Annotated in this window: 90 protein-coding genes, 2 tRNA genes and 3 pseudogenes (2 of these 95 cut by a window edge); 47 read left to right on the top strand and 48 right to left on the bottom strand. The window is 40.5% G+C overall.

Going from position 1 to position 115,343, the window contains the following annotated elements; genetic code table 11:
* Positions 1–4,934, top strand: partial view of a hypothetical protein gene (locus H6G75_RS05920; RefSeq protein WP_190979023.1) — the 3' portion only. Its footprint begins 91 nt before the window's first position; only the last 4,934 of its 5,025 coding nucleotides appear in the window; its start codon lies beyond the left edge, outside the window; it ends in the stop codon at positions 4,932–4,934.
* Between the two features lie 26 nt (positions 4,935–4,960).
* Here the strand turns inward: H6G75_RS05920 and H6G75_RS05915 are convergent, their stop codons facing one another.
* Positions 4,961–5,275: a hypothetical protein gene (locus H6G75_RS05915; protein ID WP_190979022.1), complete on the bottom strand. Its 315-nt coding sequence runs from the start codon at positions 5,273–5,275 to the stop codon at positions 4,961–4,963.
* Positions 5,276–6,018: 743 nt separating this feature from the next.
* Here H6G75_RS05915 and H6G75_RS05910 point away from each other — a divergent pair.
* The 6 genes and pseudogenes from H6G75_RS05910 (at position 6,019) to H6G75_RS05885 (ending at position 13,908) form a co-directional block, all read left to right on the top strand.
* Positions 6,019–6,852, top strand: coding sequence for a photosystem II manganese-stabilizing polypeptide (locus H6G75_RS05910; protein ID WP_190979021.1), 834 nt, complete (start codon positions 6,019–6,021; stop codon positions 6,850–6,852).
* A 779-nt stretch (positions 6,853–7,631) separates the two neighbouring features.
* Entirely contained in the window at positions 7,632–8,408 is a 777-nt protein-coding gene (locus tag H6G75_RS05905) for an RNA polymerase sigma factor SigF (RefSeq protein ID WP_190979020.1), read from the top strand.
* 162 nt (positions 8,409–8,570) lie between these two features.
* On the top strand, positions 8,571–9,452 hold the full coding sequence (locus tag H6G75_RS05900; RefSeq protein ID WP_190979019.1) for a hypothetical protein: 882 nt from the start codon (positions 8,571–8,573) through the stop codon (positions 9,450–9,452).
* 2 nt (positions 9,453–9,454) lie between these two features.
* The gene (locus H6G75_RS05895) at positions 9,455–9,700 is read left to right on the top strand and encodes a hypothetical protein (protein ID WP_190587923.1); all 246 of its coding nucleotides are present in this window, start codon (positions 9,455–9,457) and stop codon (positions 9,698–9,700) included.
* 316 nt (positions 9,701–10,016) lie between these two features.
* Positions 10,017–10,391, top strand: a pseudogene (locus H6G75_RS05890) (hypothetical protein); the annotation flags it as partial.
* A gap of 3,373 nt (positions 10,392–13,764) precedes the next feature.
* Entirely contained in the window at positions 13,765–13,908 is a 144-nt protein-coding gene (locus H6G75_RS05885) for a photosystem I reaction center subunit VIII (protein ID WP_190587924.1), read from the top strand.
* A 313-nt stretch (positions 13,909–14,221) separates the two neighbouring features.
* Here H6G75_RS05885 and H6G75_RS05880 read toward each other — a convergent pair whose 3' ends face one another.
* From H6G75_RS05880 to H6G75_RS05855, 6 genes are all read right to left on the bottom strand, one after another.
* Complete coding sequence (locus H6G75_RS05880; protein WP_062295774.1) at positions 14,222–14,344, bottom strand: photosystem II reaction center protein J; 123 nt, start codon at positions 14,342–14,344, stop codon at positions 14,222–14,224.
* A gap of 73 nt (positions 14,345–14,417) precedes the next feature.
* Complete coding sequence (locus H6G75_RS05875) at positions 14,418–14,537, bottom strand: photosystem II reaction center protein L (protein WP_071989460.1); 120 nt, start codon at positions 14,535–14,537, stop codon at positions 14,418–14,420.
* Between the two features lie 9 nt (positions 14,538–14,546).
* A complete protein-coding gene (gene psbF / locus H6G75_RS05870) occupies positions 14,547–14,684 on the bottom strand; it encodes a cytochrome b559 subunit beta (RefSeq protein ID WP_015115279.1) in 138 nt (45 codons plus the stop codon).
* A gap of 9 nt (positions 14,685–14,693) precedes the next feature.
* On the bottom strand, positions 14,694–14,942 hold the full coding sequence (psbE, locus tag H6G75_RS05865) for a cytochrome b559 subunit alpha (RefSeq protein WP_190970694.1): 249 nt from the start codon (positions 14,940–14,942) through the stop codon (positions 14,694–14,696).
* 120 nt (positions 14,943–15,062) lie between these two features.
* Positions 15,063–16,085 carry a photosynthesis system II assembly factor Ycf48 gene (locus H6G75_RS05860; protein WP_190979018.1) on the bottom strand — a complete coding sequence of 341 codons (1,023 nt, stop codon included), beginning with the start codon at positions 16,083–16,085 and terminating at the stop codon, positions 15,063–15,065.
* 90 nt (positions 16,086–16,175) lie between these two features.
* Positions 16,176–16,511: a rubredoxin gene (locus H6G75_RS05855; RefSeq protein ID WP_190870619.1), complete on the bottom strand. Its 336-nt coding sequence runs from the start codon at positions 16,509–16,511 to the stop codon at positions 16,176–16,178.
* A gap of 195 nt (positions 16,512–16,706) precedes the next feature.
* Between H6G75_RS05855 and ndhC the strand changes: the two genes are divergently transcribed.
* The 5 genes from ndhC to H6G75_RS05830 all read left to right on the top strand — a co-directional run bounded on the left by ndhC (position 16,707) and on the right by H6G75_RS05830 (position 21,401).
* Positions 16,707–17,069 (top strand): photosynthetic/respiratory NAD(P)H-quinone oxidoreductase subunit C, encoded by a 363-nt coding sequence (ndhC, locus tag H6G75_RS05850; RefSeq protein WP_190587926.1) that lies wholly within the window; start codon positions 16,707–16,709, stop codon positions 17,067–17,069.
* The gene (ndhK, locus tag H6G75_RS05845; protein ID WP_062295764.1) at positions 17,060–17,794 is read left to right on the top strand and encodes a photosynthetic/respiratory NAD(P)H-quinone oxidoreductase subunit K; all 735 of its coding nucleotides are present in this window, start codon (positions 17,060–17,062) and stop codon (positions 17,792–17,794) included. The genes ndhC and ndhK overlap by 10 nt, the downstream gene beginning before the upstream one ends.
* Positions 17,787–18,314 carry an NAD(P)H-quinone oxidoreductase subunit J gene (locus tag H6G75_RS05840; RefSeq protein WP_190979017.1) on the top strand — a complete coding sequence of 176 codons (528 nt, stop codon included), beginning with the start codon at positions 17,787–17,789 and terminating at the stop codon, positions 18,312–18,314. The genes ndhK and H6G75_RS05840 overlap by 8 nt, the downstream gene beginning before the upstream one ends.
* A 170-nt stretch (positions 18,315–18,484) precedes the next feature.
* Positions 18,485–19,777 carry an ATP-binding protein gene (locus H6G75_RS05835; protein ID WP_190979016.1) on the top strand — a complete coding sequence of 431 codons (1,293 nt, stop codon included), beginning with the start codon at positions 18,485–18,487 and terminating at the stop codon, positions 19,775–19,777.
* A complete protein-coding gene (locus tag H6G75_RS05830) occupies positions 19,767–21,401 on the top strand; it encodes a tetratricopeptide repeat protein (RefSeq protein WP_190979015.1) in 1,635 nt (544 codons plus the stop codon). The genes H6G75_RS05835 and H6G75_RS05830 overlap by 11 nt, the downstream gene beginning before the upstream one ends.
* Before the next feature lie 159 nt (positions 21,402–21,560).
* Here H6G75_RS05830 and H6G75_RS05825 read toward each other — a convergent pair whose 3' ends face one another.
* Together H6G75_RS05825 and H6G75_RS05820 are read right to left on the bottom strand one after the other, a co-directional pair.
* The gene (locus H6G75_RS05825) at positions 21,561–21,953 is read right to left on the bottom strand and encodes a type II toxin-antitoxin system VapC family toxin (protein WP_190979014.1); all 393 of its coding nucleotides are present in this window, start codon (positions 21,951–21,953) and stop codon (positions 21,561–21,563) included.
* Between the two features lie 140 nt (positions 21,954–22,093).
* A pseudogene (locus H6G75_RS05820) lies at positions 22,094–22,360 on the bottom strand (type II toxin-antitoxin system Phd/YefM family antitoxin); the annotation flags it as partial.
* Positions 22,361–22,612: 252 nt separating this feature from the next.
* Here H6G75_RS05820 and H6G75_RS05815 point away from each other — a divergent pair.
* Positions 22,613–22,843, top strand: coding sequence for a hypothetical protein (locus H6G75_RS05815; RefSeq protein ID WP_313934800.1), 231 nt, complete (start codon positions 22,613–22,615; stop codon positions 22,841–22,843).
* Between the two features lie 7 nt (positions 22,844–22,850).
* On the opposite strand, the gene H6G75_RS05810 is transcribed toward H6G75_RS05815, so the two are convergent.
* Entirely contained in the window at positions 22,851–23,633 is a 783-nt protein-coding gene (locus H6G75_RS05810) for an RNA methyltransferase (RefSeq protein WP_190979039.1), read from the bottom strand.
* 84 nt (positions 23,634–23,717) lie between these two features.
* A tRNA-Leu gene (locus H6G75_RS05805) sits at positions 23,718–23,799 on the bottom strand.
* 353 nt (positions 23,800–24,152) lie between these two features.
* Between H6G75_RS05805 and murA the strand changes: the two genes are divergently transcribed.
* Both murA and H6G75_RS05795 read left to right on the top strand, forming a co-directional pair.
* Positions 24,153–25,526, top strand: coding sequence for a UDP-N-acetylglucosamine 1-carboxyvinyltransferase (gene murA / locus H6G75_RS05800; protein ID WP_190692306.1), 1,374 nt, complete (start codon positions 24,153–24,155; stop codon positions 25,524–25,526).
* Between the two features lie 193 nt (positions 25,527–25,719).
* Complete coding sequence (locus H6G75_RS05795; RefSeq protein ID WP_190979012.1) at positions 25,720–26,595, top strand: M48 family metallopeptidase; 876 nt, start codon at positions 25,720–25,722, stop codon at positions 26,593–26,595.
* Between the two features lie 175 nt (positions 26,596–26,770).
* Here the strand turns inward: H6G75_RS05795 and H6G75_RS05790 are convergent, their stop codons facing one another.
* Positions 26,771–28,189 (bottom strand): DUF3370 domain-containing protein, encoded by a 1,419-nt coding sequence (locus H6G75_RS05790; RefSeq protein ID WP_190979011.1) that lies wholly within the window; start codon positions 28,187–28,189, stop codon positions 26,771–26,773.
* Positions 28,190–28,343: 154 nt separating this feature from the next.
* Here H6G75_RS05790 and H6G75_RS05785 point away from each other — a divergent pair.
* From H6G75_RS05785 to H6G75_RS05760, 7 genes and pseudogenes are all read left to right on the top strand, one after another.
* Positions 28,344–30,092 (top strand): annotated as a pseudogene (locus H6G75_RS05785) (GAF domain-containing protein); the annotation flags it as partial.
* Between the two features lie 81 nt (positions 30,093–30,173).
* The gene (locus H6G75_RS33905; protein WP_397331502.1) at positions 30,174–30,590 is read left to right on the top strand and encodes an ATP-binding protein; all 417 of its coding nucleotides are present in this window, start codon (positions 30,174–30,176) and stop codon (positions 30,588–30,590) included.
* A gap of 5 nt (positions 30,591–30,595) precedes the next feature.
* Positions 30,596–31,045 carry a response regulator gene (locus tag H6G75_RS05780; RefSeq protein WP_190979009.1) on the top strand — a complete coding sequence of 150 codons (450 nt, stop codon included), beginning with the start codon at positions 30,596–30,598 and terminating at the stop codon, positions 31,043–31,045.
* 2 nt (positions 31,046–31,047) lie between these two features.
* On the top strand, positions 31,048–34,812 hold the full coding sequence (locus H6G75_RS32875) for a PAS domain-containing protein (RefSeq protein WP_190979008.1): 3,765 nt from the start codon (positions 31,048–31,050) through the stop codon (positions 34,810–34,812).
* Between the two features lie 139 nt (positions 34,813–34,951).
* Positions 34,952–35,338: a hypothetical protein gene (locus H6G75_RS05770; RefSeq protein ID WP_190979007.1), complete on the top strand. Its 387-nt coding sequence runs from the start codon at positions 34,952–34,954 to the stop codon at positions 35,336–35,338.
* Positions 35,338–35,670: a hypothetical protein gene (locus H6G75_RS05765; RefSeq protein WP_190979006.1), complete on the top strand. Its 333-nt coding sequence runs from the start codon at positions 35,338–35,340 to the stop codon at positions 35,668–35,670. Before H6G75_RS05770 ends, H6G75_RS05765 begins: the two co-directional genes overlap by 1 nt.
* 188 nt (positions 35,671–35,858) lie before the next feature.
* Complete coding sequence (locus tag H6G75_RS05760; RefSeq protein ID WP_190979005.1) at positions 35,859–36,497, top strand: histidine phosphatase family protein; 639 nt, start codon at positions 35,859–35,861, stop codon at positions 36,495–36,497.
* Positions 36,498–36,633: 136 nt separating this feature from the next.
* On the opposite strand, the gene H6G75_RS05755 is transcribed toward H6G75_RS05760, so the two are convergent.
* Positions 36,634–38,091 carry a glycoside hydrolase family 13 protein gene (locus H6G75_RS05755; protein ID WP_190979004.1) on the bottom strand — a complete coding sequence of 486 codons (1,458 nt, stop codon included), beginning with the start codon at positions 38,089–38,091 and terminating at the stop codon, positions 36,634–36,636.
* A gap of 297 nt (positions 38,092–38,388) precedes the next feature.
* Positions 38,389–38,640 (bottom strand): hypothetical protein, encoded by a 252-nt coding sequence (locus H6G75_RS05750; RefSeq protein WP_190979003.1) that lies wholly within the window; start codon positions 38,638–38,640, stop codon positions 38,389–38,391.
* A 23-nt stretch (positions 38,641–38,663) separates the two neighbouring features.
* Between H6G75_RS05750 and H6G75_RS05745 the strand changes: the two genes are divergently transcribed.
* A complete protein-coding gene (locus H6G75_RS05745; protein WP_190979002.1) occupies positions 38,664–40,217 on the top strand; it encodes a cation:proton antiporter in 1,554 nt (517 codons plus the stop codon).
* 79 nt (positions 40,218–40,296) lie between these two features.
* Here the strand turns inward: H6G75_RS05745 and H6G75_RS05740 are convergent, their stop codons facing one another.
* The 3 genes from H6G75_RS05740 to H6G75_RS05730 all read right to left on the bottom strand — a co-directional run bounded on the left by H6G75_RS05740 (position 40,297) and on the right by H6G75_RS05730 (position 42,310).
* Positions 40,297–40,836: a DUF3124 domain-containing protein gene (locus H6G75_RS05740; RefSeq protein ID WP_190979001.1), complete on the bottom strand. Its 540-nt coding sequence runs from the start codon at positions 40,834–40,836 to the stop codon at positions 40,297–40,299.
* Between the two features lie 5 nt (positions 40,837–40,841).
* A complete protein-coding gene (locus H6G75_RS05735; RefSeq protein ID WP_062295678.1) occupies positions 40,842–41,519 on the bottom strand; it encodes a TrkA family potassium uptake protein in 678 nt (225 codons plus the stop codon).
* 266 nt (positions 41,520–41,785) lie between these two features.
* The gene (locus H6G75_RS05730; protein WP_190979000.1) at positions 41,786–42,310 is read right to left on the bottom strand and encodes a hypothetical protein; all 525 of its coding nucleotides are present in this window, start codon (positions 42,308–42,310) and stop codon (positions 41,786–41,788) included.
* 584 nt (positions 42,311–42,894) lie between these two features.
* Between H6G75_RS05730 and H6G75_RS05725 the strand changes: the two genes are divergently transcribed.
* On the top strand, positions 42,895–44,622 hold the full coding sequence (locus tag H6G75_RS05725; protein WP_190978999.1) for a S8 family peptidase: 1,728 nt from the start codon (positions 42,895–42,897) through the stop codon (positions 44,620–44,622).
* A gap of 341 nt (positions 44,623–44,963) precedes the next feature.
* The gene (locus tag H6G75_RS05720) at positions 44,964–45,260 is read left to right on the top strand and encodes a hypothetical protein (protein ID WP_190978998.1); all 297 of its coding nucleotides are present in this window, start codon (positions 44,964–44,966) and stop codon (positions 45,258–45,260) included.
* A 284-nt stretch (positions 45,261–45,544) separates the two neighbouring features.
* On the opposite strand, the gene H6G75_RS05715 is transcribed toward H6G75_RS05720, so the two are convergent.
* Positions 45,545–46,855: a hypothetical protein gene (locus H6G75_RS05715; RefSeq protein ID WP_190978997.1), complete on the bottom strand. Its 1,311-nt coding sequence runs from the start codon at positions 46,853–46,855 to the stop codon at positions 45,545–45,547.
* Between the two features lie 872 nt (positions 46,856–47,727).
* On the opposite strand from H6G75_RS05715, the gene fmt reads away from it, so the two are divergent.
* The gene (gene fmt, locus H6G75_RS05710) at positions 47,728–48,732 is read left to right on the top strand and encodes a methionyl-tRNA formyltransferase (RefSeq protein WP_190978996.1); all 1,005 of its coding nucleotides are present in this window, start codon (positions 47,728–47,730) and stop codon (positions 48,730–48,732) included.
* 13 nt (positions 48,733–48,745) lie between these two features.
* On the opposite strand, the gene H6G75_RS05705 is transcribed toward fmt, so the two are convergent.
* From H6G75_RS05705 to H6G75_RS05645, 13 genes are all read right to left on the bottom strand, one after another.
* Positions 48,746–49,099: a DUF6464 family protein gene (locus H6G75_RS05705; protein WP_190978995.1), complete on the bottom strand. Its 354-nt coding sequence runs from the start codon at positions 49,097–49,099 to the stop codon at positions 48,746–48,748.
* Positions 49,100–49,350: 251 nt separating this feature from the next.
* The gene (locus H6G75_RS05700; protein WP_190978994.1) at positions 49,351–49,947 is read right to left on the bottom strand and encodes a hypothetical protein; all 597 of its coding nucleotides are present in this window, start codon (positions 49,945–49,947) and stop codon (positions 49,351–49,353) included.
* A 43-nt stretch (positions 49,948–49,990) separates the two neighbouring features.
* Entirely contained in the window at positions 49,991–51,016 is a 1,026-nt protein-coding gene (locus tag H6G75_RS05695; protein ID WP_190978993.1) for a glucokinase, read from the bottom strand.
* Between the two features lie 205 nt (positions 51,017–51,221).
* Complete coding sequence (locus tag H6G75_RS05690) at positions 51,222–51,869, bottom strand: histidine phosphatase family protein (RefSeq protein WP_190978992.1); 648 nt, start codon at positions 51,867–51,869, stop codon at positions 51,222–51,224.
* Positions 51,870–52,277: 408 nt separating this feature from the next.
* Positions 52,278–53,699, bottom strand: coding sequence for an AAA-like domain-containing protein (locus tag H6G75_RS05685; protein WP_190979038.1), 1,422 nt, complete (start codon positions 53,697–53,699; stop codon positions 52,278–52,280).
* Positions 53,700–53,903: 204 nt separating this feature from the next.
* Positions 53,904–54,308 carry a response regulator gene (locus H6G75_RS05680; protein WP_190978991.1) on the bottom strand — a complete coding sequence of 135 codons (405 nt, stop codon included), beginning with the start codon at positions 54,306–54,308 and terminating at the stop codon, positions 53,904–53,906.
* Positions 54,309–54,418: 110 nt separating this feature from the next.
* Positions 54,419–54,796, bottom strand: a complete 378-nt coding sequence (locus H6G75_RS05675; RefSeq protein WP_190978990.1) for a response regulator — start codon at positions 54,794–54,796, stop codon at positions 54,419–54,421.
* 102 nt (positions 54,797–54,898) lie between these two features.
* Positions 54,899–56,722, bottom strand: a complete 1,824-nt coding sequence (locus H6G75_RS05670) for a response regulator (protein ID WP_190978989.1) — start codon at positions 56,720–56,722, stop codon at positions 54,899–54,901.
* An 899-nt stretch (positions 56,723–57,621) separates the two neighbouring features.
* A complete protein-coding gene (locus H6G75_RS05665; RefSeq protein ID WP_190978988.1) occupies positions 57,622–58,716 on the bottom strand; it encodes a response regulator in 1,095 nt (364 codons plus the stop codon).
* A 106-nt stretch (positions 58,717–58,822) separates the two neighbouring features.
* Positions 58,823–59,557, bottom strand: coding sequence for a response regulator transcription factor (locus H6G75_RS05660; protein WP_190978987.1), 735 nt, complete (start codon positions 59,555–59,557; stop codon positions 58,823–58,825).
* Positions 59,558–59,727: 170 nt separating this feature from the next.
* A complete protein-coding gene (locus tag H6G75_RS05655) occupies positions 59,728–63,774 on the bottom strand; it encodes a PAS domain S-box protein (RefSeq protein ID WP_190978986.1) in 4,047 nt (1,348 codons plus the stop codon).
* Positions 63,775–63,894: 120 nt separating this feature from the next.
* A complete protein-coding gene (locus H6G75_RS05650; RefSeq protein WP_190978985.1) occupies positions 63,895–64,302 on the bottom strand; it encodes a hypothetical protein in 408 nt (135 codons plus the stop codon).
* Between the two features lie 27 nt (positions 64,303–64,329).
* Positions 64,330–64,626 carry a hypothetical protein gene (locus H6G75_RS05645; RefSeq protein ID WP_190978984.1) on the bottom strand — a complete coding sequence of 99 codons (297 nt, stop codon included), beginning with the start codon at positions 64,624–64,626 and terminating at the stop codon, positions 64,330–64,332.
* A 1,010-nt stretch (positions 64,627–65,636) separates the two neighbouring features.
* Between H6G75_RS05645 and H6G75_RS05640 the strand changes: the two genes are divergently transcribed.
* A complete protein-coding gene (locus tag H6G75_RS05640; protein WP_190978983.1) occupies positions 65,637–71,717 on the top strand; it encodes a PAS domain S-box protein in 6,081 nt (2,026 codons plus the stop codon).
* Between the two features lie 12 nt (positions 71,718–71,729).
* Entirely contained in the window at positions 71,730–72,800 is a 1,071-nt protein-coding gene (locus H6G75_RS05635) for a hybrid sensor histidine kinase/response regulator (RefSeq protein ID WP_190978982.1), read from the top strand.
* A gap of 64 nt (positions 72,801–72,864) precedes the next feature.
* On the opposite strand, the gene H6G75_RS05630 is transcribed toward H6G75_RS05635, so the two are convergent.
* Positions 72,865–73,623 (bottom strand): ABC transporter ATP-binding protein, encoded by a 759-nt coding sequence (locus H6G75_RS05630; RefSeq protein WP_242051463.1) that lies wholly within the window; start codon positions 73,621–73,623, stop codon positions 72,865–72,867.
* 38 nt (positions 73,624–73,661) lie between these two features.
* Positions 73,662–74,294: a Uma2 family endonuclease gene (locus H6G75_RS05625; protein ID WP_190978980.1), complete on the bottom strand. Its 633-nt coding sequence runs from the start codon at positions 74,292–74,294 to the stop codon at positions 73,662–73,664.
* Between the two features lie 179 nt (positions 74,295–74,473).
* On the opposite strand from H6G75_RS05625, the gene H6G75_RS05620 reads away from it, so the two are divergent.
* Complete coding sequence (locus H6G75_RS05620) at positions 74,474–75,025, top strand: Uma2 family endonuclease (protein WP_190978979.1); 552 nt, start codon at positions 74,474–74,476, stop codon at positions 75,023–75,025.
* A gap of 2 nt (positions 75,026–75,027) precedes the next feature.
* The gene (locus H6G75_RS05615; protein WP_190978978.1) at positions 75,028–75,213 is read left to right on the top strand and encodes a DDE transposase family protein; all 186 of its coding nucleotides are present in this window, start codon (positions 75,028–75,030) and stop codon (positions 75,211–75,213) included.
* A 4-nt stretch (positions 75,214–75,217) separates the two neighbouring features.
* Here the strand turns inward: H6G75_RS05615 and ctpC are convergent, their stop codons facing one another.
* The 3 genes from ctpC to H6G75_RS05600 all read right to left on the bottom strand — a co-directional run bounded on the left by ctpC (position 75,218) and on the right by H6G75_RS05600 (position 80,935).
* The gene (gene ctpC / locus H6G75_RS05610; RefSeq protein WP_190978977.1) at positions 75,218–76,504 is read right to left on the bottom strand and encodes a carboxyl-terminal processing protease CtpC; all 1,287 of its coding nucleotides are present in this window, start codon (positions 76,502–76,504) and stop codon (positions 75,218–75,220) included.
* 228 nt (positions 76,505–76,732) lie between these two features.
* Complete coding sequence (gene ispG / locus H6G75_RS05605) at positions 76,733–77,959, bottom strand: (E)-4-hydroxy-3-methylbut-2-enyl-diphosphate synthase (protein ID WP_190978976.1); 1,227 nt, start codon at positions 77,957–77,959, stop codon at positions 76,733–76,735.
* A gap of 282 nt (positions 77,960–78,241) precedes the next feature.
* On the bottom strand, positions 78,242–80,935 hold the full coding sequence (locus H6G75_RS05600) for a LamG-like jellyroll fold domain-containing protein (RefSeq protein WP_190978975.1): 2,694 nt from the start codon (positions 80,933–80,935) through the stop codon (positions 78,242–78,244).
* 367 nt (positions 80,936–81,302) lie between these two features.
* Between H6G75_RS05600 and H6G75_RS05595 the strand changes: the two genes are divergently transcribed.
* Together H6G75_RS05595 and H6G75_RS05590 are read left to right on the top strand one after the other, a co-directional pair.
* A complete protein-coding gene (locus tag H6G75_RS05595; protein ID WP_190978974.1) occupies positions 81,303–81,992 on the top strand; it encodes a hypothetical protein in 690 nt (229 codons plus the stop codon).
* Between the two features lie 21 nt (positions 81,993–82,013).
* On the top strand, positions 82,014–83,039 hold the full coding sequence (locus H6G75_RS05590; RefSeq protein ID WP_190978973.1) for an acyltransferase: 1,026 nt from the start codon (positions 82,014–82,016) through the stop codon (positions 83,037–83,039).
* 74 nt (positions 83,040–83,113) lie between these two features.
* Here H6G75_RS05590 and rsmG read toward each other — a convergent pair whose 3' ends face one another.
* Together rsmG and H6G75_RS05580 are read right to left on the bottom strand one after the other, a co-directional pair.
* Positions 83,114–83,863: a 16S rRNA (guanine(527)-N(7))-methyltransferase RsmG gene (gene rsmG, locus H6G75_RS05585; RefSeq protein ID WP_190978972.1), complete on the bottom strand. Its 750-nt coding sequence runs from the start codon at positions 83,861–83,863 to the stop codon at positions 83,114–83,116.
* A gap of 89 nt (positions 83,864–83,952) precedes the next feature.
* Positions 83,953–84,627 carry an ABC transporter ATP-binding protein gene (locus H6G75_RS05580; protein WP_190978971.1) on the bottom strand — a complete coding sequence of 225 codons (675 nt, stop codon included), beginning with the start codon at positions 84,625–84,627 and terminating at the stop codon, positions 83,953–83,955.
* 383 nt (positions 84,628–85,010) lie between these two features.
* On the opposite strand from H6G75_RS05580, the gene H6G75_RS05575 reads away from it, so the two are divergent.
* The 3 genes from H6G75_RS05575 (at position 85,011) to H6G75_RS05565 (ending at position 86,969) form a co-directional block, all read left to right on the top strand.
* Positions 85,011–85,946, top strand: a complete 936-nt coding sequence (locus H6G75_RS05575) for a Sll0314/Alr1548 family TPR repeat-containing protein (RefSeq protein ID WP_190978970.1) — start codon at positions 85,011–85,013, stop codon at positions 85,944–85,946.
* A gap of 130 nt (positions 85,947–86,076) precedes the next feature.
* The gene (locus H6G75_RS05570) at positions 86,077–86,529 is read left to right on the top strand and encodes a DUF3531 family protein (RefSeq protein WP_190978969.1); all 453 of its coding nucleotides are present in this window, start codon (positions 86,077–86,079) and stop codon (positions 86,527–86,529) included.
* A gap of 8 nt (positions 86,530–86,537) precedes the next feature.
* Complete coding sequence (locus H6G75_RS05565; protein WP_190978968.1) at positions 86,538–86,969, top strand: NUDIX hydrolase; 432 nt, start codon at positions 86,538–86,540, stop codon at positions 86,967–86,969.
* A 417-nt stretch (positions 86,970–87,386) separates the two neighbouring features.
* Here H6G75_RS05565 and H6G75_RS05560 read toward each other — a convergent pair whose 3' ends face one another.
* Positions 87,387–87,806 carry a fasciclin domain-containing protein gene (locus H6G75_RS05560; protein WP_190978967.1) on the bottom strand — a complete coding sequence of 140 codons (420 nt, stop codon included), beginning with the start codon at positions 87,804–87,806 and terminating at the stop codon, positions 87,387–87,389.
* Positions 87,807–87,956: 150 nt separating this feature from the next.
* Here H6G75_RS05560 and H6G75_RS05555 point away from each other — a divergent pair, with 150 nt between their 5' ends.
* Positions 87,957–88,193 (top strand): DNA-directed RNA polymerase subunit omega, encoded by a 237-nt coding sequence (locus H6G75_RS05555; protein WP_190978966.1) that lies wholly within the window; start codon positions 87,957–87,959, stop codon positions 88,191–88,193.
* A 146-nt stretch (positions 88,194–88,339) separates the two neighbouring features.
* Positions 88,340–88,906 (top strand): hypothetical protein, encoded by a 567-nt coding sequence (locus H6G75_RS05550; RefSeq protein ID WP_190979037.1) that lies wholly within the window; start codon positions 88,340–88,342, stop codon positions 88,904–88,906.
* A gap of 158 nt (positions 88,907–89,064) precedes the next feature.
* Here the strand turns inward: H6G75_RS05550 and H6G75_RS05545 are convergent, their stop codons facing one another.
* Positions 89,065–89,490: a hypothetical protein gene (locus H6G75_RS05545; RefSeq protein WP_190978965.1), complete on the bottom strand. Its 426-nt coding sequence runs from the start codon at positions 89,488–89,490 to the stop codon at positions 89,065–89,067.
* Between the two features lie 140 nt (positions 89,491–89,630).
* Here H6G75_RS05545 and H6G75_RS05540 point away from each other — a divergent pair, with 140 nt between their 5' ends.
* Together H6G75_RS05540 and H6G75_RS05535 are read left to right on the top strand one after the other, a co-directional pair.
* Positions 89,631–89,996 (top strand): DUF1818 family protein, encoded by a 366-nt coding sequence (locus H6G75_RS05540; protein WP_190978964.1) that lies wholly within the window; start codon positions 89,631–89,633, stop codon positions 89,994–89,996.
* A 50-nt stretch (positions 89,997–90,046) separates the two neighbouring features.
* Positions 90,047–90,120: transfer RNA gene (locus H6G75_RS05535), tRNA-Pro, on the top strand.
* Positions 90,121–90,342: 222 nt separating this feature from the next.
* On the opposite strand, the gene H6G75_RS05530 is transcribed toward H6G75_RS05535, so the two are convergent.
* From H6G75_RS05530 to H6G75_RS05500, 7 genes are all read right to left on the bottom strand, one after another.
* Positions 90,343–92,199, bottom strand: a complete 1,857-nt coding sequence (locus H6G75_RS05530; RefSeq protein WP_190979036.1) for an ABC transporter ATP-binding protein — start codon at positions 92,197–92,199, stop codon at positions 90,343–90,345.
* A 120-nt stretch (positions 92,200–92,319) separates the two neighbouring features.
* Positions 92,320–93,357 (bottom strand): ABC transporter substrate-binding protein, encoded by a 1,038-nt coding sequence (locus H6G75_RS05525; RefSeq protein WP_190978963.1) that lies wholly within the window; start codon positions 93,355–93,357, stop codon positions 92,320–92,322.
* 50 nt (positions 93,358–93,407) lie between these two features.
* Entirely contained in the window at positions 93,408–94,406 is a 999-nt protein-coding gene (locus H6G75_RS05520; protein WP_190978962.1) for an aldo/keto reductase, read from the bottom strand.
* A 32-nt stretch (positions 94,407–94,438) separates the two neighbouring features.
* Positions 94,439–95,080, bottom strand: a complete 642-nt coding sequence (locus tag H6G75_RS05515; RefSeq protein WP_190978961.1) for a DsbA family protein — start codon at positions 95,078–95,080, stop codon at positions 94,439–94,441.
* Positions 95,081–95,173: 93 nt separating this feature from the next.
* Entirely contained in the window at positions 95,174–95,827 is a 654-nt protein-coding gene (locus H6G75_RS05510) for a dienelactone hydrolase family protein (RefSeq protein ID WP_190978960.1), read from the bottom strand.
* A gap of 87 nt (positions 95,828–95,914) precedes the next feature.
* A complete protein-coding gene (locus tag H6G75_RS05505; RefSeq protein ID WP_190978959.1) occupies positions 95,915–97,453 on the bottom strand; it encodes an amidohydrolase family protein in 1,539 nt (512 codons plus the stop codon).
* A 370-nt stretch (positions 97,454–97,823) separates the two neighbouring features.
* Positions 97,824–99,188, bottom strand: coding sequence for an LLM class flavin-dependent oxidoreductase (locus H6G75_RS05500; RefSeq protein ID WP_190978958.1), 1,365 nt, complete (start codon positions 99,186–99,188; stop codon positions 97,824–97,826).
* 453 nt (positions 99,189–99,641) lie between these two features.
* Between H6G75_RS05500 and H6G75_RS05495 the strand changes: the two genes are divergently transcribed.
* The 5 genes from H6G75_RS05495 to H6G75_RS05475 all read left to right on the top strand — a co-directional run bounded on the left by H6G75_RS05495 (position 99,642) and on the right by H6G75_RS05475 (position 108,277).
* Entirely contained in the window at positions 99,642–100,931 is a 1,290-nt protein-coding gene (locus H6G75_RS05495) for a hypothetical protein (protein WP_190978957.1), read from the top strand.
* 298 nt (positions 100,932–101,229) lie between these two features.
* Entirely contained in the window at positions 101,230–102,693 is a 1,464-nt protein-coding gene (locus H6G75_RS05490) for a DUF3131 domain-containing protein (protein ID WP_190978956.1), read from the top strand.
* A 168-nt stretch (positions 102,694–102,861) separates the two neighbouring features.
* The gene (locus H6G75_RS05485) at positions 102,862–105,723 is read left to right on the top strand and encodes a DUF3131 domain-containing protein (protein ID WP_190978955.1); all 2,862 of its coding nucleotides are present in this window, start codon (positions 102,862–102,864) and stop codon (positions 105,721–105,723) included.
* 92 nt (positions 105,724–105,815) lie between these two features.
* Positions 105,816–107,825: a glycosyltransferase family 2 protein gene (locus H6G75_RS05480; RefSeq protein WP_190978954.1), complete on the top strand. Its 2,010-nt coding sequence runs from the start codon at positions 105,816–105,818 to the stop codon at positions 107,823–107,825.
* Positions 107,826–107,950: 125 nt separating this feature from the next.
* Complete coding sequence (locus H6G75_RS05475; RefSeq protein ID WP_190978953.1) at positions 107,951–108,277, top strand: STAS domain-containing protein; 327 nt, start codon at positions 107,951–107,953, stop codon at positions 108,275–108,277.
* An 85-nt stretch (positions 108,278–108,362) separates the two neighbouring features.
* On the opposite strand, the gene H6G75_RS05470 is transcribed toward H6G75_RS05475, so the two are convergent.
* The gene (locus tag H6G75_RS05470; protein WP_190978952.1) at positions 108,363–109,562 is read right to left on the bottom strand and encodes a SpoIIE family protein phosphatase; all 1,200 of its coding nucleotides are present in this window, start codon (positions 109,560–109,562) and stop codon (positions 108,363–108,365) included.
* A 150-nt stretch (positions 109,563–109,712) separates the two neighbouring features.
* Here H6G75_RS05470 and H6G75_RS05465 point away from each other — a divergent pair, with 150 nt between their 5' ends.
* The 3 genes from H6G75_RS05465 to H6G75_RS05455 form a co-directional block, all read left to right on the top strand.
* Complete coding sequence (locus H6G75_RS05465; RefSeq protein ID WP_190978951.1) at positions 109,713–110,129, top strand: ATP-binding protein; 417 nt, start codon at positions 109,713–109,715, stop codon at positions 110,127–110,129.
* 202 nt (positions 110,130–110,331) lie between these two features.
* The gene (locus H6G75_RS05460; protein WP_190978950.1) at positions 110,332–114,978 is read left to right on the top strand and encodes a GAF domain-containing protein; all 4,647 of its coding nucleotides are present in this window, start codon (positions 110,332–110,334) and stop codon (positions 114,976–114,978) included.
* A gap of 273 nt (positions 114,979–115,251) precedes the next feature.
* Positions 115,252–115,343, top strand: partial view of a CVNH domain-containing protein gene (locus H6G75_RS05455; protein ID WP_190978949.1) — the beginning only. It continues 298 nt past the right edge of the window; 92 of the gene's 390 nt are visible here — the first part of the coding sequence; its start codon is at positions 115,252–115,254; its stop codon lies beyond the right edge, outside the window.

Below are 115,343 nucleotides of genomic sequence, written 5' to 3'. Positions count from 1 at the left end.
AATTTGCTCTGATTTTGGTGCGATGTAATTACAGCTATTTAAGAGAGCAAATGCTAGAAAATATTCGCTCTCTGACAAAAGATATCAACTTAAAAGAAATTTATTTGCATCCAGCAACTAAAGCCTTACATACAACAATCATCACTAAATTATCTCTAGATAATCCTGCTGTAATTACTGATTCATTACCATCAGCAGTCATGGTTTTTGGTTTAGAGTCAATTCTGGCATTGGAAGATTTATTAACTAGTCTTAATCAAGCCAGAGATATTTATGCAGCCACTTTTCCTTTTCCTGTGGTGTTGTGGCTGCAAGATGAAGTAGCAACTATGCTAACTAAACTCGCGCCTGATTTTAAAAGCTGGGCTGCTACCACAATCAAGTTTGAATTAGCCAAAGAAGATTTAATTGCCTTAATACGTCAAGAGACAGAATCACTATTTGCTAAATTTTTAGAAGCAGGTGCCGAAAAATTTCTCTCTAATGCTGCTCTGAATTTAGCTCCTAAATCGCAACATCGTCATGAAATTGAATCTGCCAGAAATGATTTATTACGTCTGTACAATGTGCAATTAGAGCCAGGTTTAGAAGCTAGTTTAGAATTTGTTTTGGGACGAGATAAATACGCAAATGACCAAATTAATAGTGCATTAGGTCATTATCAGAGAAGCTTGAGTTTGTGGCAAAGAGATAGGAAGAGGGAGAATGAAGTAGTTCAAAAAGTAGAGGCTTTTGATGAAAGAAATGAATATAATTCTGCATATCGTATTCGGCAGGCAATAGTTTTATTTCATCTTGGTCTGTGTTATCGCCGCATGGCAGACTTACATCAAATTACTAATAGTAATTATTGCCAACATGCTCTTTCTTGGTTTAAGAAATGCTTAGATTTATTAGACAAATTACAAAGGCAAGATTTAGTAGCAAAATTTATCATCCCTGCTTGTGAAATGCTACAACGCCTAAAATATTGGGACGAATTAGAAGTATTAGCCCAAACAGCCTTACGGCTGCATGAAACCTATGGCAATACAGCTAAAGTTGCCCAAAGTTATGGTTTTTTAACAGATGTAGCAGCATCGCGCCATAATTGGGTGATGGCTCATGAATTAGCCAATACAGCTCTTTCAATTGCAGAATTAGCTACAGAAGTTTCTCGCCAACAAGAAAGTTGGTATCTTTTATTATTGGCTCGGACGCAGAGATATTTAGGGCAGTGGGAAGAAGCAATTAGTAATTTAGAATGGGCAAGGGTTGTTTGTGAATTACAGTATGAACCGTCGCTGTATTTAGAAATTTTAGAGGAATTGCGATCGCTATACTTCTTTGAGCGTCATGATTATGCCGAAGCTTTCAATCTCAAGCAAGAAAAAATTCACATAGAACATCAATATGGCTTTCGTGTATTTATTGGCGCAAGTCAGTTACAGCCCAAACGTTATCGAATTAACCCGGTTTTAGATACCCAAACAATTCCCTTTATTCCTGAAGATATTGCTCAAGAAATTGCGGCTTCTGGACGATTGCAAGATGTTAATCGCTTAATTGAAAGAATTACCCGCGCTGATCATAAGTTGACCATTATACATGGACAGTCAGGCGTTGGTAAAAGTTCAACTATTAAAGCAGGTTTAGTTCCCGCTTTAAAGGTAAGAGTGATTGGTGAAAGAATTCCATTACCTATTGTTTTATCAGGATACACAGATTGGGTCACAGCTTTAGGGCGCAGTATCAATCAAGCCTTAGCACAATCAGAATTACCAATTGCTGTGGAATTCAACTCAACTATTTTACTAGAAAAGTTACGCCTAGCAACTGAATGTAATCATATCATTGTGATTATTTTTGACCAGTTTGAAGAATTTTTCTTTACTAGTAACACTTGCGAAAGATTAGAGTTTTATAGATTTTTTAGTGCCTGCTTAAATATTCCTTATGTAAAAATGATTATTTCTTTGCGCGAAGATTATTTACATTATTTATTAGAGTTTGAGCGTTTGAGCAAAGATAACACTGATAATGTATATGATTTAGGTGTAATTAATAAAAATATTCTAGATAAAGATATTCGGTATTTTTTAGGCAAATTTTCTATAGAGAATACGACAGGCATTATTTATAGTTTTATCAAACGCTCTCACTATGAAATGAGTGATGAATTAATTCATCAATTAGTCCAAGATTTAGCTGGAGAAGCCAAAGAGGTTAACCCGATTGAACTGCAAATTGTCGGAGTGCAGTTACAAGCAGAAAATATTACTACACTAGAACAATACAAAATTTGTGGTGGTTCGGCAAAGTTAGTAGAGCGGTGGCTGGAGGAAGTAATAAAAGATTGTGGGCAAGAAAATGAAGAGTTGAGTTGGCAATTATTATTTGAGCTGACTGATGAAAAAGGTTTTCGTCCTCTCAAGACTAAATCTGATTTAGCGATCGCTTTAGGCACACATATTTATCCCACATCAGGAACCCCATCAAATTGGGAGCTAATTCTGGAGATTTTAGTAGGCTCAGGGTTGATATTGCGCTTGCGTGAAGAGTTAGGCGATCGCTATCAATTAGTTCATGATTATTTAGTAGAACCAATTCGTCAACGCAATAGCTACGGCATAGTCGCAGAACTGGAAAAAGTCAAATCTGAGAAAAAACGCGCCGAAGTTGCCCAAAAGCTTTCCCAAGAACATCTGAATTTAATTTTGCAACGGCGGTTGCGGGAAGCAAGGATAGCAGGTCTGATTTTGGCACTTATGGGTGGTACGATTGCAGCTTTATGGTGGCAAGCAGACTTGCAAAAAAGAGCCGCTATTCGTCAAACAATTCGAGCAGAACGTAGCGAAACTAATTTGAAAATTAGCGCGATCGCGGCCACAAGTGAAGCTTTGTTTGCCTCCAACAAAGAGTTTGATGCACTCCTCGAAGGGTTACGCGCCTGGAGAAAACTTAAACAAGCCAACGAAGTATTACCAGAAACTAGAATGCGTGTAGTAACTGCTTTACAACAGGCAGTTTATGGCGTTTCGGAATTAAATCGTTTAGAAGGACACACTGATATTGTTTGGGGTATCGCCTTTAGTTCTGATGGTAAATTATTGGCATCGGGTAGTCGAGATCAAACTGTCAAACTTTGGCGACCTGATGGTACTTTACTTCAAACCCTCAAAGGTCATACTGAGTCAGTTACCAGTGTGAGTTTTAGTCCAGATGGGCAAACTTTAGCATCTTCCAGCCTTGATAAAACTGTGCAAATCTGGCATAAAAACCCTATAACTGGTGAATTTGACTTACAACCAGCCAAAACCCTAGTAGATCGAGACTGGGTTTATTGCGTAACTTACAGCCCCGATGGCGAATTATTAGCAACAGGCAATCGAGATGCTACAGTCAAACTCTGGCGTAAGGACGGCACCTTAGTCAAAGTTCTTAAAGGACATCAAGGCTGGGTAAATTGGGTCAGCTTTAGTCCTGATGGTCAGTTAATTGCCTCTGCGAGTGACGATCGCACCGTCAAAATCTGGCGGCGTGACGGCACACTCGTAAAAACACTGTCTGGACACAAAAATGGTGTAACCGTTGTAGTTTTCAGCCCGGATGGGCAAATGATTGCATCAGCAGGCAGAGATAAAATCATTAAACTTTGGCAGCGCCAGCAAAATAGTGACAATAATTTTGACTTTCAAGCTTATAAAACTTTAGAGCAGCATACCAGTACAATTTGGAGCTTGAGCTTCAGTATTGATGGACAAAAGTTAGCGTCAGGAAGTGATGACAATACCGTTAACCTCTGGAGTAGTACAGGTGCATTAATTAAAACCTTTAAAGGTCATAGTGATGCGGTAGCCAGTGTGGCTTTTAGCCCAGATAACAAAATATTGGCATCAGGAAGTTATGACAAAAGTGTCAAACTCTGGAGTTTAGAGGCCCCCTCGTTACCAATTTTGCGGGGTCATCAAGATCGAGTTTTGAGTGTGGCTTGGAGTCCTGATGGGCAGATGTTGGCTTCTGGTAGCCGCGATCGCACCGTCAAACTCTGGCAAAGAGAAATCATGAATGGTGAAGCCACCACCAGACTTTACAAAACTTTAGTTGGGCATACAGATAAAGTTCCCAGTGTGAGTTTTGATCCCTTCGGCGAATTAATTGCATCAGGAAGTTATGACAAAACAGTCAAAATCTGGCGGCGTGATGGCACTTTACTCAAGACCTTACAAGGGCATACTGATAGTGTCATGGGTGTGAGTTTTAGCCCTGATGGTCAGTTATTAGCATCAGCGAGTAAAGATAAAACAATTAAACTTTGGAGCCGTGATGGTCAATTAATCACAACCTTGTTTGGACATCAAGGTTGGGTCAACAGCGTTAACTTTAGCCCTGATAGCCAGTTGCTGGCCTCGGCTAGTGATGATCAAACCGTCAAACTCTGGCGGCGAGATGGTACCTTGATCAAAACATTTTCACCCCATGACAGTTGGGTATTGGGTGTCAGCTTTAGCCCTACTGACCAATTAATTGCTTCTGCTAGTTGGGATAACACCGTGAGATTATGGCGACGCGATGGCACTTTGTTAAAAACACTGTTAAAGGGTTACAGCGATAGTGTGAATTCCGTAACATTCAGTCCGAATGGTGAATTATTGGCTGCTGCTAGTTGGGATAGTACAGTCAAATTATGGAGTCGTGATGGCAAATTAATTAAAACCTTGACTGGCCATCGCGCCCCAGTTCTGAGCGTGAGTTTTAGCCCGGATGGCCAGACATTAGCATCGGCAAGTGATGACAACACAATTATTTTGTGGAATTTACATTTGGAAGAGTTACTGCTGCGTGGTTGTAACTGGGCCGAGAATTACCTCAACCACAACTACAATGTCGAGGGGGGCGATCGCTTGTTGTGTGATGGGATTAATCGCAGTCAGTCAAAATTCCCCTTGAGGTAACTCAGGGCGATCGCTCCTCAAACTTTTTAATCGTTGTTTTCTGACATTACCTCTGATTGCAAATTGACTAAAAAAGTATGCAGTCTCATTCTCTCAATGTAAGGCCAGCCACCCTCAGACTCAATATCTTTCAGCAGCGAGTAAAGTTGCTGGCGATTATCGGGTAGACTGTCCTGAAAAGCACCATCCCGAATTGATCTATGTAAGTACTCCAACTGCCGCAGCAAAGTCAACAGCGCCAGTGGATTTCCTTGGCAATCTCTTGCTACATCATGTACTGCTGTGGCAATCTTCTCTAGTTGCTCGACAAAATCTATTGATTCAAAACTTTTGTTGCTCATGCAACTCTCTCTGTCAAAATTAGGTCTACTCAAATTTACCGAAGATTGTCAGCTTTCAGGCGCGATCGCCTCTCACCTATACATAATCCTCACAGTCAGAAAGATACGGCTTCTGCAAGCTTCTAGGAGTGGCTGATGAATTATTTTCAGTTGAACTCCCTACACCCAGTCATGACTTACGCATAAAAATTGTCTGTAGATATTGGGTGTAGGAGTGAAAGGGTATGGAGGTGTAAGGGTTTTGGATACATACAACCCCATACCCTTGATTTTTTCTTTTTATACGTCAGTCCTACTTCAAGAAAAAATCTTGCGGTCTAAGTCCTAAACTAATTTTGCTCACTCAACACAAATTGCAGAACATAGCAATTCCCAGCAAAAGAGAGTGGTGGCTTTGATTACAGCCTCTCAGGAAGCTAGATAGGATCAAAGACTTCCTACTTTAAACTAGAGTGCTTTGATTTTGAGTTAAAAAAAATCGTATGATCTGGCTGATTTCCCTATAAAGCAATGGGCTGTATGTAGTGGCAATACATACATAATACAGAACGACTTCAAAAAACCTGCAAATGCCTATGGTAGTTGCAAGGTGGGAGGTCGGAGCGACGTTAAAAGCGTCACTGATGCAGCAAAGCCTAACTTTCGGGAACAGCTTGCTGTCAGTGAGGACTGCTTTTCGTCAGAGATCAACACTTCGTGCAGTTTTACAACTTAGATATTAATTTTTGACATTGAGGTTGACCATGAGGTATCGCGCTTTAATTGTTGCATTCTTGGCTTTATGCCTGGGGCTATTAACTGCTTGCAGTGATGCTCCAGAGGCTAGTGTTAGAGAAGTACTCACCTATGAACAAATTCGTGGAACAGGCTTGGCTAACAAATGTCCTCAATTGGCAGAAACCAGCCGTGGCTCCATTCCCCTTGACAGTAGCCAGTCTTACGCCATTAAAGAACTGTGCTTGGAACCTACTAATTTCTTTGTCAAAGAAGAACCAGCTAATAAACGCCAAATAGCTGAATTTGTAACTGGCAAATTGTTAACCAGATACACTTCTACCATTGACCAAGTACAAGGGCCACTGAAGTTCAACTCAGATGGTAGCTTGACTTTTGTGGAAGAAGATGGTTTAGACTTCCAAGCGATCACAGTTCAACTTCCTGGTGGTGAGCGAGTACCTTTCCTGTTCACCATTAAAAACTTAGTGGCTCAAACACAACCTAGTTTGAACAGCATCAATACTTCTACAGATTTTGAAGGTGAATTTAAAGTGCCTTCTTACCGTGGTGCTGCCTTCCTAGACCCCAAAGGTCGCGGTATTGTGACTGGTTATGATAATGCTGTGGCTCTTCCTGCTCAAGCAGATGACGAAGAACTCACCCGTGCAAATGTGAAGCGTGCGGATATTCTCAAAGGTAAGATTTCTCTGCAAGTAGCTAAAGTAGATAGCTCTAGCGGTGAAATTGCGGGTACTTTTGAGAGCGAACAACCATCTGATACTGACTTAGGAGCCGGTGAACCCAAGGAAGTGAAGATTCGCGGTTTATTTTATGCCAGAGTTGAACCAACTCGTTCTTAAACTCAGCACATTGCTGGCATTTTAAGATCAGAATTTAAAGCCATTAGGCTTCATCACCAAATTTCATATCAGTCTTTAGGGAATAGACAGGTGGATTTTGAGCTAAATTGACCTAAATGGCCATATATTTCAAAATTAAAGGGCTTTTAGCCCTTTTTTTATTGCTTTTCAGGACTTCAAAACAAAGATGGCTTGTGAGACTGGGTGTGGGGGTGAAAGGGTTTAGAGTGTAAGGGTTTTAGATGCGTATATACGCTATTTGCCTCCAGTCGAGCCAGTATGCTGCGTTGGGAACCAAAGTTATAGCGACTGTCGCGGGAAACCATACGCAGCATTGACTTCCCCACTCCCCACTTACTACTCCCAATTTTTTACTTTTAACTTAATTTGTAAAATTTGTATTAATTATTTTTTGCTGTTAAGTAATTGTACTAAATTCTACCTTTTTTTCAGGTAACAAAATCATCACCAGAAAACTTTATACCCAGTTAAACAAATTAAGTACAATCTCGGTTTGAAATTAAGTAAATTATTTTATATTTTGTCTCTATGTAGTTTTTTATTAGCTACAGATAATACCAAATCAAAATAACTAAAAAACAATTTTGCTGATTTAAATATTGCTTGATTGTTCAAAATTTCATAGTAGTAGCAGTGCTGTATGACGACCAAAACCTTTACTTGTGCGTATAGCCTGCTACTTGCTGTGGAATTTTGTAATCTTGGCTTGTTTAAACGCACTTACTCTACTGTTTATTTTGCTAAATAAATGCGGTGCTATGCCTACCACAGCCACCAACGAACTGAAGCATGAAGTTTGGCAGTTGTTGAAAGAATATAAACAATCTCGCTCAGAAAATATTCGCAATCAACTGGTAAAACTCAATTTTGGACTGGTAAGAAAAGAAGCTCATTATTGGATTAATCAATGCCGTGAAAGCTATGATGACTTACTCCAGGTTGGTTGTTTAGGTTTAATTCGAGCAATTGAAAGATTTGATATTTCTAAAGGACACGCTTTTAGTTCCTTTGCTATTCCCTATATTCGTGGTGAAATTCAACACTACTTGCGGGATAAAGGTGTGACAGTCAGAATTCCCAGACGCTATTTAGCAATACAACAGCAAGCAATTGGTGTGTCTCGTTCTTTACGAGAAAAATATAATCGCCAACCCACTGATTCTGAATTAGCAGCAGCATTGGAAATTACTCTCAGTGAATGGCAAGAAATCAAATTAGCGTGGATTAATCGCGCTCCTCTCAGCTTAGATGTGCCAGTTCAAGACTCTGAAGAAGGTGCTACTAGTCTAGGAGAATTAGTTCCTGATCCTCATTACCGCAGCTTTCAACTTGCTCAAGAAGACCAACTGCGTTTACAACAAGCATTGTTTCAACTCGAAAAGTGTACTAGAGAAGTTTTAGAATGTGTCTTTTTACAAGATTTGACACAAAAACAAGTAGCAGAACACTTGGGTATTAGTGTTGTGACTGTTTCCCGGCGAGTAAAAAAAGGATTGGATTTATTGAAGCATCTGATGTGTACAGCAGATGATTGAATATCAGCAAAATAAAACCGTATTTGTACTGGTTTAATTATGTAGAAACCAGCCATTAAAATTTAATAATTTAGGTTATAAATGGGAAATACTTTGCCTGAAATAAATACAGGCTTAGTTAATTTCCACAAGCAAATTTTCTATAGCTTTTGAGAACAGCCAATGGGCAGAAAATCAAAAATTGCAATTGCAACTATTCTAACTTTGGCGATCGCTGGATGTGCATCAGAAAGCACACCGCAAGCAAGCACTCCTGCACCGGCTCCAACGGCTCCAGGAACACCAGCAGCACCCGCCGCAGCCCCAGCCGCAGCGCCACCTGCTAAAGCACCACCAGCCCCGGCGGCTCAACCGTTTAATAACCCTGTGGTGTCCACAAAAAAAGTCACTAACGTTGCTTTTACCTCTCCTACATTAATTCAACCCACTGATGGTAAAACCCGGATAGATTTGGTAACGAAAGGAAGGCCAGATCCATTTGCCCAGATTGTTAGCCCAACTATTGCTGAAGTTGGCAAAAATCCCAATGTCAAGCAAATTCCTCGCTTACCTCCTTTATCAGTAGCTATTGTCAAAAACCGCAAAGTGCCAATCAACAGTGCTGGTACTAAAAAAACTCCTATTGCATTGGCGAGAGCTACCACCACTATTCTGCCCAAGGTTTTACCGCAGGTTGTTCCCAGCAACCCTTTTAGTTCTGTATTACCTTCTACACCCCAACCAGATTTAGCTAAAGCAGTGGTGGTGACTGGTGTAGTTTTAATTGGTAGAGAACCCCAAGCTATTATTAAAATTCCCAATGAGCCTTCTAGCCGCTATGTACAAGCGGGACAGCGATTAGCAAATGGTCTGTTGATCAAACGCATTGAAATGAATCAGGGTTCAAATCCGATCGTGATTCTGGAACAATACGGTATTGAAGTTGCCAGAATGGTAGGAGAAGCCCCGGCTAACTCAACGCCATCAGTCACATCGGCTGTTAATGGCAATGCAATTTCATCAACTCTACCAACCCGAAATCTAACTGCTGTTGGAGCATCTTAAGGATGGATACTCAGGAAAAATTTGAATTTACTGGTTTACCTCTAGCTGTCTATCGAGAGATAGCTGCTCATTTACGTCAAGTTGAAGGAGTTGAGGCGGGTTTAATTCCTCAGTCATCTCAACAATTTGATTACAACCAAAGTCAAATTGATGGTTTGTGGATATCTTGGTCGCCTAACTCTCGTCCTGCAAGCCGACAACGTGTGCAGCAAATTTTGGCTTACTACCACAGCCTTTATGGAGTTTGACGACTGGAATTTCAGTAAATTGCTTGAATTATATCAATAAATTTTAGTTAGCTGGGTGAAGTCAATCTATCCAATCAATTTTGTAGTGATTGGGTAAATTTTGTCTTGACCCTGTTTAATTATTTGGATACTATCTGGTTTCTTGCTGACTATTGGCGTTTGATCTGTTGTGATATGTGCCGATTGATAAAAAAATGTTAGTGTTTGGCTCAAAACATGATATTAAGTGATGCAATTATAAATTGCTGAGGTAAACTTGCAAGCAAATTAATGCAAAATATTACTCAGCTGCTCTTCGGTCTGGGCATCACTCACAATGGAACACTGGCAATTTCTCATCCAGAAACAGGGCGATCGCTCTTGGCACACTTTAGAATCGCCAAATATACAAATCGTGGAAGGTAGGTATAGAGTTTTAGCTCGTTCTAACCTGCCAAATACAGATGTGGAAGTACGGGTAACTCACTCTACAACTCAGGAAGTTCCCCCAAAACGGCGGATTCAAAAGTTATCCCGGCGCACTAATTCCGAAGGTTTAATGGCGGTAATTCCCTTTACCCTCCTTAAGCCAGGACTATGGGAGTTACGCTGTTCTGGCGATTTGTTGTCAGATATTTTTGGTAAATCTTGGCAAGAAAGTGTCTATCTACAAGTCTTGTCTCAACAGGCAGAGGTTGAAGTAGATAAATTAACCGACGGTGGGAATTTAGAGTCAAATTCTCTTGACTTTTTTATGATTCCATTACCTGATGCACCTAATCTTCATCAGGTTAATATCAGTGCTGGTAATCAGTTGATTTCTTCGTCCGCAGAAGTTAAGACAGATAGCAACTTAGTAACTAACGAACTTTCGGCGGAAATTGCGTCAATTGCTAGTGACAATACTATCAGCACAACGTCAGAAGCAGTCACTGAGAGTAATTTAGATGAATCGCCTGTAGAAACAACTTTAGCTACAAGCGATCGCACTTTATCTGTCACCGCAGCAGAAATTCCTGAGAGCAACTTCATAAACAGCGAATTGGCGGCGGAAACTTTATCTACAAATGATGAAACATTTGCTGTCACTACAGAAGAAATTACTGATCATCACTTGTCTGTTAGTGAAGTGTCAGGAGAAATCGCTTTACCTGTAAGCGATCGCACTTTATCCGAAACAACAGAGGAAATCTCTGATGATGAATCGCAGGTGAAAGAAACTTTATCTACGAGCGATCGCACTTTATCAGTAAGTACAGAGGAAATCTTTGAGCATAATTCATCTCTAAGTGCCGTTTTGGAACAGGAAACTGTCACCATAGAGAAAATCTCTGAGGATGACTTGCAGGTAAAAGAAACTTTGCCTACGAGCGATCGCACTTTATCCGAAACAACAGAGGAAATCCCTGATCATAATTCGCAGGTAAGTGAAGTGTCTGTACAAGAAACTTTACCTACAAGCGATGATACTTTGTCAGTCACCACAGAAGAAGAAATTTTGACCTCTGATTTGGCTGTGAGTGAATCAGCTTTTGGGGAAACTCCAGCACAAATCCCGGATGGTAGCTTGGTTGTTGCTCAATTTTCTGGGGAAAAAGAAGAAGATGGCATTATTGATCAACCTGTAAGTCCGGTATGGCTGAAAGGTGAAACAGCAGAGCAGATATTACAAAGTTTAATAGATCAAGCTTTACCCACCTTGTTGTTAGAGGATGAACAGTTAGAAGAGGTGGAAACGATACAACCAGTACCGCCACTCAAGCTGACTTTAGAGCAAGACAACTATGTGGCGCGTTGGGGACAAGGACTCAGCATTAATGCCAATGTGGAGTTACAAACACAGCCTGATTTGGAAGATGAGCCACAGTATCAGACTAACTTTTATGCACTAGAAGCCAAAATTGAGTTACGCTCACCTTTAAGTTCAGAAATTTTGGCTCAGGTAAGGCAACCTTTAGCAGATCATGTACTGCCTTTTGCAATTAACTCTGCCATTAATATTCCTGTTGATTGCGAATCAAAGCTGCTTTTGGGTGAACTCAGTTTATATGGCGCAATCAGTGATTTTGATGATGTCACATTGTTAGCTAATAGCTCTTTTACAATTACGGCAGATGTATCAGAATTATTAGCGATCGCTACAGTGGCTAAATCTTATCAGCAGAACTTTTTTGATAACTCTAATACTTTAGCGGATTCTCTAGCGAGTCAAGAGCCAGAAACATCGGTAAGTTTAGGTTTAGAACTGTTTAACTTGGTCAAAACTACTTCTGCACAACCGCAAACTATTCTGCCATCACCCAGCCAATCTTTACCGCCGCAAATTAATTTGTTGCCTCTGAAAAAATCAGGAGATTGGCGATCTCCACAATTGCCTAAGTTACCAGAAAATCAAACAAGTGCGATCGCAATTAATGACCAGTTAACAGAGGTTCCCTCAGAAGGACAACAAGAAGGGGATCTGCAAAACCAGACACCTCCCATCCCTTTAGCACCCATTAACTTAGAACAACTAGAAATTAAAAACCGTCCAGGGTGGATGGTAGGGAATGTGTTTCCTTATCTCAAACGTCGAACAACTGCACTGACTGAGACAACAGATTTAGAAGATGTTTCTGATTCTCCGATAGTTGAAGAGTCTCTGGTAGTTGAGCCACCAATTACCGCAAATGAGAACCCAGAGACAAATAATGCTGTGGTAGAAACTTTGGCTTCCCCAACTTCAGAATTAGAAAATCTAGATTTAGATGATTCTGTAACAGAAACGTTAACTTCAACCGATTCTTCGGAACTGGAAAATCTAGATTTAGATAATTCCGTAGCTGAAACCTTAACTTCAACCGATTCTGAGTCGGAGAACCGAGATGTCAATGATTCTATGGTGGAAAGATTAACGCCAGCTAGTTCTGAGTTATTTGCTGTGTCTATGCTAGAAATGCCTGTGACACCAAGTTTGGAATTTAGTGACGACTCCATCTTAGAACCAGCCACTCCTTTAAGCTCAGAATTGATAGCAGAGGTTAATCCTTATTCCTCGCCGTTAATTAGGAAGTGGATGCAGAGTCAAGGCTATGTTGTACCTGAACTTCCTCCTCTACCAAAGCAACGCCGTAACACAGAAGTTTTAGAGCCTGTTCCTGTGGATGAGGATTTTATAGAGCCTGATTTACCAATGCCAAGTTTTGAGGCAGATTTGTCATCAAATCTTGATACAGAGTTAGAAACTCTTGATAGTGAATCCGAGGCTAATTTGGAAGTAGAGGGTAGTTTAAGTATCTCTGAAACTGAGGAAATTACAGAGGCGGAAATAAATACAGTAGAATCCGAATTTGAGGAAAATTCAGAGACAAGCATAATTACAGCAGAATCAGAGGAGCTAAATATCTCGGCAGATGTGGAAACAGAAAACATTCCTCATGAGGAATCGAACTTTTCATTGCCATTAACAGAGCTACCTTTAAATCAAAAGATTAAAATACCCAGAGCTTGGTTAGCACAAGAGATTGTTGTTGATGATACTGATAGTGAACCTATCGAAGAACATTCTGTCGAGCAACCACAGCAGTCAATCCCACCTGTAGCGTCATTCCCCTTAGATGGCGAAAAATTGGAACCTTTACCCATTCCACAATTACATATACCCGCAGGCGAACTCATTGCTGGTCAGTCGGTTCGTGTGCGTGTAGAACTATCAGAAGTTCCTGCGCCAGTGGTGGTGAAATTGTGGATTGAGGATTGCCAAACTCGCGGGTTATTGGATGGCCCTCATGTGTTAAAAGATTTGCTACCTAAAGCCTTGGGTGGTGTAGAAGTGATGACTCAGATCAATATTCCCTTTGGCTGTGTAGAAATTCGTTTAGAAGCGATCGCTTTTAATCCATCTACTCAACAAGAAAGTCACAAAGCCTCGGCTGTCAGGACTGTAATTCCACCAGATTTACCAAATTATCAGTTAGATGAATTGTTGGGTTTGTAAACACAAGCTTTACATAACTGTGTTAAAAATCTTTAGAATTTAAAAAATCTGACTGAATTTGCAGTAAGCTCATTTTGAATTGTAGTGTGATTTAATAGGAACCTTTACCATGTCCACTGAACTTTTCCCCCAAATTTTTGCTTATTCTGCATCTTTCTTGTCTCCTATCTTTGTACCTATTATTGGTTGGGTTCTGCCAATTGCAACATTCTCGTTTCTGTTGTTATACATTGAGCGTGATGACATTGCCTAAATAGGTATTTAGTAATAATTAATTGGTAAAAATTTTTAGTAGCCAATTAATTATCACTTACTTACAATTCACTAGATTGTGCAATCAATTAATGCTTAAAATACCGCCTAACTCCAAGAGTCAGGCGGTTTTCTTGTACTATTTTCTAAACAAGTAGATGCTAGAAAATTTATTGGATATATAGCGGTAGTCAGATATGTTAGGAAATTTTGGAAGCTTTAACAATTAGGAGTAATAAAATTTTTACCTCCTGCCTTCTGCCTCCTGCCTTCTGCCTTCTGCCTCCTACTATATTATGAGGTTCAAACCACTTTTATAGTGAAGAACCAATACCAGCGTAGGCTCCGTAGAAGAAGATACCTACAACAGTAATTACGCCTAAACCTGCGATTGTAGCGACAACCCACAGGGGAATTCTTCCAGTTCCAGCAGACACAGATTTTCCTCCTCCCTTAACAACAAATCAACACAAATTTTAGATAAACAAAGTTTCCCAAAAATAGTTCCAGTTAGTTAAAGAAGTAACTGGAAAAGAGAATACCTAGAACAAAAATCAGTAGCAATCCCAGGTATAAAGAAGTACGGTTAAGTTCAACCGGTTGGTTATTGGGATTGGGCGTTCTTTCCATGATTTGCTCCTAGCGTTGAATAAATTGCATTGCGGCGATCGCGCCCAAGAAAAACACGGTTGGCACACCTAAAGTATGAACTGCCAGCCATCTAACTGTAAAAATTGGATAGGTAACTGGTTGATTGATGTTATTTCCGCTAGTCATGATTTCAAACTACTTTCCAATAAATTTTTCAACTTGTTTCTTGGCTTCATAACGGTTATTCACAATTGGCACTTCCTGCCGTGTTTGTGTGTAATACTCGTTAGGACGAGGTGTGCCAAATACATCATAAGCCAGCCCGGTGCTAACAAATAGCCAGCCTGCAATAAATAATGCTGGGATGGTGATGCTGTGAATTACCCAGTAACGAATGCTGGTAATAATGTCCGAAAACGGACGTTCTCCAGTGGTACCTGACATTTAGATCCCTACCTTCACAAAGACTGTTATTGAGTTTATTATCCTACAAAGTTTAGAAAGAGTTACAACTTGCAACGCTGTTCTCATAAATCAGAATTAACACTTAAACTTTGGTTATGTCTAAGCTGCTTTTTCTGACGCAGTTTTTTCAGCCCCAGCGTTATATTTCAGCAATACACCGCGATCGCCAATGATAAATCCTTGGTCGGGACTGAGAAAGACTATCTTATATAGATTAGCGGCTACCTGTTCCACCTCACGGTCTTTTTCCCAGGTTTTACCACCATCAATACTCCGCAGCAAGTTACCGCTACCACCGCCTATCCACAGTTCTTCGGGTGTGCGATATGCCAAATCCAGTAAACCCCAACTGGTGGATAACTCTGGATATAAAGCTTCTTGCCATTCTTCGGCGTTATTGGGTTCACTAAACTGCACTAAACCACCTCTGGCTAATAACCACAGTTGATTGTTGTCATTGAAACCCATGTTTTCTACACGCCGCGAACTGTTGCGGTTATGAGGAACCCAAGCATTTTGTCCTGGTTCCCAAGTCGAGTAAAAGCTACCCTTAGCCGAAACTGCGACATATTTACCATCAGCAGAACGCTGCATATTCCGTACCACACCAACAGCAGCTTCGACTTGGGCTTTCCAATTTTTACCACCATCAGTAGTTTTGTAAATTGCGCCCACATCTGTAGCCATTTCCGCGGAGTTGCTTCCCACTGCGTGAACAGAAATGGGATTACCAGGTAACTTTTCGCTTAAAGGAATACGTGACCAAGAATGGCCTTCATCGGTGGTATGCAGCAGTAGGGAAGGTTCGCCAACTATCCAACCTTCTTTGCCAGAAAAACTGACAGAATCAAAGCGATATCGAGAATCATCCAGTGCTAAGGACAAGGGTTGCCAATTTTTCCCACCGTCTTGAGTTTCTAATAGGGTAGAGTTACTACCTACTAAAAAACCATGTTGAGAATCTTGGGTAAAAGCGATATCTAGCAACTTCTCGTTGGTTGGCACAGTAATAATTTCCCAAGGGTTGAAGCTAGTGGAAGGCACTTTACTACAACCTATACACAAAACAACTACTATCAAACAGGCAATTATGCGTTGCCAACTTTTCACAATGGATTGCATCAGTATTTCTTAGTGTTTTCTAAATTCGTTTAAGTTTTACCTGAAGAGATGCGATCGCTCTCTAAAATCGGTAAAGCAAGATAGCGGGTCTTATTGTAAGCCGTAAAGACTGATAAAGAACAAGAAAGCTAGAGCCAAAGCCCCAAAAATTAAGATATTCTTCTGCCCTGGAGTCAGCTTGTTTACACCCAAACCAAACCCCAGATTTTCTTTAAAACCAGATGCTGTACCAGCCGGGCCAATATTGGTAAAAGCAGTTTTTTTAGCACTACAAACTGGACAACGCCAGTTTACAGGCAACTCTGTAAACAGTGTCCCGGAAGGGATATCATGCTTATCATCTCCCTTCTCAGGTTCATAAACATAACCGCAGGCGCGACACTCATAGCGGTCTAACGCTGGAGTCTCAACAGCTTGTTCGCTCATGGCTAAGGTCTCCCAGAGGGGAATTATTAAATATACGTTAAAAATTATGACATAACTGTTAGACTTTTCTATCACTCATACAAACGAATCAAATACCTGAAATCCGTCTGTTTCCCAGATTTCAGAAAACTCGAAAAGATATAATGTAAAAGAAAGTAACAGCGTTATTTACACCATAAGCGGTAGAAATTCATTGTGTTTGTCCTTAGCGGTTACGAGTACTTCCTAGGCTTCTTAATTATCTGTAGCCTAGTGCCAGCCCTGGCGCTTTCTGCTTCCAAGCTTCTCAGACCCAGTGGTAACAGCCTGGAACGCCGCACAACTTATGAATCTGGGATGGAACCCATCGGTGGAGCCTGGATTCAGTTCAACATTCGCTACTACATGTTTGCGCTGGTTTTTGTCGTCTTTGACGTAGAAACTGTGTTTTTGTATCCTTGGGCGGTTGCTTTCAACCGTTTAGGGCTATTAGCATTCATTGAGGCGCTAATTTTTATTGCAATTCTTGTAATTGCTTTAGTTTACGCATGGCGTAAAGGAGCTTTGGAATGGTCTTGAATTCTGATTTAAGCACCCAAAACAAAGAGCAAATCATCAACCCCATTGAGCGTCCGACAGTCACTCAAGACCTTTCAGAAAATATTATCTTGACAACGGTTGATGACCTCTACAACTGGGCTAGGCTTTCCAGTCTTTGGCCTTTGCTGTTTGGGACAGCTTGCTGCTTTATTGAGTTTGCAGCTTTAATTGGCTCTCGGTTTGACTTTGACCGCTTTGGTTTAATTCCCCGTTCCAGCCCCCGTCAAGCTGACTTGATTATTACCGCCGGCACAATCACTATGAAGATGGCACCCCAGTTAGTGCGTCTTTATGAACAAATGCCTGAGCCAAAATATGTGATTGCTATGGGCGCTTGTACAATTACTGGCGGGATGTTCAGCGTCGATTCTCCCACAGCTGTACGCGGAGTTGATAAGTTAATTCCGGTAGATGTGTATCTACCTGGTTGTCCTCCACGTCCCGAAGCGATTATTGATGCAATCATTAAGCTGCGGAAGAAAATTGCTAATGATTCCATGCAAGAACGCGCTCAAATCAAGCAAACCCACCGCTTTTACAGTACAACTCACAACTTGAAGCCAGTCGCAGAAATTTTAACTGGCAAGTATATGCAGTCAGAAACTCGCTTCACTCCACCCAAAGAATTAACAGAAGCAATTGGTTTACCAGTACCACCTGCGCTGCTAACTTCTCAAACCAAGGAGGAATTGAACCGTGGCTGATGAAGAATCTAAACCAGTACCCGCAGGACAAGATGCTTTAGTTTCGGCTGGGCCGATTTCGCAATGGTTAGCAGAAAATGGCTTTGATCATGAATCTTTAGCGCCGGATAAAAATGGTGTAGAGATTATTAAAGTCGGGCCAGAATTTTTACTACCCATTGCTACAGCTTTGTATGCTTATGGGTTTAATTATCTCCAATTTCAATCAGGTATTGACCTTGGCCCAGGACAGGATTTAGTCAGCGTATATCACTTAGTCAAAGTTGGTGATAATGCTGATAAACCAGAAGAAGTGCGAGTTAAGGTATTCCTCCCCAGAGAAAATCCCCGAATCCCTTCAGTTTACTGGATTTGGAAAACCGCAGACTGGCAAGAACGCGAAACCTACGATATGTTCGGCATAGTCTACGAAGGACATCCTAACCTGAAGCGGATTTTAATGCCGGAAGATTGGGTGGGTTGGCCTTTGCGGAAAGATTACATCTCGCCTGATTTTTATGAGTTACAAGACGCTTATTAATTAGTGCTGAGTGCTGAGTGCTAAGTGTCAGCTAGTGGGAATTTTAATGTCTCATTTCTAACCCCTCTCCGGCGGCGGAGGGGGGTAATGTTTTTTAACGCGGAGTTTAATTTCCACTTTTGCGCGGATGGGTGATGATATGAATAAGTTAATTTCTACAGTAAAACCTTATGTCTGATGAATTATTAAAGTCTTTTAAGGAAGCATATAGCAATCTCGAATTGTTTCCACTAATGCACGAGAAGGAAATGGAGCAGTTTCGAGTAGATTATGGTGGTGATTTAATAGCAGATTTAATACAGTTAGTTGAAGATAGCCCGAATGGTGATGGCAAGATTGTATTTACTGGTCATCGAGGATGTGGTAAGTCTTCTTTGTTGGCTGAGTTTAGTAAGCAGATTAAAGATAATTATTTTGTAGTGTTATTTTCTATTGCTGACAGTATTGAAATGTCGGCTGTTAATCATATCAATATTTTATTTGCGATCGCGCTTAATTTAATGTCTGAAGCCGAAGCACGTAAAGTAGAAATACCTAAATCTACTAAAGAGCAAATCTACGGTTGGTTTGCAAAGCACACTCGGACTGTAGAGACAGAATTAGGAGGCGGACTTGAGGCGGATTTTAATTTGCTCACTGTTCTGAAAGCTCAATTAAAAGCTGATGCCAAAGTTAGAGAAGAAATTACACAGGAATTTGAACGCAAAATATCGGATTTAGTCGCGCGGATTAATGAAATTGCTGCTTTGATTCAAACTGCTACTAAAAAAGAAATTATAGTTATTATCGATGACATAGATAAACTAGACTTGGCAAGAGTTAATGATATTTATCGAGATAATATTAAAGCTCTATTTCAACCTAATTTTCGGATTATTTATACTATTCCAATTGCTGTAATCAGAGAAACTTTTTTGGCTACTATCATTACAATAGAAACAAATGACCAAATTGTAGTCATGCCTGTTTTGAAGGTGTTTGAGAAAGGTAAAAATCGTCTGCCTGATGCTCATCCTCGCGCTGAAGTAAAAAACCTACTTTGTGAAATATTACAAAAGCGGATTCCTAGTGATTTGATAGAAAAAACAACAGTAGAGAAGCTTGTTGTTCAAAGTGGGGGAGTATTGAGAGAGCTAATTAGGATAGCTAATGAATGCTGCCGTATATGTTTGCGACTTATTCGGCGTAAACCAGATGAAAAAGTTGTAATTGATGACAGTATTCTAGAACAAGCAATTAATAAAATTCGCAATGATTATTCTATTCGCTTAGGAAAAGTCGAATTTGAAGTTTTGCAAAGTATTTACGAGAATTTTATGCCTGATGATCCAAAGCAACTAGAGTTTCTAGACTTGCTGCATGGGTTGTATGTTTTGGAATATCGTAATGATGAAACTTGGTATGATGTTCACCCCATTATAGTAGAAACTTTGAGACGTAGGGGGTTGATTAATGATGAATGATGATTTACTCATAGATGATGAAAATAGAGATGCTTATGATGACTTAATAGTTTCGATTGATGCTAAAGCAAATCGCTTAAATTTGCTAATCGGTGTTTGTGATGATGCTAGTTTTCGGGATGAGATTATTGCTCAGTATGAGGCAGAATTACAGCCGCAAATTCGATGCTTTCGGACGACATTGGCAAGGGGTGAACCTAGTTTGAGGGCGGCTGTTGCTAAACTAGTAGAATCTGAAGAATATTTGCAGCAACATAACCCAGCAGTAATTAGTGTGACTGGTGCAGAACAGCTTCATTTTTTGAAGCTGGGTGAGGAACGTTCAGAACAAGAGATTTTTTTCGGTTATTTGCAGTGGACTAGGGAAGGGTTAAGGGAATTTCCTTTTGCGATCGTCTTGTGGGTGACTAATCAAATATTGGTTGAGTTAATTAAAAAAGCGCCTGATTTTTGGAGTTGGCGCAATGGTGTTTTTCGGTTTGTATCTAGAAGGAAAAATACTGTTGCTGCTAGAGAATTAGAACCGATTCGGTTTGCTTTTACAGGTAATGAATTATCAGGTTTTGATGATGATAATGATTATTTATTACCCATAGAAGATTTGCAAGGCTTTATTCAAGATTTAGAACAGCGCGGTGTTAAAGATGCAACTTTAGCAACTTTATACTTTAGCTTAGGCGATATTTATAGAAAAAGACTCAATCATGGTGAGTTTCAAGATTATAAAAAAGAGCAAGAATTAGGCATTAAGTATTTAAGCAAAGCTGTAGAATTGCAGAAAGAATTAGGTTTAGAGAAAGACCTCGCCATTAGCCTCAATAACTTAGCTAATCTCTATCGTTCCCAAGGTAAATACAGTGAAGCTGAACCTTTCTGTATCGAAGCTTTGGCACTCAACCGCAAACTACTGGGTGAAGAACATCTTGATGTCGCCATTAACCTCAACAACCTAGCTAATCTCTATACTTCCCAAGGTAAATACAGTGAAGCTGAACCTTTTTACATCGAAGCTTTGGTACTTAAGCGCAAACTACTAGGCGAAGAACATCCCTCTGTCGCCACTAGTCTTAATAACTTGGCAGAACTCTACAATTCCCAAGGTAAGTACAGTGAAGCCGAATCTTTGCACAACCAGGCATTGGCACTCAGGCGCAAACTCTTGGGTGAAGAACATCCTGATGTTGCACTTAGCCTCAACAACCTAGCTAATCTCTACAGTTCCCAAGGTAGATACAGCGAAGCTGAGCCTTTGCAAAGCCAAGCATTAGCACTCAGACTTAAACTCTTGGGTGAAGAACATCCTGATGTTGCACTTAGCCTCAACAACCTGGCAGAACTATACATTTCCCAAGATAGGTACAGCGAAGCCGAATCTTTACAAAGCCAAGCATTAGCACTCAGACTTAAACTACTAGGTGAAGAACATCCCTCTGTCGCCACTAGCCTCAACAACCTAGCTAATCTCTACCGTTTCCAAGGTAGATACAGCGAAGCCGAACCTTTGTTTATCCAAGCTTTAGATATTTTAGAGAGACGGTTAGGGGCAAATCATCCAAATACCGTTACTGTGCGTGAAAATTTAGCAGTTTTACGCGATCGCCTCTCCTCAGAACAATCATATTGAGTCCCATATCTTTTTTTATCTCGCGCAAAGGCGCAAAGTCGCAAAGAAGAGCGCAAGAGTGTAGTTTCAAGCTCGAAGTTTCGTGTTCTGAGGTGGAATGATGGAGTTATGAAGGCGATCGCTATCGTTGAAAACATCCTCTATCAACTGTTTTGTCATCTATTCCAGCAATATAATGCGATCGCCAAACTTAGCCGCTAGTTTTTGATCATAAGTTAACACTTGAGTATCAGATTGAATTGCTGCTGCTACGAATAACGTATCGTAGAATGAATGACTTGCCTCAACTGCCAGCCTTAAAGCTGCATCTCGAATCTGAGAACTAGGAATCATCACATCAACTAGTGCCTCAGCATCTTGTAGCGTATCTAAACCTATTTGCAATGGCAGTTGCCTAAATTGTATCCACTGCCAGATTACATTTCCCAACTCGGCAAACAACGAATCTGGCACTACAATTTGATCTACAGTTTCTAAAGCTGCTATTGCCTGTTCATACCTGTTTTCTACGCGCAAGAGTGCATAGGCAAATACCATCGTATCAATCACCATCAGGATTGTCCTGCTGATTTCCAAGTCTGTACACGGCTTTCTGTTTCTATCGGTAAAGCCTCGACTCGTTGACGAATACGACTCAGCACTTCATCACGTTTTCTATAGCGTTTTGGTAACAATTCGCGGATTTCTTGTTCCAGTTCATGGAAAAAATTTTCTGCTTTTTCTCCTTGTCCTGGCTGCATTTGTTCCAAAGCAAGTTTAATTTCCTTTAAGGTTGCTACTAATTCAGCAGCATCTAAAAGTTCTTGATAAGATTCCGCATCTTGAACAACCAACTCTGCTTTTCCGTTGACAGTCAGGACTAACGGATGTTTTGTTTCTTTGAGCCTTTGTAAAAACTCAGTAGTATTACGCTTAAACTCGGTGAGAGAATGTATATCTTTTGATAAGTTTATTAGCATATAAACATTTAATTAGCACTTAATTAAATGCTAATTAGTGTATGTGGAGTTTGTCAATCGAATTTTGGAATGTTTGCAGTTTATCGAGGAATGCGATCGCCTAATCCCTTGATTTTGCGGATTCATACTTAAGTGCTAAATGTGTAAAGTAGATACAGCAGATAGCCATCAAGGTTGTATATATGCAAAATAGAAGTTTGTAGGAATTGCAATTTAAAACTAAAGTTAGTAAATCAATATTTTTCAGTCAGTATGATGGAGCAAAATGATCATCAACAGCGCCGCGCCGCTAATCAAGAGTTTGAACAATCTCTCAACCAGTTGGAAGGTATTCTACAGCAAGGTCTGACTGAAGAGGACGAAACCCAGATTGAAGAACCAATCGATATTGAACTAGCTGATGATTTAACAGAAATTGATTTAGCTGCTTTTGAGGATGCAGTGGCTGATATTGAACAATATCTGGAAGAAAAGACAAAGTGATGTTGCTTTAGCCTGTGGTTATTTGTCGCCGAGCTTCGTATAACATTAAAGCAGCTGCGATCGCCACATTTAAAGACTCGACTCCAGGACTCAGGGGAATATTGACTTGTTTATCTGCCATTTTTGCCAAGTCTGCCGATAAACCTGCGCCTTCGTTCCCCAATAAAATTAAACTGGGTTTGCGCCAATCAATTTCCCAATAAGTTAATTTTGCTGTCGGCAAAGTCGCTATCACTTGCATTCCCGCCTGCTGACTTTGCTTGACTATGGTTAATAAATCTTCACTCACTGCCATATTTAAGCGAAACCATTGTCCAGCACTAGCACGCAACACTTTGGGGTTATCTAAATCTACGCTATCACCAGTTAACCATAATCCCGATGCACCAGCAGCAGCCGCCGTGCGAATAATCGTACCTAAATTTCCTGGGTCTTGGATGGTTTCTAAAGCTAAAACGATGCCATCAAAGGGGACTTGATTGATTGAATCGCTACGTCTGGCTGTGGCGACTATGCCATCTGGTTGTATTGTAGTAGCGATCGCACCTAAAACTTCCTCACTGACAATTTCTGCCCTTTCACAACGACTACATAACCTCTCCCACAAGGAAGCATGAGCAGCTTGCCAGTCTGGTGTACAGCAAACCGTTTCTAAGGGATAATTTACTGCACAAGCTTCTTCTAACAAATGCGTCCCTTCCAACAAAAACAACTCCTGCTTGTGACGCTCCTTAGTAGAGTGCAGCTTGCGAATTTGCTTAACGAGAGAGTTTTGTAAACTAGTTAACACAATTAAAGGCAAAAGTAAAAAATCAAAAGTTAAAAGTAAATGACTGATATTTTTGCCTTTTACCTTTTACTTTTTAACTTTCAATGCGGAACCCGGGACTTGAACCCGGAAGCCTTGCGGCACTAGAACCTGAATCTAGCGCGTCTGCCAATTCCGCCAGTTCCGCGTGACGTTCGTTTTTTAATCGACAATTTCTAATTATTACTCAATTATTTATTTTTGTCAACTTATATTCAAAATATCTGTATCGTAGATATTTTAAATTCCAGATTGGGAACTATGATGAGTGGTTGAGTTTCCTACAACTCAAAGACCATCCCTAAAAAACAGCGCCTATAGTCTACGAAGTATTGAAATTTACCATTACATCTGAGATTAATTACCGTTATTTTTTGCCCTCAATTCACGAGCCAAAAAATATATTGATTAATCCAATATGTAGACAAATGAAATCTTTACTGTAGAATCAAAACCAACTTCAACCCTTGAAAATTAAGTATTATTTTTGGAGGTAGGCTTATTAATCCTTCTACCAGCTTACCAGATGCCAAGCTTGCACCTCAAGCAGACTCCTCAGTCTTGCAAATTTTCGGTGGGCATCGTTTGCACGGTCATGTCAAAGTTAGCGGGGCAAAAAATTCAGCACTGGTAATCATGGCTGGAGCATTGCTCTGTTCTGGAGATTGTCACATCCGTAATGTTCCCTTGTTGGCGGATGTCGAAAAAATGGGACAAGTTTTATCAGCTTTAGGTGTAAAAGTCTCACGCCAAGGCGACATTTTAGACATTAACGCCAGCAATATTACTACATCTAAAGCTCCCTACGAACTCGTGACTCAACTACGAGCCAGTTTTTTTGCCATTGGTTCTATTCTGGCTAGGCTAGGGGTGGCACAAATGCCCTTACCAGGTGGCTGTGCAATTGGCGCTCGACCAGTTGACTTGCATGTCCGGGGACTGCAAGCAATGGGAGCCGAGGTGCAGATTGAACATGGCATTTGTAATGCTTATGTTCCCAATGGTGGCAGATTAAAAGGAGCCAAAATTTACCTTGACACTCCCAGTGTGGGCGCAACAGAAACATTGATGATGGCGGCTACCCTGGCTGATGGCGAAACTATCATCGAAAATGCAGCGCGTGAGCCAGAAGTAGCTGATTTGGCGAATTTCTGTAACGCGATGGGAGCTAAAATTCACGGTGCTGGTACTAGTGTCATCACCATTGAAGGTGTTCCGCAATTGCATTCTGTTGACTACAGCATTATCCCCGATCGCATTGAAACTGGAACTTTTTTGGTAGCTGGTGCAATTACACGTTCGGAAATCTCATTATCCCCAGTTGTACCCGACCATTTAATTCCCGTAATTGCCAAACTGCGGGAAATCGGCGTGCAGATTATTGAAGAAGCCCCAGACTGCTTGCGAATACTACCGGCGGAAACTCTCAAGGCCACATATATTGAAACCTTACCCCATCCTGGTTTCCCCACAGATATGCAAGCACCGTTCATGGCTTTGCTCACCTTAGCAGAAGGTGACAGCATCATTAACGAGTCTGTCTTTGAAAATCGCTTGCGCCATGCTTCCGAGTTAAACCGCTTGGGTGCAGAGATTCGCGTCAAAGGTAACACAGCTTTTGTGCGCGGAGTCCCCAATTTATCGGGTGCGCCTGTCATTGGTACAGACTTGCGAGCATCAGCAGCCCTTGTCTTAGCTGGCTTGGCCGCTGACGGACAAACCACTTTCCAAGGCTTGCATCACCTCGATCGCGGTTACGATCGTCTTGATATCAAGTTGCAGCAATTGGGAGCTAAAATCAAGCGCGTCAACGAAGTCTCAACCCCTGGGGTGACTTCTAATGGCAGCACTCCCCCGGTCACAATTGCTAATTAGAGGGGAGTGGGGGTGTAGGGGTGTATGGGTATAGGGGTGAAAGAGTTTTGGATAAATACACTATTACACCTACACCCTCACACCCATCTTCCCTTACCCCCTCCTTCCACCAACTGAATCGTTATACTAGCTTGTGGATGGCTGTTAAATTAGCAGCCAAATTTTTACAGTCTTTTTTCAAGCTGGCTATATCATGTCATTCATTAAAACCCCGCTAATTGGTTTAAAAGCTGACTCCTTTCGTCATCCCTTAGACTTGGAATCTACCAAAACTCTCAAACAAATACCTGGTATTGATTTGATGGTGCGGAATTGGCTGGGGCCAATGGCGGAGCAGATTTTTTATGTAGAAAACATTGCTTCTAGTGTTTTAGTCAGTGAAAATCAACTGCCAGATTTACATAAATTATTATTAGAAGCTTGCAAAGTCTTAGATATTGAACCGCCACAATTATACGTCCGGCAACATCCAGCACCCAACGCTTATACTTTTGCAATGCGGGGTAAACAGCCTTTTGTGGTGGTGCATACTTCCTTGATAGATATCCTCACCCCAGAAGAAATACAGGCGGTAATTGCCCATGAGTTAGGGCATCTGAAATGCGACCATAGTGTTTATTTAACGCCTGTAAATTTACTGGTCTTAGCGGCAGCAATTGTGCCGAATGTGGGAAATTTTTTGGCTCAAGCCATCCAAACACAACTTTTAGAATGGGTACGCTGTGCTGAGTTTACCTGCGATCGCGCCGCTTTACTAGCCACCCAAAACCCTAAAGTGGTCATGTCTGTACTCATGAAACTGGCTGGTGGTTCGCCCACACTTGCACCGCAACTCAACCTCGATGCCTTTGTTGCCCAAGCCCGTGCTTATGATGAAATTAGTAAAACAGAATTGGGTGAAATGGTGAAAGTCGCTCGAACAGCCCAATTAAGCCATCCTGTACCCGTGCTACGCGCTAGAGAAATTGACCGTTGGGCGAGTAGTCAAGAATATCAAACTTTACTGCAAACTCACGGGTTGAAAAGTTCTGGTGAAGTATCAGCAAAAGGCGGCTGGCGGAACTGGTAAATTGTCATTCAAAGGGAGTAAGGAGTGGGGAGAAGGGGTGTGGGAAGTGTGGGAGGGGGGGAGGATGGTGAAGAAATCTTTCCCCCCACACTCCCCTATCTCCCCACACTTCCCCCTCTCTCTATACTCCCCTCTCCCCAAACGTGAGAAATTCGGGGATGAGTAATTTTGATTACTACTCTAAAGTTCGGACAGTCACAACCTGCGGTGGTGTCGAGTCTGGTGGATAAATCACGTCTACCTGTAGATTTCTTTGGCTGGCGGGTGGGAGAACAAACTGCACCAATGGTTCTAAAACCTGACCAGTTCTGTGCCATAAATGCACATACCGCGTTTTCTGTTGTCCTTGGTCATCAACATAACGCAGTCGGACTGTACCCCGAAAGAAGGGAAAATCAAGTGATGGTTTGCGGAAACGAATGCCACCTTGAGATAACTTGTCTTCCTTTAGTGGTGTTTCTAGGGTGACGGTGACTTTTTGAGTTTGCTTTGTCTGATTTTTTAACGGCAAACTCAGGTTATATTCCACCCCATAATTACCGTGTGCTTCGTAGGCGGTATCAGGGTAGCGCACCAACATTTTAGCGGTTTGGATTTGGTCAGTACCCAATCGACCGCCCCGGAGAGTAACTAAAGGATAAGCAATACCTTTACCGCGTTCAGGAATAGTTAAATACTGGGCTTTGGGGTTATCTACCAAATTAGCTTGCCATTGGGAACCTTGAGAAACACCAGCCACACGTCCGTAAATGAGTGAACCACTAGTAGCATTGGGTGGGGTTGGGGTTTTATCTCTCGGCCCGGCAAAACTGCCATTATTTAATAAAGCTTGCCATTCACTCAAAGTTGGCGCACGGTCAGAATTATCGGCATTTTTTTTAGCAAACATCGCCAAACTGGCTGCGTATACCTTACCGCTACTTTGCAAGCGCAAAAAACTAGAACGACCATTCACAGGCTTGGCTAAATTTCTCACAGGAATTGGATGATTTAATAACATCCGGCTACCACCAGGAGGAATGACAAACTTGGCGGGGAAATCTGCTTGACGCACACCGCGCAACACATCACTGACAGCCCTCGCCCCTGGGCCAGAATAAACCTTGCCATCATTATTTTCTAGGTAAGGCGCTAAGGTCACAAAGGGCGCATCCTGCATTAAATAACTTGCGCCCTGCAAGACACTGACTGTCACAGGTTTTTTACTGGGGTTGTGGAGTATGACACCGATATATAGGGTTTGTAAATCTTTGGGCGTGTGAGTGTAATGATGGGCAAATAAATCGAAGCGTCCCTGAAAGGGAAAATTGAGGTGGGCGGCGGGAACTTTTTTATTATTAGTGGGAAAGGTAGAAAGCAAAATTCCTTCGTTTTTAATCCATTCAGGGCTGTTACTGTTAAACACTGGGATGGTGTCTAACTTACCGGGTAAGGCGCGGACTTCTCCTGGTTGGATGATTTCTTGGGGTGCTGGTTTGGGAGAAGTTTGGGCGACAACTGCGGAATTATTGTTATCAGTTGTGCAGCCGACTGCTTGAATAATAGCCAGTCCAAAAAAAAGTGTGAATATTGGTAATTCTAGTTTCTGGGTCATAAATTCAGAAAATGGAAGTATTGAGAATATTTCTGCTAACTACAACGTGAGTTCAACGAATTAATGCAAAATCCAAAATCTAAAATCTAAAATTACAATAAGGGAGATTACGGAGATCAGTTACGGGCAGTGGCTGGAGTTGAGCGGGTAGGGTATGGCTGATGAAATCATAGATTTAACAAATTGCGATCGCGAGCCGATTCACATTCCAGGTTTAATTCAGCCTCACGGAGTTTTGCTGGTTTTGCAAGATGCTCACCTCGAAATTATCCAAGTTAGTGATAACACTGAAAAAATCATTGGTCATCCACCAGCGGCACTTTTAGGCAAACATTTATCTGTTTTATTTGATGCCAAGCAAATTCAAAAAATTCAGCAATGCCTCACCGCAGATTTCGAGACAATTAATCCTCTAGATTTATCAATTCAGTATTTAAACCAATCTCGGTATTTTGATGGCATTGTTCACCACTCAGATACAGTGATTCTTTTGGAATTAGAGCCGAAACAAGTTAACCAAAAAACTGAGTTTGTTGATTTTTATCATCAGGTAAAAGCCACAATTACCCGGATGCAAAAAGCAGCCACACTACGGGAAATGTGTCAAGTTGTTGTCCAAGAAATACGGCGAATTACAGGCTTTGAGCGGGTGATGGTTTATCAATTTGATGCGGAAGGTGCAGGTTGTGTAATTGCTGAAGATACGAACCTGAAAGTTCCTTATCTCGATTTACACTACCCTGCTTCGGATATTCCTAAGCAAGCGCGACATCTTTACACCCTGAATTGGCTGCGGCTGATTCCTGATGCCAACTACCAACCTGCGTCTTTAATTCCTCACAATAATCCTCTGACAAATCAACCACTCGATTTAAGTTTGTCAGTGTTGCGGAGTGTGTCTCCAATTCATTTGGAATACTTACGCAATATGAATGTATCTGCTTCGATGTCCATTTCGCTGTTGCAAAATCAACAGCTTTGGGGATTAATTGCCTGTCATCATTCATCACCTAAATATATTCCTTACAACGACCGTACCATTTGCGAATTTATTGGCCAGGTGATGTCTGTAGAACTGGTGAACAAAGAAGTTAGTGAAGATATGGACTACAAAATGCAGTTGAAGTCTTTACAAACTCAATTTGTTGAGGCTTTGTCCCAGTCTAAGTATTTCCTGAATGGGATGATGCAGCTACAATCTCAATTACTGAATTTAGTAAACGCTACAGGCGCAGTAATTTGCAGTGGTAATCAATATATTCGCGTGGGTGAAGTGCCATCAGAGGCAGAGGTGAATGCTTTACTGAATTGGATGAAACCACGACTGCAAGATGGTTTATTTGCCACCCGATCGCTCTCTAAAGATTATCCCCCAGGAGAGTCATTCCGCGCGATCGCTAGTGGGGTGTTAGCTTTAGAAATTTCACGGGTGCAGCACAATTATTTGATTTGGTTTCGTCCAGAAGTGATCCAAACTGTAAAGTGGGGTGGCAATCCACACAAACCTATGGAAGTATTATCTGATGGTAGTTTGCGAATGTCGCCGCGCAAATCTTTTGATTTGTGGCAAGAAACGGTGCGGGGTTGGGCTTTACCTTGGAAATCTTGCGAAATTGCCGCAGTCACCGAACTACGCGGTTTAATTGTGGGGATTGTCTTACGCCAAGCCGATGAACTCGCCTTGATGAATTTTGAATTACAACGCAGTAACGAAGAACTTGATTCCTTTGCTTATATTGCTTCTCACGATTTGAAGGAACCCCTGCGTGGAATTCACAACTACGCTAACTTTTTGATGGAAGATTATGCCCAAACGTTGAATGATGATGGAATGGCGAAACTGCAAACCCTGGTGCGCTTAACCCAACGGATGGAAGATTTAATTAATTCTCTGCTGCATTTTTCCCGGTTGGGACGAGCGGAACTTATGCGCCAACCAGTCAACTTGAATGAGTTAGTCCAACAGGTAATCAATACCCTCAGCATTACCCGTCCGCAAAGTGAAATAGAATTTCGGCTGCCGCAAACGCTCCCCAGTATAAAATGCGATCGCGCCCAGGTAAATGAATTATTCACCAACTTAATCAGCAACGCCATGAAGTACAACGATAAAGCCCAAAAATGGGTGGAAGTTGGCTATATTACCCAACAAAACACCTCCCCAGTGCCAATTTTCTATGTGCGTGATAATGGCATTGGCATTTTAGATAAGCATTTGGAAAAAATCTTTCAAATCTTTCGCCGTTTACATGGACGCGATGAATTTGGCGGTGGCACTGGTGCAGGTTTAACTATTGCTCGCAAAATCGTCGAGCGCCACGGCGGCAGGATTTGGGTAGAATCTATACCATCACAAGGTAGTACATTTTACTTTACATTAACAGCCGAGGAAATCTCTTGAAGACTATGAGAACTTTGCCCATCCCCCTGCTGTTGGTGGTGGAAGATAGCAACGAAGACTTTGAAGCCCTCCAAAGATTGCTGGAGCGATCGCCCATTCAAGTTCCGATTCAGCGATGTGTCAATGGAGAGCAAGCCTTGGCTTTTCTGTATCGTACTGGTAATTATAGCGACATCTGCTTTTTTCCGGGCTTGATTGTCTTGGATTTAAATCTGCCGGGAACCGATGGCCGAGAAGTATTGCGCCAGATCAAGCAGGATGATAATCTAAAAACCGTTCCGGTTGTGGTGTTTACCACCTCCAATAACCCCAAAGATATCGAAGATTGTTACCGCTACGGAGTCAACAGCTACATTATTAAACCGATTAATTTTGAGCAGCTAAAACGAGATGTGCAAACGCTGATCCAATACTGGTTTGAGGTGACAACACTTCCTGAACACCTGGAGTATTAATCATGGTTCAAGCTCGGCGCAACGTCTTAATTGTCGATGATTCTCCTGAAGACCGGGAATTTTATCGGCAATGTTTGTTGCGCGATCGCCATTACTCCTACAATATTTTAGAAGCAACTTTAGGGAGTCAAGGACTAGAACTTTGGCAGCAACAACCCGATGTCATTTTGCTGGATTATCGCTTGCCTGATTTGGATGGCTTAGAATTTCTCGCTCAGTTACAAGCCTTAAGCCAACAGTCTTATTTACCCGTAATTATGGTAACAGGCCAGGGCAGTGAAGCGATCGCTGTCCAAGTCATGAAAGCCGGCGCACAAGATTACTTAGTCAAAGAACAAATTACCCCAGCAAGCTTGCAAAGGGCAGTTCAAGGAGCCATTGAAACCGTCCAGTTGCGGAATCAATTGCAACAGCGCATTGAGCGAGAAAGATTATTAGCACAAATTATCCAAAAAATTCATCAATCCTTAGATTTACAGGAAATTCTGCAAACAACAGTCACAGAGGTACGGCAGTTTCTCCAAACAGATCGAGTGGTGATTGTGCGTTGGCAGCCAGATAATAGCGGTATTGTCACCAACGAATCAGTCGGTGCAGCATGGACACCACTGTTATCTACTTGCTTGTATGACTCTTATTTCAAAGAATACTACAGTGAGTTTGCCCGTCAGGGATTAATCTCTGTCAAACCGAATATTTATGATGGTAGTCTGAATTCGTGGCACATTGAATTATTGGCAAATTTACAAGTCCAGGCCAAAATAGTCGTGCCGATTTTGCAAGACCAGCAATTATGGGGAATGCTGATTGCCCATCATTGTCAAGCTCCCCGCCAATGGCAACCTTTAGAAATCGATTTGCTCCAAGAATTAGCCGCCGCACTAGGTATTGCTCTGCGACAAGCAGAACTTTATCAACAAACACAACATGAACTAATTGAACGCAAACGCATAGAAGCAGAATTACGAGAAAGTAAGGAACGGCTACATACGACACTATTAGCGGCTCGGATTGGTACCTGGGATTGGAACATCCAGACGGGACTGATTTCCTGGTCGGATAACTTAGAACCTTTATTTGGGCTGCAACCAGGAGAGTTTGACGGCTCTTTTGAGATGTTTCTTGAGCAAGTGCATCCTGACGATCGCGATCGCATCCTCAAAACTGTAAATCATGTCATTACCAAAGGCGAAAACTATGAGATTGAATTTCGGGTAGTTCACCCCAATGGCAAGATTCGCTGGGCATTGAGCCAAGGTAAAGTGTTTTACGACCAGAAAGGTCAACCTCTGCGGATGACGGGACTGGATATAGACATCACAGAACGCAAAAAATCAGCCGAAGCTTTACGAGACAGTGAGCTAAAGTTTCGTCAACTTGCCGAAAATATTGATGCCGTTTTCTGGATTAGGGAAGTTTTAGAAGATCGCATCAGCTATGTCAGCCCTGCCTATGAACGTTTATGGGGATTGAAAGCCCAGAATTTATATACTAATCAAAGTAACTGGGTTAATTTAATTCATCCAGAAGACAAAGAATCTGTTGCTAGGGCTTTTCAAGAAAAAGCGATCGCCAATCAATTCGATGAAGAATACCGCATCATCTTACCAAATGGCAGCATTCGCTGGGTCAGAGACCGCTGCTTTGGGTTAAAAGATGAAACAGGTGAAATTTATCGCTTTACAGGTATTGCTGAAGACATCACCGCCCGGAAACAGCGCGAACTTAACAAGCAGTTTCTTAACCAACTAGATTTGCGCCTGCGCCATCTCCAAGATGCTCAAGCAATGATGTGGGAAACAGTCAGCAGCTTGGGGCATTACCTTAATGTCAACCGATGCACCTTGGGTAGAGTTGATTTGCCACAAAATCTTTATACTTTAGAGCAAATCTGGTCTCGCAATTATGAGGATTTTCCGAGAACTCAAACAATTTCAAATTTTGCCAACTCAGAAATGCAAGCTATATTTGCTACCAATCAAGCTTTAGTTGTGCATGATATCACTAAAGATTCTCGGACAACTGCTTTTGCTCAAAATTACGCTGGTTTTCAAATTCAAGCAATTGTTTGCGTTCCTTGTATTTATCAGGGGCAGTTAGTTGCAGTCTTAACTGTTTCCTCACCAAATCCGCGAGTTTGGAGTGGCGATGACGTTGCTTTGTTGCAAGAAACTGTAGTACGTATCTGGCCATTAATTGAGCAAACGAAAACTACACAGGCATTGCGTGAAAGTGAAGAACGCTTCCGCACCCTGGCTGATAATATGTCGCAATTTGCCTGGATGGCGGACGCAAACGGCTGGATATTTTGGTACAATCAACGCTGGTTTGATTACACAGGTACAACCCTAGAAGAAATGCAGGGATGGGGCTGGCAAAAAGTCCACCATCCTGATCATTTAAATCGGGTAATCCAACACTTCCGCCACTGTTTAACCACAGGTGAAGCCTGGGAAGATACCTTTCCCCTGCGGAGAAATGATGGGGAGTATCGTTGGTTTTTGTCCCGTGCTATTCCCATCCGTGATCAGCAGGGTCAAATATTGCGTTGGTTCGGCACAAATACTGACATCACTGAACAAAAGCAAGCCGAAGAAGAACGTAGTTTGCTGTTAGAAAAAGAGCAATTAGCCAGAGCCGAAGCCGAACGCGCTAACCGCATCAAAGATGAATTTTTAGCGATTCTCTCTCACGAATTGCGATCGCCCCTCAACCCGATTTTGGGTTGGGCAAAACTGATGCAAACCCGTAAATTTGATGCCACGAAAACCACCGAAGCTTTAGCCACCATTGAACGTAACGCTAAATTACAGTGTCAATTAATTGATGATTTGCTAGATGTAGCAAAGATTTTGCGGGGCAAACTCAACATAGATGAGACTCCCATAAATTTAGTATTTGTCTTAGAAGCCGCACTGGATACAGTCAGAACAGCCGCCGTCGCCAAGTCAATTCTGTTACATTCCACTCTGCCCCAAATTGGTCAAGTATCAGGTGATTCGGCGCGATTACAACAAATTTTCTGGAATCTGCTATCGAATGCCATTAAATTTACCCCAGCTGGTGGACGAGTAGATGTGCAATTACAGCGCGTTGATCATCAAGCACAAATTACCATCAGCGATACAGGTAAAGGCATTAAACCCGATTTTCTGCCCTATATTTTTGAATCATTTTGCCAAGAAGATGCTTCAACAACTCGTAAATATGGTGGGCTGGGGTTGGGGTTAGCCATTGTGCGGTATTTGGTGGAAGCCCACGGCGGTACAATTCAAGCCGATAGCCCAGGTGAAGGACAAGGTGCAACATTTACCGTTAAATTGCCCTTGTTAGCTACGGAGTTACGGCCGAGTCAACCTGATGAATTATCAATACCAGAACTAGATTTAACCGGAATTAAAGTCTTAATTGTGGATGATGAACCAGATGCACGGGAATTAGTCACAGCTGTGTTAGCACAATACGGTGCAGAGATATTAGCTGTTACCCGTGCGGCAGAAGTTTTAGCTTCCCTGGAGTCGTTTCAACCCGATGTCTTAATCAGTGATATTGGAATGCCCGATATGGATGGCTATACACTCATCCAACAGATTCGCTCTTTACCAGCAGACAAAGGCGGCAAGATAGGTGCGATCGCTCTTTCCGCCTATGCCAGAAAAGAAGACCAACAGCGTTCTTTATCTGTCGGTTTTCAATACCACATTTCTAAGCCACTTGATTTAGATAAATTAGTAGAAACCGTCTCCGAACTCGCCCGCAAATCTTAAGTTAACCAAACATATTTAGCCTCTAAAGTTTATGTATTCTGCTTTACGCTATTTACAACCGCTACCAATAACACTTCAATTATCTATAATTATCAGCTATATTAAACTCAGTTTCGTATTCTGATTCAAGCATTAATAAATGGAAATACTCATTGAATCAACTAAAGAATTTGAAAAAGACTTGGAAAAATTTAATAATAGAGAAAAATTTAAAATTGTTAAAAAATTAAATCGGTATGTTGACTTAATTTCTAAAAATAGAAATTTACTAGAAAATCAAGCATTTAAACTAAAAAATATTAAATTTAATACTGAGTATGATTCTTCTCTTTATGCCTTAATAATTGATAAAGAGATCAGAATCATCCTTACCATAGATGATGACCCAATTTTTGATACAACAGTCATCACCTTATTTAGAGTCGTCAGTACAGAAGATGCTACTCAAGCATACAATTCCGTAGCTGAGTATCTCTACCAAGATTTTAGTATGCAGAATCAAGAAATTGAGGTTCACTCTAGCTAATGCCACAGATTAAACCACTTTTTGATGAGCATGGTGTAATTTATGAAGCTATGAAAATCTTGCCAGATGAGTTAAAAATTGATTTTTTACAAGCCTTAGCAGAATTAGAAGATAATGAATGTCACAGAACTCGAAATTTTCCCAAAACCAGACTACGGAAAGTCAAAGGTATTAAACAAGCAATCTACCGCGCCGATATCGATAAATTATCCGGATGGCGGATTCATTTGCAATATATTGACGGCAAAATTCACTTAAATGACATTATCGAAGGGCAACGTCATGATGATGTAATTGAAGTGATTAAATCTAAAAAACATAGATACGAGTAGATACAGCAGGAGGCAGGAGATAAAAATCTGATACCGTGTTGGATGTTGGATTTTATATTTGGGATACAAGATTGTCTTTGATTGACTTTTTTGGTTGATTACTTTGTCCTGGTATTACATACTCGATTGCGAGATTGATGGTATTTTATGTTTACACAAACTCCTTTATCTCAATTGCAATATAAATTATGACCCTCAATTTATATTTACTCCGACATGGCGAAACTACTTTTAGTCAAAGTGGTAATTTCTGTGGTGAAACTGATGCCGAATTGACAAAAGAAGGAATACAGATGGCAGAAAGTTTTGCCGATGTTTATCAAAAATTGAAGTGGGAAGCGGTTTATGTTAGCCCGATGAAGCGCACAATTGCAACTGCCAAACCATTTTGTGATGCTACTGGTATGGATATGCAGTTGCGTGATGGATTGAGAGAAGGTAGTTACGGCGAATGGGAAGCTAAGAGTAAATCTTTTGCTCAAGAGAAGTATAGTGAAAACTATGTAAAATGGCTGACAGAACCCGCTTGGAATGCACCCAAAGGTGGAGAAACGGCGGTAGATATTGCTAACCGTTCTATGCCTGTAATTGCGGAAATTCAAGAAAAGCATCCCGCAGGAAATGTATTAGTAGTTTCTCATAAAGCCACAATTCGGATTTTGCTTTGCAGTTTACTGGGAATTGATTTGGGACGCTATCGCTATCGGGTGAATATTTTGGTCGCGTCGGTAAGTATGGTGAAATTTGATGTTAACGGGCCATTGTTAGAAATATTAGGCGATCGCCATCATATACCAGATCATCTCCGCTCTCGTCCAGGAACATAAAAGGCTTTGTCTGAGAATACGCACCAAAATTATTTGTGAAAAATGGGTATAGGGGTGTAAGGGTATTGATACATACACCCCTACATTTTTGCCTAAATTCTTGATTTTGCGTTTTTATGCCTAATTTTTCCTGTATTTAAGCCAAAATACAACCTTGACGGGGAGGAACGCTGAGAGAAAGTTGTTTAGTTTCTCCTGCGTTATTCCACTCAAATTCTGCATAGCCGAATAAAAGCTTGCTGGGTTGAGTTTGCAAACTAGTAATATCTATGTTGGCTTTGACTGATGCTGTACCAGCATTCACAGCAATGATTAGTTCTTCTGTGCCTAAAGTGCGGGCAAAAACGTATAGTGTTCCTTGGGCATAGAGAACTTGATAGTCGCCTGTTCGCAAAGCTGGGTAAGTATGGCGAATTTCAATTAATTGGCGGTGTGTTTGGAGAATTTCTTGATCCCAATTAGCTTCTAAAGGAAAGCCACGTCGGGAGTCGGGATCTATTGCACCTGGCAAACCCACTTCATCGCCATAATAGATACTGGGCGCACCAGGAAAAGTAAGTAACAGTAGAGTTGATAATTCGATGCTGGCTTTATCGCCACCAGCAATAGTCATTAAACGTGCGGTATCGTGACTAGCCAGTAAGTTGAGTTGCGTTAGCTGAATTTCCCAAGGATATAGTTGCAATAGTTCTTGGATTTTAGTGGCGTATTCCGTCGCAAATAAAGGTGGATAAGGTTGATAATCGCGGCTTTGGACTTGTTCTAAGACTACGCGATCGCCTGCGGTAAAAGCAATTGTCGGCCCAGCAAATAAATAATTCATTACACCATCAAATTGCGTCCCATCTAACCACTGACTGGAATCTCCCCACACTTCCCCCACAATATAAGCTTCGGGGTTAATGGCTTTGACTCGCTCTCGAAATTCTTGCCAAAAACCAGGAGATTTAACTTCAAATGGTACATCCAACCGCCAGCCATCAATACCAAATTTAATCCAATATTCGGCAATTTCCATAATATATTCCCTAACTTCCGGGTTGTCGTGGTTAAACACTGGCAAAGCCCGATTATCTGCCCAACCTTCATAATTAGCCGGAAAATCACCGTTGTAAGCAGACAGTGGCCAACCGTGAACTTTAAACCAATTCACCCAAGGCGAATAAGGGCCATTTTCTAAAACATCATGGAAAAAGAAAAACCCACGACTGGAATGATTAAACACTCCATCCAAAACCACTTTTATATTCCGTTGATGAGCAGCTTCTAGTAATTCTTTAAAAGCTTCATTTCCTCCCAACAAAGGATCAACTTGGTAATAATCATGGGTATGGTAACGGTGATTACTCGCAGATTGAAAAATGGGAGTGAAATAAATCGCGTCAATTCCTAAACCTTGGATGTAGTCTAATTCCTCAAGAATGCCCCACAAATCACCGCCTTTATAACCTTGTAATGTCGGCATTGCTTCCCAGTCTTCCCAACGGGCTTCGTGTAACAATCGTTTCCGTGGCTGTTTGCTTCTGGCAAAACGGTCTGGAAAAATTTGGTAGAATACAGCGTGCTTAACCCAGTCTGGTGTTTGAATTTCCATAGGTAATTATTTCTACGTTCAGGAGAGATTGTGGCAAATATTTCTCCAGTTATGACTCTCACCTATGATGGAAAAATCTCCAAGGTTTTAATTGTTAATTTTAGATTTGAAATTTATTGCTCACGCAGAGACGCGGAGAATTAGAGGGTAAGAGAGAAGTTGCGATATATGATGATTCACTTCTCTATCTGAAGTTAGTTGACAGTTATATTCAATTTTTGCGATTTTTATCAATGAAATTCCCATAGATCCTCAGCACCATAGCAATTCTATCTGAGTCGTGAAAAAGTATTCTTTTTAACGTAGACGCGAAGCGGCTTCCCGTTCGCCGTCAGGCGTTCCCGAAGGGTAGGGTACCACAAAGGACGCATAGACGCGATAGCGGCTTCCCGCAGGGTAGGACACAAAGAAGAAGAGGAAGGAAAAGAAAAGAAATTTCACCAATGATTTAGGACTGCTATATAGCAATTCTAAATGACTTACAAACATCTCGCTTCCTTGTCTACCTTGTCCTCCTAGTCTCCCTTGTCTGTGTTGTTCACATATCATCAAACAGGACTGCGCTATTCACAGTGAATGTTACTGAATTAGTTAAAATTTCCATTATTCTCTTACTAGTTGCCACTGGTGTAGCTTTAGTATCCCGTCGATTGCGCGTTCCTTATGTGACGGGTTTGGTGCTGGCAGGTTTGCCAATAACTGAACTATTATCCCATCGCATTGGTTTAGATCCTGCTTTGGTTTTGAATTTGTTTTTGCCAATTCTGATTTTTGAAGCTGGGATCAATACAGATGTTAGTCGTTTACGCAGTACTTTTAAACCTATTGCCCTGTTAGCTTTACCTGGGGCTGTCATTTCTAGTGGAATTATTGCTGTAGTATTAAAACTAGGGCTGGGATTAGCTTGGATACCCGCTTTACTTGTGGGTGTAATTCTGGCAAACACAGATACCGTTTCGATGATTGCGGTGTTTAAGGAAATACCAGTTCCTTCCCGACTATCTACAATTGTTGAAGGCGAAACTTTATTCAACGATGCGGCGGCGTTAGTTTCATTTAACCTGATTTCGCAAGTATATTCCACAGGTTCAATCACATTATTAGAAGGAATCCAACAACTGCTATTTATTTCTTTGGGTGGTTGCGTTGTTGGTTTAGTATTAGGCTATTTGAGCATACCTGTATTCGCCCGTTTAGATGATCCTCTGAGTAGTCTGTTACTGACGGTTGCGATCGCACTAGGTACTTTTCAGGTAGGGCAATTTCTCGGCGTGTCAGGTGCAGTGGCGGTGGTTGTCGCTGGCTTAATTTTCGGGAATCTGGGGCTTTCGCGCAATACTTCGGCTTCCAATCGCATCACTCTGCTGAGTTTTTGGGAATATGCCAGTTTTACGGTGAATACCTTTATTTTTCTGTTGATTGGTTTGGAAATCAACTTAGTCACCTTCTGGAAAACCTTACCTGCTGTTTTACTAGCTGTTTTAGCTTATCAAGCTGGACGAATATTAACAGTTTATCCACTACTGGCGATCGTTCGTTGGTTTGATCGCCCGATTCCTCTGCGTTGGCAACATTTACTGTTTTTAGGTAACATCAAAGGCTCACTGTCAATGGCTTTGGCTTTGAGTTTACCTATTGGTTTACCGGGTAGAGATGTTTTAATTGCCTTAGTTTTTGGCAGTGTACTGGTGTCGCTAGTCGGACAGGGTTTAAGCTTGCCTTGGTTAGTCAAACGCTTAAAATTATCAAAATTCTCCGCAACTCAGCAACAAGTTGAAGAATTACAAGCCCAACTGATGACAGGGAAAGCGGCCCAGGATGAATTAGATAGTTTGTTGAAGTCTGGGGTATTACCAAAATCAGTTTACGAGGAAATGCGATCGGCTTATCAAGTCAGGGTGGCTGGTGCGGAAAAATCTTTGAGAGATTTGTACAATCGCCGTGTTGATAATTCAGATGCTAAAAATCATGATTTAAGCAAATTAGATGCTATTCGTCGTCGTTTATTATTAGCAGAAAAGGGCGTTCTGAATGAAGCATTACGCAAGCGCATTCTTTCTGAGGAAATTGTGCAGGTACGGATACAATCTATTGATGAACAATTGCTGCAACTTGATGATGATTAAATAGGGTAGAAGGCAGGAGGCAGGAGGCAGGAGGCAGGGAGGCAGGAGTGGAAGGAAAGAATTTTATACTCAGCACTCATTACTTTTGATTTTTGATAACTTTCCCAGGACTAATAAAAGAAATACCTTGCTGAAAGTCAGTGCCAATCATCACGGCTTCAACTATTGGCTCAGATATTTTTGTTGATGATACCCATTCAACAATAAAATTTGCCCCGACACCGCCTCGGCTATCATTACGATTTACAAAAAATTCTGTAGAAGCCAGGGCATCTAGTTGGATTGGCTTTTCTAAATATGGCTCAATTAATTTACCAGTGGAATCATAATAGCGCACAGAAGTAATAATTATAGGATTAGCCAAATCTGTATTCCGAATACTGAGTGTAGCTGCTAAATTAAAAATTTCTTGGCGATTGTGATGATAAATTTCGGAATAGATGGGAACATAAATAGTCTGACCCATTGCGATTTTAAAATTCGGATCTAAATTCACTATTTTGTATGTCTGACTAATTGGAGTTGGTTTAGGTTGTGAATTTAGGGAATTTTCGGATGCTTGACAAGCAGAGAGGAAAATAACTGCGATCGCTAAAATAATCTGTAAATAAAATTTCATGAAAACTACTGGCAACCTTCGATAAAATCAATGACTTGATGTAAAGAACCGGGCTTAGTCACAATCAACACAGTCGAACCTGCTTCAAGGACTGTACTACCATTCGGAATCATCAAATCTTCGTGGGGATGAGGTTGATAGCCAATAATCAAAGATCCAGTCGGAAATCGAGCATCTTGAGCAATTTCAGCCACACTGCGATTCACTACATAACAATTATTAGGAATCGCTAGTTTTAACACTTCAATCTGTCCCTGCTCAAAGTGCATCATTGATTCTACTTGAGGATATTCAATGGCATTGACCATTGTGGAAACTGATAGTTCAACGGTGCTGATAACATGGTTTGCGCCTGCTAAACGCAGTGGTTCTGCAAAATCACCATGACGTAACCGACTCAAAATATGGGGAACACCATAATGTTTAGCCAAAGTCACCATCGCCAAGTTCAAAGCATCACTTCTCAAGACTGCGACTAAAGCATCTGCTTTGCGAATTCCCGCTTCTAACAAGACTTCTGTACTTACAGCACTACCTTCAAACGCCATTGCTCCCACTTGTTCACGGGCATAACGGCAAGCATTCGGGTCAATATCGATGACAGCAACCGTATGTCCTAGTTCTACCAATTTTTGAGCCAAAGAAAGCCCTACTAAACCTGCTCCACCCACTAGCACGTACATGGCTACTCCTGATACTCAAAAACTGTCTACTTTACAGGTTAACAAGAAAGTACTGATATAGCAGGTGACAGGTAATAGGCTTCCGCCGTGAGCGTCAGCCGAACGGTGATAGGTGACAGGGTGAAATGGTATGAGTACTGAGTCAACTTTCTTTCCGTGACTTCTGCTCACTGAGCGTAGTCGTTCGCGTTAGCGTCTCCGCAGGAGAAGTGAGCCTCCTGGCTTATCACAACTATAAATATTTACGCCGCTCTAGTTCAACTTTTTCAATTCTCTGGCACATCAACCACACGCCACTCCTGAATACCCCAACGTTGCAAAATTGGTGCAGCACGACGAATATCTGCTTCTGTGCTTTCGATTGTGACCAGATAATTACCTTGATATACTTGCTCATGATAAAGTTGCGCTGCTTCTTCCGGCAAAAACCAACCCCGCAACGCACCAATAATTCCACCTGCGGCTGCACTAGCACCACTACCTAAAAGTGTGGCTAAAGCAGACTCAACAGCTAAGGCTGGGCCAAACCCAGGAATGAGTAAAATCCCAAAACCTGCAACTAAGGTAAGTAAACCTGCTGCTCTAGCACTGGCTAATGCACCTATAGTTGCACCTTCAGATTGAGTAAGATGATTTTGTGTTGTATCAGTATTCTCAAGTTCTGGCTTACGAGTGATTACGGAAATTTTATTCATCGAAAAGCCAGTATTTCTTAACTCGTCGATCGCTTGTAGTGCAATTTGGCGATCGCTAAATATACCAATAGCATGTTGGTGTTTACCTGAAGCCATTTTGCCTCCTCCAAATCTTGATGAATCTTCAAAACTCTTATTTTTGCTGGGTTTGTTTTTAGTCTTACCAACAAATATGACCAAAAAATGACTATCTACAGGCGTGATTGATGGGAGTAAATTTTGACTTCAAATACTAATTTATCCCAGCTTATTAGCTTTATGATTCTTGATATTTCTTGATAACTTTTATAATCTTTCGCAATTCAACTAAGACTTTAGCAATCAACCACAACAGCAGAAAATTTAATCAAAAGATTAAAACTATAAATTTTTCCGTAATCACAAGCTTTGGTGATGTATGAATCAAAAGAATGGCTGAAAAACGGCTAATTTAGATGCTGTTCACTGATGAACTCAGATAATCACCTTTAGGATTTTTCTTGACATCAGATTATTTCAGCAGTTAGAACAACTCAAATAAGGAAACAAATAATTCATAAAAATCAGTGAGAAATAAAAATTTCAGCCTTAAAATTTATGAGTTATTCACACATTCCTCAATTTATTTATTCACTAGTATATGGTGAATTTTATTACTGGAAAAATTACTAGTCTGCCATTGAATAGAGGTTGAAGCCAAAATGAGACACGAAAAACTTTCTCCTGGTTTGCTGTTGGCAGTTGAAGATTATCAAAATGAAGGGTTGTCAGCTTTGATGACACACAAGCGATCGCTTGGTATTATGGCACCCAAAAGTATTGTCAAACCGACCAAGAGCCTAGTTTTTATCTACTGTGATGATGACGCAGATTTAAGCCACTTGGCACAATATGGCATAGAAGTTAATCAAAATTCTGGCCATGTGCGTACAGCTTTCCTACCCGTTGATAGTTTAGATGCTTTATCTGAAGAACCTGCCATCCAGCGAATTAAACCATCACGCCAACTCAAGCTACGGATGGATGTTGCACCCCAAGCCGTGAAGTTACCAGAATTTAAAAATAAAACTGGACTAACTGGCAAAGGCGTAATTATTGGTGTAGTTGATAGTGGTATTGATGCCAAACATCCTGCCTTTGCTGGGCGAATTTTACGGTTATGGGATCAAACCATACCAGGGCCAGGAGTCAAGGAAGGCGCTTATGGTGCGGAACTAACAGGTTCCCTACTATCTGTTTCTCAAGATACTGGCGGTCATGGTACACACGTCGCAGGTATCGCGTCTGGTGCTGATGCTACTTATGGTGGTGTCGCGCCAGACGCAGAATTAATCATTATCAAATCTGACCTCCAAGATGCCCACATTGCTGATGCTGTTCGTTACGTATTTCGGGTAGCGGCTGAATTAGGCAAACCCGCAGTCGTCAATCTCAGCTTGGGTGGACATGCTGATGCCCATGATGGTACTGATTCCCTCTCCAAAGTCATTGACGCAGAAACTGGCCCTGGCAGAATTGTTTGCTGTGCAGCAGGTAACGAAGGTAACGACAATATTCACGGTCAAGCCATTATCCCCAGCGGGCGCATGAAAGGAATGCGCTTTAATGTGCCGTTCAATCAAGTAGGCATTGTTTGGTTAAATGCGTGGTATGGCAAAGACAGTGAATTAGAAGTTTCTGTACGCAGTCCGAATGGCTTTGTCACTCCCTTCCAAAAAATTATTCCTCAAGGCAACCCAGCGGTAGATCATCAACTACCTGACTCACGGGTACAAATTGTCACGCCAGGCCCAGATCAAGCCAACGGCGACCATAATTTCTTTGTGCAGATTCGGGGTAATGGCCCTTCGCCAGTTATGGGTGGTAATTGGCAGTTACGAGTCCGTAATACATCTACTCAGGATACCCGCTTAGATGTATGGACACTAGATGATAGTTCTTCTGTATTCTTTACAGGTACTAGTGTCCAAGATGCTGTGAAAATTGGTTCACCAGGATGTGCTAGTAATGCAGTGACAGTTGCGGCTTACACTACTAAAGTCAAGTACACCGATATTGATAACCAAGTTCGCGAAGTGGGTTTAGAACTGAACAGTATTTCTGATTTTAGTAGTGAAGGGCCATTACGCAATGAAGCCCAAAAACCGGATGTTGCTGCACCTGGGGCAATGATTGTGGCTGCGCTTTCTTCTAATGCAAATTCAGACCGTTCGATGACGGTTAATTCTAAGTTTCAGGCGATGGCTGGTACTAGTATGGCCACACCTTTTGTTACTGGGTTAGTAGCGTTATTATTACAGCGCGATCGCAATTTAGACCCCAACACCATCAAAGAGTTATTCCGCAAACATAGCTCAATTCCTGGCAAGCCATCAGGCACCTTTGATAACAAATGGGGTTACGGGTTAATTAATACTGAAAATCTATAGCAGAAGGCAGGAGGAAGGAGGCAGAAGGCAGGAGGAAAAGTCTTACTATTCCTGCATTCAAGCTTTCAAATTGTCCTTACAGACAGCAGATTCGATGTTTATGAGGTACAGCAACTGATTGAAAAAAGTAATAAGTAATAAGTCAATTCATTACTCATTACTTATTACTCATGGTGTACCTCACTTACTTCCAAAGTGCTGTATCTGACCACGACTATATAAAAAGACGTATAGATTTGTGTATTACGTCTGTATAAGGGTAGGTAATCAAAAACAAAAAATTTGATAGGTTAATCTTAGAACAGTTTGCAACTGCCTACCCTTTTACTCAGGAAACACTTATGAACTATCAGAAGCTAGGTGCAGCATTGTCGACGGCACTTAATGATGTTCAAGACTCAACCACACCAAGTTTAACTGTATTTATTCATACAGAGCCAATTACAGATGCAGCGATCGCGGTTTTACAAAGTCTCGGCGTTAATGATGTAACTCCAGACAAAGATACCTTCACGGCTACATTATCCGCAAATGCTATTTCCCAACTTTCAGAACAACCGTGGGTCAAATCTTTGCAACTTTCCCAACAATTGCGCTTGCTGAATGGCGGGAAAAGAATGCAGAGTTTCAAAATGTAAAGATTCAATTCAGCAGATAATCACATTAATAAATGTATAGTCTGAAGGCAGGAAGACAAGTCTTTCTATTCCTGGTATCTAAGCTTTCAAATTGTCCGAACATATCTAACTACAGCTATATTAATAAATCAAGCGATCGCTTATCAAAAAATTTCCCGTCATTAGCTCTAGTAATAACGGGAACGCAGATTATTTTTAATAAAAATAGCAGTCGAAGTATAGGTTTAAGACTATTTATTGATGACTGAAAACTGAGTTCCTACTCAGCACTCAGCACTTTGCTATTAGCGAGTAGCCACTTGTGGCCCTGACCATACTTCTTTGTGTTCACCAAAAGTCACAGGCTGATCAGTGTCGTTGGTATTGACTGTTTTGCCATCGGTAGCAACTTGTACCAAAGGCCAGTCTTCTTCACCCATTTCGCCTTCGCGGAACAGCACATGATCTGGTTGGTTTTTACTCCAACCTAGCAATACAGCAATTTTTTCATGTTCATCATCTTGACGTGCAGGTGCAACGGTGTTGGTATGATTTTTTTGTCGATCCCAAATCACTGCACGATCTGTAGCATCGCCAGTATTGAAGACACCCTCAAACTTACGTGCTAAAAAGCGATCGCTTTTTTCTGACCAACTCACCGGAACCAATACCCCAATCTTGCCATTTTCTTGCATCTGCTCTGGAGGTGCAACCTGGCGATGTAATAAGGGGTCTTTAATTTCCGAAGTTGAAGCCATCACCCGCAATTTCTTAGTTTCTCTATCTTCAACAAACATGGTGCTACTCACACGGCTGTTATACATTTCCGGTTGAATTTCCATTTGCACCCGGCTGTAAACAGCATACTTACCATCAGGAGAAACCACAGGTACACTACGGTAATAACGTACCCCAGAATTACCTTTAGAGCCAATCGCTTCTTGAGTCGCCACAATCCATTTCCAAGGAATAGGATGTGGACTACCGATAGGATCTACCTGTTCTGCTTGCTCTTCACTGGGTGCTTCCATTGCGGGTAAATCATCTGTAGATCCCGATTCTGGTGTTTGGGGAATTGGTTCAATCCCAGGAATACGATTTAATCCCGATGAACCAACAACAGAATTGTTGGCTGATGCAAAACTATTTTCTTGCATTAACGCTTCAATTTCAGATGCTTTGCCTTTTTTGAAATGGTCACGAATATTGGGAACAGGAGCCAGTTCTACTGCTGCGAAAGGATCAGCACCACTTGTATGAGAGCCATTGCCAATTGCATAATCTGCTACTACTAAAGATTCGATGTTCTGTGCTTGTAAAACTGGCTTTTTCCCCACTACAGCTAGATTCTGTGGTACTGAAATAGATGCTCCACTGGTGGAGTTACTCGGAGCATCTTGAAACATTGCTGCTAAATCTGGTTCATTAGCTGTTTCTTGAGGTACAGCTTCCGATTCTCCAGCTTCAGGAGGAAGTTTCGCTACTACTTTGGATTGTTGAGCAGAGGTAGAGTGACCTGATGCTGCAAATAAAGGCGCAATCAGCATCACTAGAACAACAGAATTAAGAAATGGTTGCACACGGAACCATCCTGACAGCAAGAGGGGTTTGAGCATGTGTGGACTCTCTAGAAGTGCGGGTGCTGTGTGAGGAGCAATCGAGGCTTATGTAGTAGGAGGAAAAGTGATGACTACAGGTATAACAATAAACTCACAGTTTTAACTACTAATTGTGAGAAATATTTTTTTTAAACTTGCACCTTGTCACAAAAATTTATTATCATTGCCTGCACCTTTTTGCTTAATAAATACTATTGATTAGCGACATTTTTGCCACAACAAACTTAATGCAGATGAACAACATAATTACTGCATTAATCGAACTTTTACACCTTTAACCAGTAATTAACCACACCAGTAAACTGGTGCTTGATTCAACAGCATAAGGCGCATTTTATTGGCTACAAGGAATTTGCAACCTATAGGTAGAGCGAAAAACTGAACTGTTGGGATAGACTTTAGCAACTGCCAAGCCGCAGGAGGCTCCCCTATTTATACCTGCTACAACAGTGCAGACCCCTGTAACGGTGAAACTGAGTGAGGCGTTACTTTAAAAGCTGGGAAAGTTGACGCACAACATATGATACTCGAAAAATCGAGTTAGTATCCACCCCTGGGAGTAAATTAATATCTAACTGTAACAATTGCAAAAACGCAGCTAAACTTGTAACTGCATTTTGGCAAAAACTGATAAACAGCTTTGTTTTGGCAAACCTTGCAAAGCTTGTGTATGGTCTCTAGCGGAATCAGCCGACTTATATGATGTCAAGCTGATATCAATTTATCAACATATTGGAGTAAATTATTTTTAGTTTATCAAGAAAACTCAATTTCGCCAACTTATGTGTAGAAAATAGTGAGTAAGGAGGATAATAATAAATAACTAAGTAAATATTACCTATTGATGCTTAACTATTGATTATTGATTAATGAAAGTTGTATTTTTTGGTACTCCTGAATTCGCTATTCCTACTCTCGAAAAATTACTGAATCATCCAGAATTGGAAATTTTAGCAGTAGTTACTCAACCAGATAAACGTCGAGAAAGGGGAAATAAACTTACTCCTTCGCCTGTAAAAACTCTGGCTCTCCAGCATAATTTACCAGTGTGGCAACCAGAGCGAGTCAAAAAAGATGGTGAAACTTTAGCGAAACTGCAACAAACAGAAGCTGATGTGTTTGTAGTGGTAGCTTATGGGCAGATTTTATCCAAAAAAATCTTGAATATGCCCAAATTAGGCTGTATTAATGTACATGGGTCAATTTTACCAAAGTATCGCGGTGCGGCTCCAATTCAATGGTGTCTCTACAATGGTGAGCCAGAAACAGGAATTACCACCATGTTGATGGATGCTGGTATGGATACTGGGGATATGTTACTCAAAGCAACCACACCAATTGAATTGTTAGATAATGCTGACAATTTAGCTGTAAGATTAGCAAATATTGGTGGAGATTTGTTAATAGAAACTCTGTTAAAACTGAAGCATCAAGAGATTCAAGCAATTCCGCAAAACGACGCAGAAGCTACTTACGCGCCTTTGATTCAAAAGCAAGATTACCAGTTAGATTGGTCAAAGAGTGCGATACAATTACACAATCAAATTCGGGGTTTCTACCCTAATTGTTGGACAACTTTTCGTAACCAGACTCTGAAAATTACAGCGACCCTTCCCCTTGGTTCTGCTGACGCGGAAGAAATACCACCAGAATTAGCAACAATACGCCAAAAATTACCTGATTTATCCCATATATCTGGTAGTCCTGGAGAAATAGTCAGCATTACCAAGGGAATAGGTGCGATCGCCCAAACTGGAGCAGGTTTATTATTATTACGGGAAGTTCAATTAGCGGGTAAACGTCCCCAGTCGGGATGGGATTTTGTTAATGGTACACGGTTAACAGTGGGGGAAATTCTGAAGTCTGAAGTATGAAGTCTGAAATTATTCATACTTGTTCATAGTAGCGGCAGTCTTGGCAAGGGCCTTGGGGGTTGACTGCACAGCGAACAATTTCAGAATGAGCGTTATAAATACAAGTAGCGTCACCAACCACCCAACGCCCATCTAGCAAACTTTTTTCGGCTGGCCTTTGAGCAGATTGGACGTAGAGAGCTATATTATATAGTCGATAACGCCCCGATTTAAATTGATATCTATGACGACGCTCTAGAACAGCGTAGGTTTTACCTTGAAAATCAAGATAGTTTCCTGGTTGGGGTGTCCAGTCAAGTTGCACTTTACCGAGGGACTGACGCGGGTGCGTCAGTATCACCTCGGTTGGTAAAGAGTCTGGCTCCATAGGTTTATGTGATGTGATTTACATTATAAAAATAGTATCGCAGGAGCCTACTCTTGCTGATCTGAATTCGATTATAATTGATGACCGCCTTCAGGGTTATCTACTTTAAGGCGCGATCGCTCTTAAGTTGCAGTATCAAGTTTGAGCATCCAAAATCCAGAAGTCAGAATCAATACTACTAGACCACTAAAATTTCTATCTAGCATTCATGATTCTGAATCCTGACTCCTGAATTCTGACTACTTATCCCATTATTTCAAAACGACTTGGAAAGAATTCAAATAACCGGTAATAGTTTTGTTGAGGGTTTGTTGTTGTTTTTTCGTAGTAATTGCCATTACTTGATACAGCCGACCTTGGGCAACATACATTCGACTGCGAGTAATTTTACCGCCGGGATTAATAAACTCAATTTCTTTGCCGGGATGACCGTTGGAACTACGAATATTGCGCTGACGAATTAAATTACTTTTCGTAGTTTTTAGTACCATAGCTTGGGCTTGGTCTAATATGGTTTGCGGATTGGTCAATGTGCCGTAACTGTGGGGAAACTCATTATAAACAACTACATAGGCAACTTGCTGCTTTGGTGGTTGAGCAAAAAATATATTTAAGTCAATTTCCCCTATCTGGGTTTTTTGGGTTTGGGTTTCTTTATTTGGTGTTCCCGGCATTAATACTGTAAAACGTCCATCAGGCGCACGGAATAATTTCCATTTTGGTTGGACTGGTTGCGCGGCGGTTTCTGGTTTTTTAACTGCTGTTTGGGGTTGACGTGCTTCTACAACAAAACAGCTACCACAAACAAGTGTGGCAGCTATGAAAGGTAATAATTTGGGGAATGTCATAGTTTTAGCTTTACTGATGCAGATATCACTGATGATGATAGTGTTATAACCTAGCTGCACACAAAGCCGCACCTATTAATCCTACTTGGGGATTGAGAATAATATATACTGGTACTTCTTCTAAAAGAGAACGCATTCGGCCTTTTTGAGTGAAGTTCAATAAAAAACTACCATTTTGAATTAACGGCAGAATTTTCGGTGCAATTCCCCCAGCAATGTATAAGCCGCCGTAGGGTAAAAGTTTCAAGGCGAGATTGCCGGCTTCTGCACCGTAAGCATCAACAAATAATTGTAATGTTTGTTCCGAGAGGCGATCGCTTTTTTGAATTGCGGCTTTACCAATCACAGCACCGGGATCAACACTTTTTTCAGTCCGTCCGGCTTCCTGTTCCCAGGTTCTCACTGCTTGGGCAATTTCTGGCGATTCAGTAGCATGTTTGCGGTCGCGCAAAAATTGGTAAATAGCAACAATACCTAAACCAGAAACCACTCGTTCTACAGACACACGCTGAATATCATGTTTATCCAGCAAATATTTCAGTAGTTGAAATTCTAACTCGTTGCGGGGAGCAAAGTCGGTGTGACCACCTTCGGAAGGAAACACTTGATAATGATTTCCCTGCTTGATTAAAAAGCCTTGTCCTAACCCTGTCCCCGCACCAATCACAGCGATGGGTGCTTCTGGTTTGAGTTTACCTGGTTGTAAGATCAGTAAATCTTGGGAACTTAACCCAAAAATGCCATAGCCAACAGCCGCAAAGTCATTAATTAAGGAAATTGCGGCGATACCTAATTCTTGTTGCAGACGATAGGTATCTAAATACCAAGCTAGGTTAGTGAGTTTAGCAGTGTTGTTGACCACTGGCCCGGCGATCGCAAAACAAGCCTTTTGAGGAGTAGCTGTATTCGCTTGCAGTAAAAATTGCTGTACCATCGGCACTAAATCAGGAAAATCCCCACTGCGATAACTGTCCTCATAAACTGTCTGCAACTCTGAGAAATCTGAGGTTTCCACCAATCGCAAAATTGTTTTTGTGCCGCCGATATCTCCTGCTAGTAACAAAGTCATAATTAATTACTTAGTAGTTTAGTTATTGTTTCAGGACTTACGCAAAATTATCAAAAAAAAAACGCAATGGACACAAAGTTATCAGAGTTTGAGAGAGTTCTTGCGTAAGTCCTATGTTTTTGGAGATTTAATTCCAGGCTGAGACTAGATTCAGACTTTATCTTCTTATGGCTAATAACCCTAGTCTTCTGCCCTGTTACAGAATTTACGCAAATCGAATTACTTCCTCAACTTGAGTTAAATGAGAAGTATCTCCTTTTAGTTCTAACAACCATTCTGGGCCTTGAAGCACAACCTTGACTAAAGAACATAAAGAAGCTTTAACTTCGGTTTTAGCAACTTCACCCACTAACCCCATTGCCGCACCCAACACAGAAGCACCATGCGCTACCAATAAAATCTGTTCGGGAAAAAATTCTGTGGCTAAACATCTCGCTGTTTGCCCAGAACGTGCGCGTACTTGTTCGTGAGTTTCGGGATATTTAGCTGCGATGCGTGCTGTGTAGCTATTGTCAATTCTGGGAAATAGTTCTTTTAAGGCAGGAGTGGAGAGTCTTTCTGGTTCTTCTGTCATCCATTCTGGATTTAACCATTCACTCAAGCCTGTTTCTAATTTGATAGGTAAATCCAAAACTTCGGCTACTGCATTGGCTGTTTGCACTGTTCGCAAAAAGGGAGACGCAAAAATATGGGTAATTTTCTCACTTTTCAAGCGTTGGGCTAATTGTTTTGCCTGCACGAAACCATCGTCAGATAAAGGCGGATCGTAACGTCGTTCGGCGGTGAGAAACCAATCAGGATATACAAAGTCGAGGCGGTTGGCGTGTCTTGCGATCCAGACTATTTGACTCATGGGTTTTTTCAGGCAAATAAAGTTGACACCTAAAAAAATTCAGGTGCTAAAAGATGGTTGCAAACCCAATATTATGACAAATCTTGTAATGTTTTGTAATAATTAAATGTTTTTACGAATATAAATTAAATTAATCAATTCAATACTCTGTACCATAAGGTCAAATTCCATCTCTACGGGTTAGTAATCTCAGCAACCCGCTCTAAGTTGATTAATATCTAACCAGATGAATTAATCTTTCTGGCGAAAGAGGGCATTCTGCCTAAGCATTTATTAACCTGCAAATAATAGAACCTTTAAGCCGGAACAGCTAAGACTCCTTAGCTGTTCTTATTTATTCTGCTGTAAGAGACCATTTATAAAGTAAATACAGGAAATTCTATTTTTACTTTATAAATCATCTCTTACTTATTTAAGCAATGGTGAGGTTATACCATATTTTATACTTAGCTGTTTTTGAAAATAATTACGGTAAAGTTCGCAACGAGGTAGGATGCGATCGCCATCAAAACAAATCAATCCTAAACTTTCGAGTTTATAAGCATCCACAGGGTCAACAGAAATGCTTCCTGTTGCTGTGACAATATCAGTATATTTTTCCACTAAGTGAGGATTGTCTTGTAGCTTAATCCAGTGTCGCCAGAGGTGATGGCGATATATCCCACCGTTGGCGATCGCATCTGTAATCAATTCTTGTAAAGTAACTATACCAGAAGCTAGATGATACAAAGCCAGTTGAATCAAGGCTGGATGACCACCAACCAAAGACATTAATTGAATAGATTCTTCACCAGAACTCCAATCTAACTCATATCTTCTGGCTAAATCTTCTACCTGGGTTTGCGTAAATTCAATAAGGCGTATAGGTAAGCCAATATTAAATGGGGAACGATTAATATCTAGAGAAACATATTGCTCTGTAGAATATACCACTACTAATCTCAGCTTTTGCCAAGCCTGATTTTGACGTGCTTCCTCACACCAAGAACGCAACAAAGCAAAAAATTCTTGAGCAATGTGAGGATAATCAAAAAAGCGATCAACGTCATTCAATACCAAAACTATGGGGTGATTACTCTGTTGCAGGATATACTTTTGCAAGTAGAAACTACAGCTTAATTTATAACCAACCTCTTCATCCCATTCATCATCTAAGTTAGGCTCAATTTCTAATTGTTGGGCAATTTTCCAGCACAGACAACGCAACAGTTTATTTAAATCAGTCAAACAATGGTGATCAATTTGATGGCAATTAATATTAACAGTCCGATATTTTTTGAGATTCGCAAAAGCTAAAAGACGTAATACTAAAGAACTTTTACCCATCTGTCTTGGAGCGCGAATCCGAATCACACAACCTGGTCGAGTGATTTCTCGACAAACCAGTTCTTCTATTGGTGGACGTTCAATATACAACGGAGAATCTAAAGTTATAGGGCCGTTTGGATATGACCAATATTGTTCTATTTGGTCATGAGATAATTGAGGCAAGTTATCTTTTTGTAGAAATGATTTTTTTGACACAACATCTAATATTTTTGTTTCATTTTCCCCATTTAAAACGGTGTAATCTTCTTCTCGTAGTTTGAGATTAAAGGCACTAAAGCATAATTTGAGAGTTTTTTGATCTACGCCTTTACTCAAAGACCACAAGCGGCTTAAAGTTTTCGTAGAAATGTTTACCTGTTTGCTAAGTTCCTCTAGAGTTAAACGATATCCCTGGTTTTTGAGAATTTCCCAAGATATAATTGCTTCTTGTAAACGCTGTATACCTGTGGAAGTGAGTACAACGCCTCTTCTTCTCTTAGTTTTATGTTGCTGTAAATTCATGTTTTTCGTAGCAAAATTTTGGGCGTACATAAAATCTAGTGGATAAATTGCGATGGTTTATTTATGCCGAGAATTAGAGGGAAACTAGTATTTATTTTGGTTTGCTTTATCTCATTGTCAAGAGTTATTTAGCAAATTAAGTGTGATTTAGTTCACAATATCTGAGATAGCAAAATATGATAAAATAAAAAGCTTATCTATTATTTAAAGAACAGATTCACATTCAGGCTGTACACTCCAGCCTAAAGCGCAAATAATTTGCTCAGGCAAAGTTAGGGGATTAAAGGGTTTAGCAATGGCTTTCACTACACCAAGTTGCTGAAGTTGTTGTGAGGTAAACCAATCGGCAATTACACTCAACAATATTACTGGAATTAATTTGGTTGAATGTCTTTCGCGGAATCTATACAGAAATGTGGTAAAGTCCATACCTGGCATAACAACATCAAGCAGGATAGCATCAGGAGACTCTATCTCTAGCTGTTGAAGAGCGGCTTGAGCTGAAGCAGCAGTTATGACTTTCCATCCCACCAAATCGTGTAAACAAATTTGTACAAGTTCTCGAATAGTTGGTTCATCATCAATCAACAATATTGTCTTGATTGTCATGCTGAAAACACTGGATAAATAGTGATGAATTCAGCTTAAATCAAGAAAATAAGAAACTGATAAGAGTGTCAATGCTCATTGATGATGTTCACTCACTCCCCATTATCTCATTACGCTTTCCAGGCAAGCATTTGAGCGATTTGCTCACAAATTAGTATGGGATTAAATGGTTTATTGATGATACCTGCTATATCTAATTGAGCAAAACGTTTGTAATCATCGGGTAAGACTTTGGCTGTGAGCAAAATTATTGGAATTTTATGAGTTTTGGGATTGGCTTTGATTTGCTCGTAAAATTGAAACCCATCCATATCAGGCATAGACACATCCAGTAAAATGGCATCTACAATTTCATTTTGAACCTGTAAAAGTCCTTTATCACCTGATGGGGCGGGTATTGTCTCCCAGCCGCCTAAATCTTCTAAGCATGTGCAGGCTAGGTCTCGAAGTGATTCTTCATCATCGATGACAAGAATGCGTTTGCTCATTGTTCTGTTACTGTTATTGGCAAAGTGAAATCAATAAATTGGTTAAGGTTTTTGGAATGCGATCGCTTGGGTAGTCAGGCGATTAATATCGGTGTAGGGTAGTTAAGTTGAGAGTTTTTGCTGTACACGATAACGGTCAATTCTGCTCATAACACGATGGATTAAATCTGTTCCCACTACAGGCTTACCAATAAAATCATCAGCCCCTGCTGCCAATACCTGTTGAACTGATTTCATATCTGTATGGGCCGTGACTACTAAAATTGGCAAATTTCCCCAATGAGGATCTTGTCTCACTACCCGACACAAGTCCATACCACTATATGTCGGCATTTCTAAATCAATCATTAATAAATCAGGTTGAGTTGAAACCAGTACTTCCCAAAATTTTTGCGGATTTTGCAATGTCTCGACTTTTAACCCCCAAGATAGCAGTATATTGCTCAATATTTCCAGCATCATCGGATCATCGTCTAAAATCATCACCTTAGCTGAATTAGCTGGAGTTTTGGGTAAAACTTGAGTAATGACCTGAAAAACTTCAGTAGTGTTGGGTTTGGTGAGAAATCCTTGGACACCAGCACGAGCTACAGCAACTCGCTGCGTGAAGTTGTCTTGCTCTGCTATAACAAAAATTGGTATTTTGGGAAATTGTTGTTTGAGTTTATTCAGCAGTTGTAAACTCTTTGGCATTGATGCTTGCTCATTTAAATAAAGCAGAATCACCTTGGGCAGTTGTGAAACTTGATGTTGAATACTCTCCCAATTCATGGCTACTTCTATCTGCATTCCCCAATTCACAGCTTCGGTTTTGAGTTGGTGATTAAAAGATTGATCATTGATAGCCAGCACGAGAGGAAGTTGGATATTTGCAAATTGGTCAAGGGTGCTGAATGTTGGTGGTTGAGTTAGTGTTTCTTTGATTTGAGCAATTAATTGTGATAGTTTCACAGCATCCTGCGAGGTGAGATTTTTATCCTGAATCAGCAAATGTTCAATAGACTGAGCTAACTTTGAGCCTGTGCTATAGCCAAAAGAACTTAATGTACCTGCTAGTTTATGGGCTTCTTGACTGGTTTGCTGCCGTAGTTCAGATGATAATTTTCCTTGATGTAAGGCTTGTGCGGCTTGTTCTAGCAAACTAACTCGTTCGGTAAATGTATCTTTGTAGCGTTCTATGGTTTTCTTGATAGAAGCGATCGCAGTTTGCCGTTTTGCTGTTACTGTTGTGTCTGTCTGCTGAGTTAGTGGCACAGTCTTGAGCCGATAGCCCAAACCATAAACTGTCTCTAATAATTCCGCAGACATTCCGGCTATTTTCAGCTTGTGTCGCAAGTCTTTAATCAAATTAGTTACAGCGCCTTCACTGGGTGAGGTATCTATTGACCAAAGACGGTCAATAATCTCACTGCGACTAAATACGCGCTGTGGATGACGCAAAAATAGCCCTAGCAAACTATATTCCTTGGGACTTAATGATATCGGCTTACCTTGATATGTCACTGCTGCCGAGGTGGTGTTAATGCAGAGATTTCCCCAACGCAGTAAACTTGGTGTCAGTTCTGTTTGTCCACGCCGCAACAATGCTCGTATTCTGGCTAACAACTCTGAGATATCGTAAGGTTTTGTGACGTAATCATCTGCACCTGCATCCAATCCTGTGACCACATCATTACTGTGGTCTTTCGCGGTTAGCAACAGAATCGGTTTTTGCATCCCTTGAGCGCGGAGTTGACGGCAAAGTTTAATTCCATCTAGTTTGGGTATCAGCAGGTCTAACAATATCAAGTCAAAATTGGACAAGGTTGCTAAAGCTAATCCATTTTGACCATCTGTTGCCAGTTCAACTGCATAACATTCCGTCTTGAGAACCTCACTCAGTACGGTTGCAGTTGGTAAATCATCCTCTACCAGCAGAATTTTCACAACTTCTAAAATTTCCTAACCAAATGATCCACACTACTCAGCACAGCCCAAAAAAGCTTAATCTCAAAAAATTAAGCTCATAAGACAAAGTGCCTCAGATTGTTTTAGCTATGACTTTATTTAGCAGACATTTTTAAGATACATCTGTTTGCTTGATAGAGCAAGCTTAAATATGCCTTATCTCTAGCAGGACTTATACACAAACATTGTCTGTTAAAAATGGGTGTAAGTGAATGTAATTTGTGCAGCAACTACGGACACCACTAGAAGTATACAGGCAAATATACGCAAGTTTATCGGCAAAGCATCTGAGATACTGCTTACATCATTTTGGCTTTAATCTGCTGACTCTGCGGTCTAAATAATCAAGGTTTACTCAACAAGACTTCTATATTCCCTTACCTTCCTTGTCCCCCTTGTCTAATTTACCCCCTATGTGCATAATTCCTGATTGGGAAGTTGAGGATTCAGGACAAACACTTACTTCTATACTGAAAGTGTTGTCGTAGTTTTACTCGGATAGCATCTATACATACAACTACAATGTCACTTTAACAGTTGCAGCCATAAGTATTTCTGAATTTGATGTAGGGGGTAAACTGCTCCTAAATTTTTTTAGGAGCTTTAACTATTTCATATCATTGGAAAATAATTGCCAAAGATTATTAATTACATCAATTTTATAAATAGCAATTTTACTAGCTAATATTCCTAAATAGCAACAAGTAAATATTTCACCAATGATTATTAAATTGCAGGCTAAGGAAACTGACGTGCAGACATCCTTAGTTTTTGTAAAACTTCTTAACGCTAATATTAAAACAATCTTCCTTCTTAAAATTACCAAAAAATAATCATTAAATAGTAGGAGCAGATATTTGTCTGCTCCTACTGACAAGTCATAAACAAGGTAAAACAACACTAATCACAGTTCCTTGACCGGGAGTACTATTAATGAAAAATTCACCTTGGTACAATTTCACAATATGCTGTACAATAGCTAATCCTAAACCAGAACCTTGCTGTTCATATAACTTGCGATTAAATTGAATTAATGCTCCAATTTTCTCGATTTCTTCAGATGTCATTCCTTTACCATGATCAATAACATCTAATTTATATTTATAACCATTGACCTGACTCAATACTTTTACTTCATTACTAGGTAGGGAAAATTTCAAGGCATTATCTATAAGTTCTTCAATGATAAGACTCAATTTTTCTTGGGGAAGTCTCACCAGCGATTCGGTTAATTCCAACTTTAAATCTTTTTCTCTACTTGTTGCTTTTGCTTTTTGAAAGCAAACATCTCTAATTATTGTTTTACTCAAGCAGTTATCTATTTCTTCTTGAATTTGTCGCACCTTTTCAGGATTTCTGGCGACTAATTCCAAATTACTATACAGTAAAAATCTTTGTGCTAGTCGATGTAATCGATTAGCTGATGTATAAATAGATTCAACAATTTCAATTTCTTCCGATTCATCAATCATATCTGAATGCTCAATTAACAATTGAGTCATACCGATAATGCCATTTAAAGGCGTATTAATTTCATGGGGTAATGAGTGGATAATATTCATCCGTAACTCATCTAGTTTGGCTTGTGATTGACGTTCAACCACAGCTTTTTTGTTCAGCCTTACAGCAATTGCATTCAATAATTCTTCGGGAGTAAAGGGTTTAGTTAAATAGTCATCAGCCCCAAAATCCATTCCCAGACGAAAATCTGAACGTTCTGCTTTTGCTGTCACAAATATTAAAGGAATATTAATAGTTGCTTCATTTTGACGCAGCGCCGACAGCACACTATAGCCATCTAACTCAGGCATCATAATGTCGCAGATAATTAAATCTGGTAATTGTGTTTGGGCAATTTCTAATCCTATCTTACCGTTCGGTGCAGCCAAGGTTTCAAAGTTGGAAAGTTGTAAAATTTCCAAAATATTCTCTCGAACTTGGGGTTCGTCTTCTATAATCAAAATTGTGTTCATCTAAAGGAATTAAAAAGATAAATTATTGTTTTTGGGAATAGAATGACAACCCTGATAACATTAAAAATATATACTGAATAAACTAAAGTAGCTAAGTTTTAAGCTACTATTTACTGTGATGCAATAAATTAAACTTCTGCAAAATTTTGGCATTTTCTGGAGTTAATAATGCTTGTAAATTTTTCATTTCATTTAAAAGCATAATTTCTCGATCATACTCTTCTTGTAAAATCTTCAAGTAGCGATCGCGGTCATTTTCGGATTGCACCTGCTTGAGCATATGCACCGCCATATTAATATTAGAAAGTGGATTGCTTAAATCTTGCAACAGCTTTTCTAAAACCTCATTTCGCATATCAGCTAATTGCTTAGTTTCTTCTAACTTTTGCTGACTAACTTGAATTTCTTGTTTAAGTTTGATATTTTGTTGACGTTCTTTTTCATACTTTTGTTTCATCAAGGTAGGTTTTGCTACCCGTGCCAGCCTCATCTGAATTGCCTTCAACAGTTCTTCTGGAGAAAAAGGCTTTGTGATGTAATCATCTGCTCCTAACTCCATACCATAACGTAAATCACTGCGCTCAACTTTTGCAGTCAGTAAAATTACGGGGATAGAATCAGTTTCAGAGTCTTCGCGTAAGGCTTTAAGTACGCCATAGCCATCCAAATCGGGCATCATAATATCACAACATATCAAATCTGGTTTTTCTGATTTAGCTAGGCGTAATCCATCTAAACCATTATTAGCACTAATAGTCTGAAAATCAGACAATCCTAAAATCTGCTGAATGTTCGAGCAGATTTGAACTTCATCTTCAATTACTAATATTTTTTTGGTCATTAATCTTGTTAAGCAATTATCTAAAAATTTGCCCCATATTCATCTATCCAGAAGAAACGCTACTAGGAAGTTTGCTAAGTCCAGGAGTTAGCTCACATAGACTTATTTCCACATAGAACCTCTGTATTTATCTTTCCCAAAAAGTATCAATTAATAACATCAGGTATAATTTAATTTACTGATTTAACTACCAATGGTAGTTCTACTCTAAATGTTGTCCCAACTCCGACTTGACTGGCGATGGTAACTCTGCCTTGATGTAGGTCTACACACTTATGAACGATTGCCAAGCCCAATCCTGTACCGGGAACATTGCCCACATTACTAGCTCGAAAAAATGGCTCAAACAAGTTTTGCTGTTCTTCTGGGGAAATGCCGATACCTTCATCTTGAATGAGGAATACAGCGTTTTGATTTTGAATTAATAAATAAATTTGAATATAACTGTGATTGGGTGAGTATTTAACTGCATTAGAAAGCAAGTTGCTTAAAATTTGTCGCAGCAGTTTTTTATCCATATAAGCCATGACTTGCCCACCATCTGACAGGCTATGTTGAGGTGGCTGACAAAAAACTAAATTATGTTCCGGAGAACTGAGTTGAATTTCTTCTACTAAGGTATGACAGAAATTGACTAAATCGAGATAATTTGGATCAAAAGCTAATTTACCAGCTTCAGCTTTATTAATCAGCAAAATATCATCTAAAAGTTGCGTAGTATGCTGGACATAGGTTTGAATACACTGGAGATGTTTTTGCTTTTGTTGTTCATCAAGTTTATGGCTGAAGCTTTTTAAGATACCAGCAGAAGATGCAATTACAGCTAAAGGAGTACGGAACTCGTGGGAGGTCATGGAAATAAACCGAGATTTTAACTCGCTGAGTTCTTTTTCTTTAACTAATGCTTTGCAAATATCTGCCTCAGCTTTTTTGCGATCGCTAATATCCCGACAGACACAAATTAAATCACCTTGCTCAGAAATCGTTAAGGATACTTCTTCCGCAAAGTAACTTCCATCTTTGCGTTTGGCGATCGTTTCTCCCCGCCAATGTTTCTGCTGCATTAAAGCGGGAAAAATTTCGCTTTGAAAACGTTGAATTTCTTGTGGTTCGTAAATTTCTGACCAATTCTTACCAATTAGTTCTTCTGGATTAGTATAGCCAAACATTTCCACATGAGCTTGATTGAGATAAGTGTAGACATTGCCACTTAAAATCGCAATTCCATCTATAGCAGCTTCTACTGCGGCAAATTGGCGTTTTAAATCTTCTTCGGCTTGTTTTTGATTACGAATATCTTTAACTATTCCCACCGAATAAATTGGTTTACCAACCACATCACGAATTAAAGAAACTGTCAGATTAATCCAAATTGGGTGGCCATTTTTATGTAAACACCGCTTTTCAATGGAAAATGTTTCTATCTCACCTGAAATTAATTTTTGCAGGTTTTGTTGATGGTGGAGAATATCATCTGCATAAGTCAAATCTCTAAAGGTCTTATTCATGAGTTCTGCTTGGCTATAACCCAACACTTCACATAATTTTTGATTGACCTTGAGTAACTGTCCATCTAATGTTTCTAGTTTAATTCCCACCGCAGCTTGGTTAAAAATAGCCCTGAGTTCAGCTTCATTTTTTTGTAATTCTAAAGTGCGCTGCTCAACTCTAGCTTCTAAATCTCGATTCAGTTGTTGCAATGCTTCTTGCGCTCGTTGTCTTTGTAGTTCAGCTGAGGCTCTGGCAGCAAATACTCTTAAAATTCCTTCAAATTTATGGGGATCAGGTATTCGCTTATCATCAATTATGCACAGCAAGCCAATTGGGTTGCCAAAATCATCACTTAAAATCACACCCATTAAACTTTCAGCTTGTATCTTTGTCCATTTGGCTGCGCCTGGAAATTGTTGTTGAATTCCCCCAGGACAATAGTAATATCCTCTTTTAATGACAAGTTCACAAGGTGTTGAAGTGGGGTCATAGGAAATATTCGGCTGCAACTTGCCATCAGACCAAGACCCTAAAGTATGAACTTTGCCATCAATTAACTGACTCACTAAAGTGTGACGGACATCTAAAGTCGAAGAAATATGCTCAACTAAAGCCGGAAAAAAGTCTTGTCCTGTGGTCGAAGCTGTACTTTCAATTAAACTTTGTAAAGCAATTTCTGTTTGCTTACGCTCTGTAATATCTTCAGAAATTCCCGTAATTCTGTAGACTTTTCCTTGCTCATTTCTAATGGGAAAAGCACGGCTGCGAATCCAACGAATTGCTCCATCAGGGCGAATAATTCGATATTCTTCATCAAATGCGCTTTGCATTCTTTGATAGTTATTAGCAATAAACTTTTGACGATCAACAGGATGTATAGAATTTATAAATATCTCAAATGAGTGATAAACTTCTTCGGCTGATCTACCCCAGATTTCTGCAAACGCCGGACTAACGTAAATAATCTGAGACAGTTCATTTTTAATTTCTGTAATCCAAAATGTACTCTTAATATTTTCTGTTAATAGCCGGAATTTCTGCTCGCTCTCTCGTAGTGCGGCTTCGGCTTGTTTCCGTTCACGGAGCGCAGCTTGCTGTTCAGTAATATCATTGGTAATGATGACTGCACCTGTAACTTTTTGGTTATGCCAAATGGGGCCAATCTGAGAATGATAATATTTCAAATTTGTCTGGGTGTCTAAAGCACGGGTTTCATAGCTGACAACTTCTCCTTGGGCAAAAACCTTCTCTAATGCAGAACGTTGAATTTCGCAATCTTCTGGCAATACATAGTCATCAATACTTGTGCCAATAACTTCCCCTAAAGAAAGATGGGGTGTAGTTTGATTAATAAAGGAGATTTTCCCTTCAGCATTGACGACTCGTACCATACTGGGTGTACTTTTCAAGACAGAGCGCAACATTGCTTCTGACTCAGCTAAGGCCATTTCGGCTTGCTTGCGTTCTGTAATGTCAATTCCCACAGCAACGGCCGCAGTTTTTTGTTGATATTTTTGCGCTATAACTAAGTATTTACGTGTGAACCCGTTAATTTGAGTATCAACAACACTAGAATCAGCTACATCTTGTCGATGTAGAAAGTCGTGCATAAACTCTGTAAATTGGGGGCTATTTTGCAAAAAACCCAATTCTTGTCCCACAAAATCATCGGCTGTTAAGTTAAAACTTTCAGCCAAATGACGATTCACCCCTAAATAATAGCCATCGGCACTTACCCAAGACACAAACCCTGGTACTGCATCTAAGACTGTTTGTAATTGTTCTTTGGCTTGTTGCAGTTCTTCTTGAGCTTGGCGACTTTCGGTGATGTCTATACCTGTACAGACGATATAGTGAATTTGGTCATCATTATTGAGTAAAACTTTATTTGACCAGGAAATTAAGCGGCGATCGCCATCTTGATTAATTAAAATAGCTTCATAACGTTGCGGAAATTCTTTGGCTGCCAAATTTTGAAAGATATTCTTCAGACATTCTTGGATGTCTGGTAACATCAGCACATCCCAAACAGATTTTCCTTGAGCAACTTCAAATGCGTAACCTGTAGCTTGTTCACAAGTATGATTAAAGCGAACAACTCTTCCTTGACTATCCAATACAACTACTAAAGCATCTGTAAGATTAAAAATTGTTGAAATAAAATTACGCTCTAAACGCAACTCGGCCTCAATACGTTGGCGTTCGGCAAGTTTTACTCGCGCATAATTATAGAGTCCGGCTTGTTGAATAGTAACTGCCAGTAGACTCGTAGGTGTCACTAATCCAATCAATTCCCCTTGCTCCCCGATAACTGGTAGATGACAAATACGATGTTGTCTCAGCAAATTTAATGCTGTAAAAACATCTTTAAAATCTTCTATCTTCAGCGTTACTAACTCTCTTGTCATCACTTCAGCAACACTGATACTTTCTAAATCCTTTCTTTCGGCTGCCATCTTAATTAAATCTCGCTGGGTGAGAATCCCGACTAACTGCGAGTCATCAACAACTAGAACACAGCTGGCAACTTGAGATGCAATATTATTGATATCTTTGCTAAAATTGTTGGATAAAGAATTATTTCTGTTCGGAAAATCCCGAAAATTAGCTTGTGCTTCATTTATTAGTGCAATCACATCCAGAAGCCGCATCTTGGAGTTAACAGTCAGAGGCTGACGGACGATAGTCTGGTGTAAATTATCGGGGCTGTGATAGTTGAGAAGCATTATATAGATGTTTAGGACAAGATAGATGATCGGATATCAGGTATAATTAATATTTTTGCTTACAAATATTTAATACACCTCAGTGTTTTCTATGATAAAAATCCATCTCAATTTTGCCAGTTAAGGATAGCCAGACGGCGATATTTTGGCTTGACCTAAACTTGTTGGAATTGATGGTACTATCTCTATCATACAAAGTGTCCCCATCAATGTTGTAAGAATTCTTATACCAGACTTGATAACTATTACTTGATTTAGCTGCTGAGAAATTGGGTATTTGAGGCGTTTTTTGATTTTTTTCTCTTTGCCCAACACTAAGATTAGGGAAAAATGTTGCTTCGGTAAAGGGATAGAGAATTTAATATCCACAGCCAAACAATTACTAAACTTTTGTTGAAACGCTTGTTTGATAGCTGCTAGTTGTATTTCCGTAAAAGTTGCTGCTGTTTGCGGAGGAATACTAGCTAAAAACTGTTTTAGGAAAGCATCAATTTTTTGATTATTATTTGTTAAGCTATGGCAATACATATCTCTACAAAGGATTGCGATGGAGAATTAAAACATTAAGCTATGTTCATTATCCCAACACTTATTATCCTGCCAATTTCTGCCAGTATGTTTACAGTCGGACTCATTATTAATCCAAGGAATCGATGTTGCATGAGCCGTAGGCGATGAGATGGCAGAAGTAACTGAAGGGATAACAGCAGAGAGAATCATCACACTAGAAGTTGATAAAATGATGCAGGAACCTACAAAAAATAAAATATTAATAGGATTCCAGAAATTTTTTGTACTGTTTTGGGTGTGTAATTCTTGGTGAGAACGACTTTGAATACCTGCGAAAGACATAATTCTACACTCCTTTGGTGATTTTAGCTAAAGCAGCTTTTTCTCAAAGAAACTAACGGCAATTACAGAAAATCTATTCTTATGTCTAGCTATTGGCTAGGAGGAGAAAAAATTTTGAGTTTTGAGTTAGCTTTTATCGAGAATTGAAAAACCTAAAGGTAGATGCAGAATTGATTTGAGTTTTTGAATTTAGATAAATAAAAATTCAAAAGCCTCTGGCAATTACATCAGGAATTGATTAGCTCCTTTGTCTTTACCATAACTTTATTATTCAATTTTCTGTGCCAAAAAGCATCGAGGAAAAACAGGAAATTGTTCACTGATAAATTTCCGAGAATTCACTTGTGTTGAAATTTTGAATTAGAGCAAGAATACGGAGGTGCTTGAATTGATCATCCGCAAGTTTGAGGAGATGTAGTGCCTGATGATGCAGAAATAAGCAACTAATAATGTCGGCAAGCAGAGGAAGTGGTATAAGTCCTGGGCAGTGGTTGTTGATCAGATATTAAACGATATTTACCAACGGTTTTGTAGCCCCAAGCCGATAAATTTAGCCAATTGCAAATCTACGGAAAGCTGTACGTGGGTTCTTAAGTATGTTTGCGAAACTCACTTATGTATAGCACTGAGTGAGGATTTGGATAAACAAGTTAATTATGAAGATGAAGTTTAGAGGAAACAGGGAAAGAATGTGTGTCATGGATTCTGTTTAATTATTTAGTCCAACGGTTCCCGTTCCTCGTTCTCTACTTGACCGCAGGTTTATGCAAAAGTAACGCTGGAAGCTTTCCATAACATAGCTTTTGCGTTTTCCACCACCTTTCTGGAGTTAACCTGTATTAAATTAGACTAATTTAATTAAAAATTACACAACATAACTTCATTTTGGGAAGTATAAACATAAAAGAGGTATTGCGACTGTTATGCCTCCCTGTTGAGATGTGCCTGGATTGATCAAGATGTTTTGAACATCAAGACCTAGAATTATATCGCGTCGGTATCTTTAACTTATGAGCGATCGCTCTGCCCTCACTATCTTCTTAATTGATGATTCTGCTGTAGATCGTTATATCTATCGTCAGTATTTACAGCACGACAGATTCCAGTCTTATGAAATTTTAGAATTTGAGACAGCAACACAAGCAATGACATGTTGCGAGCAGCAAACGCCAGATGTAATTTTGCTGGATTATTTGTTGCCAGATGGAGATGGCATCGATTTTTTACAACACCTGAGAGAAAAGCTGAAGAATCGCCAATCGGCTGTGATTATGCTGACAGGAGCAGGCGATGAAATGATTGCTGTTAACGCTATGAAATATGGCGCTCAAGATTACTTAGTGAAAAATCATTTTACGCCCAAAGCCTTACACAGTGCCATTCATCATGCAGTAGAACGAATACATCTGACTCGCAAGTTAGAACAAATTCAGGAACAACAGCAACTATTTGCCACGATCGCTTTACGTATTCGGCAGTCGCTACAACTCGAAGAAATTCTCAGTACCACAGCTACAGAAGTACGGCAATTTTTACAAGCCGACCGAGTGCTTGTCTATCAGTTTCAGTCGGATATGAGTGGCAGTATTGTGGCTGAGTCAGTGCTACCCGGTTGGACAGTCGCTTTCGGAAGGCAAATTCAAGATACCTGCTTTCAACAGGGCGGAGGGCGTGACTATCTCCAAGGCAAAAAAAGAGCCATTGACAATATTTATCAAGCTGGCTTAACCAAATGTCATCTACATCTTTTAGAACAATTTGAAGTCAAAGCATATCTGGTAGTCCCAATTTTGGTCAAAGAGGAATTATGGGGATTATTAATTGCTCAACAATGTAGTAATTTTCGCCACTGGCAAACGGTAGAGTTGGACTTGTTAGATCAATTAGGGGTGCAGATTGCGATCGCCATTCAACAAGCCAGTGCTTATGAGCAACTAAAGACAGAACTAGCAGAACGCCAACGTGCCGAAGCAGCCTTAAAAGCTAGTGAAGAGAAACTGAAGCTGACCTTAAACTTTACGGGGATTGGCTATTGGGAGTGGAATCCCATGACTAATCAAATAGTTGCCAGTCAAAACGCCATTCACGGAGTTGCCACTGATGCCAATGATGTACTGTTGACTTTAGAACAATGGTTGAGTTGCGTACATCCAGAAGATCGGCAATGGGTAGAGCAGGAATTGCGGCAGGCGATCGCAACCCAAACCGATTATGCTGTCGAATACCGCGTTATTTGGCAAGATAGCAGCATTCACTGGGTATCTGTGAAGGGCAGGGGAATCTACAACAAGAGTGGACAACTGCTCAGAGTGCTAGGCGTGTTGATGGACATTACCGAACACAAACACTCAGAAGCCGAACGGCAGCAATCAGAAATGCTGCGGATGGAATTAAATCTCTTGGAACAAATTCTCGAAGTCAGTTTAGCTGGTTATTGGGACTGGGATATTCCCAACAATCAGGAATACCTCAGCCCCACCTTCAAGAAAATGTTTGGCTACGAAGATCATGAGTTGCCCAACAACCCAGAAAGCTGGCAAAAACTGATTTTTCCAGAAGATTTAGCCAATGCTCTCGAAATGTTCCAGCAACATGTTCAAAGTCATGGAGAAATCCCCTATTACAGCGAATTACGATATCAGCATAAAGATGGTTCTACTGTTTGGGTAATTTGTTCTGGACGCGTCATTGCTTGGGATCAAGAAGGTAATCCCCTGCGGATGATTGGTTGCCACGTTGATATTACCCAACGCAAAAAAATCGAAGCCCAATTAATTGCGGTCAATCGGTTGCAACAAGCCATTTTAGATGGCAGTGACTATGCAATTATTTTTAATAACGCCAATGGTATCCAAACCTTTAACAAAGCTGCTCAAAAAATGTTGGGCTACACCGCAGATGAAGTTGTGAATCAAATCAAGCCCAGTGTTTTTCATGATCAAGAAGAACTCCAACAACGAGCAGGAGAAGTGTCTGCGAAACTGGGGCGAGAAATTGCTCCAGGGGCAGAATTTTTTATAACTGTCACTCAAAATGGCAACACCTATGAAAATGAATGGACTTACATTCGCAAAGATGGTACTCGCTTCCCTGTATTTTTGTCAGTAAAAACCCTACTCGATATAGAAGGTAACAACATTGGATTTTTAGGGATTGCCAAAGATATTACCCAGCAGAAACAAATTGAAGCTGCCCTCAAAGAAAGCCAACGTCGTTATGAAACTTTAACAGAAGCCGCACCAGTGGCGATTTTTCGCCTGGATACCACTGGTCAATGTATTTACGTGAATGATTACTGGAGTAAGCTGACAGGTAGACCAACATCAGCCGCAATGGCAATGGGTTGGTTAGAAAGTTTACATCCAGAAGACCGTGATCATTTGTGGATGCAGTTATCCCAAGGATGTGGGCAAATCCGCCAGGAAGGTAGATATTTACATACAAATGGCACTACCACTTGGTTTTACTTACAACTCCTACCAGAAACCAATCCTTTCGGCACTATTATTAGCTACATTGGCACTTTTACCGATATCACTGAACGTAAACAAACAGAAGAAGCACTCCGAGAAAGCGAACGTCGTTATGCCCATTTAACAGAAGCCGCACCTGTGGGTATTTTCCGGTTGGATGCTGCTGGCCAATGTATTTACGTGAACGATCGCTGGAGCGAAATGAGTGGTAGGCCAACACAGTCTGCATTAGGACTGGGGTGGGTAGCATCTGTACATCCAGAAGACCGCGATCGCTTAAAGGCAGAATGGGACTTCAAATTTGAGCAAGGAATTGTTGACCCCAGAGAATACTATGAAAGTGAAGGTAGACATCTGCGGCCAGATGGTAGTATTAACTGGTTTTATGTCCAAGCAGTTCCCGAAATCGACAGTAACGGGAACTTTTGCGGCTACATCGGCACATTAACAGATATTAGCGATCGCCGCCAAGCCGAAGAAGCCCTACGAGATAGTGAACACCGTTATGCCACCTTAGCCAAAGCCGCTCCTGTCGCAATTTTCCGACTTGATACCGCAGGTAATTGTGTCTACATTAATGATCGCTGGAGCGAAATGACAGGTAGACCAACATCGGCAGGATTAGGAACAGGTTGGATAGATGCCATACACCCAGATGACAGTGAGCGCATTGTCCGGGAATGGTTTGAAGCAGAGTTAGCACCAAACGAACTTTTTGACAACGAAGGTAGACATCTCCTTCCAGATGGTAGTGTGAAGTGGTTTCACTGCTATGTGTTAGCCGAGACTAACACCAATGGGGAAGTAATTGGTTATATCGGCACACTAACAGATATTACCAGTCGCAAACAAACCGAAGCACAACTGCATCACCTTTCAGAAAGACTGACATTAGCACTACAATCCGGCAAATTTGGCATTTGGGAATATGATTTTACCCAAGAAAAACAAATTTGGGATGACCAAATGTGTGAACTGTATGGGTTGAGTCCAGGGGAGTTTACTGGTACCTATGATGCTTGGTTGAACTTCTTGCACCCAGAAGATTGGGATTATATGCTGGCGAGTATCCAGCAAGTTATTGAAGGAAGGCAAGAATATAATGTTGAGTTTCGGATTATCCAACCAAGTGGCGCAATTCGTTTCCTCAAAGGTTACGGTATTCTCAAACGAGACCCGCAAGGTGAACCTGTCCGAGTAATTGGCGTTAACTTTGACATTACCGATCACAAACAAGCTCAACAAGAACTGATCCGCAACCGAGATTTGCGGGAAGCCATTTTTAACGAATCTGCCGATGCAATTTTTTTAGTTGATTCGTCAACGCTCCTCACCTTAGATTGTAATCGTCGGGCTGTAGAATTATTTGAGGCGGTAGACAAAACTGAATTAATTAATATTAATGGTCAGGCACTCCAGCGCCAACCATTCACTGCCCAGGAAACTGCGGCAATTATGGCAGAAATGGAGTGTCAAGGAGTTTGGAGCCGCGAAATTGAATATGTAACCTTAAAAGGCAAGACTTTTTGGGGAAATGCTGCCGCCAAGCCAATTACTGTCGCCGGACGTACCATGAATATAGTGCGGATAACTGACATTAGCGATCGCAAACAAGCCCAAGAAGCCTTGGCGAAATATGCCCATGAAGTTGAAGATTTATATAATAATGCTCCTTGTGGTTATCATTCCTTAGATCAAGAAGGTCGATTTATTAAAGTTAACGAAACAGAATTGCAATGGTTGGGGTACAGTCGAGCAGAAATGATTGGTCAACCTTTAGTAAACTTTTTTACCGCAGACAGTCGCTTGACCTTTGAGCAGAATGATCATCACAGCAAACAGCAAGGCTGGGCTAAAGATTTAGAGTATGAAATGGTCTGTAAAGACGGCACAATCTTGCCAGTCTTGATTAACGCCACGGCGGTAAAAGATACTGAGGGGAATTATTTATATAACCGCGCCACTTTATTTGATATTCGCGATCGCAAACAAGCTGAAGAAGAATTACGGCAAACCAATAAACAGTTAATCAACACTAACATTGAACTGGCACGAGCCACTCGCCTCAAAGACGAATTCCTTGCCAACATGAGCCACGAATTGCGAACACCCCTGAATGCGATTTTGGGTATGTCAGAGGGTTTACAAGAAAGTGTCTTTGGCTCATTGAATGAACGCCAAATCAAAGCGATCGCCACCATTGAACGTAGTGGTAGACATTTACTCGAACTAATCAATGACATTCTCGACTTATCAAAAATTGAGTCTGGCAAACTGGAATTGCAATTAAGTAATGTTTCAGTCAGAAGTTTGTGTGATGCCAGTCTCACCTTTGTCAAACAAATGGCGTTAAAAAAGAATATTCGTCTCAACACTGATATTGATGGCAATATCGACAGTATCCAAGTAGATGAGCGCCGTCTACGTCAAGTAATGATTAATCTACTGAGCAACGCTGTCAAATTCACCCCAGAAGGAGGTTCTGTCACCATCGAAGTTCGACAGGAAGAAGTACAGGAAACAACAGAAATCAATTCGCCCACAAATAAGGCCAATCTTTGCTTTTATGTTACTGATACTGGCATTGGGATTGCTCCAGAAGAAATGGGCAAATTGTTTCAGCCCTTCGTTCAGCTTGACAGTAGCCTGAACCGCCACTACAATGGCACAGGTTTAGGTTTGGCACTGGTGCAGCGCATTGTCAAGCTGCATGGAGGAACAGTTTCAGTTAGCAGTAAAGTTGGCGAAGGAAGTTGTTTTACTGTCCGTGTTCCGTGCCATACCAATGAGCATGTAGTTACAACACCAATTACGGCTTCATTACCCAGCCATAGCTGGCCTGTTGAGAATGCTCAGGTTTTAATTATAGAAGATTCTGTAGCAGCAGCAGACCAAATTACTCGCTATTTTCAGGAAATGGGAATCCAAACCATTACCTATCCTCAAGGCGAAGGAGCCGTAGAAGAAGTACTACGGATTAAACCTGCGCTAGTAATCTTGGATTTGCAACTACCTAACCTATCGGGTTGGGATGTACTTCATCAACTCAAGACTCATCCCCAAACTCGAAATATTCCTGTGATTATCTTTTCTGTAGTTGATGAGCGTCCTAAAGGAATAGCTCAGGGTGCATTTGAATATTTAGTTAAACCGATTACCCGCGAGCAACTCCAGACAACTATAGGCAAACTAAGAAATTCTCCGGCTGCGGAAGCGCAAAATCTCAATTTAGCACCTGCGGCAGCTTTAGCTAATCCTATAATTTTGTTGGTTGAAGATAATCAAGCAAATATTGATACCATGTCTGGTTATCTGGCTAGTCGAGGCTATGATTTGATGTTTGCCAACAATGGACAACAAGCTATTGATCTGGTGAAAGTTAAACACCCTGACTTAATTGTGATGGATATTCAAATGCCGGGAATGGATGGTTTAGAGGCTATGCGTCGCATCCGTGGTGATCAGCAGTTTATCAATATCCCGATGATTGCCCTGACAGCTTTAGCTATGCCAGGCGATCGCGAAACTTGTTTAGCTGCTGGCGCTAACGAATATTTAACTAAACCTGTAAAACTTAAACAGCTTGTAGCCACAATTCAAAAACTTTTAGGAAGATAGTAAAACTTTTCGATGAAGACTCAATCCACTATTTTAGTTATTGATGATGAGCCAGATAACTTTGATGTTGTTGAAACTTTGCTGGATGGTGAAAACTACCAGTTACACTATTCTCCTGATGGCCAACAAGCTCTAAGTCGTCTGGATGGTTTTCAGCCAGATTTGATTTTGCTGGATGTGATGATGCCTGATCTGGATGGGATGGAAGTCTGTAAACGCATCAAGTCTCAACCCAAGTGGCAAGCCGTTCCTATTATTATGGTGACGGCATTAACGGCTAAAGAAGATTTAGCTCGATGTCTAGCTACAGGTGCAGATGACTTTATTAGTAAACCCGTCAACGGTGTAGAATTACGTGCCAGAGTTCATTCTATGTTGCGAATTAAGCAGCAGTATGACAGCCTACAATTATTGTTAAAACTGCGCGAAGACATGGTAAATATGATTGTCCATGATTTGCGAAATCCCTTGGCAAGTATTGTTTTAGGGGCTGAAATGCTGAAATTTCCAAGCTTATCCCAAAAACAGCAACAAGGAAAAGTGGAGCAAATTTTACTGGCTGGACAACAACTCCAATCCTTAATTGATAGCTTACTGCTCATGGCCAAATTGGAATCAGGCAAAATGGTTCTCAATTACAGTCAAGTAGATTTACATTCTTTGTGTCAATCAGCATTATCAGATGTCGAAGCGATCGCCGCCCAAAAGAAAATCACCTTAATTAGTGAATTACCAGAACCTGGCGGCACAATTGAAATTGATGCTTTAATGTTCCGTCGTGTTTTAGATAATTTATTCACTAATGCTATTAAGTTTTCCCCATCCAAATCACAAGTTACCTTGCGTGCGGAATATTTACCAACAGGCGGAGCAAAGTTACAAGTCATCGATTCTGGTAAAGGTGTTTCTGAAGATTTACGCAAAATTATTTTTGATAAGTATGAAGTAGGTACACTAATGCCGGATGTGTCGCAAATTGGCTTAGGATTAGCTTTTTGTAAAATGGCAGTTGAGGCACATTACGGCACAATTACCATTGAAGATAATCAATCTAGGGGTAGTATCTTTACAGTCACAATTTAAAATGATTCAGCATCAATCTATCTCTAATCCCTCGACTTTAAAAATCATCATCAAACATTAACTATTATCCTAAATAAGCTTTTTTGACTCGCTCATCACTGATTAATTCTGACGTTGCACCTGTTAAAGTGATAGTACCAGCTTCTAGTACATATCCTCGGTCAGCAATTTGTAAAGCTAAATTTGCGTTCTGCTCTACTAATAAAATAGTTACACCTGTTGCCCGTAAATTTTCGATAATTGCGAATATTTCTTTGACAATTGCTGGTGCTAAACCCAAGCTTGGCTCATCTAACAATAACAGTTGTGGTCTACTCATTAAAGCCCGTGCGATCGCCAACATTTGTTGTTCACCACCACTGAGAGTTCCGGCTAATTGATTGCGGCGTTGTAATAATCGCGGAAATAACTCAAATTGACGTTGAATGTCAGCTTTGATCTCTGCTTGATCAGAACGGATATAAGCACCTAATAATAAATTATCAAAAACAGTTTGCTTGGCTAAAACTCTCCGCCCTTCTGGACAATGAGCAATCCCCAATTGCACAACTTCATGAGGCTGACGGCGGGTAATATTGCGTCCACTATAAAGAATTTCGCCACGCTGAGGATTGACTATTTTTGATATAGCTCTGAGTGTAGTAGTTTTACCAGCACCATTCGCACCAATTAAAGTCACTACCTCACCTTTATTAATAGTTAAATTAATCTTTTTCAGTGCTTGAATCCCGCCATAATTTACATCCAAATCTTGAACATCCAAAATTTTAAAATCTTCTGTATTTTTATATCGGCGTTCATCAGCATTCATCGGCGGTTGCATCTCAAAAGTATCTATAAAAAATTATCTACCTTTGTGAATCATTTTTGTGTGGATACAAGAAAGTTCCGCAACCATCTAATTGCTTCGCTTGTCGTTTCTTCCCGCGCAATTCGGAAACATTGCTGTGCAATTTCTGGAATGTTAGGAAAATAACTGCTTTCACTCAGTGTATAATTTTCCCTTTGTAACGTATAAATTAACAACTTTTTATTTCTCAGCAGCCAGACTTCCGGCACTTTATATACTAAATAATCATTAATATCGGTATAACTAGTAACATCTATTTCAATGGCTAAATCTGGCGGCGGATCATTTTGCCAATCAATCCGGCTTTTACCTACCACTGATTGCCAATTTTCAATATAAAAGCAAAAATCAGGCTCAATACCACTAACCTCTTGCAAACTCATGGTGATGGGTGTAAATGAGTCATATCTGAGATTCAAATGATCAAACAAAACCTTAGCAACATCAGCCACCAAACTTACATCCCTTCCATGTTCTGGTAATGGTGCCATCAATAAAATCTCCCCTGGTCGATATTTAATTCGAGGTATGGCGCGATCGCCTAACACTGATACCATTCTTTGATAGTCTTGCCAGTTTCCTAAAAGTTTGAGAACAGCACCAGCAGGGAGATGAATTTTTTCTGATGTAACTACGGTATTCATAAGTTATTTTATTTCGAGATGGGGAGCATCGAGAAATAATATGTCCTGATTAAATCCCCTAAATTTATTTATGGGGATTATCTTTTTACTTTTTACTTTTTACTTTTTACTTTTTACTTTTTACTTCTCACCCTCTTGCTAAGATAACATCATGATTGACATGGGAGGAATCAATCGTCATGAGTGTAATTCTGGCTAAATGGACGATTGACGAATATCATCGCATGATTGATGCTGGCATTTTAAGCGATCGCCAAGTTGAACTTTTGCAAGGAGAAATCGTTGAAATGTCACCAGAAAGCGAACCTCATGCTTATTCTAGTGATGAAGCCGGTGAATATCTAGCAAAGTTACTGGGTGAACGTGCCTCAATTCGTGAAGCTAAACCAATTACCTTACCCAACAACTCCGAACCAGAACCAGATATTGCCATTGTCCAACGTTTGGGACGTGAATATAAACAACATCATCCATATCCAGAAAATATTTTCTGGGTGATTGAATATGCTAACTCTAGTTTAGAAAAAGATTTAGAGATAAAAACTAAAATCTACGCTCAAGCAGGTATTTTAGAATATTGGGTTGTGAATTTAAAAAAGCAAAATCTCATCATATTCCGAGAAATTCTTAATGGAGTATATACCTCAGAACAAACATTAACGACTGGTACAATTCAGTCACTAGCATTTCCTGATATTAATGTTGCAGTAGAAAAAATTATTAATAACTAACAATGGAAAATTCACAACTTTGGTATATTGTCAAGCGCAAAGCCCAAAATTGCGACATCGTCCCCAGCAACTTAGTTAGGGACGATGATCCAGAGATTATAGAAAAGTGGGGGACTTATGCTTCCCAAGAAGAAGCGATCGCGCGGCGGATTGGATTAATTAGGGCTGGTAAATGCCAACCCATCTAAAACCTTAATTTTTCTCCGCGCTCGTCAGACCTTTGGCAGCAATTTGTTTACCCAAAATTTCTACTCCTTTAGCAAATTGTGGATCAGCCATAGTTGCTAGTTTGTCACGCTCATGCAGCCACAAATCTTGCCGTTGAGCATCTGTCAAATCCACCTTCACATCTGGAGCGATACCTTCATGATTAATATCTCTCCCACTGGGGGTATGATATTTGGCAATTGTTACCGCCAATCCGGAACCATCATCTAAAGGACGTACCGACTGTACCAATCCTTTACCAAAGGTTTGAGTACCTACCAAAACAGCCCGTTTATTATCCTGTAAAGCTCCCGATAAAATTTCACTAGCACTAGCAGAACCTTTATCAACCAATACTACTAATGGTTTAGTGGTGAGAGCGCGGCCATTGGCGACTTCTCGCTCTTGCTCACCTTGGCGGTCAATAGTAGAAACAATTGTCCCTTTATCCAGCCACATCCGGGCAATTTCTACACTAGAGAATAACAAACCACCAGGGTTTCCACGCAAATCGAGAACATAACCAGCCACCTTCTTCGACTCTAAATCTTTGATGGCATTTTGCATTTCTTTCCCAGCATTGGCGCTAAATTGGTTCAGGCGGATGTAGCCGATGTTACCTGCTGGTGTTTGTTTTTGGGAATAACGTACTGGATGAATTTCAATTCTGGCGCGTGTGATGTTGAATTGCTTAATAGCACCATTACGCTGAATTGTGAGTGTAACTTTAGTATTTGGTTCACCACGGATTAAGGATACAGCTTGGTTTGTATCCATACCCTGAGTGCTTTTATCATTAATTTTGAGGATGACATCTTTGGCCAAGATTCCCGCTTTAAATGCTGGTGTATCTTCAATGGGTGCGATTACAACCAGTTGCTTGGTTTTTTCATCCTGACTGATAGTAATCCCGATACCTGTGAGTTCGCCAGAGGTATCAACCTGCATATTTTTGAACTCTTCCGGATCCATAAACCGAGTGTAAGGATCACCAAGCTTCTTCAGCATTTCCCGGATCGATTTATAGGCTTCTTGCTGATTACTGTAGGACTTGTTCAGGTACTCCTTACGAACAGCCTGCCAATCTACTTGGTTAAAAGTGCCATCTACATATTGGCGGTTAACAATTTGCCAAACTTCATCTACTGTTTCCTTGGGACTTGCTTTAAATAAAGCCTGACCACGCGAGTGAATGCCCAAGCTAGTAACAGCAATTGTGGAGAGTGTTACTGCCGTAGCACCCAAAACAAGCCTACTTTTTGTAATCACCATAATGACAGCTGTGTCAGAGGGAAAATAATAGTCAGTATGCCCAATCTAACACAGGTATTCTGCAAAGACCGGGTATGTATTTCTAATTTCACGAAAATACTTGACAATCCGGCGAAGTTGGGGAGTATGAAGTATGAAATAGTTTGTGGTTGGGATTGGGTGTGCGGGTGTAAGGGTGTAGGGTGAAGATTTTCCCTTATACCCCGACACACCTATACCCCTTACTCATTAAGGATCTACCCAACGACCATCCGCTTTAATCAAATTGATTAACTCTTCTACACCTTGGTCTTCTGGAACTTTTTTAATTTCCTCTCGCCCTCTATATAAAGAAATGTAACCAGGAGTTTTGCCCACATAACCATAGTCAGCATCTGCCATTTCGCCAGGGCCGTTGACAATACAACCCATCACAGCGATATCTAACCCAGTTAAGTGTTTGGTAGCTTCCCGGACTTTATGTAGCACTTCTTCTAGGTTAAATAAGGTACGTCCACAGGAAGGACAAGCGACATATTCCACCATTGTTTTCCGCAATCCCAAAGCTTGCAAGATGCTATAGCAAACCGGAATTTCTTTTTCTGGTGGTTCTGTAAGAGAGACGCGGATTGTATCACCAATACCATCTGTTAGTAAGGTGGCAATACCAGCTGTAGATTTGATTCTGCCGTATTCACCATCACCTGCTTCGGTTACACCCAAATGTAAAGGATAATCCATTCCTAATTCGTCCATCCGCTTGGCTAACAGACGATAGGCGGCTACCATTACGGGAACGCGAGATGCTTTCATGGAAACCACTAAGTTGCGGAAATCTAATGATTCACAAATGCGAATGAATTCTAAAGCTGATTCCACCATTCCTTCTGGGGTATCACCGTAGGTAAAGAGCATTCTTTCTGCCAGTGAACCATGATTTACCCCAATCCGCATAGCTTTGCCTTGGTCGCGCAAGGAAACTACCAGGGGTTCTAGTGTTTCGCGGATTTTATCGCCAATTTCTTCAAATTCTGCTTGGGTATATTCGGTGCGGTTGGCGTTTGGTTTTTCAAACACATACAACCCTGGGTTAATCCGTACTTTTTCGATGTGTTTGGCAACTTCTAAAGCAATTTTCATACCATTGTGATGTACATCAGCCACAATAGGCACATCTTGGTAAGTTTTAATGATTTTTTGCTTAACTTCTGCCAATGCTACAGCGTGAGCGAGGCTAGGCACTGTGACACGGACGATTTCGCAGCCGACTTCGTGCAAGCGACGAATTGCGGCGACAGAACCATCGATATCTAGAGTGTCTTCGTTAATCATTGACTGCACCACCACAGGGTGTCCGCCGCCGATGGTGACATTGCCGACCTTGACTGGGCGAGTTTTACGCCGCTTGATTGTAGTATCAAAGGTGGGTTGACTAGATGTGGTGTTTGAGCTTGTAGGTGTAGGCAGAGTTTGCATAACTCATTCAGTAAATGTTTGTAGCTAAAATATTCAGACTAAACAATCCTGTCTCTCAGAGTGCCACAATAGGGGCTTTTTTGAGCGATGAGATGGGAAAAAAGCAGATGTACGATCGCTATACCTCATCATATATAGCAGGTGATAGGTTACAGGTGATAGGTTACAGGTGATAGAGATAAAATTCGCTGATTTTCTATTTACTGGGGTTATACAATGAAAAGCGATCGCCGTGATGATGCGATCGCTCTCCATCTCTAACTATTTTAGTTATGTGCTTGATTACTGCTTAAATAGCTGCCAAGCTATCAGTAATACCAACAAAATCAGAAACAAATAAACAATTAGATCGGTTTTATCATATTTAGCCTTGCTTGAGGTCTGAGGCTGATTCTTGTTGGCTTTGATATTATTGGTGTTTGGTCTTGGCTGTGGTGTGACTGGTTTCACAGGCACGACTTGTTCCGCCACTGGAAGAGTATTGGTTTCTGGTTGTGGTGTGACTGGTTCCACAGGTGTAACTTGTTCCGCAACTGGAAGATTATTGGTTTCTGGCTGTGGTGTGACTGGTTTCACAGGCACGACTTGTTCCGCCACTGGAAGATTATTGGTTTCTGGTTGTGGTGTGACTGGTTCCACAGGTGTAACTTGTTCCGCAACTGGAAGATTATTGGTTTCTGGCTGTGGTGTGACTGGTTTCACAGGCACGACTTGTTCCGCCACTGGAAGATTATTGGTTTCTGGCTGTGGTGTTACTGGTTCTACAGGTGCGACTTGTTCCGCAACTGGAAGATTATTGGTTTCTGGCTGTGGTGTGACTGGTTCTACAGGCACGACTTGTTCCGCAACTGGAAGATTATTGGTTTCTGGTTGTGGTGTGACTGGTTCTACAGGTGCGACTTGTTCCGCAACTAGAAGATTATTGGTTTCTGGCTGTGGTGTGACTGGTTCTACAGGTGCGACTTGTTCCGCAACTAGAAGATTATTGGTTTCTGGCTGTGGTGTTACTGGTTCTACAGGTGCGACTTGTTCCGCAACTAGAAGATTATTGGTTTCTGGCTGTGGTGTGACTGGTTCTACAGGTGCGACTTGTTCCGCAACTAGAAGATTATTGGTTTCTGGCTGTGGTGTTACTGGTTCAATAGGTGTAACTTGTTCCGCAGTCGGTTTGCTATCTTCAGTAGGAATAACTTCCAGTCTCCACTCATTACCAATACCAGTTCCCCAAGTTGTGACACCTTGTTCTGAGTCTGGACGGTGTAAGTAATCTCCTTTCCAAGATTTTAGCCTGATGGTGCGATCGCTTACTGATTCCACCAGCCACTCATTACCGATACCAGTTCCCCAAGTTGTGACACCTTGCTCTGAGTCTGGACGGTGCAAGTAATCACCTTTCCAAGATTTTAGTTTGATGATGCGATCGCTTACCGACTCCACCAGCCACTCATTACCAATACCTGTACCCCAAGTTGTGACACCTTGTTCTGAATCTTGACGGTGTAAGTAATCACTTTTCCAAGATTGCAGCTTGATTTTGCTATTGTTTGGTATATTTACTGCTGGTTCTACTGGTTTTACAGTTTCAAGGTTGGTTGCGGGTGCAGGTTTGATGAGTAATTCTTGCTGTTGCCAAATCGCACCGTTAACTGTGCCGTTATTTGCACGACTAGTCTTGTCGGCTACAACAGTACCGGAACATTCATTTAACTGCCAGTAGCCAACTAACCCCGCCTCATTTCCTGCAAGTCTGCTGTGCAGATACTGTTGAATTTCTGCTTGGCTGCGAGCAATATTCCAAACACGCACTTCTGATATTTGACCATCAAAGTAACCATCTTGTGGCCAGTTACTTCTACCGATGTAGTTTTGTGTTCGGTTAATATTTGCTGGGAGTTGTAGCTGTCCACTTTGAATTAACTCACCATTTTTGTAAAGTTTCGCAAATCCTGACTGATCAACTGTGGCAGCTAAGTGCGTCCACTTGCCAGTTTCTAGAACTGCGGCGCTAGTAATTCGTTTTTCTCCGGCGCTAGTTTTAACATCTAACGCTAGTTGATTGGTTGTTTCTGGATTGGCAAAAACAATATTATTGCTACTTATACCATTGCCAAAATCGATAATTCTTGACCAATATTTAAAGCTGTTGTAGCGTACCCATGCTTCTACACTAAAGCCCTGAGAATAATCAATATTTACAGCAGGTAAAGCTACATAATTATTTTGACCATTAAATTCTAAAACACACTGTCTAAGTGCGGTTGGAAATTCATAAAGTTCTTGAATATCTTTTTCTGACAATGCTCGATGATAAATCCGCACATCATCTATCACACCTTTGAAAAAACCATCCTGAGAGTTATGGGCTGCACCAATTTTTAGAGTTAAAGAATTAGTACTAACGGCCTCACTATGATGTTGTCCTGAACCATCAACAATACCATCTAAATAAAAGGTTGATACACCTTTAGAAAAAACTACAGCTACGTGATGCCACTCGTTCAGAGAATAAGCAGTGTGAGCAGATACATTTTGTTTTCCACCAGTTAGACGCAATCTTCTACCAGTACTACCATCGTAGGTATCAAAATTATAGCCATCGTTGACACCTGCTGTAGTTTTGTCAATTAGTCTGTAACCTTTTAATGAATTATCTTCTGGTTGGTTAATCCAGAGGGAAATAGTAAAGTTATCTGTAAGGTTGAGCAGGTCATTGTGGGGAATTTCGATATAGTCATCAATGCCATCAAATTGATAAGCACTGTTAGGATTACCAAATCTATCCTTGGTGAGTGTTGCACCATAGACAGATCCATGAAGTCCGTTTCCACTGCTATCATCTGCATTGCCGTTAAATGAATAATGAGCTACTAAACCTTGTTTGAGTAGTTCTGTTGCTAATTCTTGAAACTCTGCACTACTCAAAATCCATGCATCGGAATTGCTGACAATTTTGCTCAGTTTTTCAGCAGCTTGCATAATTATTTCCCTGTATTGTTGATTGAAATGATCTGTTGAAGCTCAGTAACTATTGAGAGATGTTTTGCAGTCCGATACTTCAACAATTGGTTAAAATGGGGGAATTTCTAGTGAAAATTAACGATACTCATTTCCACTTCATCAAGATATCTACTTATTTGCTGATCGTCCTACGTGTAATTACGCAAATTCCTGAAAGTAAAGACGTTATGATTACTATAATTGATATGAGTAGAGTTGTATAACTTTGAATTCAAAGTACTGAATTTTGAGAGGCGATCGCACTCATATCAATTATTTATCAAAATCCACGAATTATTTAATAAACTTTCCTAGTCTACTCAGCTTTATTTAGTTCTACATGAAGATGAAAGAGATATTAAATTATTTAGATGAGCTGGGTTTTTACTATTACGAAAATTCCAATTTAGTTGCTTTAATTCAATCATTACAGTTAAATAATAATTCAATTTGGTTAAGAGATGGGAAATATCAAATATTGAATGAATTAGACATAAAATTATTTCCAGATGCCGATAATTTGATGGATAATGTGACGGAAGTAAGTGATAATTTCTTATATTTATACAGACCTTTACCACCACACCGTTGCTTTGCTTTCGATAAAGAGGATTTGTATGAATACCCACCTATGATATTTGAAGATAATTATTTATGTAATAGCTTAAGTAGATGTGGCATTATCATTGAGGATGTAGATGAATATGAAGACTCTGAGGGAAATTTACATCTCATTACCAATGTAAGAGATTTTTTAATTTGTCCCTACGAGTTTAGATCGCAATTCACCCAAATATATTTGAAATGGCGAGTTGTAACAGCCAGAATTCTTCTGATGCTGAATCTTATTCTGTCTCAAGCAGATAGTGATGAAAGATTCTATGTACTCAGTGAAGATGGGCAAGAGGGAGATATAATTTTAGTTCTGTTAAATCCAGAAATGTTTAAGTTTTTTCAAGACATTGGTAAATTAGAGAATCAATATGTGCCAAAGCCTGTTGAGACATATTTTGAGAGCATACTATCCTTAATCTAATAGCCTAAAGTTTTTACAAAAATGAAGAATAAAGATTTATCATTTCAAGCTTTGCGCGGAATAGCGATTATCGCAGTAGTTGCAATTCACGCATCTGGTATTAATAATGAGACTGAGCAGAATTATGGTTTATCCATGATTTTTAGACAATTACTTAATTTTGCCGTTCCTGCGTTTATCTTTATTTCTGGTTATTTTACGCCCAGTTATGAGTTTACGAAACTATCAGATTATTTAGATTTTTATCAGAAAAGACTTAGCAGGATACTGATCCCTTATTTTTCATGGTGTATTTTAATAATTTTATTTTATAAGCAGAATTATCAATGGAATTGGAGCAAAATTATTATAGATGTAATAACAGGGCAGATTTTAGGCCCTTATTACTTTATAATCGTTCTTGTGCAGCTAATTTTGTTGACACCTTTAATGCTTACGTCTACAAAAAGCATAGTTAAGAACTTTTTATGGTTATCACTGTCTCCTTTATCGCTGCTTGGATTGTACTTTTCTCGCTTGTATCTTCATTATGATGTTCGATTTCCTTGGTACGCGCTTCCTTTTACTGTATGGGTTAGTTTTTACTATTTGGGCATTCTAGCAACTCAAAGTAAACTAACTATTAAAAATAAGAATTTCAAAAAAATTATTTTAATTTATATAGGCTCTATATTTTTAGCTATACTTGAGGCATTTTACCTTTGGAGAGTTTACAATCTCACTGCTTTTGCCGACTCCCAAATTAAGGTTTCATCCTTTTTCTCTTCATTTTCATTAATATTATTATTCTTGGCAGTGCGAAAAAACATTGAGAATTGGCCAAGATTTTTAATTATTATTGGTGAATTTTCTTTTGGTATCTATTTATTTCATATACCAGTACTTGATTTGATGAATAAGATAACTAATAAGTTTGGCTTTCAAAATTTTTGGATAGCACAATTATTGATAAATTCTTGCGGAGTGATAGCGTTATGCTGTCTTGTAATTGTTGCTGTAAGAAAAGTTACAAGTGTTCAATTTTCACAGAAATATTTAGGAATGTAGAAGGAAATCACTTAGCTAACTGGAAGCCTTATGATATCTTTGTCAAACTTTCATCTCTCATAAATATTTCAAGGTCACAATGGCTTTTGATGAGGTACACCAACCGCGCGGGGAAATTGAGGCGGTGTGCTTGCTATCTTTCGCAAATATAAGCAGTGGCGAATGCTATTAGTTAGGGGAGTTGTGAATTGTTCTATTGCTGCAATTTCACCACCTAATTGTTTCACAGCATTTTGCAAAACGGAGGTTTCTTCTTCTGTCCAAGTACCTCGGTAAATTACGGCTAAACCACCTTTTTTAATTAATGGTAGGCTGTACTCTGCACATTCGGAAGCTGTACCGACGGCGCGAATGAGGGCAAGATCATAGGTTTGGCGGTTTTGAGTTTGTTGACCGATTTCTTCAACTCTGCCAACAAGAGTTTTACAATTGCTGAGTCCTATTGCAGTTAATACTTTATCGATAAAAGCAATTTTTTTGCGAGTGGAATCTAGCAGAGTAATTGTGCTGTTGGGTGCAATCATTCCTACGGGAACACCGGGAAAACCTGCACCTGTACCAATATCAATGACAGATGCACCTGTTTGGAGAGATGCAATAAATTGGTTGTTCAGCAAAATTCCCCGTAAGGAGTCCCAGAGATGTTTTTCCCAAAATTCTTGGGGTGCGGTGATGCGAGTTAAGTTTAATTGGCTGTTACCTTCCAGAATTAACTCATAAAGTTGCTGGAATTGTGCCTGTTGCTGTGTAGTTGGTTGCCAGTTGAGGGTTTGCTGCCAAATTTCTGCCATTTCTGGCAGCAAGGGAGTAGTGGAATTAGTCATTAGTCAATGGTCAATGGTAAATAGTCAATAGTTATTAGTTCTTTTCTTATTCCTTGTCTCCCTTGTCTTAATGCACCCTTATTTTTGATTCACGCTGCTGCTTGGGGTTCTTTAACTTTACTACTAAGTGTCGCTGGATCAACTGATTGTAGTTCACCGTGATTGAGTGTCCAACAACGGTCAGCGATCGCTAACATATCTCCAGCATCATGTGTTACTACTAACAATGTCCAGTCTTGTTTGAGTTTCGCCAATAAATTAACTAGTTGCTGGCGCATTGACCAATCTAAACCGGCTGTAGGTTCATCTAATAACAAGACGTTTGGCTGACGAATTAACTGCACTGCTAAAGCTAAACGCCGTTGCTGTCCTCCACTTAAAGCATAAGGCGCAGCAGATAGTGATAAATGCTCTAATCCTACTTCGCTGAGGGCTTGCTTGACTCGTTCTGAACCTAACTCTGGATGTCCTAAGCGCAATTCTTCTAAAATTGTCCCACCGCAAAAGTGCCGTTCGGGAAACTGAAACACAATTCCAGCTAGTTGTTGTAGTTGTTCGGCGATGAGTCCTTGTTCTCGCCAATACACTCCACCAGAAGTTGGTTCGGCCAGTCCAGACAAGATTTCGAGTAAGGTACTTTTCCCTGAACCACTAGGGCCGATAATTAAACCTAATTGCTGAGGTGGTAATTCTAGGTTTACTGACTTGAGAATTGCTGTTGGGCAAGCTGTGGGATGATAAATTAAATTTCTGAGATAGAGCATTTGTTAAAATTACCAAAATTGGCGAATAGCTGACTAACTAACGTTAACTACACCAAGTACAACCGGAGAATTCCGAAACGCTTCAAGTATGATCTCACAGCTAGACTATCTCTTTATTTTGGCAGAAGAACCCCAGATTCAGAGCTAGAACAATCTTGGGAACTTGCAAAAATTAGTCCAGTCAACCTTTTGAGAATGTGATGACAAATAGGTTACAGGTTATAGGTGATAGGTTACAGAGTTGGAAGGATATTGTTTTTATTTACATTTATCGATGTCTTAACTAAGTTGGTTACTGCTATATGACTAAATTGAGATGAAACATTTTTGTATTCTAGGTAACATATAAAGCTATTTCAACCGCAATTATTCTGAGGGTGCTGATGACTCAACGTTTTTCCACTGCACAAATAGTTTTTACTAAATTAACCAAAGTTGCCCAGGTAAGTTTTACGGCTGCGATCGCATTTCATCTTTGGGTGACTCCATCTTTGGCTGGCGACCCCTTTGGCCGCAACGCAGCACATCAAATTGGCGATCATACAGAAGCAGCTTTTAAAGCCATTTTCCAACAAGGTAATTATCCCGAAGCCGAACGTCACCTCAAAGAAGCTTTAGCAAAAGAACCAAATGAACCTTTAGCTTATGCTATGCAAGCATCGTTAGCATACTCAAAGGGAGATTTTACAGGTTTAGATAAATATAGCCAGCAAATTTTAGACGCTGGGCAGAAATTAGTTGCTAATGACCCTTTGCGTGGTAATTTATACACTGCCGTTGGGCATTTCTTTGAGGGTGCGGTAATTGTGACGCGGGAAGGCGCAGCGAAAGGTGCTACCCAAGCTTTAGGTCGGTTGCGCCAAGTTTACGAGTATTTAGATAAAGCTGAAGCAATTTCGCCAAAAGATCCAGAACTGAATTTACTCAGAGGCTACATGGATTTGATGCTTTCTGTTAACTTACCCTTTGCCAATCCAGATGAGGCGATTGGGCGGTTAGAGACAAGTGCAGCACCAAGATATTTGGCAGACCGAGGTATTGCGATCGGCTACCGAGACTTGAAACAATACACTCAAGCCTTAGATTATGCTAATCAAGCAATTCAAGGCGCACCAGATAACCCAGAGTTGTATTATCTCAAGGCGCAGATTTTGAAGGAAAAGGGAAGACGCGAAAAAAGTCAAGAGTTGCTGCGAGATGCGATCGCTAATTTTGATAGAGCTTTGACTAAAAAATCCCAATTACCCGCTAGTTTAGTCAAACAAATTGAGCGAGAACGCAATAGTGCAGTTAATCAACTCAATAATTCCAGTAGATAATCAAAAAAGTTTGAAGTCTGAAGTCTGAGGTCTGAAATTGTATTCTTCAGTCCTCAGCCTTTCGGCTTCATTCTTGAATAGTCATCTGTTTGATATGCTTGTTTTGAGCGACAGTAATTGAGATAGTTGAATGCACATTCAGTTTCGTGAATTTAACCCGTTTGATGTCTGGATTTGGTTGCAGTTTAGTACCATCCCTTCGCAACGAGAAAAAGAATATATAGAAGAAGTTTTCAATTCCTGGTTTTACTTGGGTAAGTTAGGCGCGTTTAATGCGGAAAATCTGCAAGTCCAAGAAACAGGGCTAGAAATTAGCTATATGGATTATGACTCACAAGGTTACGACAAAAGCTTGTTAGCCTTGATGCACAATATGGGTGAAATTGAGTATGAAGGACAATGGGCGCGTTGCTGGTTTGACTTGGGAACTAGTGATGCGATCGCTTTAGATATTTTAATCAACGCCCTCACCCAGCTTAGTGAAGAATATGTCACTATTGAACAATTGTATATTGGCGGCGAAAATGAAGATTGGCCTGTAGAAGATAGCGAAAGCCGTTCTTACTCCATATACGATAATTAGTAACAAGAATGAGTAAATCAGGGGAAATTCGGGTTATAGCTTTAGGACTAATTCGGGATGGCGGCCGCATTTTTGTTTCCGAAGGCTATGACCCAGCAAAGCATTCCACATTTTACCGTGCCTTGGGTGGTGGCGTTGATTTTGGTGAAACTAGTTATGCCGCTTTACAGCGAGAATTTCAAGAAGAAATTCAAGCAGAGTTAACTAATATTCACTATTTGGGTTGTATTGAAAACTTATTTATCTATAATAATCGGCAAGGGCATGAAATCATTCAACTTTATAAATGCGATTTTGCTGATTCCAAATTTTATCAACTAGAAAGTTTAATATTTTCGGAATCAGGAACCCATCATCATCGGGCGTTGTGGGTAGATATTGCCCGTTTCAAATCTGGTGAACTGCGGTTAGTTCCAGAGGAATTTTTCAACTATTTATGAAGCCTGGATTTTTTTGAGAGTAGTTGCAAGTGATAAGAACAGGACTTACGCAGAAGCTACGCAAAATTGCAGATAGATCAGCGGCTTTCCGTAGGGTACCACTCCAGGTATAGAGGCGCTATTGCATTCTGTTCCCAGAGTCTCTTACTGGTGCGCCACGAAAAAACAGGAATTTGAGAGGTTTTTGCGTAAGTCCGTATAAATCAATACAGTTCAGTTAAGACTAAAACTCTTTGTTAAAGTCATTTTTTTAACGAACCACATAGACGCGGTAGCGGCTTCCCGGAGGGTAGGGCGCAAAGAGCGCGAAGAGAAGAAAAAAGTACTAACTGAACCGTATTGCCTTATAAATATGAGAATTGTTGAATTTTCTCGGCTGAGAGTTACGAAAAAGAATAAGTTCTATTTCCTAATTTCTCAATGTCCAGCTACCATTGCAGGGATGAGGACTGCATCAATTACATGAATTACACCATTGTCTGCCAGAATATCTGTTTGCAGGACGTGAGCATCATTCACTCTAATATCGCCATTAGCAGATTCAATTGCTAATACAGATCCTTCCAGAGTCTCAGCTTCTTCGATTTGCACTAAGTCATCCGACCTAACATCGCCATAGGTAACATGATAAGCGACAATTTTCCTCAGTTTGGCAATATTTTGCAGTAGTTCTTCTAAGGTTCCCTGTGGTAATTGAGCAAAAGCTTCATCTGTAGGTGCAAACAGTGTAAAAAAATCAGAACTTTGCAGAGTATCTATAATTTGTGCAGCCTCAGCAGCTTTTATTAAAGTGTTAAAATTGCCTGCCTTAACAGCAGTTTCCCAGATATTAGCCATTATGATATCAAGATAGTCTGACAAATTTAGTTATAAATTGATACAAAGCTTTTAACCTCTATCAACGGAGAGGTAGCGGATAATATGTATAAAAAGCCGTATCTCGTTTAGTACTGCTAAACTGGGGAATGTCCCCAAGAACCATTAACTATGCTCAAGCGATCTAAGTTCGAGACAACCCAAACTCAAATCATGCACCGCGCCGAGGATTTAATTAGTGCAGCCTCGAATCGCTACCGCATCACGGTTCAGGTGGCAAATCGTGCCAAGCGTCGGCGTTATGAAGATTTTGAAAGTTCTGAGGATATTATGATGAAACCTGTGTTAAGGGCAATCATCGAAATGTCTGATGAACTGACTCAGCCAGAAATTATAGGTGAAATGTAAAATTAGTCCAGCCTAACGACTAAAGTCGCGGCTACACGAACAAAACCCGCACTTCGGCAAGCTCAGTGACTGCCTGCGCGGGTTTTAATGCACTTATAGCTGATGGTACAAGAAGAAGAATTCTGCGTTGCTCAATTATCCCACTGATGGTTGTGAAGTTTAATTCTGCATTAATTATGGTGTTGGTTGTGAGTGGGCTTGTTGTAGGTTTAGGCACAAGTCAACTATACCAGTCTAGTTTTATAGGAATTCAGTCTGCCCTAGCTCAAAGAATTAGTCCTTCTGAGGTTTGGCAGTTAGTATATCAGCAATTACCAGACTTACCGAAAGAAAACCAGTACATCAGCAAGGAAACTGGCAAAAAGGCGGAAAATAATACTTTAGCTAATCGCCTAATACGTTATCACGTTTACGTCAAAGAGCGATCGCCAATTTATCGTTTTGACTGGAAGCTAACAATGGCTGATTACCTGGGAGCCAATGAAGTTATGTATGACACTACTTATCCAGGTAGTGATATATTACGCGAGAATCCCATAGAAGGCGATCGCGCTGCCATTTCTCGCTTGAGTCGTCGTCAAAGAGATGCTTTAGTCCAAACATTAGTTGATATTTTTAACCCCAACGGGCAGAACACTACCAACGAATCTCGCCCTAGCACTTCCACAACTCCCCAAAAACCCCAAACAGGTGGGGCTGAACTCTTAAAGTGATATGAAAAGGCAGAAGGGAAGAGGGTTTTAGTTTCATTAACCTCTCTTAAACATAGTTTTATTTTTTCCACCGATTTACTGGAATACTGGTAGAGATGTTGTATACAACGTCTCTACTTACAACAACAGATAACTTAATTTTTCATCAAGAAGCGGGATTACACAAAAAATCGGTACGAAATATTTCCTTCTTCATCAACTTCAAAAGAAGCGTTGAGTTCCTTTGATTTCTCATCTAAATATTGTTTAGCTTTTGGGATTGATATTTCACCCTTTTTCGCAAGTTGTAATAACGTGATTCTGCCAGAATTTTGCTCAAGTATTTCTAAAAAAACTAAATTAAGCTGCTTCTGCTCTGATGCAACTAATAATGCTTGTTCTTTCTTCTTTTGCTGCACTAAAGACCAACTCAAATAACTTCCTAGAAGTGTTGATGGAATAGTCAGAACAACTAAAGCTGCGACGGCACCATTTTTACTTTGAGATGGAGTTTTAGGATTGAGAATATCGAGAATTGCTAAAGTCGAAAATGGAATACCAAATAATAAAAAACATACTGCTAAAATCTGCTTAATTAATTTCATATAAGTAGTAAATTTCAAATAATAGTCTTATTATATACGGTTTTAATTCCAGTAGAGGGAGAGCGATCGCCCCTCAAATCTTATCCAAGACAAAAAAAGATACAATCGAAAATCTCAAATCTAAAATCTACAATTTACAGATGGAACGTCTCATTAAAAGCGGTGTAGGTTGGCGTATTGGTTGGAATCCTAATGCACCTGAGTTTAAAGGTTTAGTGGGTACAGATGATTGGGCTATTGAGTTAACAGAAGCGGAGTTAAATGAATTTTGCCGTTTGTTAGCGCAGTTAGCAGACACCATGAAACAACTCGCAGCAGAATTAATGGATGAAGAAAAAATTGCTTGTGAGGCCGAAAGCGATTTATTATGGATGGAAGTAGAAGGTTATCCCCATGAATACAGTCTGCGCTTCATCCTCAACACCGGACGCTGTGCAGAAGGTAAATGGAATGCCTCTGCTATACCTGGTCTGTTGCAAGCTGCTGGGATGTTGCAAGTTTTTTAAACTTTACCCTTGATTCTCCTGAAGCATTGCGATATAATAATAATTCTGACCGGGGCGTAGCGCAGCTTGGTAGCGCGCCACTTTGGGGTAGTGGAGGTCGTGGGTTCGAATCCCGCCGCTCCGATTGATAAAATCCCTAATCCTGCTAATCTTGATGTAAGATTAGCAGGTTTTTTCGCTGGATTCAGGGGATATTGGCTGGACAAGGGAGAGAGGGGAGGCAAGGTAGACAAGGGGGACAAGGGGGACAAGGTAGATTAGAAATAGTATTCATACTCCCATCTCAAGTAGAAACGTTGTGTGAAACGTCTCTACCACTTTGACTGACACTTTTATTTCTTTTCAATCACAAAGATTTAATTTGCAAATCTGATGCGTTCTTGTTGTTCGCTTCTACAGGGAGAAATCCACCAGCTTGCATTTTCCATAACTTGTGGTAAGCACCGCCGCGTGCTAAAAGTTTGGCGTGGCTACCATCTTCGACAATTCGACCGTGGTCAAATACTAAAATGCGATCAAGGTGGGCAATTGTAGATAACCGATGAGCAACTACTATGACGGTTTTGCCATTCATTGCTAAGTCTAGAGTATCTTGAATGGCTTTTTCGGTGATGGAATCGAGGCTGGAAGTGGCTTCATCTAAAATCAGGATTGGTGCATCTTTGAGGATGACTCGTGCGATCGCAATTCGTTGTCTTTGTCCTCCAGATAATTTTACACCCCGTTCACCCACCAAAGAATTGTAGCCTTCCTTGATTTGGCTAATAAAATCGTGGGCGTAAGCTTTACGTGCAGCCTCAACTACTTCCTCATCACTGGCATCCAATCGCCCATAACGAATATTTTCTATCAATGTGCGGTGGAACAGCGATGGATCTTGGGGAATTAAGCTGATTTGCGCGTGTAAAGCATCCTGCGTCATATCTCGGATATCAACCCCATCAATGAGAATTTGTCCTGACTGGGGATCGAATAAACGCAAAATCAAATTCACGAAGGTAGATTTACCAGAACCAGAAAAACCTACTAAGCCGACACGTTCACCTGGTTGGATGGTGATGGAAAGATTATCAAATACTTTCTTATCTTCTGTATAGCTGAAACTAACTTGGCTAAACTCAATTTTACCTTGGGTAATGGGATGAGCGATCGCTTGTTCTCGATCAATTAACTCATGGGGTTGCACAATTGTCATCACACCATTGGCAATGTTACCGATATGTTCAAAAAATTCCAGAAAGCGACGGCTTAAATTACGTGCTTCACTGATGATTAACAGCGACAAACTAGTAGCAACAACAAAGTCAGCCGCCGCGATCGCACCTTGACTCCAGAGGGTGAGAGAATAATACAACGTGCCAATTTTTAAAATCGCTGCTGAAATAAACTGAAACCAGCGAATTCGCTCAGAATACCAGTTAGACTTTCTTACCTGTTTGAGTTCGCCCTTTAATTGCTCATTTAAATAGCGTCGTTCAAAACCCAGTCGTGCAAACAGCCGACTACTACTGAGATTTGTGACTGCATCTACAATAATGCCTGTAGTTTCACTGCGAGCGGCTGCGGCTTTGCGAGAATAAATTCGACAGCGAGTCGCTAACCAAAAGGAAATAGTAATAAACAGAACTGCCCATATCCCGACAAATGCCGCCAAGGGAGGATAGGCGCGATACAGTAAGATTGTGGCAACAATATACCCGACAATCACAGACATAAATTCTGTAATTAACATTTGCATCGTTTGGGTAACACCCAGAGAAGTTTCCCCGATGCGATGTGCTAAAGCCCCAGCAAAACTACTGCTTAAGTAACGATGGGAATGATGTTGCAAATAAGCATATAAGGATCTGACGATGTGCTGGCGGTGGATGGGATGCAGAATCGTTTGTAAAAGTCCAGCCGCGCGTCCAAAGATCACTTCACCCACACTCAACGCGGTAAACAGTATCAGAGGTTGACGAATAACATCAAAAATTTGCTGACTGTTGTTAGGCGATCGCGTCACACTGCGGATAATTTCGCCAATGGCATAAGGTAACATAATGCCACAAGTTGAGTGCATTATTTCCAAAACCACCATGACTAAATACCACCAGCGAAACTGGTTAACAAAATAGCAAATAAATCTGAAGGGTGTATCAGGTAAATTTGGCGCAGTCGCAGCACGTTGAAAAGATTTGGATTTTCTAATCTTTTTCGTCATGTAAAGTCGATATCGTAGCATTGTTTAAACAGATGGACGGAATAAAAATGGACGACTCAATCCGCCGTCCAATTGCTGAAAGAAGGCCATAACTATCTACAAAATAACTGGCGCAAGAAACTAAACCATAATTTCTGATGGTGTGATTGCAGCATATAACTCAGGCGGAAGTAACGCTTCTTGAATGTTGATTTTCTTGGGTATGACACCTGATTCAAAAAATAAATCTGCTACACGTTGTTGTTCTGCTATCAATGCTGGACTTAGACCTCTGCGTCCGGCGAAAGTGCGGCGAGACATTACTAAATCGGCTACATCTGGCGCTAGTTTTTGTTCTGTAATTATCAATTTTTTGACTTCATCTCGATTTTTATCTGCCCATTGATCAAGACCATGAAGTTCCTCAATGATAATTTTGAGTAAGCCAGGATTTTCTTCCGCAAATTTGCGATCTGCAATATAGTAACTACCAGGAGAATCTAATCCTACAGAATCTCTGAGGACACGAATCCGGTTGAGTTTTTGGGCGATCGCATAATGGGGATCACCAGTCATCCACACCGGAATTCTCCCTTCTAAAAAAGCCGCCCGCGCTTCGATAGTCGGTATACTTCTGATTTTTATATCTTTGATAGTCAAACCAATAGATTGTAAAGCTCTCAAAATAAAATAGTGGGATGCTGAACCTTTTTGAAAATATACTTCCTGTCCCTTAATTTCTTCAAATTTCGTTAAAGAAGACTCCGGTGGTACAGCAATCACACTACTTGTTCCTGTTGTTGGCGTTCTTTGTGTACCAACGACATAAACCAGTTTAGAACCAGCGACTTGTGCAAAAATTGGCGGTGTTTCTCCCACAGAACCCACATCAACTTTACCTGCGGCCATTCCTTCCATTAGTTGTGGCCCTTGGACAAATTGCGCCCATTCCACCTTAATTCCCAATGGTTCTAGGCGTTTTTCTAAAACTTGGCGATTTCGTACCAAATCCCCCGCACTCTGATAACCCATACGGAGGACTTTAGTTTTAATTTCTAAATTGGCAGTTTTGATTACTTGCTGTTGGGTTTGTTGGCTACAACTTCCCAACATATATGCCATAGAAAAACCACATATACCCGATGTGGCAACATTGAGAAAACGACGGCGGTTAACCATAATTCTGCTTTTATTTTTACCTTTTGCCCTTTGCCTTTTAACTTGCCTATCTAACGCAGCGAATCTCCTCTACGGTATTCGGCGGTGATATCGTCGAGTTTTTGTTTCAAATTTTCATCAAGTGTGACTTCCAAAGCTTTGAGACTGTCACTGAGTTGTTCTGGACGACTCGCGCCAATAATGGGAGCAGTAATAATCGGATTCGCCAAAACCCACGCTAAGGCTAAAGTTGTCAGAGATAAACCAGCATGATCCGCCACTGTGCGTAATTCTTCCACAGTATTGAACTCGCGATCGCGCCAGTAACGCTCTTGATAACGTTCAGCCGCAGTACCCAAGGTAAAACGAGTTCCAGCAGTGGGGCCTTGATTAAAATTATGTTTACCTGTTAACAAACCACCCGCCAAAGGATTGTAAGGAATGACACCAAGTCCTTCTTCCTTCGCCAGAGGCAATAATTCCCGCTCAATCTCCCGAAATAACAGATTGTAGCGCGGCTGAATCGAAACGAAGCGAGTCAAATTCCGCACATCAGCCCGACCCAAAGCACGGGCGAGTCGGTAAGCTAAGTAGTTAGAAACACCGATATAACGCACTTTCCCAGACCGCACGACTGTATCTAATGCTTCTAGTGTTTCATCAAGGGGAGTGGAAGCATCATCAGAATGCAGTTGATATAAGTCAACATAATCAGTTCCCAGTCGTCTTAAGGAAGCATCGATCGCATCTAAAATATGTTTGCGTGAAGCTCCTTGATCCCAAGGCGCAGGGCCAACCTTGCCAACAGCCTTGGTAGCCAAAATAAAATGTTCGCGCTTACCTTTTAACCAGCGTCCAATAATTTCTTCGGTACGCCCAGCCGTAGTTAAACCACCACCCAAAGGATAAACATCGGCTGTATCTAAAAAATTGATTCCCGCCTCGGCGGCTGTATCGAGGATTTTTATCGAAGTTTCTTCATCCGTCTGCAAGCCAAAGGTCATTGTACCTAGAACAAGGCGCGAAACAGTCAAGCCAGTTTGACCAAGTTTCGTTGTTGGTAATGTCATAGATTTTCTAGAGGAATATAGGTATGTAAAATTTAGCTGGGCAGTATTGAGCGCACCTTTTCTACCAACCAATCCACACGGTCTTTACCCCAAAAACGCTCACCTTCGATTACCCAAGTAGGTACACCCGGACAAGCTGCCTTGGTAAATAAATTCATTGAATGAGTCAACATTTGAGTAATTTCCATCGTGAAAGCGCGATTTAAAATATGCTCACAATCCAAACCAGAGGAGGATATACAGTGTTTAATAACTTCTTCCTCATTCACATCTAGGCCATCTACCCAAGCGGCACGAAAGAGTGCTTGGTCTAATAATGATTCTTTCCCAGATCCAAGTGCTGCATAATAAGCGCGGGCTGGTAGTTCTTCCCGATTCAATGGCGATGTAATCCATCTTTTGGCACGCTCTTGAAAGAGTTCGCGAGTGATTAAATGGAGTTCGATCCCAAATTTCTCTGCCCAACGGATGCAATCTTCCCGATGATAAGAGCCTTTAACAGGTGGTTCTTTACTGCCTAATAGGTCTGCAACCATGATTCCCTGTTCTTTAGGAATACAAATTGGGCGACGCTGAATTATAACAGGTATCCCAGATAAAGCACGATTGAACAATGTGATGCCAATATACGCATTAGGTGAGTGATAGATTGTGTAGCTGTCAATTTCAACCATCGTTGGAACTTAACAAAAATGAACCATACGGACGTAATCAAAACGACTGCAAGTACACAATCTGCGCTGTCGTCTGAATAGGGGAAAAAATTTTTAAATTGCTACAGCAGTACGGTGAAGGTTCTGTGAAATCAGCCACTGTTGCAATTTCAAGTCTGTGTATACTTCATCGGCGATAAAGTGATCACCTTCAGGTAATACAGTAAAATCTACTGTTCCACCCACTCCCCGTAAGGTATCAACAACCTGCTGTGTAGCGTCGATTGATAGTTTTTCATCCTTAGCACCTTGGAATATTTGGATGGGAATTTCCTTGAGTGCATCTAACTGGCTTGATTCTAAAGTTTGAGGAACGCGACCAGACACCGCTACCAAACCAGCAAAGCGACCAGGATGGGAAGCAGCGATATGCCAAGCCCCAGCAGTTCCCAAGCTAAATCCTGATAAAATAACACGAGACGGATCGATAGGCCGAGAGGCGATGAAATTATCCAACAAAGCAATGACATCTGATTCTCGCTCTACCCAAGTCTGACCTTCAGGAAGTTGGGGCGCTAAAAAGAAGTATGGTAAAGAGCTTGATTCATTCACGAACCGAGGTAAGCCCCATTTCAGCAGCACATCTAAATCATGGCCGCGATCGCGTGCGCCATGCAAAAACAATACTAAAGGCGCGGGTTTGTTGGCATCTTCCCCAACAGCCGAGAACAGATAAGGCAATAAACCAGAGCGACGTTCAATAGCCATAGTTATAATTCCTTCCTTGTATGTTTGGTGGTTAGATCCCCGACTTCTTTAAGAAGTCGGGGATCTCGTAACCTCTCAGCAAAAGATTTAAGCCACGACAAGTTTTTGATCAACTTGTGGAGAAGTAAAGCTATTTACCTTGGATTCAATTGCTGTACCCTTGAAGAAATCAGGGTTAGCTTCGGTGTAGAACTTGTAAGGATTACCAAATACGTAAGCTTTGAAGTCGTCTTCAGTAATTACGCCTTCTTTCACCAAATCCCAGCTTTCAGACAATGGTGAGGTGAGGTCGGGGACATCCCAGTGACCAACGTCGGAAGAATAGATGGCGTTAATCTTCACACCCAAGGGATTAGCTTTGTTGTTGAATGCTGCGGCGATGGTGCGATCGTCAGATTCGGAACCAAAGAAGAAACTATTCACCCAGCGATCGCGGATGTCTTCAATGTTTTCAATTCCAGCCGCAGCAAAGTCTTCAAGTTCGCTACCAATTGGCGCACGGCTATGACGGCTAAAGGAAGAACCAAGGACACTCTTAGTTAATTCTTCTTTGCTGAGGGAATATCCTTCAGTAATTTCACCGCCAAAACGCTCAAACAACTCAAATAACTCATCTGCGTTGGTAAGGTCTGGGTTGTAGTTTTGCAGTGCTTTGAGATTGCGTTTAGAGAAACGGTCTACTAAATGAATGTAAACGTGAGCGCCCCAATCTGCACCACCTTCTAGCATACCGACACGCAACTGAGGGAAACGTCTGGTAACGCCACCAAAGAACAACGCCTTGGCAAATGCTTGAGAACCATCGGCAAAGTGACCGATGTGGTTGTTCATATAGTTACTAATAGAAGAACGTCCTGTCCAACCTTGGCTACCATAATGAGTAGTAATAGGCACACCCAATTCCACAGCCTTAGCCCAGAATGGATCGTAGTCGTATTCGCTATCTAATCCAAAAAAGTCAATGTAAGAAGCATATCTGCCGATTTCCGGGAATTGAGCGGCGGGATATTTATCTGCGATCGCCTTTATTGGACGTTTCACACCACCAGGAATATTTGCTACTTTCAAACCTAGTGTTTTTACAGCAAACTCTAACTCTTCGATGGCTTCTTTGGGAGTAGTCATCGGGATACCAGCGACAGGTGTGAGGCGATCGCTATATTTGCGATAGATATCAGCGTGGTAGTGATTAACCGCCCGTTGTAGTGCTTGGCGATGTTCTGGGCTGGCTCCAGCAGGTGCAAGCACATTGTTGGGAAACAATACCGAATAATCTGAACCTTGCTCTGCTTGGCGTTCGTAAAGTAATGCAGGCAAAGTGTAAGTAGCAAGGTCTAGAGTATTGCGAGTAACTCTCGCCCACCAAGGCGATCGAATTGTGCGATTGTATTGACGCTCTTCTGGAGTTTGTTGATACCAGTCTTTACCGTTGCTCTTCGAGTTCAGCCGAGAAGATTCTGCTTTGCGTAATTCGTCTACAAGTTTCGACCCACCGTAATTAGCAATGTAATCTTCAAAAGCTGGGGTGAAATCATTAGTATGAACGTCGGTATCAATTACCGGATAATCAAGGGTGGCTCTGATTGCGGCAGAGGGAGAAGTCTTCAATCTGCTATATTCAACCATATTTTTTTCCTTCCAAAATCAAAGGTTTTCTGAGCATCCGCAGTAGGGTTATTCTTTGTCATTGGTCATTTGTCCTTCGTCTTTGCTCAACAATTAACCAATGACAAAATTTTTATGTTCTGTAGGGCGGGGATCTACAGAAAAAGCTCTTTAATAGGTGTGGCTTCATCATCTGTGAAAAATTGATTTACGCCATTCCGACAAACTTTTGTTGTGCAGATATCCAAAGCTGATTTAACGTGATACTTACTTTTGAAACCCCTCTCCAAACCTCTCCCCGACTCGGAGAGAGGCTTTGAATCTTTTTCCCCTTCCCTACAAGGGAAGGGGTTGGGGGTTAGGTTTGAGATAAAGTTGCACACGACTTGATTTATGCCAATACCAATCTTTCATTCTGTTGTTTAGCAACAAAACCATTGGCTGGACGACGCAGACCGAGATTTTCACGCAAGGTACGACCTTCGTATTCAGTCCGAAATAGTCCGCGTTTCTGAAGAACAGGAACGACTAAGTTAACAAAGTCATCCAACCCGGTAGGTAGTATTGGCGGCATGATATTAAAGCCATCTGCTGCACCATTGTTGAACCATTCTTCTAATTGGTCAGCAATGGTTTCAGGCGTACCAAGTATGGTGCGATGGCCTCTTGCTGTCGCTAAGGCCAGATACAACTGACGGAGTGTGAGAGTCCCACGAGTGGCTAAATCTTTGACTAGCTTCAGACGACTCTTGTTATTGTTGGTGTCGCTGGGTAGTTCAGGAGCCAAATCATCTAAAGAGTATTGCGATAAATCAACGCCTTTGTAATAGGTCTTTAAAATACCCCAAGCAACATCAGGATGAATTAAGGATTGCAGGAATTCATATTTTTCTTGGGCTTCTGCTTCTGTGCGGCCAATGATGGGGAAAGCTCCAGGCATGATTTTTAAATCCTCTGGAGAGCGCCCATATTTCGCTAACCGACCTTTGACATCAGCGTAAAATTCCTGGGCATCAGCTAAGGTTTGATTGGCTGTAAAGATGACTTCAGCTGTCCGTGCTGCCAAATCCCGTCCAGCTTCCGAGGCTCCAGCTTGCACAATTACCGGATAACCTTGCGGCGGACGACCGACATTTAACGGGCCTCTGACGGAAAAGTGTTTGCCTTTGTGGTTAAGTATATGCAGTTTGTCGGGGTCAAAATAGATGCCTGATTCTCGGTCACGAATAAAGGCATCATCGTCCCAGCTATCCCACAATCCTTTGACGACTTCAACAAACTCTTCTGCCCGTTCATAACGCTGGCTGTGTTCTGGATGATGCTCAAGACCAAAATTCGCAGCAGCATTCTCATTACCTGTTGTGACTACGTTCCAGCCTGCCCGACCATTACTTAGGTAGTCTAGTGAGGCAAATTTACGTGCCAAGGTGTAGGGTTCTTCGTAGGTAGTTGAAGCGGTGGCAATAAAACCAATGTTTTGGGTGACAGCAGACAAAGCCGAAAACAAAGTGACTGGCTCGAAATGCACTAGTTTGCCATTACGTTTTTGAGTTTCTGGAGAGCCACCCCAGACTCCTGGGCTATCTGCCAGAAAAACTGCATCAAACAAGCCACGTTGGGCGGTCTGGGTAATTTCTTTGTAATGCTCAAAATTAAACCCAGCATCTGCTTGTGAATCGGGGTGCCGCCATGCGGAAACATGATGTCCAGTGGCTTGAATAAATGCACCTAAACGAAACTTACGTGTTTTGCTCATCTGCTTTTTCTTGTCTATGCGTCTAGCTAAAGGCTGTTTGGGTAACGTCAGTCAAATATCTGACGCTACGATAAATTGGTGAATTTTTATGGGTCAAAGCTCGTATGTCTACTCTTGTTTGAGCTTGACAAAACTAGTAATGCTGCTGTTTGGCGCTTGAGCTTATACCACAAATTGATGTAGTAATCTGAGTCAGCATATACAGTTTACACATCCAGATACAGAAAAGATGTGCTGTACAACACAATATCATGAAAATCTAATTGTTAGCTAATCGAACATTAAGTATTGCAAACAGGACTGGCGCAATTCAAAGTTTGGGGATGTAAGGGTGTAGTGAAATGTCGTGAAGCAGTAATTTATTGGGCATCATAATGCCAAGTCTCAGCAATTTAGGAGTTGCTCAAGCATTTGGTTTGTAACTTTTTTTGTCTTAAATTGTCGTTATTACAAATGAGCAATATATTTAAATGTTATGTTTTGGGATTTCGGGATAGTTTTTACACAGGCTGGATAGGAAATTACCAATATATTCAATGGCAATTAGTTTTAATATTGAGCTTTTGGGCTTTATTTGGTGGAAATTCCCAAGCTGCTCAAAACAGAAGTTCATTACCAGCACTAGTCAGTAACTCAACATCAATTGATTCTGTGCTTTTTCAAAATCAAGAAAGTCAGCAAATTAAACTTCGTGAACAATTCAATCAAGTACCGATTTTAATTGCTGCACCAGAAAATTTTAATCCGGGGTTGCGAGTACCGCCACCATTACCCAAACCACCAGTCATCAAACCACCAGAAAAACCTAGTCCACCTCCAGCATCAAAGCCTGAGAAACCAACTAAGCCTGTAGTCTTAGAAGGTATTCAAACTAATTTTCGCAATGATGCAGATAACTTTGGTCAACGTAATTTGTTTATTGAACCGACTTTGCAGTGGCGATCGCCTAATGGCAATAAAATATTTTTGACGACAGGATTTGATTTGTTTGAACAACGGGGTGTCGAGTCAGTCACCAATATTCCTGTAAAACTTGGCTGGCAAGGAAAAATTAGGGAAGCAACTTTACACACTACAGCCGGAGTTGATTTTTTTGACCGCTTACCTACAGCAATCAATTTTAATGCTAAAGTTGAACTTCCAATTGTACCGCCGAAGGTTTCTAATTCTGGAAAATTACTGTCGAGTGTCACAATATCAGCCAATGTAGACCACAGTCCTTATAAATTTAATGCTCAAACTTTAGAAAATCAAATTACGGCTTGGCGGTTTGGCCCTGATTTATATTGGCAAATTGATAGATACACAAGTTTATTTTCTTCACTGCGCTTGGGTAACTACAACGATGGGAATTTTGAAATTCAATCTTTTAGCAGATTAGAACGCAAGTTTGGACAATTTTCGGTGGCGGCTAACTTGTTCAACTGGAGTTACAGTCACAACAATGAAAGCACAAGCGGTTATTTTTCTCCACCAGATTTTTTGGTATACAACGCTGAAGTAGCTTGGGAAGGCGAAATTGCTGATTTTTTGCGTTGTCGGCTGTTCGCCACTTTAGGACAGCAACGGCTGAATAGTGAATTTGATAATGCCTATGGTTACGGTAGTCGCTGTACAGTCAAGTTCTCACCCATCCTAGAAGCTGATTTGGACTATAGCTTTAGTAATGTTCGCAATCAAAATATGGGAGGAAGTGGTTATGGTAGTAACTCTTTAACAGGACAGTTACGTGTAAAATTTTAACTTTCAAAAACCAGTATTTTTATTTAGAAGATTACAGAGAAACATAATTATTTTTATACTGATTTTTATTTTATAGCTAAGTATATAGAAGTATGTATATTAACAGTATTTGATCACGAAGTGAGACAAATTTATATAAGTTAATAAACTTGATAACCCAGTTAAATAGCTGATTTCAGACCCGTAATTAACTGTTAGCCAAAACTAACAAGTGTTAGTTATTCCTGGAAGCTGGGAAAAATAACCTTGTTATGAATATAACCAAAACAATGATTTATATCATAAGGTTGCAGATAACATGAGTTCTGATTTTCAACCACCACCTAAAGGTTTGTCTATCCTCAGTTGTGTAGGAGGGGTGGTGACAGCGGTATTTGCGATCGCTGGTTTAAATTTTTGGTCTGGTCGTCTTTCCCAAAAGACCCAAACACCAGCAGTATCAGCCTCTCAAACTGCTAACCCCACAGATCAGGTAGACACACAAGCACAAAAAATCGCCAAACTTGATGCTAACTCTGCCGTTTTACCAGGAACACCAATCGCCGCCAGCGAACTTGTAAGCAAAACACCTTATATTGCGCCAGGAGTAGGTAAACTCGATGCAGCAGATATGGCGGCGGCGCGTTTAGCTTGGTCATATTTCCAAAAAAACTGGAACGAGAAAACCGGCTTAGTTAATTCTGTTGATAATTTTGCATCTGTCACGATTTGGGATCAAGCAGCTGCGATCGCAGCTTTGGTTAGCGCCAAAGAACTGAATATTATTACTAACGCAGAATTTGAAGCCAAGATGACCAAGATGTTGCAGACTTTAGCATCACTACCTTTATATAAAGGTGAACTGCCAAACAAAGTCTACAACGCTCAAACTCTCATACCTGTGAATTATGGTCAACTAGATAAACGGGAAGAAATCGGTTGGTCAGCCATTGATTTGGGAAGAATGGCAATTTGGCTGAAGATTGTGGAAGCCAAGTATCCCAAAATGCGATCGCCTGTACAAGCTGTGTGGCAACATTGGCAAGTCAAGCGTCTCACCAAAAATGGTCAGATGTACGGCACATCTGTTGTTGAAGGTAAAGAGCAGTATAACCAAGAAGGTCGTTTGGGTTATGAAAATTATGCTGCTTATGGTTTGAAGCTTTGGGGTTTGGATGTTAAACAAGCCTTAGATTATCAGTCCAATACTGCTTTTGTGAATCTTTACGGTCAAGGCGTTCCTTATGATCGTCGGGATGCTAAAAATTCCGGTGGCAATAACTATGTTCTCAGCGAACCCTATATTCTTGATGGCATAGAAACAGGATTTCAATCCTTACCGAAAGCTTATGCCGATAGAATCTTAGCTGCTCAAGCAGCGCGTTATCAAGCCACACAAGAACTAACCGCCCTAACAGAAGATAACTTAGATCGTCCACCGTATTTTGTTTACAACAGCTTGTTTGTCAACGGTAAACCTTGGGCGACAATTACCGATACTCAAGCACAACATAATAATTTACGTTTTCTCAGTGCCAAAGCTGCGATCGGCTGGCACGTACTTTATAAAACTGATTACACTCGTTCTTTAACTGATACTGTCTTCTCTCAACTCAAGTCAGAAAAAGGTTGGTACAACGGCTTATATGAATCTCTGCGTCAACCAAATAAATCTCTGACTGCTAACAATAATGGGGTGATTTTAGAAAGTTTTCTTTATAAACAAGTTGGTCAACCTTTGATTATTTGGGCAGGAGTCAAGTCAGTAAGTCAGCGTAAATAATTATTGTGGGAAGAAGGCAGGGGACAGGGAGCAGGGAGCAGGGGGAGAAAGAGTTTGAAGCTTATTTACCTTTCTGTACATCGCTTAGTTTGATTACACCGACTTACTTAAATAATTGCTAATTATTAATACTTGGAATTCGTGCTATTACAAATTTTTTGAAATCTTATGCGCCAGTACTTTTCACAAAAATTGTGGAGATGGATTGCATTGTTCCTAATTGGAACATTCCTGCAATTTTTAATTTACATCCCCACGCCAGTTTTATCGCAAAATGCTAATAGCTGTAGCAATATTACTGCACCCCTGACAGCTGAAGAACAAACTTATGCCCGTTCTGCTTGGCAGTATTTTGTCAAAAATTATCAGCCAGCAACCGGATTTACCAATTCTGTGGGGGGTTATCCTTCAGGAACCCTGTGGGATATGGGGAATTATTTAATGGCGTTAAATGCGGCGCGATGGATGAATCTAACTGACCAAGCAGATTTTGATTCTCGTCTGAATAAGTTTTTAACAGGTCTGAGCAATATCAAGTTATTTGAAGATGCTTTACCCAATAAAGTCTATAACACGGCTACTGGGCAGATGGTTGATTATGGTAATAATCCCATTGAACGGGGTATTGGCTGGTCTGCTTTAGATATTGGTCGGATTTTAGCGGCGTTTGATGTGATTCGCACTTGTCATCCCCAATATAATGATTGGCTCAAAGGTATTGTAGCCAAATGGCAAGTAGCGCGATCGCTCAAGGATGGACAACTTTATGGGGCGACTGTTCTCCCGGATAACAAAACATTATTAGTTCAAGAAGGGCGACTAGGTTACGAAGAATATGCAGTCCGGGGGTATCAACTCTGGGGTTTTTCTGCACCCAAAGCTTTAGCCTGGGAACCATATAAAACAGTGGAAATTAACGGTGTACAAATTCCCGTGGACACCCGCGATTTTCAAAGTACTAACGCCAATAATTACATTGTTAGTGAGTCTTATATTTTAGATGGCATTGAATTTGGCTTACAAGGTGAATTAGGCGATTTTGCGGCTAAAGTTCTAGAAGTACAAAAGCGACGTTACGAAGCGACAGGTCAGTTAACAGCCGTCACCGAAGATAACATTGACCAAGCACCTTATTTTCTCTACAACACTGTTTATGCTAACGGGCAGAGTTGGGCAACAATTACCGATACCAACCAACCTTATCCCCAGTTTCGCAGTGTGAGTACTAAGGCAGCATTTGGTTGGCGTTATCTCTACCCTGATAATGCTTACGCCCAAAAACTGTTTGATGCAGTCAAGGATCTGCGTAGTCCTGATGAGAGTGGTTATTATGCAGGGATTTATGAAGAAACAAAACAGCCAAATAAAGCCTTAACTGGCAATACCAACGGGCTAATTTTAGAGATTTTGTACTACAAAGCCAGAGGGAATCGTTCTTTAATTACTGGTTCTGTCAATACAGCCGCCAAAGCACCCAGTAACAACACTTCTGCGGCGACTCCTACACCCACAAATCCGCCACAAACATCTGGGAATACTCCTAATGTTGGGGAGGTGAAAGTGACACCCAATCCCCCAGCGAAGAATCCCCAAGTTGAAGAGGTGAAAGTGACACCCACACCACCAGCGAAGAATCCCCAAGTTGAGGAGGTGGCAATTACCCCGATTCCCCCAGTTGATAGCCCAGATTCATCATCTCGGTTGAAATTAACTCGACCTTTGACAGTGGTGGAACGGCGTTATGCAGAAGCAGCGTGGAGGTATTTTCAAGCTAATTATCATCCCAAGAATGGCTTAGTTGACGATCGCAGTGATTTTAAAGGTGCAACACTCTGGGGATTAGGAGATTATCTGGCTGGACTGCACGCCGCCCGCTCATTGGATGTAATTTCTCCAAAAGAATTTGACCAGCGCACCCACCATTTATTAGCAGCGTTAGGAAAATTACAGTTATTCGCAGGGGAATTACCGAATCGGGGTTATGATACGCGATCGCTCCAACCCATAGACTACGGTGGAAATCCAGTTACAGAAGGCAATGGTTGGTCAGCCTTGGATATTGGCAGACTGTTAGCTGGGTTGTATAACTTAAAAAGCTACCATCCCGAATATACCAAAGCTGTTGATCAAATTGTCTTGGATTGGTCATATCTGCGGGTAGTCCGGGATGGGGTGCTTTCCAGTGCAACGGTGATTAAAAATCCCCAAGGGCGATTTCTGACTCGCGTCAACCTGGATACTCGTTTAGGGTATGAAGAATATGCAGCACGGGCGTTTCAATTGTGGGGATTTGATGTTCCAGGTTCGGCTGTGGGTGGGGAATATCAAACAACTGTAGTTGAAGGAGTGAAAATACCGACTCAGCGTCAACGTAATGATACTAACTCCAAAGTCAATCAGTATACCGTCAGCAATCCTTTTATTCTTTATGGATTAGAGTTTGGTTTAGATCCGAAAATGCGATCGCTCTTTGAACCAATTTTCCAAGCCCAAGCCGAACGTTACCGTCGCACCGGAACTCTGACAACCGCCGCAACAACCTTAATCGACCGCAAGCCTTACACCGTCCACAGCGCCATTACCGCTCAGGGCAAACCTTGGGAAGCTGTCAGCGATGATGGGCAAACTGTACCTCAAGGGCGAATGGTTAGTACAGCCGTGGCTTTTGCTTATGCTGCTTTGTTACCAGACAATCAATACAGCCAAAAGTTACTGCAAGGCACAACAGACTTATATAACCCACTCACAGGTTTCTACGAAGGCTTTTACGAAGCTACAGGTAAAACCGCCGTTGGCTTCACCAGCAGCACCAACAGTATGATTTTGCAATCTTTGTTGTATACACTCACAAATCACAAACCCTTAATGTCTGCGAATACTTCCTTAAGTTCTCCGTGGTGGGAAGCGATCGCCCAAGGAGATTCCGGCCGTGGTCTTCCTAGAATTCCTCAGCCCAAAATTAAATTTATTTCTGATAGTAATGGCAATTACTGGGCATCTCATAGTGAAAATTCCAGTGCAGCAAAATGATTTAAACCAACAATTTTAGAATGTAGATTTCACAGATAAATCTGGAGGCTGATTGAATATTTTGAATATCTTTTTTAATTATTGGTATTCCCATGACTTCTACAACTTTGAATAACTCGACTAATTTTTTTGGCAACAGTCGCTCAACACTTAAAAAACGCACATTATTATTTCGCTACTTAGCTGAAATTAATTTGATTTTCGGTTTTTGGTATTTACAATGGCGCATCACCCATTCCATTAACTTTGATGCTTTGTGGCTGTCAATTCCCTTGTTATTAGCTGAAATTTATAGTTATTTTGGTGGTGTATTGTTTGTCATTGGTTTGTGGCGGCCTTTAGTGCGGCAAGTTAAATCTCTTGACCAAATGATCCCGCCTTTAGCAAAATCTGAATGGCCAACAGTAGATGTATTTATTACCTGCTACAATGAGCCGCCAGAAATTGTTGAGCAAACTGCAATGGCAGCATTAGCAATAGATTATCCTGCTACTAAATTGCATGTTTATGTATTAGATGATGGTAACTCATCATTAATGCGAACCATGACCGAAAGGTTATGTATTCAAGACTTACAATCACCATTACTACAACAAGAGGCTGACCGCATTGACGCTGAACGCTCTCACTTATTAGAACGTCTGCAAAAATTAGAGAACCTTAAATCTAATATTCAAGGTGCTGAAGATTGGTTACAAGAATTATCATCAATTCAAAATCATGAGACAAAATCGGCAGCAGAATTACTCAAAAGTCTACAACAGTTTATTTTGTGGTTAACACCAGAACATCAAAGTTTGACTGCACGAATAAAAACTGAAAAACGAGCTTTAGAAACCGCGATTCACCAAAAAGAACTGGAATTAGTGCAACTGGCAAGATTTCATTATATTGCACGTCCTAAGCCTGTGGGTGTACCTCATCATGCCAAAGCAGGTAATCTCAATTATGCGATTTTTTCGGGAGAAACTGCGGGAGAATTTATTCTCACTTTAGATGCCGATCATATTCCTAAACCACAGTTTCTCAAACGAGTTTTACCATATTTTTATACATATAATATTCTCACTGGCAATTACGAACAAAACCGCATTGCGTTTGTGCAAACACCACAAGCTTTTTATAATATTCCAGTTGGTGATCCTTTTGGGCATAAAGCTAATTTATTTTATGGGCCACTACAACAGGGAAAAGATGGGATGAATGCGGCGTTTTACACAGGCACAAATGCTATTCTTCGCCGAGAAGCACTCATTAATGTAGGGCTACAATATTTTGCTGACGAATTTATTAAAGATGAAACAAAATTAGATGAATTTCAATTAGTTGCTGGTGTATCAAGTAATAGTATTACCGAAGATATGAATACAGCGATGCGCTTACATGGTGCTGGTTGGAAATCGATTTATCATCACGAACTTTTAGCAGAAGGTTTAGCACCAGATGATTTGAGTTCTACCTTAAAACAGCGACTACGTTGGGCGCAAGGCACTATCCAAGTTTTATTAAAAGAAAATCCCTTTGCCAAAGCAGGACTGACATTTTGGCAACGTCTACAATATTTCCAAACAATGTATAGCTATTTTTCGGGTTTTGCTACTTTGGTGTTTCTTGTTTGTCCAATTATTTATTTCTTTACAGAAATTGCTCCTGTGCAAACCTTTGGTTATGATTTTGCTATACATTTTATTCCTACTTTTATTATCAATCGATTGACATTTTTAGCAATAGCTTGGGGGATTTCGGCTGGTGAGTTGTGGCGTTCAGAACAATATGCGATCGCACTATTTCCCCTATTAATTCAAGCTGTTTGGAGTGTGTTCATCGGGCAGAAAATTAATTTTCAAGTTACGCCGAAACAGCGACAATCAGGTATTTATCTGCGTATGGTCTGGCCACAACTAATAATATTTTCATTAACTATTTTAGGTATACTATGGAGTTTTTACTTTTTTGTTATTGGTCAGATTAAATATCCTTGGATATCTCTAGTTAATAGTGCTTGGGCTATTTATAACCTACTGCTTTTGTGGGGAGTAATTCGTGCTGCTGTTTGGCAACCACCCCAAAACATTAAAGATTTCACAAAAATTCACTTTTGATAATTAAAGAAATGATATAAATTTTCTTTTCAAGGCTAATACTAATTAGATAACTTGCGGTTACAGAGTGCAAATGCCAAAATATAAAAGCGTATACTTTAGCACAAAAATTAGGTAATCAACTTATGGATTCTCCAATCAAAGTAATTCAACCACAAGGGATATTAAATGGCATTACAGGTAATGACCTGCGGCGTGAAGTTAGCAATCTACTGGATAATGGAGCAGATATGTTGTTGATTGATTTGAAAGAAGTTCATTTTATTGATAGCTCTGGTTTAGGGTCTTTAGTATCAGCAGCCCAAATGGTGAGAACTGCTAATGCAAAACTGTTTGTTTGCTCTGTGAGTGACCAAGTGAGGATGTTATTTGAATTAACAAAAATTGATAGAGTATTCCAAACTTTCATTGATCAAGAAGACTGTAAACGCCAAGTTTTAACAACTTCTTAAAAATTGAAAAAATATCTCTAAATTAGGGATCTTAGTTTTGATTTTTGCCTGTTTAGCAAAATATTCAAGAAATAAATAATTCAATTTAGGTCGCACTACCAAAAGAAACTTTAAGCAAAGATAAATCGTCTTCTGGAGATTGTTGCATATTTAAAGTCATGATTTGTAGTAATAGATTATGAAGAGTAGAATTATTTAGTTGGTTATCTTTGATTAATATTTCAATAAAAGCATCGAGACCCAATAGATGACCATTGGGTTGATTAATTTCATAGGCTCCATCGCTAAATATATAAAGAGTGCTGTTTTGGGTAATTTCAAAAACAGCCTCTACAAAGTCAACCTCTGGTAAGAAACCTATAGGTAAATCTAAAGATGTTAGTTGTTGAACTTGCAAATTATTCGGAGATTGTCCTGATATTAGTATGGCTGGTGGATGACCTGCGTTAGCATAGACCAGTTGATGTTTAATGCGATGATAAACGCCATACCAGATAGTGAAATATTTAGCACCTTGGTTGCTCATTTGAAAGTTATGATTGAGTGCTTTGAGAACTTCACTAGGTTGACAAAAATTGGTGTTAGGTAAAGATTGCGATCGCAACATATTCAGCACCGATACCGACAGCAGCGCCGAACCTACACCATGTCCTGATACATCTAATAAATAAATTACAAGGTGATCATCATCCAGCCAGTAATAATCGAAGCAATCACCACCCAACTGTGCAGAAGGAATAAATAAGGTTTCGGTGGTGACTACTCCTGTCAGTGGTGGCGGTAAGAGCGATCGCACATAATCAGCCGCCTCCGCTAATTCTGTTTCCATAATTTGCTTTTGAGTTTGCAAAGTTTGGTTGAGGATTTCTAGAGCTTGTTTTTGACTTTGCAAATCTTGATTTAATTGATGTAACCTCAAACCAGCCCGGACTCGCGCTTTTAACTCATTCATCTCAATGGGTTTAGAAATAAATTCATCAGCGCCCGCATCTAGCCCTCTGACTCTATCTTCTTCTTCCCCTCTAGCCGCACCCTTCGCAGTCAGCAAAATAAAAAAAGTTGTAGCTAATTCTGGATCAGCTTTTATTTGTCTACATACCTCCAATCCATCTAAATGTGACATCACCCAATCACAAATAATCAAAGCTGGGCGAAGTAGCCGTGCTTGAGTAATACCTTCTGCGCCATTTTTAGCCACAGTAATTTCATAACCCTGATTCTGGAGTGTTCTTTTCAGTACTGCCTGAACAATGGGGTCATCATCAATAACTAGAATTTTGACCATAAACTACAGTTGACTAAATAAAATTGATTATTAGATATTGGCTTAATTTTAAAGTAACGAGATTTAAGTTATTAATGTATAGTGAAAATACTCAAATTAAATAAATTGAGTTCCGCTTATGATATAAGCTAAACATTTAATAAACTCAAAGTGGATAGTAGAATTTGTTTAAAAGTAAACACAGACTTGAATGCCTCGTCTGAGATTTTGTCTTGGTTTGAGCAAATTCATCAAACACCGAATATTGACCAGGAAATTTGGTGGCAATGTCAAACACTGTTAATAGAAGGTTTTGCCAACATTGTAGAACATGCTCACAAAAATCTCCCTAAAGAAACTCCGATTGAGATAGAAGTTTGCTTATCGCATCAACAAATAGATATCCGAATCTTATCCCAAGGTGAAGCTTTTGATTTAGAAAAGCAATTGCAACAAGTTTCTGAATTTGAAGATAATGACCGAGAGCGAGGTCGTGGCTTAAAAATTATGTCAGCGATCGCCGATAAATTAAGTTATGAACCAACAGCAGATAATCGTTACTGTTTATTAATTAGTAAGTTTTATTAAGAAGATTTAATCATCATCTTTTCCTTAATTAAAAAGTCAGCTATAGCATTAGTGAAGTTGTTTAAGACATCTGTAAATATCAACAACAGCAACATACTTTTAACTCTGTAATCTGTCATCTACCAGATTTTCAACCGACGAATATTCATCAACTGATTGCCTGTTTTTTCAAGTATAAGAGCAAGTTTATAAAACAAATAGGATGAAAGCACCATTACCCGATAACGAAGCACAAAGAATAGAAGCACTGTTAGAGTATAAAATCCTCAATACTCCATCAGAAGCAGCATTTGATGAATTGACACATTTAGCTTCGTATATTTGCGGAACTCCAATCGCTTTAATTAGCTTAATTGATCAAAATCGTCAGTGGTTTAAGGCAAAAGTCGGACTAAATGTACCAGAAACACCCAGAGATATTGCATTTTGCGCCTATTCTATTTTAGGGTCTGATGTTCTGATTGTTCCTGATGCCAAAGCTGACGAACGTTTTGCACAAAACCCATTAGTGACTTCTGATCCCCACATTCGATTTTATGCGGGTGTACCATTGATTAACCCTGAAGGTTATGCGCTGGGTACACTTTGTGTTATTGATCGTGTACCTCGTAATCTCTCTCCGCAGCAAATCGAAGCATTACGCATTCTGGGGCGACAAGTCATTAAACAGATGGAAATGCAGCGGAGTCTAGCAAATTTAGCCAGTATTGCAAACGAACGCAAACATAAACAAAAGGTACATAGAGATTTTTTTAAAAGAGTTACTGGTGGCTTTGGTTTAGCCTCAGTAATTTTAGTTTTGATCGGCTTGATTTCTTATAAAAATACCAAAATATTTATTAATACTAACCATCAAATTCAAAAAACCCAAAAGCAAATTACCCGTTTAGAAACACTACTCTCCGACCTCAAAGATGCCGAAGCTGGACAAAGGGATTACATTCTCACAGGAGATCATAGTTATTTAGTGCCGTATAAAACAGCACTCACGAATATTGATAAACAAATGACGAATCTGCAAATTTACACAACAGATAAGCCTCGTCAAAAACAAAAAGTAATCATTTTGGAAGAACTGATTACAGCTAAAATAACCGTCCTCAGAAAAACTATTGAACTGCGTCAAGCTCAGGGATTTGACGTGGCATTAAAGGCAATGTTGGCAGAGCAAAAAAATAATTTAATGCCTGATATTCGCCAAACAATTTATACAATAGAAAATGAAGAAAAGCAATTATTAAAAGAGCAGTCACAAACGGCAAAAGTTAGCACTCGCTACACAATTTTAATTTTAGCTTTTGCTATCTGTCTAAGCTTTTTTATTCTAGCTGTAGTTTATTACCTGATTTATTGCGAATTCACAGTCAGAAAATTAACAGAAGATAAGCTCAATGAAGAACGTAACTTTATCTCCGCAGTTCTAGATACAGCTAGTGCCTTAGTGATTGTGCTGGATGCTCAAGGGCAAATTGTCCGCTTCAACCATGCTTGTGAAGAAATTACGGGTTACTCATTTGATGAAGTCAGGGGAAGATATTTCTGGAATTTGTTTTTGTTACCTGAAGAAATTGAGCCAGTCAAAGCTGTGTTTGCTCAGTTACGAACAAGTGAGCATCAAGGCTATCAAAATTATGAAAATTATTGGATCACTAAAGATGGTAGTCGGCGACTAATTGCTTGGTCAAATGCTATCTTGCAAAACTATGAAGGCGCAGTGGAATATGTAATTAGTACAGGTATTGATATTACAGATAGCAAACGCGCCCAAAAGCAGCTGAAGACACAGTATGCAATTACCCGTGTTTTAGCAGAGTCTACAACGATCGCCGAAACCATTCCTCAGATTTTACAAGCTATTTGTGAAAACTTGGAATGGGATGTAAGTGAAATTTGGATGATTGACCAACAAGCAAATGTACTTAGATATTCTGACTCGTGGCATCGTGATTCTTTGGATGTACACGAGTTTACAAACCGGTGTCAGGAAATCACGTTTGCACCAGGAATAGGATTACCGGGTCATGCTTGGGCTAATTGTGAACTAGTATGGTTTACTGATGTTGCCAATAACCCCAAATTTTTGCGCCATCAACTGGCAAACCAGATAGGATTACATGGCGCTTTTGGTTTCCCAATTCGCAGTGAACATAAAATCTTTGGGGTAATTACTTGTTTCAGCCAGAAAATTCAGCAATATGACCAAGATTTAGGTCGAATTCTTAATTCGATTGGTGAACAAGTCGGGCAGTTTATTCAACGTAAAAAAGCGGAAGAAGAACTACAACGGCAAAACTTGCGATCGCAATTATTGACGGAAATTACTCTCAAGATTCGTCAATCTTTGCAAATAGAAGACATTTTGGCAATCACCGTCAAAGAAGTCCAAAAAATTCTGCAAACTGACCGGGTGTTAATTTCGCAAATGTCTAGTGATGGCTCAGACAATATGTTAGTTGAGGCTGTAGTTACTGGTTGGCCATCAATTAAAGAAAAAAATATTGCTGACACTTACTTACAAACAGAATATCAACAACAATACTATCTACAACAATATCGCAAAAAGCAAATCGCCATCAATGCTGAGTTAGATTTACTGAGCATTCAGCAAAGTCATCTCGAATTACTGCAACAGCTTGGGGTAAAAGCCAATTTAGTCATCCCAATTCTGGTTAAAGAGGAACTGTGTGGTTTATTAATTGTTCACCAATGTGCTTCTCCTCATCAATGGTCAAGTTTTGAAACTCATCTTTTACGACAAATTGCTGATCAAGTAGGCATTGCTATTGCTCAAGCTCAATTACTCAAAGTAGAAACTCAACAACGAAAAGAACTAGAAGTAGCTCGTCGTCAAGCAGAATTAGCATCTCAAGCCAAAAGTGCATTTCTGGCGAATATGAGTCATGAAATTCGTACTCCGATGAATGCTGTCTTGGGTATGACTAGTTTAATGTTAGAAACTCCTCTCAATCAAGAACAGCGAGATTTTATCGAAACAATTCGCATTAGCGGTGACGCGCTATTAAGTCTGATTAACGAGATTTTAGATTTATCAAAACTTGAGGCTGGGGAAATGAGCCTAGAAACCCTCAATTTTGATTTAGCCAATTGTGTGGAAGAAGTATTAGATTTATTAGCGCCCCAAGCTCATCAAAAAAACTTAGAAATTGCTGCATTAATTTATCGCAATGTGCCTACGCAACTCCAAGGAGATGCTAGTCGCCTGCGGCAAATTTTGATGAACTTAATTAGTAATGCTATCAAATTCACTAGTGTGGGAGAAGTACTCATCAAAGCCGAATTGCGCTGGGAAAATACCAAGACAGCTAATATTCGGTTTGCCGTTATAGATACTGGTTTGGGCATTACTACAGAAAACCAAAACCAGTTATTTACCCCTTTTACTCAAGTGCATACTTCTAATAAATATAAGTATGGTGGTACTGGTTTAGGATTGGCGATTTGTAAGCAACTTGTAAGTTTAATGGGTGGAGAAATTGGGGTAGATAGTCAGTTAGGCAAAGGTTCGGAATTTTGGTTTGAGATTCCTTTTGCCAAGCAAATCCAACCAGTCACCATGATGGACGATCGCGGAATTTTGCGCGATCGCCGGATGCTTTTGGTAGATGACAACACGACTAATCACAAAATTATCGATTATCAAGCCACCCGTTGGGGAATGCAGGTGGACAAAGCTGATAGTGAAGAGGCTGTTCTTAGTGCTATAGAAACGGCTGAAAAGCAAAAAAAACCCTATGATGTGGTCTTAATTGATATGCTCTCCCAAATCAATGGGATGGCTGTGGCAGAAATGATCAAGGCTAAGTCTGCAATTGCGACGACACCTTTAATTATGCTGACATCTACCAATCAACGGGATGAAATGCAGCGATCGCTAGAAATGGGATTTGCGGCATATTTAGTCAAACCTGTGAAGCCATCTCGGCTCCTTGATACTCTCATTACTATTTTCGGGTTCCACTCGCCACCACAACAGCATCTACCAAGTAATCAGGAGTTAGAAATGAACAATTTACAAAATAGTCACCTGCCTCTGGCTGCTGGCTCCGCTAAATTGAGAATTCTTGTGGCTGAGGATAATTTAGTCAATCAAAAAGTTGCTCTCAGACAGCTGAGAAGCTTGGGTTACAATGCCGATGTTGCTGCCAACGGTCAAGAAGTTTTACAACTATTAGAAAAAATTCCTTACGATGTCATTTTTATGGATTGCCAAATGCCAGTTTTGGATGGTTTGGACACTACAAGAGAAATTCATCGTTGGTATGAAAGTTATTTTGCTAACCGTCGTCGTCCAGTCATTATTGCTATGACGGCAAATGCCATGAAAGAAGATAAACAACTATGCCTTGATGCAGGCATGGATGATTATTTAAGTAAGCCTGTAATCAGAGAAAATTTGGCAGCAGTATTAGAACATTGGAGTCAGTTTCTCATGACTATCCAAACCGAAAATACCTCTGATCATCAGGTGTCTGCCACAGAAGAGGATGTTAATACATTACTCATTGATTGGGAACATTTACATCAGTTGTCTGAAAATGATGCCGAATTTGAATTGCAGTTGTTGGAAATTTTTGTTGAAGATATGAAGTCTCGTTTAGAGTTAGTCCAAGCTGCGATCGCTAACAATGACTTTCAGCAAATGGCACAACAAGCACATCAAATTAAAGGCACTACTAACAACATTGGCGCGAAATCTATGTATGTAGCTGCTGAAAAACTAGAACAACTGGCTCTTTATCAAGAACGCCGTGGCAGCACTGAACTAATTTCAGAATTAGAAGAGTTTGTCAACCGTGTGCAAGCATTATTAACACAATCTTGTAATTAACAGAATTGCCACAACACGCCGTCAGCATAGAGTCTTAATACTTATATTAAAAAATACCGTTGATTCTCTTTTCTGAGCGATCGCTCAACTTTGCTACTTACATAAAATACTCTATTCACAAGTATAAACTTTTATATCACCACCTTGTCGTTTACTAAAATATGGCTTGATAATAGCCCCGTACAAACCACCCACTTGGATAGGGTTTGTATAGAATCGATAGCTGTAATGTCTGTCCTTGTTTAGATTTTCTTTATCTTGGAGATGAAAACAATGAAATCAGTTCTGAAACTATGTATTGCCGTCCTGTTCACATTTGTTGTGTCTTTTATGACCACAAATTCTGCCTTGGCTTTGGGTCAGTT

It is taken from the genome of Nostoc sp. FACHB-280, from assembly GCF_014697615.1.
In the GTDB taxonomy this organism is placed as follows: Bacteria; Cyanobacteriota; Cyanobacteriia; order Cyanobacteriales; family Nostocaceae; genus Nostoc_B.
The sequence above is the reverse complement of the archived record's forward strand: the minus strand, read 5'-3'. Positions and strand labels throughout refer to the sequence as shown.

Coding starts and splice junctions, on each gene's coding strand:
- H6G75_RS05575 (WP_190978970.1), top strand. CDS start 85,011: ATGACTCAACGTTTTTCCACTGCACAAATAGTTTTTACTAAATTAACC.
- H6G75_RS05885 (WP_190587924.1), top strand. CDS start 13,765: ATGTCCACTGAACTTTTCCCCCAAATTTTTGCTTATTCTGCATCTTTC.
- H6G75_RS05630 (WP_242051463.1), bottom strand. CDS start 73,623: ATGCAACCGCCGATGAATGCTGATGAACGCCGATATAAAAATACAGAA.
- H6G75_RS05645 (WP_190978984.1), bottom strand. CDS start 64,626: ATGTCTTTCGCAGGTATTCAAAGTCGTTCTCACCAAGAATTACACACC.
- H6G75_RS05750 (WP_190979003.1), bottom strand. CDS start 38,640: ATGATATGTGAACAACACAGACAAGGGAGACTAGGAGGACAAGGTAGA.
- H6G75_RS05625 (WP_190978980.1), bottom strand. CDS start 74,294: ATGAATACCGTAGTTACATCAGAAAAAATTCATCTCCCTGCTGGTGCT.
- ispG (WP_190978976.1), bottom strand. CDS start 77,959: ATGCAAACTCTGCCTACACCTACAAGCTCAAACACCACATCTAGTCAA.
- H6G75_RS05615 (WP_190978978.1), top strand. CDS start 75,028: ATGGAAAATTCACAACTTTGGTATATTGTCAAGCGCAAAGCCCAAAAT.
- H6G75_RS05700 (WP_190978994.1), bottom strand. CDS start 49,947: ATGACATTCCCCAAATTATTACCTTTCATAGCTGCCACACTTGTTTGT.
- H6G75_RS05720 (WP_190978998.1), top strand. CDS start 44,964: ATGAACTATCAGAAGCTAGGTGCAGCATTGTCGACGGCACTTAATGAT.
- H6G75_RS05580 (WP_190978971.1), bottom strand. CDS start 84,627: ATGCTCTATCTCAGAAATTTAATTTATCATCCCACAGCTTGCCCAACA.
- H6G75_RS05540 (WP_190978964.1), top strand. CDS start 89,631: ATGGAACGTCTCATTAAAAGCGGTGTAGGTTGGCGTATTGGTTGGAAT.
- H6G75_RS05855 (WP_190870619.1), bottom strand. CDS start 16,511: ATGAGCGAACAAGCTGTTGAGACTCCAGCGTTAGACCGCTATGAGTGT.
- H6G75_RS05500 (WP_190978958.1), bottom strand. CDS start 99,188: ATGAGCAAAACACGTAAGTTTCGTTTAGGTGCATTTATTCAAGCCACT.
- H6G75_RS05675 (WP_190978990.1), bottom strand. CDS start 54,796: ATGAGCAAACGCATTCTTGTCATCGATGATGAAGAATCACTTCGAGAC.
- fmt (WP_190978996.1), top strand. CDS start 47,728: ATGAAAGTTGTATTTTTTGGTACTCCTGAATTCGCTATTCCTACTCTC.
- H6G75_RS05760 (WP_190979005.1), top strand. CDS start 35,859: ATGACCCTCAATTTATATTTACTCCGACATGGCGAAACTACTTTTAGT.
- H6G75_RS05480 (WP_190978954.1), top strand. CDS start 105,816: ATGACTTCTACAACTTTGAATAACTCGACTAATTTTTTTGGCAACAGT.
- H6G75_RS05715 (WP_190978997.1), bottom strand. CDS start 46,855: ATGCTCAAACCCCTCTTGCTGTCAGGATGGTTCCGTGTGCAACCATTT.
- H6G75_RS05600 (WP_190978975.1), bottom strand. CDS start 80,935: ATGCAAGCTGCTGAAAAACTGAGCAAAATTGTCAGCAATTCCGATGCA.
- H6G75_RS05620 (WP_190978979.1), top strand. CDS start 74,474: ATGAGTGTAATTCTGGCTAAATGGACGATTGACGAATATCATCGCATG.
- H6G75_RS05725 (WP_190978999.1), top strand. CDS start 42,895: ATGAGACACGAAAAACTTTCTCCTGGTTTGCTGTTGGCAGTTGAAGAT.
- H6G75_RS05655 (WP_190978986.1), bottom strand. CDS start 63,774: ATGCTTCTCAACTATCACAGCCCCGATAATTTACACCAGACTATCGTC.
- H6G75_RS05755 (WP_190979004.1), bottom strand. CDS start 38,091: ATGGAAATTCAAACACCAGACTGGGTTAAGCACGCTGTATTCTACCAA.
- H6G75_RS05915 (WP_190979022.1), bottom strand. CDS start 5,275: ATGAGCAACAAAAGTTTTGAATCAATAGATTTTGTCGAGCAACTAGAG.
- H6G75_RS05555 (WP_190978966.1), top strand. CDS start 87,957: ATGCTCAAGCGATCTAAGTTCGAGACAACCCAAACTCAAATCATGCAC.
- H6G75_RS05685 (WP_190979038.1), bottom strand. CDS start 53,699: ATGAATTTACAGCAACATAAAACTAAGAGAAGAAGAGGCGTTGTACTC.
- H6G75_RS05780 (WP_190979009.1), top strand. CDS start 30,596: ATGAGAACTTTGCCCATCCCCCTGCTGTTGGTGGTGGAAGATAGCAAC.
- H6G75_RS05640 (WP_190978983.1), top strand. CDS start 65,637: ATGAGCGATCGCTCTGCCCTCACTATCTTCTTAATTGATGATTCTGCT.
- H6G75_RS05835 (WP_190979016.1), top strand. CDS start 18,485: ATGTCTGATGAATTATTAAAGTCTTTTAAGGAAGCATATAGCAATCTC.
- H6G75_RS05830 (WP_190979015.1), top strand. CDS start 19,767: ATGATGAATGATGATTTACTCATAGATGATGAAAATAGAGATGCTTAT.
- H6G75_RS05690 (WP_190978992.1), bottom strand. CDS start 51,869: ATGAGTCAAATAGTCTGGATCGCAAGACACGCCAACCGCCTCGACTTT.
- ndhK (WP_062295764.1), top strand. CDS start 17,060: ATGGTCTTGAATTCTGATTTAAGCACCCAAAACAAAGAGCAAATCATC.
- psbF (WP_015115279.1), bottom strand. CDS start 14,684: ATGACTAGCGGAAATAACATCAATCAACCAGTTACCTATCCAATTTTT.
- H6G75_RS05905 (WP_190979020.1), top strand. CDS start 7,632: ATGCCTACCACAGCCACCAACGAACTGAAGCATGAAGTTTGGCAGTTG.
- H6G75_RS05680 (WP_190978991.1), bottom strand. CDS start 54,308: ATGACAATCAAGACAATATTGTTGATTGATGATGAACCAACTATTCGA.
- H6G75_RS05530 (WP_190979036.1), bottom strand. CDS start 92,199: ATGACGAAAAAGATTAGAAAATCCAAATCTTTTCAACGTGCTGCGACT.
- H6G75_RS05770 (WP_190979007.1), top strand. CDS start 34,952: ATGGAAATACTCATTGAATCAACTAAAGAATTTGAAAAAGACTTGGAA.
- H6G75_RS05460 (WP_190978950.1), top strand. CDS start 110,332: ATGAAAGCACCATTACCCGATAACGAAGCACAAAGAATAGAAGCACTG.
- rsmG (WP_190978972.1), bottom strand. CDS start 83,863: ATGACTAATTCCACTACTCCCTTGCTGCCAGAAATGGCAGAAATTTGG.
- H6G75_RS05635 (WP_190978982.1), top strand. CDS start 71,730: ATGAAGACTCAATCCACTATTTTAGTTATTGATGATGAGCCAGATAAC.
- H6G75_RS05560 (WP_190978967.1), bottom strand. CDS start 87,806: ATGGCTAATATCTGGGAAACTGCTGTTAAGGCAGGCAATTTTAACACT.
- H6G75_RS05570 (WP_190978969.1), top strand. CDS start 86,077: ATGCACATTCAGTTTCGTGAATTTAACCCGTTTGATGTCTGGATTTGG.
- H6G75_RS05475 (WP_190978953.1), top strand. CDS start 107,951: ATGGATTCTCCAATCAAAGTAATTCAACCACAAGGGATATTAAATGGC.
- H6G75_RS05520 (WP_190978962.1), bottom strand. CDS start 94,406: ATGACATTACCAACAACGAAACTTGGTCAAACTGGCTTGACTGTTTCG.
- H6G75_RS05590 (WP_190978973.1), top strand. CDS start 82,014: ATGAAGAATAAAGATTTATCATTTCAAGCTTTGCGCGGAATAGCGATT.
- H6G75_RS05505 (WP_190978959.1), bottom strand. CDS start 97,453: ATGGTTGAATATAGCAGATTGAAGACTTCTCCCTCTGCCGCAATCAGA.
- H6G75_RS05740 (WP_190979001.1), bottom strand. CDS start 40,836: ATGAAATTTTATTTACAGATTATTTTAGCGATCGCAGTTATTTTCCTC.
- H6G75_RS05490 (WP_190978956.1), top strand. CDS start 101,230: ATGAGTTCTGATTTTCAACCACCACCTAAAGGTTTGTCTATCCTCAGT.
- H6G75_RS05485 (WP_190978955.1), top strand. CDS start 102,862: ATGCGCCAGTACTTTTCACAAAAATTGTGGAGATGGATTGCATTGTTC.
- H6G75_RS05510 (WP_190978960.1), bottom strand. CDS start 95,827: ATGGCTATTGAACGTCGCTCTGGTTTATTGCCTTATCTGTTCTCGGCT.
- H6G75_RS05705 (WP_190978995.1), bottom strand. CDS start 49,099: ATGGAGCCAGACTCTTTACCAACCGAGGTGATACTGACGCACCCGCGT.
- H6G75_RS05790 (WP_190979011.1), bottom strand. CDS start 28,189: ATGACCCAGAAACTAGAATTACCAATATTCACACTTTTTTTTGGACTG.
- H6G75_RS05660 (WP_190978987.1), bottom strand. CDS start 59,557: ATGACCAAAAAAATATTAGTAATTGAAGATGAAGTTCAAATCTGCTCG.
- H6G75_RS05665 (WP_190978988.1), bottom strand. CDS start 58,716: ATGAACACAATTTTGATTATAGAAGACGAACCCCAAGTTCGAGAGAAT.
- H6G75_RS05525 (WP_190978963.1), bottom strand. CDS start 93,357: ATGGTTAACCGCCGTCGTTTTCTCAATGTTGCCACATCGGGTATATGT.
- psbE (WP_190970694.1), bottom strand. CDS start 14,942: ATGTCAGGTACCACTGGAGAACGTCCGTTTTCGGACATTATTACCAGC.
- H6G75_RS05735 (WP_062295678.1), bottom strand. CDS start 41,519: ATGTACGTGCTAGTGGGTGGAGCAGGTTTAGTAGGGCTTTCTTTGGCT.
- H6G75_RS05825 (WP_190979014.1), bottom strand. CDS start 21,953: ATGGTGATTGATACGATGGTATTTGCCTATGCACTCTTGCGCGTAGAA.
- H6G75_RS05470 (WP_190978952.1), bottom strand. CDS start 109,562: ATGGTCAAAATTCTAGTTATTGATGATGACCCCATTGTTCAGGCAGTA.
- H6G75_RS05545 (WP_190978965.1), bottom strand. CDS start 89,490: ATGAAATTAATTAAGCAGATTTTAGCAGTATGTTTTTTATTATTTGGT.
- H6G75_RS05495 (WP_190978957.1), top strand. CDS start 99,642: ATGAGCAATATATTTAAATGTTATGTTTTGGGATTTCGGGATAGTTTT.
- H6G75_RS05900 (WP_190979019.1), top strand. CDS start 8,571: ATGGGCAGAAAATCAAAAATTGCAATTGCAACTATTCTAACTTTGGCG.
- H6G75_RS05795 (WP_190979012.1), top strand. CDS start 25,720: ATGTCATTCATTAAAACCCCGCTAATTGGTTTAAAAGCTGACTCCTTT.
- H6G75_RS05730 (WP_190979000.1), bottom strand. CDS start 42,310: ATGGCTTCAGGTAAACACCAACATGCTATTGGTATATTTAGCGATCGC.
- ctpC (WP_190978977.1), bottom strand. CDS start 76,504: ATGGTGATTACAAAAAGTAGGCTTGTTTTGGGTGCTACGGCAGTAACA.
- H6G75_RS32875 (WP_190979008.1), top strand. CDS start 31,048: ATGGTTCAAGCTCGGCGCAACGTCTTAATTGTCGATGATTCTCCTGAA.
- H6G75_RS05595 (WP_190978974.1), top strand. CDS start 81,303: ATGAAAGAGATATTAAATTATTTAGATGAGCTGGGTTTTTACTATTAC.
- H6G75_RS05895 (WP_190587923.1), top strand. CDS start 9,455: ATGGATACTCAGGAAAAATTTGAATTTACTGGTTTACCTCTAGCTGTC.
- H6G75_RS05565 (WP_190978968.1), top strand. CDS start 86,538: ATGAGTAAATCAGGGGAAATTCGGGTTATAGCTTTAGGACTAATTCGG.
- H6G75_RS05910 (WP_190979021.1), top strand. CDS start 6,019: ATGAGGTATCGCGCTTTAATTGTTGCATTCTTGGCTTTATGCCTGGGG.
- H6G75_RS05860 (WP_190979018.1), bottom strand. CDS start 16,085: ATGCAATCCATTGTGAAAAGTTGGCAACGCATAATTGCCTGTTTGATA.
- H6G75_RS05550 (WP_190979037.1), top strand. CDS start 88,340: ATGGTTGTGAAGTTTAATTCTGCATTAATTATGGTGTTGGTTGTGAGT.
- H6G75_RS05815 (WP_313934800.1), top strand. CDS start 22,613: ATGATGGAGCAAAATGATCATCAACAGCGCCGCGCCGCTAATCAAGAG.
- H6G75_RS05515 (WP_190978961.1), bottom strand. CDS start 95,080: ATGGTTGAAATTGACAGCTACACAATCTATCACTCACCTAATGCGTAT.
- H6G75_RS05695 (WP_190978993.1), bottom strand. CDS start 51,016: ATGACTTTGTTACTAGCAGGAGATATCGGCGGCACAAAAACAATTTTG.
- H6G75_RS05875 (WP_071989460.1), bottom strand. CDS start 14,537: ATGGAAAGAACGCCCAATCCCAATAACCAACCGGTTGAACTTAACCGT.
- H6G75_RS05650 (WP_190978985.1), bottom strand. CDS start 64,302: ATGTATTGCCATAGCTTAACAAATAATAATCAAAAAATTGATGCTTTC.
- H6G75_RS05765 (WP_190979006.1), top strand. CDS start 35,338: ATGCCACAGATTAAACCACTTTTTGATGAGCATGGTGTAATTTATGAA.